The 106,835-nt window shown below is 70.6% G+C and carries 140 protein-coding genes and 1 tRNA gene (2 of these 141 only partly in view); 98 read left to right on the top strand and 43 right to left on the bottom strand.

Annotated features, from left to right (window positions below; all coding sequences use genetic code 11):
• From AB0953_RS16815 to AB0953_RS16790, 6 genes are all read right to left on the bottom strand, one after another.
• Window positions 1-32, bottom strand: partial view of a hypothetical protein gene (locus tag AB0953_RS16815; RefSeq protein ID WP_366860210.1) — the 5' portion only. Its footprint begins 406 nt before the window's first position; the window shows 32 of its 438 coding nt (coding positions 1-32); its start codon is at window positions 30-32; its stop codon lies off the left edge, out of view.
• 246 nt (window positions 33-278) lie between these two features.
• Window positions 279-644 carry a hypothetical protein gene (locus AB0953_RS16810; protein ID WP_366860209.1) on the bottom strand — a complete coding sequence of 122 codons (366 nt, stop codon included), beginning with the start codon at window positions 642-644 and terminating at the stop codon, window positions 279-281.
• Window positions 645-1,242: 598 nt separating this feature from the next.
• Window positions 1,243-1,464: a hypothetical protein gene (locus tag AB0953_RS16805; RefSeq protein ID WP_366860239.1), complete on the bottom strand. Its 222-nt coding sequence runs from the start codon at window positions 1,462-1,464 to the stop codon at window positions 1,243-1,245.
• Between the two features lie 404 nt (window positions 1,465-1,868).
• Window positions 1,869-2,288 carry a DUF6578 domain-containing protein gene (locus tag AB0953_RS16800; protein ID WP_366860208.1) on the bottom strand — a complete coding sequence of 140 codons (420 nt, stop codon included), beginning with the start codon at window positions 2,286-2,288 and terminating at the stop codon, window positions 1,869-1,871.
• A 632-nt stretch (window positions 2,289-2,920) separates the two neighbouring features.
• On the bottom strand, window positions 2,921-4,261 hold the full coding sequence (locus AB0953_RS16795; protein WP_366860207.1) for a hypothetical protein: 1,341 nt from the start codon (window positions 4,259-4,261) through the stop codon (window positions 2,921-2,923).
• A gap of 372 nt (window positions 4,262-4,633) precedes the next feature.
• Entirely contained in the window at window positions 4,634-5,137 is a 504-nt protein-coding gene (locus AB0953_RS16790; protein WP_366860206.1) for a helix-turn-helix transcriptional regulator, read from the bottom strand.
• Window positions 5,138-5,353: 216 nt separating this feature from the next.
• On the opposite strand from AB0953_RS16790, the gene AB0953_RS16785 reads away from it, so the two are divergent.
• The 30 genes from AB0953_RS16785 (at window position 5,354) to AB0953_RS16640 (ending at window position 19,726) form a co-directional block, all read left to right on the top strand.
• Window positions 5,354-5,563, top strand: coding sequence for a helix-turn-helix transcriptional regulator (locus tag AB0953_RS16785; protein ID WP_366860205.1), 210 nt, complete (start codon window positions 5,354-5,356; stop codon window positions 5,561-5,563).
• Window positions 5,560-5,859 (top strand): hypothetical protein, encoded by a 300-nt coding sequence (locus AB0953_RS16780; RefSeq protein ID WP_366860204.1) that lies wholly within the window; start codon window positions 5,560-5,562, stop codon window positions 5,857-5,859. Before AB0953_RS16785 ends, AB0953_RS16780 begins: the two co-directional genes overlap by 4 nt.
• Before the next feature lie 102 nt (window positions 5,860-5,961).
• Window positions 5,962-6,222: a hypothetical protein gene (locus AB0953_RS16775; protein ID WP_366860203.1), complete on the top strand. Its 261-nt coding sequence runs from the start codon at window positions 5,962-5,964 to the stop codon at window positions 6,220-6,222.
• Window positions 6,219-6,425, top strand: a complete 207-nt coding sequence (locus AB0953_RS16770; RefSeq protein ID WP_366860202.1) for a hypothetical protein — start codon at window positions 6,219-6,221, stop codon at window positions 6,423-6,425. Before AB0953_RS16775 ends, AB0953_RS16770 begins: the two co-directional genes overlap by 4 nt.
• On the top strand, window positions 6,422-7,039 hold the full coding sequence (locus tag AB0953_RS16765; protein ID WP_366860201.1) for a hypothetical protein: 618 nt from the start codon (window positions 6,422-6,424) through the stop codon (window positions 7,037-7,039). The genes AB0953_RS16770 and AB0953_RS16765 overlap by 4 nt, the downstream gene beginning before the upstream one ends.
• Entirely contained in the window at window positions 7,036-7,218 is a 183-nt protein-coding gene (locus tag AB0953_RS16760) for a hypothetical protein (protein WP_366860200.1), read from the top strand. Before AB0953_RS16765 ends, AB0953_RS16760 begins: the two co-directional genes overlap by 4 nt.
• An 88-nt stretch (window positions 7,219-7,306) precedes the next feature.
• Window positions 7,307-7,588 carry a hypothetical protein gene (locus tag AB0953_RS16755; protein WP_366860199.1) on the top strand — a complete coding sequence of 94 codons (282 nt, stop codon included), beginning with the start codon at window positions 7,307-7,309 and terminating at the stop codon, window positions 7,586-7,588.
• Window positions 7,589-7,928: 340 nt separating this feature from the next.
• Window positions 7,929-8,750, top strand: a complete 822-nt coding sequence (locus AB0953_RS16750; protein ID WP_366860198.1) for a PD-(D/E)XK nuclease-like domain-containing protein — start codon at window positions 7,929-7,931, stop codon at window positions 8,748-8,750.
• 8 nt (window positions 8,751-8,758) lie between these two features.
• A complete protein-coding gene (locus AB0953_RS16745; protein ID WP_366860197.1) occupies window positions 8,759-9,526 on the top strand; it encodes an ATP-binding protein in 768 nt (255 codons plus the stop codon).
• 76 nt (window positions 9,527-9,602) lie between these two features.
• A complete protein-coding gene (locus AB0953_RS16740) occupies window positions 9,603-9,968 on the top strand; it encodes a hypothetical protein (RefSeq protein ID WP_366860196.1) in 366 nt (121 codons plus the stop codon).
• Window positions 9,968-10,255, top strand: a complete 288-nt coding sequence (locus AB0953_RS16735) for a hypothetical protein (protein WP_366860195.1) — start codon at window positions 9,968-9,970, stop codon at window positions 10,253-10,255. Before AB0953_RS16740 ends, AB0953_RS16735 begins: the two co-directional genes overlap by 1 nt.
• Complete coding sequence (locus AB0953_RS16730) at window positions 10,252-11,058, top strand: helix-turn-helix domain-containing protein (protein WP_366860194.1); 807 nt, start codon at window positions 10,252-10,254, stop codon at window positions 11,056-11,058. The genes AB0953_RS16735 and AB0953_RS16730 overlap by 4 nt, the downstream gene beginning before the upstream one ends.
• Complete coding sequence (locus tag AB0953_RS16725) at window positions 11,055-11,312, top strand: WhiB family transcriptional regulator (RefSeq protein WP_366860193.1); 258 nt, start codon at window positions 11,055-11,057, stop codon at window positions 11,310-11,312. Before AB0953_RS16730 ends, AB0953_RS16725 begins: the two co-directional genes overlap by 4 nt.
• A 42-nt stretch (window positions 11,313-11,354) precedes the next feature.
• Window positions 11,355-12,173: a hypothetical protein gene (locus tag AB0953_RS16720; RefSeq protein ID WP_366860192.1), complete on the top strand. Its 819-nt coding sequence runs from the start codon at window positions 11,355-11,357 to the stop codon at window positions 12,171-12,173.
• On the top strand, window positions 12,157-12,777 hold the full coding sequence (locus tag AB0953_RS16715; RefSeq protein WP_366860191.1) for a DnaA/Hda family protein: 621 nt from the start codon (window positions 12,157-12,159) through the stop codon (window positions 12,775-12,777). Before AB0953_RS16720 ends, AB0953_RS16715 begins: the two co-directional genes overlap by 17 nt.
• Window positions 12,774-14,144, top strand: coding sequence for a DnaB-like helicase C-terminal domain-containing protein (locus AB0953_RS16710; protein ID WP_366860190.1), 1,371 nt, complete (start codon window positions 12,774-12,776; stop codon window positions 14,142-14,144). The genes AB0953_RS16715 and AB0953_RS16710 overlap by 4 nt, the downstream gene beginning before the upstream one ends.
• On the top strand, window positions 14,141-14,455 hold the full coding sequence (locus AB0953_RS16705) for a hypothetical protein (RefSeq protein WP_366860189.1): 315 nt from the start codon (window positions 14,141-14,143) through the stop codon (window positions 14,453-14,455). The genes AB0953_RS16710 and AB0953_RS16705 overlap by 4 nt, the downstream gene beginning before the upstream one ends.
• A complete protein-coding gene (locus tag AB0953_RS16700) occupies window positions 14,452-14,619 on the top strand; it encodes a hypothetical protein (protein ID WP_366860188.1) in 168 nt (55 codons plus the stop codon). The genes AB0953_RS16705 and AB0953_RS16700 overlap by 4 nt, the downstream gene beginning before the upstream one ends.
• On the top strand, window positions 14,616-14,936 hold the full coding sequence (locus AB0953_RS16695; RefSeq protein ID WP_366860187.1) for a nucleoside triphosphate pyrophosphohydrolase: 321 nt from the start codon (window positions 14,616-14,618) through the stop codon (window positions 14,934-14,936). Before AB0953_RS16700 ends, AB0953_RS16695 begins: the two co-directional genes overlap by 4 nt.
• The gene (locus AB0953_RS16690) at window positions 14,933-15,910 is read left to right on the top strand and encodes a DNA cytosine methyltransferase (RefSeq protein ID WP_366860186.1); all 978 of its coding nucleotides are present in this window, start codon (window positions 14,933-14,935) and stop codon (window positions 15,908-15,910) included. Before AB0953_RS16695 ends, AB0953_RS16690 begins: the two co-directional genes overlap by 4 nt.
• 70 nt (window positions 15,911-15,980) lie before the next feature.
• The gene (locus AB0953_RS16685; protein WP_366860185.1) at window positions 15,981-16,403 is read left to right on the top strand and encodes a hypothetical protein; all 423 of its coding nucleotides are present in this window, start codon (window positions 15,981-15,983) and stop codon (window positions 16,401-16,403) included.
• Window positions 16,404-16,441: 38 nt separating this feature from the next.
• On the top strand, window positions 16,442-16,768 hold the full coding sequence (locus AB0953_RS16680; RefSeq protein ID WP_366860184.1) for a LuxR C-terminal-related transcriptional regulator: 327 nt from the start codon (window positions 16,442-16,444) through the stop codon (window positions 16,766-16,768).
• 117 nt (window positions 16,769-16,885) lie between these two features.
• Window positions 16,886-17,119: a hypothetical protein gene (locus AB0953_RS16675; RefSeq protein ID WP_366860183.1), complete on the top strand. Its 234-nt coding sequence runs from the start codon at window positions 16,886-16,888 to the stop codon at window positions 17,117-17,119.
• A 62-nt stretch (window positions 17,120-17,181) separates the two neighbouring features.
• Window positions 17,182-17,766, top strand: coding sequence for a hypothetical protein (locus AB0953_RS16670; protein ID WP_366860182.1), 585 nt, complete (start codon window positions 17,182-17,184; stop codon window positions 17,764-17,766).
• Window positions 17,763-18,146 carry an SLOG family protein gene (locus AB0953_RS16665; RefSeq protein WP_366860181.1) on the top strand — a complete coding sequence of 128 codons (384 nt, stop codon included), beginning with the start codon at window positions 17,763-17,765 and terminating at the stop codon, window positions 18,144-18,146. The genes AB0953_RS16670 and AB0953_RS16665 overlap by 4 nt, the downstream gene beginning before the upstream one ends.
• Window positions 18,143-18,373 (top strand): hypothetical protein, encoded by a 231-nt coding sequence (locus tag AB0953_RS16660; RefSeq protein ID WP_366860180.1) that lies wholly within the window; start codon window positions 18,143-18,145, stop codon window positions 18,371-18,373. Before AB0953_RS16665 ends, AB0953_RS16660 begins: the two co-directional genes overlap by 4 nt.
• Window positions 18,373-18,660 (top strand): hypothetical protein, encoded by a 288-nt coding sequence (locus AB0953_RS16655; RefSeq protein ID WP_366860179.1) that lies wholly within the window; start codon window positions 18,373-18,375, stop codon window positions 18,658-18,660. Before AB0953_RS16660 ends, AB0953_RS16655 begins: the two co-directional genes overlap by 1 nt.
• Complete coding sequence (locus tag AB0953_RS16650; protein WP_366860178.1) at window positions 18,657-18,851, top strand: hypothetical protein; 195 nt, start codon at window positions 18,657-18,659, stop codon at window positions 18,849-18,851. The genes AB0953_RS16655 and AB0953_RS16650 overlap by 4 nt, the downstream gene beginning before the upstream one ends.
• A 30-nt stretch (window positions 18,852-18,881) precedes the next feature.
• Complete coding sequence (locus AB0953_RS16645; RefSeq protein ID WP_366860177.1) at window positions 18,882-19,514, top strand: hypothetical protein; 633 nt, start codon at window positions 18,882-18,884, stop codon at window positions 19,512-19,514.
• On the top strand, window positions 19,511-19,726 hold the full coding sequence (locus AB0953_RS16640; RefSeq protein WP_366860176.1) for a hypothetical protein: 216 nt from the start codon (window positions 19,511-19,513) through the stop codon (window positions 19,724-19,726). Before AB0953_RS16645 ends, AB0953_RS16640 begins: the two co-directional genes overlap by 4 nt.
• 41 nt (window positions 19,727-19,767) lie before the next feature.
• Here AB0953_RS16640 and AB0953_RS16635 read toward each other — a convergent pair whose 3' ends face one another.
• The 3 genes from AB0953_RS16635 to AB0953_RS16625 form a co-directional block, all read right to left on the bottom strand.
• Complete coding sequence (locus AB0953_RS16635; protein WP_366860175.1) at window positions 19,768-20,178, bottom strand: NUDIX hydrolase; 411 nt, start codon at window positions 20,176-20,178, stop codon at window positions 19,768-19,770.
• Window positions 20,175-20,810, bottom strand: coding sequence for an NUDIX hydrolase (locus tag AB0953_RS16630; protein ID WP_366860174.1), 636 nt, complete (start codon window positions 20,808-20,810; stop codon window positions 20,175-20,177). Before AB0953_RS16630 ends, AB0953_RS16635 begins: the two co-directional genes overlap by 4 nt.
• A 167-nt stretch (window positions 20,811-20,977) precedes the next feature.
• Window positions 20,978-21,238: a hypothetical protein gene (locus AB0953_RS16625; RefSeq protein ID WP_366860173.1), complete on the bottom strand. Its 261-nt coding sequence runs from the start codon at window positions 21,236-21,238 to the stop codon at window positions 20,978-20,980.
• A 159-nt stretch (window positions 21,239-21,397) separates the two neighbouring features.
• Between AB0953_RS16625 and AB0953_RS16620 the strand changes: the two genes are divergently transcribed.
• From AB0953_RS16620 to AB0953_RS16560, 13 genes are all read left to right on the top strand, one after another.
• Window positions 21,398-21,880 carry a hypothetical protein gene (locus AB0953_RS16620; RefSeq protein ID WP_366860172.1) on the top strand — a complete coding sequence of 161 codons (483 nt, stop codon included), beginning with the start codon at window positions 21,398-21,400 and terminating at the stop codon, window positions 21,878-21,880.
• The gene (locus AB0953_RS16615) at window positions 21,880-22,041 is read left to right on the top strand and encodes a hypothetical protein (RefSeq protein WP_366860171.1); all 162 of its coding nucleotides are present in this window, start codon (window positions 21,880-21,882) and stop codon (window positions 22,039-22,041) included. The genes AB0953_RS16620 and AB0953_RS16615 overlap by 1 nt, the downstream gene beginning before the upstream one ends.
• Before the next feature lie 37 nt (window positions 22,042-22,078).
• Window positions 22,079-22,273, top strand: a complete 195-nt coding sequence (locus AB0953_RS16610) for a hypothetical protein (RefSeq protein ID WP_366860170.1) — start codon at window positions 22,079-22,081, stop codon at window positions 22,271-22,273.
• Between the two features lie 50 nt (window positions 22,274-22,323).
• Window positions 22,324-22,518, top strand: coding sequence for a hypothetical protein (locus tag AB0953_RS16605; protein ID WP_366860169.1), 195 nt, complete (start codon window positions 22,324-22,326; stop codon window positions 22,516-22,518).
• A 21-nt stretch (window positions 22,519-22,539) separates the two neighbouring features.
• Window positions 22,540-22,767 carry a hypothetical protein gene (locus AB0953_RS16600; RefSeq protein ID WP_366860168.1) on the top strand — a complete coding sequence of 76 codons (228 nt, stop codon included), beginning with the start codon at window positions 22,540-22,542 and terminating at the stop codon, window positions 22,765-22,767.
• Window positions 22,767-23,318: a hypothetical protein gene (locus AB0953_RS16595; protein ID WP_366860167.1), complete on the top strand. Its 552-nt coding sequence runs from the start codon at window positions 22,767-22,769 to the stop codon at window positions 23,316-23,318. The genes AB0953_RS16600 and AB0953_RS16595 overlap by 1 nt, the downstream gene beginning before the upstream one ends.
• 75 nt (window positions 23,319-23,393) lie before the next feature.
• Window positions 23,394-23,573: a hypothetical protein gene (locus AB0953_RS16590; protein WP_366860166.1), complete on the top strand. Its 180-nt coding sequence runs from the start codon at window positions 23,394-23,396 to the stop codon at window positions 23,571-23,573.
• 72 nt (window positions 23,574-23,645) lie between these two features.
• Entirely contained in the window at window positions 23,646-23,813 is a 168-nt protein-coding gene (locus AB0953_RS16585) for a hypothetical protein (protein WP_366860165.1), read from the top strand.
• Window positions 23,814-23,904: 91 nt separating this feature from the next.
• Window positions 23,905-25,200 (top strand): hypothetical protein, encoded by a 1,296-nt coding sequence (locus AB0953_RS16580; RefSeq protein ID WP_366860164.1) that lies wholly within the window; start codon window positions 23,905-23,907, stop codon window positions 25,198-25,200.
• Window positions 25,200-25,745, top strand: coding sequence for a plasmid transfer protein TraA (traA, locus tag AB0953_RS16575; RefSeq protein WP_366860163.1), 546 nt, complete (start codon window positions 25,200-25,202; stop codon window positions 25,743-25,745). Before AB0953_RS16580 ends, traA begins: the two co-directional genes overlap by 1 nt.
• A gap of 15 nt (window positions 25,746-25,760) precedes the next feature.
• On the top strand, window positions 25,761-27,788 hold the full coding sequence (gene traB, locus AB0953_RS16570) for a plasmid transfer protein TraB (RefSeq protein WP_366860162.1): 2,028 nt from the start codon (window positions 25,761-25,763) through the stop codon (window positions 27,786-27,788).
• Between the two features lie 200 nt (window positions 27,789-27,988).
• Window positions 27,989-28,450 (top strand): hypothetical protein, encoded by a 462-nt coding sequence (locus tag AB0953_RS16565; protein WP_366860161.1) that lies wholly within the window; start codon window positions 27,989-27,991, stop codon window positions 28,448-28,450.
• A 10-nt stretch (window positions 28,451-28,460) separates the two neighbouring features.
• Entirely contained in the window at window positions 28,461-29,015 is a 555-nt protein-coding gene (locus AB0953_RS16560; protein WP_366860160.1) for a hypothetical protein, read from the top strand.
• Window position 29,016: 1 nt separating this feature from the next.
• On the opposite strand, the gene AB0953_RS16555 is transcribed toward AB0953_RS16560, so the two are convergent.
• A complete protein-coding gene (locus tag AB0953_RS16555; RefSeq protein WP_366860159.1) occupies window positions 29,017-29,208 on the bottom strand; it encodes a hypothetical protein in 192 nt (63 codons plus the stop codon).
• A 73-nt stretch (window positions 29,209-29,281) separates the two neighbouring features.
• Here AB0953_RS16555 and AB0953_RS16550 point away from each other — a divergent pair, with 73 nt between their 5' ends.
• The 4 genes from AB0953_RS16550 to AB0953_RS16535 all read left to right on the top strand — a co-directional run bounded on the left by AB0953_RS16550 (window position 29,282) and on the right by AB0953_RS16535 (window position 34,494).
• Window positions 29,282-29,845 carry a hypothetical protein gene (locus AB0953_RS16550; RefSeq protein ID WP_366860158.1) on the top strand — a complete coding sequence of 188 codons (564 nt, stop codon included), beginning with the start codon at window positions 29,282-29,284 and terminating at the stop codon, window positions 29,843-29,845.
• A gap of 98 nt (window positions 29,846-29,943) precedes the next feature.
• Window positions 29,944-30,171 carry a DNA-binding protein gene (locus tag AB0953_RS16545; protein ID WP_366860157.1) on the top strand — a complete coding sequence of 76 codons (228 nt, stop codon included), beginning with the start codon at window positions 29,944-29,946 and terminating at the stop codon, window positions 30,169-30,171.
• Between the two features lie 17 nt (window positions 30,172-30,188).
• Window positions 30,189-30,887 (top strand): SGNH/GDSL hydrolase family protein, encoded by a 699-nt coding sequence (locus tag AB0953_RS16540; RefSeq protein ID WP_366860156.1) that lies wholly within the window; start codon window positions 30,189-30,191, stop codon window positions 30,885-30,887.
• 13 nt (window positions 30,888-30,900) lie between these two features.
• Window positions 30,901-34,494, top strand: a complete 3,594-nt coding sequence (locus AB0953_RS16535) for an SGNH/GDSL hydrolase family protein (protein ID WP_366860155.1) — start codon at window positions 30,901-30,903, stop codon at window positions 34,492-34,494.
• On the opposite strand, the gene AB0953_RS16530 is transcribed toward AB0953_RS16535, so the two are convergent.
• Window positions 34,491-34,715 carry a hypothetical protein gene (locus AB0953_RS16530; protein ID WP_366860154.1) on the bottom strand — a complete coding sequence of 75 codons (225 nt, stop codon included), beginning with the start codon at window positions 34,713-34,715 and terminating at the stop codon, window positions 34,491-34,493. The two genes, AB0953_RS16535 and AB0953_RS16530, sit on opposite strands and share 4 nt — an antisense overlap.
• Before the next feature lie 405 nt (window positions 34,716-35,120).
• On the opposite strand from AB0953_RS16530, the gene AB0953_RS16525 reads away from it, so the two are divergent.
• The 28 genes from AB0953_RS16525 (at window position 35,121) to AB0953_RS16390 (ending at window position 56,061) form a co-directional block, all read left to right on the top strand.
• The gene (locus tag AB0953_RS16525; protein ID WP_366860153.1) at window positions 35,121-35,273 is read left to right on the top strand and encodes a hypothetical protein; all 153 of its coding nucleotides are present in this window, start codon (window positions 35,121-35,123) and stop codon (window positions 35,271-35,273) included.
• A 665-nt stretch (window positions 35,274-35,938) separates the two neighbouring features.
• Window positions 35,939-36,169: an HNH endonuclease signature motif containing protein gene (locus AB0953_RS16520; protein WP_366860152.1), complete on the top strand. Its 231-nt coding sequence runs from the start codon at window positions 35,939-35,941 to the stop codon at window positions 36,167-36,169.
• Window positions 36,170-36,222: 53 nt separating this feature from the next.
• On the top strand, window positions 36,223-36,684 hold the full coding sequence (locus AB0953_RS16515; protein ID WP_366860151.1) for a hypothetical protein: 462 nt from the start codon (window positions 36,223-36,225) through the stop codon (window positions 36,682-36,684).
• On the top strand, window positions 36,671-38,302 hold the full coding sequence (locus tag AB0953_RS16510; RefSeq protein ID WP_366860150.1) for a hypothetical protein: 1,632 nt from the start codon (window positions 36,671-36,673) through the stop codon (window positions 38,300-38,302). Before AB0953_RS16515 ends, AB0953_RS16510 begins: the two co-directional genes overlap by 14 nt.
• 15 nt (window positions 38,303-38,317) lie before the next feature.
• Window positions 38,318-39,691, top strand: coding sequence for a phage portal protein (locus AB0953_RS16505; RefSeq protein WP_366860149.1), 1,374 nt, complete (start codon window positions 38,318-38,320; stop codon window positions 39,689-39,691).
• Window positions 39,688-40,698, top strand: a complete 1,011-nt coding sequence (locus AB0953_RS16500; protein ID WP_366860148.1) for a hypothetical protein — start codon at window positions 39,688-39,690, stop codon at window positions 40,696-40,698. The genes AB0953_RS16505 and AB0953_RS16500 overlap by 4 nt, the downstream gene beginning before the upstream one ends.
• Before the next feature lie 49 nt (window positions 40,699-40,747).
• Window positions 40,748-41,290, top strand: a complete 543-nt coding sequence (locus tag AB0953_RS16495) for a hypothetical protein (RefSeq protein ID WP_366860147.1) — start codon at window positions 40,748-40,750, stop codon at window positions 41,288-41,290.
• A gap of 55 nt (window positions 41,291-41,345) precedes the next feature.
• A complete protein-coding gene (locus AB0953_RS16490) occupies window positions 41,346-42,290 on the top strand; it encodes a phage major capsid protein (RefSeq protein ID WP_366860146.1) in 945 nt (314 codons plus the stop codon).
• Window positions 42,291-42,320: 30 nt separating this feature from the next.
• The gene (locus AB0953_RS16485; RefSeq protein ID WP_366860145.1) at window positions 42,321-42,728 is read left to right on the top strand and encodes a hypothetical protein; all 408 of its coding nucleotides are present in this window, start codon (window positions 42,321-42,323) and stop codon (window positions 42,726-42,728) included.
• 14 nt (window positions 42,729-42,742) lie between these two features.
• Window positions 42,743-42,976, top strand: coding sequence for a hypothetical protein (locus AB0953_RS16480; protein WP_366860144.1), 234 nt, complete (start codon window positions 42,743-42,745; stop codon window positions 42,974-42,976).
• A gap of 18 nt (window positions 42,977-42,994) precedes the next feature.
• Window positions 42,995-43,567: a hypothetical protein gene (locus AB0953_RS16475; RefSeq protein ID WP_366860143.1), complete on the top strand. Its 573-nt coding sequence runs from the start codon at window positions 42,995-42,997 to the stop codon at window positions 43,565-43,567.
• Complete coding sequence (locus AB0953_RS16470; RefSeq protein ID WP_366860142.1) at window positions 43,564-43,971, top strand: DUF6093 family protein; 408 nt, start codon at window positions 43,564-43,566, stop codon at window positions 43,969-43,971. The genes AB0953_RS16475 and AB0953_RS16470 overlap by 4 nt, the downstream gene beginning before the upstream one ends.
• On the top strand, window positions 43,968-44,354 hold the full coding sequence (locus tag AB0953_RS16465) for a hypothetical protein (protein WP_366860141.1): 387 nt from the start codon (window positions 43,968-43,970) through the stop codon (window positions 44,352-44,354). Before AB0953_RS16470 ends, AB0953_RS16465 begins: the two co-directional genes overlap by 4 nt.
• A 38-nt stretch (window positions 44,355-44,392) precedes the next feature.
• Window positions 44,393-44,761: a hypothetical protein gene (locus tag AB0953_RS16460; RefSeq protein ID WP_366860140.1), complete on the top strand. Its 369-nt coding sequence runs from the start codon at window positions 44,393-44,395 to the stop codon at window positions 44,759-44,761.
• Window positions 44,762-44,769: 8 nt separating this feature from the next.
• Window positions 44,770-45,102, top strand: coding sequence for a hypothetical protein (locus AB0953_RS16455; protein WP_366860139.1), 333 nt, complete (start codon window positions 44,770-44,772; stop codon window positions 45,100-45,102).
• A gap of 67 nt (window positions 45,103-45,169) precedes the next feature.
• Complete coding sequence (locus AB0953_RS16450) at window positions 45,170-45,649, top strand: hypothetical protein (protein ID WP_366860138.1); 480 nt, start codon at window positions 45,170-45,172, stop codon at window positions 45,647-45,649.
• Window positions 45,649-46,167: a hypothetical protein gene (locus tag AB0953_RS16445; RefSeq protein ID WP_366860137.1), complete on the top strand. Its 519-nt coding sequence runs from the start codon at window positions 45,649-45,651 to the stop codon at window positions 46,165-46,167. The genes AB0953_RS16450 and AB0953_RS16445 overlap by 1 nt, the downstream gene beginning before the upstream one ends.
• Before the next feature lie 308 nt (window positions 46,168-46,475).
• Entirely contained in the window at window positions 46,476-50,066 is a 3,591-nt protein-coding gene (locus tag AB0953_RS16440; protein WP_366860136.1) for a phage tail tape measure protein, read from the top strand.
• Between the two features lie 86 nt (window positions 50,067-50,152).
• Window positions 50,153-50,947, top strand: a complete 795-nt coding sequence (locus AB0953_RS16435; protein ID WP_366860135.1) for a hypothetical protein — start codon at window positions 50,153-50,155, stop codon at window positions 50,945-50,947.
• 9 nt (window positions 50,948-50,956) lie between these two features.
• A complete protein-coding gene (locus AB0953_RS16430) occupies window positions 50,957-52,012 on the top strand; it encodes a hypothetical protein (protein ID WP_366860134.1) in 1,056 nt (351 codons plus the stop codon).
• Window positions 52,012-53,094, top strand: a complete 1,083-nt coding sequence (locus AB0953_RS16425) for a hypothetical protein (protein WP_366860133.1) — start codon at window positions 52,012-52,014, stop codon at window positions 53,092-53,094. Before AB0953_RS16430 ends, AB0953_RS16425 begins: the two co-directional genes overlap by 1 nt.
• 59 nt (window positions 53,095-53,153) lie before the next feature.
• Complete coding sequence (locus AB0953_RS16420; protein WP_366860132.1) at window positions 53,154-53,675, top strand: hypothetical protein; 522 nt, start codon at window positions 53,154-53,156, stop codon at window positions 53,673-53,675.
• A gap of 8 nt (window positions 53,676-53,683) precedes the next feature.
• Entirely contained in the window at window positions 53,684-54,016 is a 333-nt protein-coding gene (locus AB0953_RS16415; protein ID WP_366860131.1) for a hypothetical protein, read from the top strand.
• 11 nt (window positions 54,017-54,027) lie between these two features.
• On the top strand, window positions 54,028-54,645 hold the full coding sequence (locus tag AB0953_RS16410) for an N-acetylmuramoyl-L-alanine amidase (RefSeq protein WP_366860130.1): 618 nt from the start codon (window positions 54,028-54,030) through the stop codon (window positions 54,643-54,645).
• A gap of 3 nt (window positions 54,646-54,648) precedes the next feature.
• Window positions 54,649-54,900: a hypothetical protein gene (locus tag AB0953_RS16405; RefSeq protein WP_366860129.1), complete on the top strand. Its 252-nt coding sequence runs from the start codon at window positions 54,649-54,651 to the stop codon at window positions 54,898-54,900.
• Window positions 54,901-54,910: 10 nt separating this feature from the next.
• Window positions 54,911-55,267, top strand: a complete 357-nt coding sequence (locus AB0953_RS16400) for a hypothetical protein (protein WP_366860128.1) — start codon at window positions 54,911-54,913, stop codon at window positions 55,265-55,267.
• Between the two features lie 66 nt (window positions 55,268-55,333).
• Window positions 55,334-55,705, top strand: coding sequence for a hypothetical protein (locus AB0953_RS16395; protein ID WP_366860127.1), 372 nt, complete (start codon window positions 55,334-55,336; stop codon window positions 55,703-55,705).
• Window positions 55,702-56,061, top strand: coding sequence for a hypothetical protein (locus AB0953_RS16390; RefSeq protein WP_366860126.1), 360 nt, complete (start codon window positions 55,702-55,704; stop codon window positions 56,059-56,061). The genes AB0953_RS16395 and AB0953_RS16390 overlap by 4 nt, the downstream gene beginning before the upstream one ends.
• A 124-nt stretch (window positions 56,062-56,185) precedes the next feature.
• Here AB0953_RS16390 and AB0953_RS16385 read toward each other — a convergent pair whose 3' ends face one another.
• Window positions 56,186-56,665, bottom strand: coding sequence for a GIY-YIG nuclease family protein (locus AB0953_RS16385; RefSeq protein ID WP_366860125.1), 480 nt, complete (start codon window positions 56,663-56,665; stop codon window positions 56,186-56,188).
• Between the two features lie 301 nt (window positions 56,666-56,966).
• Between AB0953_RS16385 and AB0953_RS16380 the strand changes: the two genes are divergently transcribed.
• The 3 genes from AB0953_RS16380 to AB0953_RS16370 all read left to right on the top strand — a co-directional run bounded on the left by AB0953_RS16380 (window position 56,967) and on the right by AB0953_RS16370 (window position 58,992).
• Window positions 56,967-57,500 (top strand): DUF3560 domain-containing protein, encoded by a 534-nt coding sequence (locus AB0953_RS16380; protein ID WP_366860124.1) that lies wholly within the window; start codon window positions 56,967-56,969, stop codon window positions 57,498-57,500.
• Window positions 57,497-57,895, top strand: coding sequence for a hypothetical protein (locus tag AB0953_RS16375; protein ID WP_366860123.1), 399 nt, complete (start codon window positions 57,497-57,499; stop codon window positions 57,893-57,895). Before AB0953_RS16380 ends, AB0953_RS16375 begins: the two co-directional genes overlap by 4 nt.
• An 80-nt stretch (window positions 57,896-57,975) precedes the next feature.
• Complete coding sequence (locus tag AB0953_RS16370; protein ID WP_366860122.1) at window positions 57,976-58,992, top strand: hypothetical protein; 1,017 nt, start codon at window positions 57,976-57,978, stop codon at window positions 58,990-58,992.
• A gap of 258 nt (window positions 58,993-59,250) precedes the next feature.
• Here the strand turns inward: AB0953_RS16370 and AB0953_RS16365 are convergent, their stop codons facing one another.
• The 6 genes from AB0953_RS16365 to AB0953_RS16340 form a co-directional block, all read right to left on the bottom strand.
• The gene (locus tag AB0953_RS16365) at window positions 59,251-60,132 is read right to left on the bottom strand and encodes a hypothetical protein (protein ID WP_366860121.1); all 882 of its coding nucleotides are present in this window, start codon (window positions 60,130-60,132) and stop codon (window positions 59,251-59,253) included.
• Window positions 60,129-60,689 carry a hypothetical protein gene (locus AB0953_RS16360; protein WP_366860120.1) on the bottom strand — a complete coding sequence of 187 codons (561 nt, stop codon included), beginning with the start codon at window positions 60,687-60,689 and terminating at the stop codon, window positions 60,129-60,131. Before AB0953_RS16360 ends, AB0953_RS16365 begins: the two co-directional genes overlap by 4 nt.
• A 16-nt stretch (window positions 60,690-60,705) precedes the next feature.
• Window positions 60,706-61,215 (bottom strand): hypothetical protein, encoded by a 510-nt coding sequence (locus AB0953_RS16355; protein WP_366860119.1) that lies wholly within the window; start codon window positions 61,213-61,215, stop codon window positions 60,706-60,708.
• Between the two features lie 130 nt (window positions 61,216-61,345).
• Window positions 61,346-61,678: a DUF6233 domain-containing protein gene (locus AB0953_RS16350; protein WP_366860118.1), complete on the bottom strand. Its 333-nt coding sequence runs from the start codon at window positions 61,676-61,678 to the stop codon at window positions 61,346-61,348.
• A 288-nt stretch (window positions 61,679-61,966) separates the two neighbouring features.
• Window positions 61,967-62,197 carry a hypothetical protein gene (locus tag AB0953_RS16345; RefSeq protein WP_366860117.1) on the bottom strand — a complete coding sequence of 77 codons (231 nt, stop codon included), beginning with the start codon at window positions 62,195-62,197 and terminating at the stop codon, window positions 61,967-61,969.
• Window positions 62,198-62,206: 9 nt separating this feature from the next.
• A complete protein-coding gene (locus AB0953_RS16340; RefSeq protein WP_366860116.1) occupies window positions 62,207-62,353 on the bottom strand; it encodes a hypothetical protein in 147 nt (48 codons plus the stop codon).
• Window positions 62,354-62,411: 58 nt separating this feature from the next.
• Between AB0953_RS16340 and AB0953_RS16335 the strand changes: the two genes are divergently transcribed.
• Window positions 62,412-63,074: an HAD family hydrolase gene (locus tag AB0953_RS16335; protein WP_366860115.1), complete on the top strand. Its 663-nt coding sequence runs from the start codon at window positions 62,412-62,414 to the stop codon at window positions 63,072-63,074.
• Here the strand turns inward: AB0953_RS16335 and AB0953_RS16330 are convergent.
• Window positions 63,055-64,272: a transcriptional regulator gene (locus tag AB0953_RS16330; protein WP_366860114.1), complete on the bottom strand. Its 1,218-nt coding sequence runs from the start codon at window positions 64,270-64,272 to the stop codon at window positions 63,055-63,057. The two genes, AB0953_RS16335 and AB0953_RS16330, sit on opposite strands and share 20 nt — an antisense overlap.
• A gap of 191 nt (window positions 64,273-64,463) precedes the next feature.
• Here AB0953_RS16330 and AB0953_RS16325 point away from each other — a divergent pair, with 191 nt between their 5' ends.
• A complete protein-coding gene (locus AB0953_RS16325) occupies window positions 64,464-64,688 on the top strand; it encodes a hypothetical protein (RefSeq protein WP_366860113.1) in 225 nt (74 codons plus the stop codon).
• A 254-nt stretch (window positions 64,689-64,942) separates the two neighbouring features.
• Here the strand turns inward: AB0953_RS16325 and AB0953_RS16320 are convergent, their stop codons facing one another.
• Both AB0953_RS16320 and AB0953_RS16315 read right to left on the bottom strand, forming a co-directional pair.
• Complete coding sequence (locus AB0953_RS16320) at window positions 64,943-65,173, bottom strand: helix-turn-helix transcriptional regulator (protein WP_366860112.1); 231 nt, start codon at window positions 65,171-65,173, stop codon at window positions 64,943-64,945.
• 448 nt (window positions 65,174-65,621) lie between these two features.
• Window positions 65,622-65,693: transfer RNA gene (locus AB0953_RS16315), tRNA-Val, on the bottom strand.
• A gap of 85 nt (window positions 65,694-65,778) precedes the next feature.
• Between AB0953_RS16315 and AB0953_RS16310 the strand changes: the two genes are divergently transcribed.
• Window positions 65,779-67,050, top strand: coding sequence for a hypothetical protein (locus AB0953_RS16310; RefSeq protein ID WP_366860111.1), 1,272 nt, complete (start codon window positions 65,779-65,781; stop codon window positions 67,048-67,050).
• A gap of 345 nt (window positions 67,051-67,395) precedes the next feature.
• Entirely contained in the window at window positions 67,396-67,926 is a 531-nt protein-coding gene (locus AB0953_RS16305) for a DUF4383 domain-containing protein (RefSeq protein WP_366860238.1), read from the top strand.
• 34 nt (window positions 67,927-67,960) lie between these two features.
• Here AB0953_RS16305 and AB0953_RS16300 read toward each other — a convergent pair whose 3' ends face one another.
• The gene (locus AB0953_RS16300; RefSeq protein WP_366860237.1) at window positions 67,961-68,962 is read right to left on the bottom strand and encodes an ArsR family transcriptional regulator; all 1,002 of its coding nucleotides are present in this window, start codon (window positions 68,960-68,962) and stop codon (window positions 67,961-67,963) included.
• A 164-nt stretch (window positions 68,963-69,126) separates the two neighbouring features.
• On the opposite strand from AB0953_RS16300, the gene AB0953_RS16295 reads away from it, so the two are divergent.
• Window positions 69,127-70,080: an aldo/keto reductase gene (locus tag AB0953_RS16295; RefSeq protein WP_366860110.1), complete on the top strand. Its 954-nt coding sequence runs from the start codon at window positions 69,127-69,129 to the stop codon at window positions 70,078-70,080.
• A gap of 101 nt (window positions 70,081-70,181) precedes the next feature.
• Window positions 70,182-70,385, top strand: a complete 204-nt coding sequence (locus tag AB0953_RS16290; RefSeq protein WP_366860109.1) for a zinc ribbon domain-containing protein — start codon at window positions 70,182-70,184, stop codon at window positions 70,383-70,385.
• A gap of 39 nt (window positions 70,386-70,424) precedes the next feature.
• Here the strand turns inward: AB0953_RS16290 and AB0953_RS16285 are convergent, their stop codons facing one another.
• From AB0953_RS16285 to AB0953_RS16270, 4 genes are all read right to left on the bottom strand, one after another.
• Window positions 70,425-71,084 carry a class I SAM-dependent methyltransferase gene (locus AB0953_RS16285; RefSeq protein WP_366860108.1) on the bottom strand — a complete coding sequence of 220 codons (660 nt, stop codon included), beginning with the start codon at window positions 71,082-71,084 and terminating at the stop codon, window positions 70,425-70,427.
• Entirely contained in the window at window positions 71,081-71,920 is an 840-nt protein-coding gene (locus tag AB0953_RS16280) for an HAD family hydrolase (protein WP_366860107.1), read from the bottom strand. The genes AB0953_RS16285 and AB0953_RS16280 overlap by 4 nt, the downstream gene beginning before the upstream one ends.
• Window positions 71,917-74,499, bottom strand: a complete 2,583-nt coding sequence (locus tag AB0953_RS16275; RefSeq protein ID WP_366860236.1) for a phosphoribosyltransferase — start codon at window positions 74,497-74,499, stop codon at window positions 71,917-71,919. Before AB0953_RS16275 ends, AB0953_RS16280 begins: the two co-directional genes overlap by 4 nt.
• Before the next feature lie 83 nt (window positions 74,500-74,582).
• The gene (locus tag AB0953_RS16270; RefSeq protein WP_366860106.1) at window positions 74,583-75,758 is read right to left on the bottom strand and encodes an HpcH/HpaI aldolase/citrate lyase family protein; all 1,176 of its coding nucleotides are present in this window, start codon (window positions 75,756-75,758) and stop codon (window positions 74,583-74,585) included.
• 194 nt (window positions 75,759-75,952) lie between these two features.
• Here AB0953_RS16270 and AB0953_RS16265 point away from each other — a divergent pair, with 194 nt between their 5' ends.
• On the top strand, window positions 75,953-76,753 hold the full coding sequence (locus tag AB0953_RS16265; protein ID WP_366860105.1) for a TerD family protein: 801 nt from the start codon (window positions 75,953-75,955) through the stop codon (window positions 76,751-76,753).
• A 64-nt stretch (window positions 76,754-76,817) separates the two neighbouring features.
• Here AB0953_RS16265 and AB0953_RS16260 read toward each other — a convergent pair whose 3' ends face one another.
• The 6 genes from AB0953_RS16260 to AB0953_RS16235 form a co-directional block, all read right to left on the bottom strand.
• Entirely contained in the window at window positions 76,818-77,567 is a 750-nt protein-coding gene (locus AB0953_RS16260) for a Tellurium resistance (protein ID WP_366860104.1), read from the bottom strand.
• A gap of 198 nt (window positions 77,568-77,765) precedes the next feature.
• Window positions 77,766-78,881, bottom strand: a complete 1,116-nt coding sequence (locus AB0953_RS16255) for a DUF475 domain-containing protein (RefSeq protein ID WP_366860103.1) — start codon at window positions 78,879-78,881, stop codon at window positions 77,766-77,768.
• 25 nt (window positions 78,882-78,906) lie between these two features.
• Window positions 78,907-79,482: a TerD family protein gene (locus tag AB0953_RS16250; protein ID WP_361905019.1), complete on the bottom strand. Its 576-nt coding sequence runs from the start codon at window positions 79,480-79,482 to the stop codon at window positions 78,907-78,909.
• Between the two features lie 140 nt (window positions 79,483-79,622).
• On the bottom strand, window positions 79,623-80,198 hold the full coding sequence (locus AB0953_RS16245) for a TerD family protein (RefSeq protein WP_366860102.1): 576 nt from the start codon (window positions 80,196-80,198) through the stop codon (window positions 79,623-79,625).
• A 160-nt stretch (window positions 80,199-80,358) separates the two neighbouring features.
• Window positions 80,359-80,817, bottom strand: a complete 459-nt coding sequence (locus AB0953_RS16240) for a peroxiredoxin (RefSeq protein ID WP_366860101.1) — start codon at window positions 80,815-80,817, stop codon at window positions 80,359-80,361.
• A gap of 140 nt (window positions 80,818-80,957) precedes the next feature.
• Window positions 80,958-81,386 (bottom strand): DUF3052 domain-containing protein, encoded by a 429-nt coding sequence (locus tag AB0953_RS16235; RefSeq protein ID WP_366860100.1) that lies wholly within the window; start codon window positions 81,384-81,386, stop codon window positions 80,958-80,960.
• Window positions 81,387-81,824: 438 nt separating this feature from the next.
• Here AB0953_RS16235 and aceE point away from each other — a divergent pair, with 438 nt between their 5' ends.
• Entirely contained in the window at window positions 81,825-84,557 is a 2,733-nt protein-coding gene (gene aceE / locus AB0953_RS16230) for a pyruvate dehydrogenase (acetyl-transferring), homodimeric type (protein WP_366860099.1), read from the top strand.
• A gap of 142 nt (window positions 84,558-84,699) precedes the next feature.
• Window positions 84,700-85,521 (top strand): potassium channel family protein, encoded by an 822-nt coding sequence (locus AB0953_RS16225; RefSeq protein ID WP_366860098.1) that lies wholly within the window; start codon window positions 84,700-84,702, stop codon window positions 85,519-85,521.
• On the opposite strand, the gene AB0953_RS16220 is transcribed toward AB0953_RS16225, so the two are convergent.
• The gene (locus AB0953_RS16220; RefSeq protein WP_366860235.1) at window positions 85,502-85,834 is read right to left on the bottom strand and encodes a peptidase inhibitor family I36 protein; all 333 of its coding nucleotides are present in this window, start codon (window positions 85,832-85,834) and stop codon (window positions 85,502-85,504) included. The two genes, AB0953_RS16225 and AB0953_RS16220, sit on opposite strands and share 20 nt — an antisense overlap.
• Window positions 85,835-86,173: 339 nt before the next feature.
• Entirely contained in the window at window positions 86,174-87,790 is a 1,617-nt protein-coding gene (locus AB0953_RS16215; RefSeq protein ID WP_366860097.1) for an MFS transporter, read from the bottom strand.
• 140 nt (window positions 87,791-87,930) lie between these two features.
• Here AB0953_RS16215 and AB0953_RS16210 point away from each other — a divergent pair, with 140 nt between their 5' ends.
• The 3 genes from AB0953_RS16210 (at window position 87,931) to AB0953_RS16200 (ending at window position 90,881) form a co-directional block, all read left to right on the top strand.
• Window positions 87,931-88,575, top strand: a complete 645-nt coding sequence (locus tag AB0953_RS16210; RefSeq protein ID WP_366860096.1) for a TetR family transcriptional regulator — start codon at window positions 87,931-87,933, stop codon at window positions 88,573-88,575.
• A gap of 236 nt (window positions 88,576-88,811) precedes the next feature.
• Entirely contained in the window at window positions 88,812-89,951 is a 1,140-nt protein-coding gene (locus tag AB0953_RS16205; RefSeq protein WP_366860234.1) for an alpha/beta hydrolase, read from the top strand.
• Window positions 89,952-90,026: 75 nt separating this feature from the next.
• Window positions 90,027-90,881 carry a DUF4429 domain-containing protein gene (locus AB0953_RS16200; RefSeq protein WP_366860095.1) on the top strand — a complete coding sequence of 285 codons (855 nt, stop codon included), beginning with the start codon at window positions 90,027-90,029 and terminating at the stop codon, window positions 90,879-90,881.
• A gap of 80 nt (window positions 90,882-90,961) precedes the next feature.
• Here the strand turns inward: AB0953_RS16200 and AB0953_RS16195 are convergent, their stop codons facing one another.
• Window positions 90,962-91,978, bottom strand: a complete 1,017-nt coding sequence (locus AB0953_RS16195; protein WP_366860094.1) for an aldo/keto reductase — start codon at window positions 91,976-91,978, stop codon at window positions 90,962-90,964.
• Window positions 91,975-92,358, bottom strand: coding sequence for a MerR family transcriptional regulator (locus AB0953_RS16190; RefSeq protein ID WP_366860093.1), 384 nt, complete (start codon window positions 92,356-92,358; stop codon window positions 91,975-91,977). Before AB0953_RS16190 ends, AB0953_RS16195 begins: the two co-directional genes overlap by 4 nt.
• Window positions 92,359-92,428: 70 nt before the next feature.
• On the opposite strand from AB0953_RS16190, the gene AB0953_RS16185 reads away from it, so the two are divergent.
• Window positions 92,429-93,256, top strand: coding sequence for a serine hydrolase domain-containing protein (locus tag AB0953_RS16185; protein WP_366860233.1), 828 nt, complete (start codon window positions 92,429-92,431; stop codon window positions 93,254-93,256).
• A 27-nt stretch (window positions 93,257-93,283) separates the two neighbouring features.
• Here the strand turns inward: AB0953_RS16185 and AB0953_RS16180 are convergent, their stop codons facing one another.
• Window positions 93,284-93,937 carry a pirin family protein gene (locus AB0953_RS16180; RefSeq protein WP_366860092.1) on the bottom strand — a complete coding sequence of 218 codons (654 nt, stop codon included), beginning with the start codon at window positions 93,935-93,937 and terminating at the stop codon, window positions 93,284-93,286.
• 69 nt (window positions 93,938-94,006) lie between these two features.
• Here AB0953_RS16180 and AB0953_RS16175 point away from each other — a divergent pair, with 69 nt between their 5' ends.
• The 5 genes from AB0953_RS16175 to fabF all read left to right on the top strand — a co-directional run bounded on the left by AB0953_RS16175 (window position 94,007) and on the right by fabF (window position 98,892).
• Window positions 94,007-95,212 (top strand): helix-turn-helix domain-containing protein, encoded by a 1,206-nt coding sequence (locus AB0953_RS16175; RefSeq protein WP_366860091.1) that lies wholly within the window; start codon window positions 94,007-94,009, stop codon window positions 95,210-95,212.
• Between the two features lie 89 nt (window positions 95,213-95,301).
• A complete protein-coding gene (locus AB0953_RS16170; RefSeq protein WP_366860090.1) occupies window positions 95,302-96,219 on the top strand; it encodes an ACP S-malonyltransferase in 918 nt (305 codons plus the stop codon).
• Window positions 96,220-96,238: 19 nt separating this feature from the next.
• Window positions 96,239-97,243: a ketoacyl-ACP synthase III gene (locus AB0953_RS16165; RefSeq protein WP_366860089.1), complete on the top strand. Its 1,005-nt coding sequence runs from the start codon at window positions 96,239-96,241 to the stop codon at window positions 97,241-97,243.
• A gap of 55 nt (window positions 97,244-97,298) precedes the next feature.
• Complete coding sequence (locus AB0953_RS16160) at window positions 97,299-97,547, top strand: acyl carrier protein (RefSeq protein ID WP_125643072.1); 249 nt, start codon at window positions 97,299-97,301, stop codon at window positions 97,545-97,547.
• A 79-nt stretch (window positions 97,548-97,626) separates the two neighbouring features.
• Entirely contained in the window at window positions 97,627-98,892 is a 1,266-nt protein-coding gene (fabF, locus tag AB0953_RS16155; RefSeq protein ID WP_366860088.1) for a beta-ketoacyl-ACP synthase II, read from the top strand.
• Window positions 98,893-99,126: 234 nt separating this feature from the next.
• Here the strand turns inward: fabF and AB0953_RS16150 are convergent, their stop codons facing one another.
• Window positions 99,127-99,621: a DUF3145 domain-containing protein gene (locus AB0953_RS16150; protein ID WP_366860087.1), complete on the bottom strand. Its 495-nt coding sequence runs from the start codon at window positions 99,619-99,621 to the stop codon at window positions 99,127-99,129.
• Between the two features lie 250 nt (window positions 99,622-99,871).
• Here AB0953_RS16150 and AB0953_RS16145 point away from each other — a divergent pair, with 250 nt between their 5' ends.
• The gene (locus AB0953_RS16145; protein ID WP_366860086.1) at window positions 99,872-100,768 is read left to right on the top strand and encodes a GDSL-type esterase/lipase family protein; all 897 of its coding nucleotides are present in this window, start codon (window positions 99,872-99,874) and stop codon (window positions 100,766-100,768) included.
• 97 nt (window positions 100,769-100,865) lie between these two features.
• Here the strand turns inward: AB0953_RS16145 and AB0953_RS16140 are convergent, their stop codons facing one another.
• Both AB0953_RS16140 and AB0953_RS16135 read right to left on the bottom strand, forming a co-directional pair.
• The gene (locus AB0953_RS16140) at window positions 100,866-101,243 is read right to left on the bottom strand and encodes a helix-turn-helix domain-containing protein (RefSeq protein ID WP_366860085.1); all 378 of its coding nucleotides are present in this window, start codon (window positions 101,241-101,243) and stop codon (window positions 100,866-100,868) included.
• Window positions 101,144-101,794, bottom strand: coding sequence for a hypothetical protein (locus tag AB0953_RS16135; protein WP_366860084.1), 651 nt, complete (start codon window positions 101,792-101,794; stop codon window positions 101,144-101,146). The genes AB0953_RS16140 and AB0953_RS16135 overlap by 100 nt, the downstream gene beginning before the upstream one ends.
• Window positions 101,795-101,910: 116 nt before the next feature.
• Between AB0953_RS16135 and AB0953_RS16130 the strand changes: the two genes are divergently transcribed.
• A complete protein-coding gene (locus AB0953_RS16130; RefSeq protein ID WP_366860083.1) occupies window positions 101,911-102,621 on the top strand; it encodes a carbon-nitrogen hydrolase family protein in 711 nt (236 codons plus the stop codon).
• A gap of 59 nt (window positions 102,622-102,680) precedes the next feature.
• Here the strand turns inward: AB0953_RS16130 and AB0953_RS16125 are convergent, their stop codons facing one another.
• From AB0953_RS16125 to AB0953_RS16115, 3 genes are all read right to left on the bottom strand, one after another.
• The gene (locus tag AB0953_RS16125; RefSeq protein ID WP_366860082.1) at window positions 102,681-104,288 is read right to left on the bottom strand and encodes a DUF2142 domain-containing protein; all 1,608 of its coding nucleotides are present in this window, start codon (window positions 104,286-104,288) and stop codon (window positions 102,681-102,683) included.
• A gap of 13 nt (window positions 104,289-104,301) precedes the next feature.
• A complete protein-coding gene (locus AB0953_RS16120) occupies window positions 104,302-106,038 on the bottom strand; it encodes a hypothetical protein (RefSeq protein WP_366860081.1) in 1,737 nt (578 codons plus the stop codon).
• Between the two features lie 241 nt (window positions 106,039-106,279).
• Window positions 106,280-106,835: the 3' portion of a DUF1707 and DUF4190 domain-containing protein gene (locus tag AB0953_RS16115; RefSeq protein ID WP_366860080.1), read on the bottom strand. 71 nt of this gene lie beyond the right edge of the window; the window shows 556 of its 627 coding nt (coding positions 72-627); the start codon falls outside the window, past its right edge; its stop codon occupies window positions 106,280-106,282.

Genomic DNA, 106,835 nt, shown 5'->3' with positions numbered 1-106,835 from the left:
GTGAGCGCGGCGAGGGAGAGATGTGTACGCATCGCGCCATCCTGGCCGCGCCCGGCCGCCGATGTGGCCGCTGTGACTGCTCTGTGACGCACCAAATCCCCGATCTGCCGCGGGGCCTTCCGACGCCGAACCGCTCCCAGGAGCTCGGCATGCCCCGCGGACGACCGCTCGCATACCGCGGAACGCTAAGCTCCAGCGCCCGGCTCGTCGCCGCTGCGCTCCAGGACCGCGTCACCGGCCCCGTCCTCCCGACCCTCAATGCAGAGATGAGAGCACGATCACCCGGATCCGCCTCCCTTTCGGCGGAACTCGTCGGTGCACCCCCCGGACGTCACGTCTTGGGTGAAGCAGGCAACGAAGGAGCTCGGGGAGCCGTAGAAGGCGAGCCGCATGCCCTCGCAATCCACGCCGTCGAAGGTGACGTCGCCATACGACCCGCCGAGGGACACGGCTCCATGTTGCCGATCGGCGATCCCGGGGCACGCGGCGCCGAGATCCGACGTGTCCAAGCCCGTGGCCGTGAACGTGCCGTCGCCCTTGAACTCGACCGTCCTCCCCGCAAAGTCGGACCACACGCCCGTCACCTGATCAACGGTGTTGACCTGGACCGGGTAGCTGGAGCAGGAGCTCAGGAGAAACGCCACCGCACATCCCAGCGCAGCGCCCGTGCATACACGTCGTATCCGCTGACGCTGGCCGGCAGCCATACGGCCCGCCTCTCGTGTCCCACACATGACCGGAAATAACGCCTCACGGAGGCAACGGACATCATCTTGAACGCGTTCAAGTCCGATGTCAATCGGCCTGTCACGCCGACGACATCCGGTGCCGAGTAGGGCATGACCGTCCTTTCCAGCCGAGAAAGGCCCCGAACTGTGACCGGTTCGGGCCCTTGAGTCGGTAGGCGCGCACGGTTCACCGGCCCGCATCTGTGGCGCTGCTCAAGCTCGGGCGCTCGACAGTCCGCATGCCCGATGCCGACACGGGACCGCCACTCTGCTTCCCGTTGCCGAGCTCCCGCCGCCCGTGGCGATGGATCTACCGCCGCGTCGCCTCGGCTGCTCAGTGCTCACTGCGCCGACCCTGACTACCTCCTTCACGTCGGAGGTAAGCCACTCAAAGACCCCCAACCAGATCGATTGGGGGCCTTTGCGTTGCTGGGCGCGGACGGTTTCGACCGCCGACATCTGCTTTGTCTGCCCGAATCGGGGCGCTGTCGCCGCGCGGTCTGGGACAACGGTCCTAGAGCTTGATCATTTTGGCGTACGGGCTCAAGATCCGCTCTCGGGCCGAGCCGAAATCGACGAGCATCGCGATTCCGTCCTCGACGCCGATCACTCGGCCGAGTCCGTAGACGTCGTGCGTGACCTGGTCACCCACCGCGAAGTGCTTGGGGGGTGGCGCGGTCGGGACTTTGAAGGGGCTGCTCGGCAGATGGCGCTTCGGTGCGGCTGGCTTTGTCATTGCGCCCAGTATGCGCTCGTCGGGCTCCGGCCGCACCGCCATGCGCATCACCGTTCGGACCCGATCCGGCTCGCCTTGAGGATCGGCGGCGGGGAAGGGCCGGACAGGATCCGCGTACGCCGCTTGCGAGATCGAGAAACGTCGACTCGGAATACCGGGAAGTCCGGGTCCGTGCACAGCGGCAGCGGGTCGGCGGGGAAGCGTACGAGGACGATCCCAAGGACGGCGGCGCCGGCAGACGTTCCCGCCCACATCTGCTCTGTAAGCCTGGGACCGGAAGCCGGCCCGTCACCGCAGCTCAGCCCCTCTGTACGCTGCGACGGCTGCCACACGCTGTGGATGCCGTGGCAATCCTCCAGTGGCCGTGGTTGACCGCTCGATCTGGCACGCGTCCACCGGCTCCCTCATCGACCGCGAGCAGCCGCACTTTCCGTCGGGTCTGTGACCCGCCGGGCGATCACCAGGTAGCCCGCGAAACTCACGTCCGGCCTGGCCTTCGCCCACCCGTCCGCCTTCTCAACCGGTACCAGTACGGTCGTACCCGGAACGGGGTAGTTCACCCTGTCCGTGGCACCCTCGGGTACGCCGTAACGGCAGTGCACCTCGGCGATCGACAACACCTCCACGGAGGTGGGTGCGTGCCCCTCCTCCTGGCCGTGGTGCTCCTCGCGGAAGTCGATCTCATCCGCGCGCTCGCTACCGACGACGTCGGCGTAGTCCTCCGGATCGACCCCCAGCAGCGTCCAGGAGACAGTGTCCCCTGGCGCGAAGCTCTCGCCGCAGCACTGGATCTGCCAGTCATCGACCCAAATCGTCAACGTCATGACGTCATTCTCCGCCGCCTGCGGGCAGCTGCTCCCGGCTGCTGTTGCAGTTTCCTACGAACGCCGACATGCGCAATCGGTGACGCCAGAGGCCTCGTGGGCCTCCCGAGCGGTCACCGATCTGTTCGCATCCCAACGAAGACCGCCAGTCTCCCGCTGCGCTCGCCGCTGCTATGGCGGTCCGGCTCGATTGAGCGGGCGAGGACGGCGTCGACTTCGAACCCGGCCGTCTCCAGAAGTCCACGGCGCACCACACCGGGAACACCCTCGCCGCGACCGGCGGCGCCACGACGCGTGAGCTGATGCAGCGGAGGGAGCATGCGTCGGTGCGGGCCGCACTGATCTATCAGCACCTGGTGAACGGGCGTGATCACGGCATCGCCGCTCACGTCGACGAGCAGATCAGGAGGGTCCGGCCCGCGAGTCCGGCGACGCATCTGACACGGCGCCACGCCCTTGCCTCCCACCCGAGGAACGGACAAGGCCCAGGTCCCCGGTTCAGTACCGGTGACCTGGGCCTTTGTCGTGCTACCTCCTGGTGGGCGCGGACGGTTTCGAACCGCCGACATCTGCTTTGTAAGAGCCGGATTAAACAGGGCCCCGAGGGTGCTCATCGATCACGCGACCTGCTGCTAAGCCGCCCTCTCCCCGACTTCGATGATCGTTTGGGGGGAATTTAGGGGCTGCCCTCTCTGGGTCAGATCAGGAACCTCCGGCCAGATCTCCGTCCACTTCAGGTTACCCATCGCCCGCTCGTAGATACCCTGCAACCCCCGCAGCCGTTCCTGCCGCATCTCCGGTGTCGGGTGCTGATAGATGCGCTTGATGCCCGGCCGGAGATGGCCGGCCTGGTCATAGGCCAACGCGGTCTTCACGCCGATCTGATCCTGGTACGTGTCGTGCGTGTGCCGCAGGCCCCGCATGGTCAGGCCGGGCATGATGGGCTCCCAGCCGTCCCGAGCGGCCCTCCCCCGCGTCTTCGTGAGCGGCTCCCGACCGTCCGCCGCCGGCCTGATGTGGGCCCGGGTGAAGTTGCTGCGCCGCCAGAAGACGCCTGACGGCGTGCAGAACAGGTACTCGTGCGGCCACACCTGCATGTGCTGCCGGAGGAGCTCGGCGAGAAACGGTGGCACGTCGATGTCGCGAGCGCGGTTACCGTTCTTTGGCGGTTCCAGCTGCAGAACCAGTCCCGTCTTGTTGCCGTCCTCGTCGCGGCCCTCGTACTCGGCGAGCTCGCCGACCTCCGGGTCGACACGGATGATCGGACACTCGAACCATCCGCCGTCGTAGGCCTGCCGCCGGGTGCGCAGAACGTTGTCACGGTGCAGCGCGGCACCCTCGCCCCAGCCGAGGCCCGTGAAGGCCGTTGTCAGGACGTGCAAACCGACCGCGGGGCCCAGCCGGCGGGCCATCTGCAGGACGACCTCGGGCGGCGCCCACTTCTCCTCATCGCTCTTCTTCGCCTTCACGGTCGTGGCACCCGTAGGCAGCGTCCGGCGCCGGCCGTAGAGCGGGTTCACCTCAAGGTGGCGGGCGTCGACGGCGCCCGTCATGATCGAGGACATCAAACTGACCGCGTGCCCCGCGGTCACCGAGTCGCAGGGCAGGCCGAGCTGCCAGTCGTCCACGTCGAACCAGGTGATGTCGATCAGGGACGTGTGCTCCCACTTGGGGAAGATGTGTTGCTCCAGCAGGTTCCAGCGCTTCGCGACCGTCGCGCCGCGCTTGGGCTTCGCCTTCATCCACCGCTTGGCGAACACCCCAAACTTCTCCTGCTGCTTTGCCGGGTCGATATACCTGCCGGCCCGGATGGCAGCCTCCTGCTTCTCGCCGAACTCCTCGGCCAGCTTCTTCGTCGGGAAGCCGGGCCACTGCCCCGGCTTCCCATCGGGCTTTTTCCAGCGCGCCCGCCACGTGAACTGCTTCGTCTGCTTACCGTTACGGACCTTGTAGACCTTCTCTGCCCACGCCATATGGCAACTCCCTTCAGGGTGATGCTCATGCTGATACAGGCCTCCCCGCAGGCGGGCCTCAGCGGCAGGAGACGGCCTGTTCGAGTGAGGGCGCTCCAGGCATGCAGCCGAGCGCAGCATTCACCTGCACCACGCCGGCGGCCGTGAGCGCGCCGGCGGATGACAGTGATGGATCGACGTACACGAGAACGTGGGCGCCGCTTGAATCAACCCAGACGAGGCTGTCGTCCGGCAGTACACAACCACAGAGCACATGAACACACATCGGCACCCCGCCCATTCAGTTGGGGCCCCACCGCCAGCAGACAGCATGCAACCACACATTCAGGTGCATTGTGGAGGGGTTGGCGTGACGGATGTGGACGGATGCTGCTACGCGCTGTCGCTGCCGGACGGGTAGCTGAGCTCGCGGAGCATCGGCTGCACTCGGCGCCACGCCTCGAGGTTGCGCTGCCGTTCCTCGGGGGTGGGGCTCTTGGATGCGCCCTTCACGATGACAGTGACGGCCGTCCCGTCCGGGAGGTGAACGACTGCAGTGTCGACGACTGCGCCGTCACGCTCGAGCTCGTCCTGCACTGTGAGTGGGAGTCCCTTGGCAACCGATGGCGCGACGACGGGGCGGCGGGACGGGTCATCAGGGGTGGGGTCGCCGCCGGCAAGTACCTGCTCCGGGGAGTCTGCGGTCCATCCAACCAGCGTGCCGTAGGCGCGGATGGCACTGCTGACGCGCTTGAACCCTTTGCCCTGCTCGATGTTCTGCACTGTGGCCCGGCTGACGCCGAGGCGTTCGGCGACGTCCGTCTGCGTCAGCTTGGGTCGGGTGGCCACACGCGCGGCCTTGAGTGCCTCGCCGAGTCGTACCCAGTCCTGGTCCATGAGTCCTCACTATGCCCTACGTCCGTGCAACCAAGAAGCATAGTTCTCAGCCTTTGACCAGCGCATTAGTAGTCATTTCAAGCATCCAGGGTTGCACTGCGCGCCCCTCGCGCCCTGCCGTGGGCGGCTTGTCACCCAGTGTCGCGACTAGAAACTAGTCAAGAAATGTAGGCAAACCGCTTGCATCGGTAGTCAGACCGGGACTACCTTCAGGGGGTGAGGCCGAACGGACAAGCAATCCGGGCGATCCGCAGAGCACAGAAAATAGGCCTGCGCTCGCTCCAGCAGATGACCGGCTTCAACCGGGGCTACCTCTCGCGACTGGAGAGGGGGCATATCCGGGAGCCGGACGAGATCCACATCCGGACGGTCGCCGACGCCCTCAATGTGGCGCCGGAAGCCATAACCCACCAGGAGGAAGCGTGACCGCCGACGCCGCGAAGGCGCCCCCGACGAAGTCGCCCGAGGCCCGGGCTCTCTCCGCCGCAGCCATCAAGCGGGTCCAGCGGCGCAAGGCCGAAGAGGAGCTGGACCTCATCCGCTGGACGCCGGAAGAGGTTGTGAAGAAGCAGCTGCTCCCGTACAGGAGCGTCCGCAGCCTGAAGGAGAAGTGCTACCGGCGCGAGGTGTTCTGCCACATGGACGGCGGCCGGATCACGTTCTCGCCGGAGAGCATCCGCCGCGAGAACGCGCGAACCATGGTCGTCCCCATCGCCGCCTAGAGCGGCATGCGGCCCCGACCGCCGGTCGCGACACCGCCGGCCGAGGCCTGCCGCAATCCCACCCTCACCCCGCATCGCGAGTGCGGAGGAAGAGAGATCCCGATGTCCCACATCATGCCCGATCCGGTCGCTGACCTGATCCCCTCGCGCCGACCGAAGCCGGCTGACCCCATCGTCACCCCGCCCGCCGTTGCCCGGTTCTCGGCGGATCGGCGTCCGGTGGAGCAGATCCGTGCGGCGAGCACGCTGGACCTGTTCGACGCCGAGTGGCGGTCCCCCGAGGAGCTGCTGGGCGCGGCTGCGGCGGCGAACAAGCTGCTGTCGTCGGTGCCGCTGCGACAGTCGACGGAGGTGCTGTCATGAGCACTCCGCTGAATCCGATCGCCCGCCTGGATGTGCCGGCGGATGAGCTGATGCGAGCACTGAAGGCGAAGGCCGTGCGGGAGTTCCACGCTGGCGAGCTCGCCGAGCAGCGGCACCAGTTCCTCGACCTGGACGCTGACAGCTCGTGCCCGGTCGCAGGCGCCGCCCCGTACCCGTACCTGCCGGCCGGAGGGGCGTCGTGAGCTACTACCCCGAGATCGCCGCCCGGTTCGCCCGGGACACTGACGGCCACCAGATGACCGTGCTCCACGAGGACGGCTTGTACCGGCACGTCCGGTTCGAGAACCCGAGGCACGGCGCCATCTACCGCTTCGACCTGATCACCTGGCCCCACGGTCTGCTGATCCGGGGCGACGGCCCGAACTTCGTCTTCTCGCTCTACCCGACGGTCGACCTGCTCGACATGTTCCGCCGGACGGCCACGCTCGGCGAGATCAACCCTGGCTACTGGCAGGAGAAGGTGCTCGCCGGGAAGGTCGAGGACTGGTCGGAGGAGAAGTTCCGCGCCTGGCTGGTGCAGGAAGCCGCCAAGGACGAGGCGCGCTACCCCGGCCTTGTGGAGGCCGTCGGCCGCCAGATTCTTTTCAGCGACGAGCACAACACCGAGTACAGGGGTGCGGCCGAGTACGCGGTCGCCTCGTTCGCCCACCGCGACTACCGGCTTCGCTTCCCGGACCGGTGGGAGGAGTCCTTCGAGGACTACTCGTGGGAGTTCCTGTGGGCCTGTCACGCGATCCGCTGGGGCATCGCCCAGTACGACGCCGCGAAGGCCGCCCCGAAGACGGTGGCGTCGTGAGCGCCCCGGTGGAGCCCCGCCAGGAGGACGTGGTGCAGGCCGCTCTGGACGGCGTGCTGCTGGCCTACGAGGCGGACTTCGGCCCGCTGGCGTCGTGGTCGGACGCCGTGTGGTCCTCGTACCGGATCGACCAGCACGTCGCCCGGATGCGGGCCACGAACTGGGAGGCGGCCGCATGAGCCTCCGTACCGCCGCCGTCCTGGATGCCCTCGCGGGCGCCGTATCCATCTGCCTCCTGCTGTGGGGGCGCCACACCTGGAGGACCACGTGACCGAGCCGCTGACGCAGGAGCGTCTGGAGCGCCGGATGGCTGAGCTGGTCCGCCGCCGCAACGAGGACATGGCGCTGCGGGACGAGCTGCTCCACGCCCGCCGACCGGTCCCGTTCGAACTGGGCGAGTCCCTCGTTCCCGCCGTGCAGTGGCTGATGCAGAGGTCGGCGGAGGTCGACCGGCTGCAGTCCGTCCTCGCGGAGCGGGACGAGCAGATCGCCTATCTGATCGCGGCCGAGCCGACCCTCGACGACGACCAGCCGGCGGCCCCGCGGTGACCGCCCCGATACGCCGCGGGGAAGGCAGCCGCCCGGCCAACGCCACCCCGCCCGCACGACCGATCCGCGTCTGGCCGCTCTGGCTGGCGCCGCTCTCCGGCCGCAAGGCCGCCTGAAAGCCCGCCGGGGCCAGCGCCTCCACTGGACCGCCGCCCCGGCGCACCAACCACCGCTGCAGGGCCCCGCACCGCCGGGGCCCCAGCCCGCCACACCCTGAAAGGCCTGACATGGCCAGCATCCAGTGCATCAACGACAGCTGCCAGGACGAGAACGGTCCCTTCGTCCCCACCTCGGACGGCCCGCTCTGCGAGAACTGCCACGAAGCCCAGGACGGCGAGCAGTGACCGCGACCACCGAAGTCCAACCCGGTCTGTACGACATCTCCGCCGAGCTGTACCACTCGGACCCGATTCCCGGCGGCAGCCTCTCGGCCTCGGGCGCCAAAGTTCTCGCCGACTGCCCGGCCCGCTTCAAGTACTTCCTCGAGCACCCGCAGCCCCACAAGCCCGAGTTCGAGTTTGGGACCGCAGCCCACACCGTGGTCCTCGGCGACGGCCCGGAACTCGTGGTGGTCGACGAGGAGAAGTGGGTCACCAGCGAGACGAAGGCCCAGGTCGCGGCGATACGGGAGGCCGGCGGGATCCCTCTGAAGCGGAGTGACTACCAGCGGATCTGCGACATGGCTGAGGCTCTCGCCGCCCACGCGGAGGCCGCGGAGATCCTCACCCCGGGCTCCGGCGCCGCCGAGCAGTCGATCTTCTGGACCGACGGTCGGATCTGGTGGCGCAGCCGCTTCGACTGGCTCCGCCCCGACTTGATTGCCGACTACAAGACCACCCGGTCCGTGCACCCGGACTACCTGGGGAAGGCCGTCCACGAGCTCGGCTACCACATCCAGGAGCACATCTACCGGCGTGGAGCCGTCGAGCTCGGCCTCCTCCCCGAGGGTGCTTCGTTCAAGTTCATCTACCAGGAGAAGCAGCCGCCGTACCTGGTGACCGTCGCCGAGCTCGACCCCGTCGCCCGGTACGTGGGCCAGCGCCTCACCCAGGACGCTGCCGCCAGCTACCTGTACGGCCGCGAGACCGGCCACTGGCCCGCCTACGTCGAGACCTCCACCGTCCTCTCGCTGCCGCCGTACATCGAGCGCCAGTACACCTAGGAGCACTCGTGTCTCAGCTTCCTCCGCCCGTGCGCACCCCGCGACCCGCAGGCCCCGACGGCGCCTCCGCGCAGAACCCGTTCCGCCCCGCCAGCAAGGCCGGCCGCAAGGCCCGACTGTCCATCCAGGGCATGTCCGGATCCGGCAAGACCTGGACCGGCCTCAGCATCGCCCACGGCCTCTCCGAGGGCCGCAAGTTCGCTGTCATCGACACGGAGGGCGGAGCCGCCAGCCTGTACGCCGGCATCGGCGGCATCCAGTTCGACTCGGTCTCCATGGACCGCTACGACCCCCGCGACCTCGTCCGCATCCTCGACTCCGCCGCCCAGGCCGGCTACCCCACCGTTTTCGTCGACAGCCTCTCCCATTTCTGGAAGGGCACCGACGGCACCCTCGCCCAGGTCGAGAAGGCCAGCAGCCGGTACGGCGGCAACAAGTTCGCCGGCTGGAAGGACGGCACCCCCATCCAGAACGACATGATCGCCGCGATCCTCGCCTACCCCGGCCACATCGTCGCCTCGATGCGCTCCTACACCGAATGGGTCCTCGACGGCGGCAAGCCGCAGAGGGTCGGCATGCGCCCCGAGCAGCGCAAGGGCATCGAGTACGAGTTCGACGTTGCGGTCGCCATGGACATCGACAACCAGCTCGAAGTCCTCAAGTCCCGCTGCCCCGACCTCAACCGCGCGGTCATCAAGCGGCCCAACGGAGCTCGAGACATCGCCGGCCCGCTCCTCGCCTGGCTCAAGGCCAACCCGGAGCCGGCCCAGCAGTAGCAGCACTCGGGGGGCGCCGCGGCCCGAACCTGCGGCGCCCCAACCCCAGTGAACCGCACGTGAGAGGACCACCGCCATGCCCCGTCGCCTCACCGTCGCCGAACGCCACGCCGCCGCCAACCGCGACCTCCTCCTCGAGGAGATAGCCGTCCAGTCCTCGTGGGACCAGTTCCTCGTCGAGCAGGCCATCTTCGCCGCGCTCCGCGCCTACGGGACCGCCTCCGCCAACGACTTCCGCGACCTGCTTCCCGAGATGGGCCACGGATTCATCGGAGCCGCGATCAACGCGATGAGCGGGGGCGGGCTGATCAAGCACACCGGACAGGTCGTTCCGTCCACCCTCGAGTCCACCCACGGCCACCGCATCGCCGTCTGGGAGTTCACCGACAAGGGGGCGGCCCTGGCCTGGAAGAGCGCGGCCGCACGACGGGCAGCGGCGTGATGACCGCCTCCGAGACCGTCTTCGCCTGCCTCGCCGTCGCGGTCGGCCTCCTTGTCGTCGCCACCCACGGCTGGGACGCCTGGCACCGGCCCCGCACCCGGCGCCGCTTCCAGCGCACCGCCCGGCAGGCAGCCCGCACCCGGGCCGACGTCCTCCGGGACCTCGCCGCCGCCAAGACCGAACGCGCCCGGATCCAGGCCGCAGCCGACCTCGCCGACTGCATCGCCATCTGGGACGCCACCCCGCACGACATCCCCCACCAGCGCAGCAAGGAGGACCCGCAATGACCAGCAAGCCGCTCCCGCCGCACGGCAGCGAAGCCCGGTACGCCGGCGCCATCGGCCGCCCCGCATGCCACTGCCCGACCTGCGTGAAGGGCTGGACCAAGGCGGGCCAAAGGCGCCTCCTGGCCCGAATCGAAGGGCGTCCGGCCACCATCCCCAGCGACAAGGTGACAAGCCACATCCTCAAATTGCAGGCGAGCGGCATGTCGATCAGGCAAATCGCCGCGGCCGCCGACAGCGACCCCACTACCGTTCGCTACCACGCCGAGCGCCGCTTGCCCCGAATCCGCCGGGCAACCGCAGCGAAGATCCTCGCAGTCCAGCCCGATCGGTTCGCAGGCGACAGCTGGGTCCCCGCCTTCGCCAGTCAGCGCCGCTGCCGCGCTCTCTACGCAGCCGGCCACGGCTCCCACTGCATCGCTGCCGCAGACCCGGGGCTCCGCCCTCGGACCGTTGAACACCTCGTCAGCGGCTCCCGCCAGTTCATCACTGCCGCGAATGACCGTGCAGTCACGAGGGCCTACCAGCTGCTCAGTACGCGCACCGGCCAGTCGCAGCGTGCGATCAACCGCGCTCGCACAGAGGGGTGGCTCGGCCCCGCCTGGTGGGACGACGACGAATTCGGCAACCCGACCTATGAGCCCGAAGTCAGCGACGTACCCCGCTACGTCGCCCACGTCGAGAACTGCCTCGAGCTCGAGCAGCAGGGCTACAGCCGCGAGCAGATCGCCGAACGCCTCGGTATCACCCGCGACACCCTGCAGCGCGCCCTCTACTGCTACCGGCAGCGGAAGACCGCGGCATGAGCCCCCGCCGCTGGGAAGACCGGGCCGCCTGCCGCGAGATCGGCACGGAGGTCTTCCACCCGACCGGCCGCGGCGCCGACTTCGAGGCGGACATTGCCGCCGCGAAAGCGGTCTGCCACGGCCTGTGCCCCGTCCGCCGGCAGTGCCTGGCTCTCGCCCTCGAGCTCGAGGGCACGGCCGACCGGTACAGCCGCGACGGCATCTGGGGCGGACTCACCGGCCCCGAACGCGCCGCACTCCGCCCCGCCGCCTAGCCACCCGCACCAGCCAGCCAGCCAGCCAGAGAGAAGACCATCGTGGCCCGCATCCGATCCATCAAGCCGGAGTTCTTCACCTCCTTGACGATCGCCGAGCTGCCGCTGTCCGCGCGCCTCACGTTCATCGGCTTGTGGACCTACGTCGACGACAACGGCGTCGGGCCGGCAGACGCTCGCCTCATCCGGGCCGCGATCTGGCCCCTCGAAGAGACTCCGGACATCCTCCAGAGGACTCGCGAGGATCTCCAGAGGCTTCACGCGGCCCGCCTCATCGCCCTCTACGAGGACTCCGGAAGGCCTCTCGTGGCCGTCGCGAACTGGTCCGAGCACCAGAAGGTCAGTCACCCCCGCAAGAACCGCTTCCCGCGCCCCGAAGAAGTCCGTGACCTGCAGAAAGGCTCAACTCCGGAGGGACTCCAGAGTCCTCCGGAGGATTACCAGAGCCCTCCGGAGACCTTCCGCCCTGAGCAGGGATCAGGGAGCAGGGATCAGGGAGCAGGGAAAGGAACCCCCTCACCGCCTCCGGCGGCGAGCGCATCCGACCCCGGCCTCGCCTTCGACGCCTTCTGGTCCGCCTACCCGCGCAAGGCCGGCAAGAGCGAAGCCGCCAAGGCCTACAACAAGGCGATCAAGGCCGGTGCCCACCCCGACCGGATCCTCGCTGCCCTCAAAGCGCACGCCGACTACTACCGGGCCGCGCAAACCGAGCAGCAGTTCATCCCTCACGCGTCGACCTGGCTGAACCAGGCCCGCTACGAGGAAGACCCCCCGCCCCCGCCGCGGGCCCACTCCGGCGGCACACCGACCACACCCCGATTCATGAACGACGAGGAGAAGCAGCGTGGACTCCAGTTCTGACCTTCCGGACCCGCAGGAATCCGTCCGCCGCGAACGCCGCGAGGACACCGTCGCCGCCTTCCTCAAGCAGACGCCGGCCATCTACCAGCACGACATCGACGCCCACCCCCGGGCAGTCGCCTGGGCCGACCAGGGCCCCGACGCCCCCCGCAGCCTGTTCCTCACCGGCGCCATCGGCGTTGGCAAGACCCATCACGCCTGGCAGATGATGCGCCGCTGGATCGACGTCCGCATGACCCGTACCGGCCGGACGCCGTCGATCGAGACGTGGCGATCCACCAGCCTCTTCGACGCCCTGCGTTCGGACGGCCGCGACTACGACCCTCGCGCACTCACCGCCCAGCTACAGCGGGCCGACCTGCTCTACATCGACGACCTGGCTGCGGCCCGCGTCTCCCCGACGGGTTGGACCCAGGAACGGCTGTACGAAATCTTCGACGAGCGGTACATCAACCGCCGCCCCGTCCTGATCACCTGCGACGTGCTCCCCAGCCAGACCGAGCACATCGTCGGCGAACGCGTCCAGTCCCGCCTCCGCGAGATGTTCCGCGACGGCGTCCTCCTCCTCGAGGGCAAGGACCGACGCGCGGGGGGCACCCAGTGACCGCCGACCTGTGGGACGAACCGATCGAGCAGGGTGCCGGCGGGCCGGAACGGCCGCGGGACCTGGACGCCGAACACATCGTCGTAGCGAACGTCATGCGGCAGCCCGAACTCATCGACGACCTGGCCGCAGACTTCGACCCCGCCGACATCACCGACGACCGCCTGCGCTGGGTCTGGCACGCCGTCGACGAGATCCGGCAGACCCTTACCGGCAGCGAGATCCGCTACGAGGCCGTCAACACCCAGCTGCAGAACTGGCGGGCATCCGGCTACCTGCCGATCGTTCCCCTCACCCGCGATCAGCTCGTCGACCTATACGGCCGCGCACAGCCCGGCTCAACCGCCTGGTACGCCGCCAGCATCACCAAGAAGGCCGCGGCCGCCCGACTCGTCGCGCACGGCTACGACGCCATCAGTCGCGGCCGGTCCGCAGCCTTCGACCCCGACGCCGATGTTGCCGCATCCCAGAACCAGCTCGACGGCGTCCTCGGCGCGGTCGACCAGGCCAACATGGCCCTCGCAGGCGACCTGCTCGCCGGAAGCCTCGAGCGGTCCGTCACCAAACCCACCACCGAAAGCCGCATCCCGACCGGATTCATCGACCTCGACCTGCTGCTGGCCGGTGGCTGGGCGCCTGGACAGATGATCGTCGTCGGCGCCCGACCTGCCATGGGCAAGACGACGTTCGCCCTCAACCTGGCCCGGGCCGCCGCGGTCAAGAACGGCATCCCGACGCTCTTCCAGTCGCTCGAGATGAGCAAGGAAGACCTCATCGACTCGATGATGTGCGCCGAGGCCCAGGTCGCCCTTCACCACTTCAAGCAAGCCACGATCGACCCGGCCGGACTCGCCCGCCTCCCCAAGGCCGCCGCCCTCATCCAGCCCGCACCTCTGCGCATCAACGAGACCGGGCACCTGTCCATCCCGCTGCTCCGCGGCCAGGTCCGTCACCTCGTCCGCACCGCCGGTCTCCGGCTCGTGATCATCGACTACCTGCAGCTGATGTACGCACCTAAGGCCGAGAACCGGCAGCAGGCCGTCGCCGACATGTCCCGCCAGCTCAAGCTCATGGCCAAAGAGTTCGGCATCACGATCATCGTCCTCGCCCAGCTCAACCGCGGACCCGAACAGCGCACCGAGAAGCGGCCCATGGTCTCCGACCTGCGCGAGTCCGGCGCCATCGAGCAGGACGCCGACATCGTGATCCTGCTCCACCGCGAGGACGCCTACGACCGCGAATCGCCGCGCGCCGGTGAGGCCGATCTGATCGTCGGGAAGCACCGCGGCGGTCACCCCGGAGACATCACCGTCGCGTTCCAGGGCCACTACGCCCGCTTCGTGGACATGGCCCAGGAGGCGTCGTGACCGAGCTGACGCCCGAGGACATCGTGGCCGCTCGGGAAGAGGGCGACCTCGTTGCCACCCTCCTTGCCGCAGCCCGCATCCACCCCAAAGCACCCCGCCAACGGACCGCGGAACCCGCGCCGGACAACGTCCACATCGCCCACCCCGGCGCCTGGCCGACCGGCGCCAGTCGCCCCGCCCCGGTCCCGCCGACGTCCGGACCGCAGATCGAAGCGGCCCTCACCGACTACCGCCGGTGGATCGTCGCTGACCGGCCCAACGCCCCCACCCGATGCCCCTGCCAGGGCTGCACACCCGGAGGGATCACGTGAAGGACAACTGCCCGAACTGCCTCGAGCGGGACATAGAGCCGGCCGTCACCCGGCGCCGCGGTCAGACCACCCGCGACGGCTACCAGTGCCCCCGCTGTCAGCAGCAGTGGATCACCGAGCGGATCGACTCCGCCTATCCCGACACCCGAAAGGCCGCCGCATGACCACCAAGCTGATCCGCGACCGGATCCCCGAGATCGCCGCAGCCCGCGGCCAGCAGCTCGACATCCGCGTCGCCGGTAGCGCCGAAGCCGCCGAGCTCCTCGTCGACAAGCTCGAGGAAGAAGCCCTCGAAGTGGCCGCTGCCGACGACCGCGACAACCTCCTCGACGAACTCGCCGACGTCCTCGAGGTGCTGCACGCCCTCACCCGGATCTGCGGCTGGAGCATCGACGACCTCGAGCAGGCCCGACGCCGCAAGCACACCGAGCGCGGCGGATTCGACCGGCGGCTCGTGCTCACCGCTGAGGAGTCCGAGTGACCGTCAACCTCAGCCTCTGCTCGGGTGCCGGCACGCTCGACTTGGCCGTCGAGCACATCACCGGCGGCAAGACCCTCGTCTACGCCGAGAGCGACCCCCACGCCTCCCGCGTCATGGCCACCCGCTTCCCCTGGGCCACCAACATCGGCGACATCACCACCGCCGACTGGACGGGCATCGCCCAGCAGCACCCCGTCGACACCATCACCGCCGGCTTCCCCTGCAAGGACATCTCGAACGCCGGCCCCCGCGTCGGTATCCGCGGCCGCCGATCCGGCATCTGGAGGAACGTTGCTGAAGCTGTTCGCATCATTCGACCGCGCATCGTCTTCCTGGAAAACGTGGAAGCGATCCGCTCGCGGGGGCTTCACGTCGTCGTCGAGGACCTGGCCGCGATCGGGTATGGCCTCTGGTGGACAGGCCTACCGGCTAGTGCCGTCGGCGCGGCAAGCATCCGCTGGCGGTGGTTCGGCATCGCCCGCCCCGACGGAACCGACCCCGACGTAGCCGGCTGGCGACAGCACTGGACGACCCTGCCGGCCGCGCGCGTCTTCAACGACGAACTCGCCACCCTCCCACTCGTCGCATCCCGGGACTGGAAGTCGGCCGCCTCGAACAAGCTCGACGACAACTCGCGGCCGCTCAACGAGTACGTGGCTAACCGCCTGGCCGCGCCCGGCGTCAGCTGGGTCACCGACCACGGCGTCGACCACACCCCGGCCATCCGCCGCTGGGAAACCGTCCTGGGTCGGCCCGCTCCCACCCCGTGGGTTCGGGGACCGCGCGGCGGCCGGCAGCTGTCGCCCCGGTTCGCCGAGTGGATGCAGGGCAACGACGACGGCTGGATCACCGACGTCGACATCCCCTGGACCAAGCAGATCGAGATCGCCGGCAATCAAGCCATAACGCGGCAGGCCATCGAGGGGTACCGGCGGCTCCTGTGCGCCGACCTCGACGCAATGGCCGCCGCCTGACAGCAGTACGCCACCCCCGAGCGGAAGTCGGGGGTGGCGCCCGGACAGCCTCTCACGAACGGAGAACCCGATGGCCACCTCGGCCCAGTACATCCGCCGCTACTACGGTGTCGCCGTCCGCCGCGGCATGCAGATCCTCGTCGAAGGCAAACCCGCCGTGATCGTCGGCTACCGCGGCCAGTACCTCCGCGTCCGCACCGCCGAGTACAAGCACCCGATCACCGTCCACGCCACCTACCACGTCGTGTACCCGGAGGTCCCCGCCCCGGCCGTACCCCGCGGCTGGTGCGTGTGGTGCACCGAAGACCACGCCCTCAACGCCGACGGCACCGTCCGCGCCCACCAGTTCCCGCACGGCGTGCACGATGAGGCCGTCCCCTGCCAGGGGGCCGGCAAGCCGCCCACCCACCGCGTCAGCCACCGCACGCACAACCCCTGCGGCATGGACGGGTGCAGGCACTGCGCGGCGGTTCAGAGCGGCAGCGAGTCGTGACCGCGCCCGCCCGTCCGCTGCCCTCAGACGCTGGCCGCGTGCTGGACCTGCTGACCCTGCTGGCCGAGGGCCGCACGCTCCAACAGATCGCCCACGACTGGGACCTCGAGCCGGGCACGGTCCGGATCTACGCCGCCCGCCTCCGGCGCTACCTCGGCGCTGACACCAACCCGCAAGCCGTGTACCTCGCCTGTCGGGCCGGGATCCTCGACGGCCGGCCCCAACGCCACGGCGACCACGCTGGCTACGAGGCCCACCGCAAGCGGGGCGAGACCCCCTGCGACGACTGCCGGGCCGGCGAGAAGGCCCACCGCGCCCGGTACGCCACACCGCGGAAGCGCCAGACGGCCCCTGAGAGGCCGTAAGGCGGCGCAAGGCCCGCGAACACCAACCCCGGACCTCCGGAGCCGCATGCGGGCGCACAGCGGCCCGCACGGGGCCAACACGGCCCACACCGCCGACCCCGACTGACAGAAGGACCCGTGGCCACCTACACCAGCCGAACCGTCGTCAGCACCCGCCACGAATGGATCGTCCCCGCCGCCCAGCCCGGGGGTGCCGCCTGGGAGGAGATCGAAAAGGCCGTGCTCGCCGCATGGACCGCCTACCGCGAGGAGTACGGCATCTCCAGCGCAGCCATCCCCGGCGACTTCGCCCGCTTCACCGTCACCGATGACGCGATCTTCATCAGCTTCACCACCGAACAGCCCGCCTGACCGCGCCCACGGTCGCCCCGCACCCACCGCGGGACGACCACCAACCACCCGAAGGAGAACCCGTGCCCGAGCTCACCGAACCGCAGCGCGCCGCCCGCAGGAAGCGGGCCCGAGACGTCATCGAGACCGCCCTGGCCGACACCCTGACCTGCTGGGACGGTGCCACCCCACCCACCCCCGCCGACCTCGCCGACGCCGCCCTCGACGGCATGGGCGACCTCGCCGCCGAGATCCTCACCGACGGCACGATGATGCGCTCCCTCGAGATCCGCGACGGCGTCGCCACCCTGTCCCTCGAGCCGGCCACCGAGATCCTCAAGGTGTTCGTCGCCAGCATGCGCGGCGTCCTCGACGGCTACGGCGCCGAGAACTACGTCGAGACCGAGATGACCGCGCCCAGCATCTCCCTGGACCTGCGGGACGGGGCCAACCCGGTCGATGCCTACACCGTCACCATCCAGCGCCGGACCCGGCCGACACCGCATGAGTTCCGGCGCCGTGCCGAGCAGCAGCTCGCCGACGTGCTCCGCATCGTCGCCAGCTGGTACGAGGACGTCAACGACGGCCACGGCCTCGACGCGAGCGACCTCGTCAACGAACTGGACCGCGCCGGCTACCCGCTGCCCGACGACAAGGCCGACCAGTGACCGCCGTCCCGTACCGGATCCTCGTCACCGGCAGCCGCACCTGGGACGACACCGACACCATTTGCGATGCCCTCGATACCGCCGTCAGCGAGGTACCACCGCACACCCGCGACCTGTGGCTCGTCGTCGGCGACTGCCCCACCGGCGCCGACCGCATCGCCTACCAGTGGGCCACGACCGCCATGGTCCCGATCGACGCCCACATCGCAGACTGGACCACCCACGGCAAGGCGGCTGGCCCGATCCGCAACGCGGCCATGGTCCGATCTGGCGCCGACGTCGTACTGGCCTTCATCAAGGACGGCAGCCGCGGGGCCAGCCACACCGTCGCCCTCGCCCGACGCGCCGGCATCCCCGTCCGGCTGTGGACCCGGCCATGACCACCCAGCTGGCCCTGTGGGGGCCGGAGCCGTGCCACGACAGCACGGCCCCGGCCCCCACCAGCCGACGGTCCCCCAGGACAACCGGCGCCGACCGCCTCCGGGAGCTCCGCGAACGCCGCATCGAACCGGAGGCCGGCCGGGCCGCCGGCAGCTGGCGGCGATGGACACCCGGCGGCGACGACATCCGCATCACCACCCTCACCCCACCTGCGAGGTACCTCTAATGACAGCCCGAGTCACTCTGACCTGCCGCTGCGGCCACTCTGTCGGCCACAACTGCCCCGTCGACTGGAGTGAGCACAAGCACCCCCAGGCGCTCGCTTCCGGCGGACTCGCCCCCAGCGCCGAGGAGTACGAGCAGATGCGGCAGCGGGCCGAGAGGGCCGAGCTCCGGGCCGCCGTCCTCGTCGAACGCATCGACGACGCGCGCGCCTGGGCCCGCACCAACCTCGAGCCCGAGCGGCAGCACCAGCTGCTCGCCATCCTCGGCGGACGGGAGGCCCGACCGTGACCAAGCACCTCATCGCCCGCACGACCGCAGTAGCCGTATCCGCCATCGCCGCCGCAGGCATATCGGCCGGCGCCTACTACGACGAAGCCGGCGGCTGGCCTGCTGTAGCCGCCCTCTGGATGGGCCTGGCCATCCTCGTCGCCATCTCCGTCGCCCTCGCCTGGGCTTTCTCCAACTGGAACGCCCACTAGCCCACCCCGCGCCGCCGCAAGGAGCACCACGTGAACACGCACTGCACCGCCTGCCCGCGCGAACTCACCCACGACGAGACCGGCCGCACCATCTGCCGGACCTGCGAGGACCGCACCAGCCGGCAGCTCGCCGCCATAGCCGGTCCGGACGGCCTGTACGCCGCCCTCGAGCACCACCTGATCCCCGCCCGACGGCCCGCCGTCGGCACCATCGGCCGCAGCGCCGCCGGATCCAGCGCACCCTGCAGCCTCGACACCCTCGACCTCATGGCCCAGGCCGGGCCTGTGCTCGGAACGCTCGAAGCCTGGGTGCAGGACTGGGAGGGGTACGGGCGGGCCGAAGTGCGGGCCGGCGGGACACTCCAGCAGCGTGTCGATGCCGCGGTCGGCACGCTCAGGTTCAACCTCGGGTGGGCCTGCTCCGAGCACCCGGCAGCCGACGAGTTCGTTCGGGAGCTCGGCGACGTCTGGCGGCGGCTTACCCGGCTCACCACCGGCGAGCGGGCACCCCGCCGGATACCCGTCCTGTGCAGCACCCCCGACTGCGGCGGCGTGCTCACCCCCACCATCGAAACCGCCGGCGAGACCTGCCCCGACTGCCAGCACGAGTACGGGCGGACCGAGGTGCTCCGGCTCCAGCCCGGGGCCAGGACCGCGGCATGACCGACTCAGCCGCCAGCAGCATCCCGGTGCTCACCGCATCCGACGGACAGCCCTACATCGGATGCGATGCCGCCGTCGCACTCCTCCGCGCCATCGCCGACGCCTGCCGGGAGAACGCCGACGACCCCGAGATGGGGCTGCGCGAGATTGCCGCGGCCATCGACATGGAGGCCGACGCACTCGACGTTCGCGCCATCGCACACACGGCATGACAAAGGCCCCGCTCGGCTGAGCGGGGCCTCATTGCGTCCTCTCAGGCGTCTGCCAGGGCCTCGTCGAGGTACACCTGTACCGGCTCGAACAGGCCGTAGGGCACGTACTCCGGCAGGTCGCGGTGCCGGACCCAGGCCACCTCGGCAATCTCCTCCTCGTCGCCAACGATGGCGTAGCCGCTCAGGACGTCGCACGCCGTGTATGACATCAGCCGGCCAGTCTTCGGGTGAACCCGCTCACCCAACAGCTTCACCGCCTCGACCGTCAGGCCAGTCTCCTCGAGCGCCTCCCGGACGGCGGCCTGCTCTGCGGTCTCGCCGTCTTCGATGGCGCCAGCAGGGAACTGCCACATCAGCTCCCCCTCGGCGACGCGGCGGCGCACCATGAGGACGAGCCCGCCGTCGGCGATGATCGCGGCGGAGATGCCGGGCTGCTCAGTCGTGTCGGTCATGCGGCTACTCCTAGCGCGTCGAGGACCGGCCGGTAGATCCGGTCGGCAGGGATGAAGCGAGTCAGGGCGGCGATCGGAACGAACGTTGCCTCGGCGTTCTCGGCTGGGTCGAGGTTGGCCGGCTCGCCCATCAGGTGCTCACACAGGACGTAGTGGGCCTGAACGCCGGTCGAGGGGTGAACACGGGAGCCGAGGGGCTCCCGCACTGTGCAGTGCACACCGGTCTCCGCCCGCGTCTCCGCTACCGCCACCGCGGCCGTGTCCGCCCCCGGCTTGACCACGCCGGCGGGGAACTGCCAGTGGAGGTCACCACCGTCGCGGCGCTGCACGAGCAACACCTCGGCGCCGCGGAGCACCACAGCGATCGCCACACGCAGCGCCGCGGCCTGCGGCTCCCGCGGTGGATTGAGCAGGAGCTTGAACCGTTCGCGTACAGGGATGTCGGCCTCCGCGTAGGCAGTGTCGAGGATCCGCTGCATCTGCGAGCTCGGTTCGTCGTCGGGCGTGGCGTGCCACTTGGCGACGGTGCGAGGAGCGATCTTCAGATGGGCAGCGAAGGATTCGTTCGTCATGCGCAGGGCCCGCTGAAACGCTCCGGCGGAACGGCCGGTCCACACGACGACGACGTCCACTATCGGGTCCTCACGGTCCAGGCGGCGGCGTATTGCACGGGGCGTGCAGGCAACATGCGCTGACCGCGCAGACCGCCTTGAAAGATGAACGACTCGTGCATCGGCAGGACATGGCTCGCTAAGACAGGCGCGCCTTGACTTGAGGGCATGGCGAAACGACCTCCCGGCTACGAGTCGGTGGCTTCCAGCTCGGGCTCGGGTGCCGCGGCCCGCTCGGCGTCGACGCGGTCTGCGATCCTCCGAGCCCACTCCCGGCTGTATGGGGAGTGCTCCTCAATGGATGTGAGCGGTACACCGGCAGCCCGAGCATCCGCGATCAGCTCGTCCAGCTTTCTGCGGGTCGCCTCATGGGCGGCCGTGGCGCGGTCGAGCTTGCGCAGCCACGGCTGCCTGTCGCGTTCGTCGAGTCTCGTGGGCGTACCTGTCATGCCTCGAATCGTCTCACGTGGCCCTGCCAAGTGAATAGGCACCGCCCCGCAGATTCGTAGTGCCAAGTTTGTTGCACACCGGCCCGGCATGTGTCTTACTGGAACTGCCAAGAAAGTTGGCAGCAGAAAACCGAGTACTCCCACTTCAAGGGGACAGTTGTGTCTACACCCACGAACGAACTCGGAACCGCCCAGCCCGCCCCGCCCCGTCTGCGTATCGCCGCGGGGTACAAGCGCCCGCTCGTGATGCAGGCGGTGGCCACCTTCGAGGCCGGCGCCCGTCGGGTCGCCGAGTTCCGCGGCCTCGCGGCCAGCGACATGCGCGACTCGCAGCTCGAGGCCTGCAGCCGGGCCCGGATCGACATGGCCGACGCCCGCACCACGCTCGGCCGCGAGGGCCTGCTGCACCTCGTCGACCGGACGGTTCCCGTTTCGACGATCTCCCGGGAGGCGCTGCGCCTGCGCACGCTGATGCGGTCCGCCGACTACAACCCGGACCAGGCGCACCACGTGGCTGCGCTCGAGACGGTCGCGGGGATCACCCCCGGCCTGCTGGCGGACGTCATCACCGGGCGGGCTCTGATCGAGCGGCTCCCGCTGCAGCGCCTGGCCTCCGTGCTCGGCGTCAAGGCGGTGGCGTGATGAGCGACCAGCAGCAGCACAGCATCGTCGACCAGCCCGCGACCCCGCAGCAGTGCGCCGCCGACTACCGGCCGCCCGCCCAGGCCGCCCAGGCCGCCGGCGACGCCCGCAATCAGCTCGGCCAGCTCGGCACCGGCCAGCAGCACACCCACCGCAGCTGAACCCCACCCCATACGCCTGACCAGCGAAGGAGCACCCATGTTCGGCAGGAAGAGCAGGACCGCAGCCTCTGCGACCCCGTCCCACCCGGACGACAACCTCCGCCTCAAGTCCACCGGCGAGCGCGTGACCATCCTCGGCCGCACGCCCGACGGGGCATTCAAGGTCGCCCTCGTAGACAAGCCGTATCCCTGCGAGGACATCGTCAGCGCCGACGACATCCGCCCCGCCTGAACCGACACTTCAACACCTTCACCCCACCTGACCAGCGAAGGAGCACCGACATGTCCGTCTTCAACCGCACCCGCCGCCCCGCGCCGCCGTCGATCTGGCCGCTGGACTTCGACGAGATGGCCCAGGGGCTCCGCGCCCTCGCCGACGGCCTGGACGCCGGCGACGACGAGGCCATCGCCCTCGTCGACAACGCCGACCTGCACCCCGCGACCATCGCCGCCTACCTCAACCGCCGCTCCGCCTGACCACCGGAAGGACCACCCGCCATGAACGCGACCATCACCAGCCTCGCGGCCCGCCGCCGCACCCAGACCATCGAGGACGCGATCACCTCGCTCCACGCGTCGGTCATCTCCGACTATCTGACCGCCTACCTCGCTGGCTCGGCGAGCAGCATGACCGAGATCCGCGACGAGGCGGCCCACATCGACAACCAGTACCCCGGCTTCCCGTCCCTCGTCAGCCAGCTCGACGCCCTCCACTCGGCCGCCTGATGGGCAGCGTGTGGCGGGACGCCCGCAGCATCGCCGACCTCGGACACGCCATGGCGTTATGGATGGAGGGCCGCGGCCCCGACTGGCCCGGCTATCACGGCCCGTTCGGCCAGGAGGAGGAGAACGGGGCCCGCCACCTCATCCCCACCCTGGCCGCCGCCAACAGGGCCGGGTTCGTCACCACCGGCAGCCAGCCGGCCTCTGACGGCTACTGGGGCGGGGCGCGCTGGCGGCAGCGGGCCCACGTCGACGGAGTCGTACATGACCGCAGCCCGCTCCTCGGCCGACTGACTGCCCTCGAACGGCAGGGCTTCCAGGTCTACCGCGGCTGGCCCAAGGAGGGTGTGGTCATCACCGACCGGGACGGCGAGCCTCAGACCGGATTCGGAGGCTTCCGCCTTGGTCGCGACCATGCCGCCCGCGAGTGGCACGGCATTGGCCGGCACGCCCTTCGCGAGCTCAAGGACCACGGGGTCCGGCTCAACATCGTCGACATGACCTGGGGCCGTGACGACCGGCTCTGGCCCGCCCTCGCCAACGCCATCCGCTGACCGGTTGCCCGATCCGCCCGACCCGTGCGGGCGGTGAGGGGAGCCGGAGCAGTTCCGGCCCAGGGGGGAAGCCACATGTTCGGCAAGAAGACCGCAGCCAAGCTGGACACCGCCGCACGCGCCCTGCACCAGGCGGGCAAGAAGGTTGCCGGAGAGAAGGGCGGCCGAGCCGGGGACGCCATCGCCACCGCCGTACTCGGACCGCTCCGCGACCGATGCGCCTGCTGCGACAAGGACGTCTGCTCGCACGCCTGACAGCTGTCCGATCCGCAGGTCTCGTACCTGCGGTGAGGGGAGCTGGGACAGTCCCGGCCCAGGGAGGAATTGATGGGCCTGTTCAGCAGGAATGAGACCGGCCAGCCCTGCCAGGCGTGCGGCCGGCCGACAACCCCCGAAGACCCCGCCGTCCGTCTCAAGAATGGCGGTACCCGGATCCACAGCAGCCACGTGACCGACCCGGCGTCCGGCCTCTACCGCGAACCGATCAAGCGCTGACCTGTAGCCCTCGCCGCCCGTCTCGCACGGGCGGCCTGGAAATCCGTCAGCGGCAACCCGCCACCCGAACCTCACCCAGGAAGGAAGCCCCGTGACCAGCACCATGGATCACGTCAACGGGTCCGAGCGATCCGGGCCATGGCCGTCGCTCGAGCCGGACTTCGACCCGGTCGCCCTGGCCCAGGCCGAAGCCATCCGCACCCGAGCCGAAGCAGAAGCCGAGGCCCGCCGACTGGCCGCCGAAGCCGAAGCCGAAGCCGTCCGCATCAAGGCCGCGGCCGAGGCAGAAAAGCAGGCCCTGGCCAACAAGCGGGCAGCACTCCAGCTGCAGCGGTTCGAGGCCGAGCAGAAGGCCAAGATCGCCGAGGCAGAACGCAAGGCCGCCGCCGAGGCGCGGGAAACGCAGCGGGAGCGGCTGGCAGCCGAGGCCGCGGAACTGGCCGAAGCCGAAGCCGACGAGCAGCGCCAGAAGTCCGCGAGCTCATGGAGGGCCGCGGCCATCGGCTTCGCCGTCGTGTGCGGTGTCGTGGCCCTCCCGGTCCAGATGAGCGCGTTCTACCGCGAGGACGCCCGCTACCTCCTGGCCGCTCCCCTCGTTCTCGAAGGGGCTGCCTGGGTCGTCCTCCGCGGTGCCGCAGCCGCAGTGGATGACCGGCGTCCGCACTGGCACTACCGGCTCATCGCCTGGCTCCTCGCGTTCGTCGCTGCCGGCGTGAACCTGTGGCACGGCCTCACCGCGTTCGACACGGCCACCGCGGTCGGCACCGCTATCGCCTCGCTCGCAGGCCCCGGCATCTGGGACCTCCACGAGCACGGCCGGATCCGTTCCCGCGACGGCAAGCCCACCCTCCGGCAGCGGTGGGCGCAGCAGTGGGCCGAGCGCAAGCAGGCCAAGCAGGAGGCCGCCCTCGCCAAGGAGCGCGCGGCAGCGGCACAGGCGGATGCCGAAGCAGAGGCAGCCAAGGCAGCGCAGCTTGCCGCGGACCGTGAGGCCAACTTCGAGAAGGTGTGGAAGCACGCACTTAAGCTCGCGGCAGCGCTCGGCGAGACCACGGTGACCGAGGCCATCTGGAAGCGCGCACATAACGACATCGAAGGCACCGACCCCGGCGAGTGGGTCGACATCATCCGGGGTCGTAATGCGGCCAAGCGGCGCCTCACCGCAGCACGCTCCGAGGCTCCCGGCGAGAGGCCCGTCAAGGTCAACTCTGCGCAGGTCGCATCGCAAATGCCCCCCACCCGGAGCAAGCGCGTCTACAAGCCCCCGACGCGGGCCGGTGTTCGCCGGAAGAACGACACCCCCAAGTACGTCGCGGCCGCCAACCGGCAGGCCTCCATCGCCGCCCGCAAGTCCACTGAAGCCAAGGCTGACGAGAGGACCATCTGATGACCACCACCGTCCCGCCTCAGGGCGCGTCCGGCGCCCAGGCCAAGCGCAACACGACGAAGAACAGCAGCAACCACTTCGCCGGCTTCGCCCCCAGCTTCGGCCTCAACGTCAACGTTCAGAGCGGCGGCAACTCAGGCGGCGGCCGCCAGCAGCAGTCCGCGACCGCCGCCGGTGAGGGTCGGGGGAAGCAGCAGATTCTGCCGGAGCCCGTGTTCGCGTCGCCTGCCGACATCCGGAACTACTGCAACACGCTGCGCGCCCTCGGCATCGGTCTCTCCTTCGAAGTCGCGATGGGGGCCGAGATCCTCAAGGCGACCTTGGCCACCGTCCCCGACCCGGAGGGTCGGCCGTTCGGATCCAAGCTCCGCGCCCGCCGGGTCGCCCGCAAGCTCAGCAAGGCGGCCGAGGCGCTCAAGGACGCCGCCGTGAATGCCGCCGCCACCTACGGGGCGTTTCAGCAGGAGTACGAGGAAGAGATCAACCGCGTTCGCCACCGCGCGCGCAAGCCTCAGGGCCCGCGCATGGACTGGGCCGCCCAGTAGGAAGGGAGCAGGATCATGGGTAGCGACATCGAGAAGGTCAATCAGGCGGCCGAAGCCCGCCTCAACGGGGAGTCATCGGCCGGCGGCGTCAAGGGCTGGCTGTTCCACCGGGCCAAGCCCTTCCTCCCCCCGTGGGTCGTGGCCGGCGGAGTCGGTGTCGCCTCCGTGCCGGCGGCCCTGGCCTGGCAGGGCGCCCCGTTCGCCGGTATCGGCCTGACCCTCGCCTCGGGCGGGCTGACAGCGGCAGCCTGGTTCGCGGCCAAGCCCACCGGCCGCCAGCGCCGGCTCCACTCCGCCGTCACCGTTGCCGCGGCCGGCTCCTGGTTCACCTGCGCCTCCGTAGCCGGACCCTGGTCCGGCCCCCTCCCCGACCTGTACTTCATGGGCGGCGCCGCCCTTGCCATCTCCTGGAACATCCGGCAGGTGCTGCGCTGGAACCCCGACGCCGTCCCCGCGGCCGACTCCGCCGGACTCCTGGAGAAGGTCGGCCTGGCCAAGGCCCTCATCAAGGGGGCAAAGGTCGAACCCAACCGAGTCACCGTCCCCCTCGAACTCGCCGCCGGCGAGCAGACCAACGACGACGTCACCCGCGCGCTGCCCCTCATCGCCTCCGGACTCGACGTCCCGCCAGCCGCCATCCGCTACCTGCCCGACCCCGACTCGGCGCGCCGCGGAGAGCTCGTCATCGTCCCCATGGACATGCTCGGCGAGGCCGTCCGCTGGGAAGAGACAGGGCCGTCTCTCCCTGGTGGCTCCATCACCGACCCGCTCGTCATCGGCGTCTACGACGACGGCACCCCACTGCAGCTGTGGCTTCCCGGTGACCCGACCGTGGGACGCAACGCCACCCACGTCCTGATCGCCGGCATGACCGGTGCGGGCAAGGGCGACGGCGCACTCAACCTCATGACGGAGATCCTCTCCCGCAAGGACGTGATTTTCTGGCTCAACGACCCCAAGGGCTTCCAAGACTTCCGCCACCTCCTGCCCGGCATGGACTGGGCCACCGACGCCTCCGGCACCGAGACCATGGCCACCGCGGTCCTCCCGGTCATCCAGGCCCGCACCGCCTGGCTGGGCAAGCACGGCTACCGGCAGTGGAACATCCGCGCCTCCGTCAAGCAGGACGATCCGGCGCACACCTGCCGCGCCGACGGCACCGCGTGCGGCTGCCCCGGCATGCCCTTCCTGGTCACCTGGTTCGAAGAAGCCGGCGTCAGCCTGTCAGTCCTCGGCGACGACGCCTTCAACAACGTCGCCAACCTGGCCCGCTCCGGAGGCGTCGCCTTCATCGTCTCCTTGCAGCGACCCAGCCACGACCAGATCAGCACCACCACCCGCGACGCCCTCGGCAGCCGCCTGTGCTTCGGCGTCCCCAACGCCACCGCCGCCGGCTTCATGCTCCCCGACAACGTCCTCGACGCAGGCGCCGCACCCGAACGCTGGTCCAACCGCCGCCCCGGCTACTGCTACCTCGTCACCCCCGGCGTCGACGAAGCCCGCTACTCCAGCCCCGGCCGGACCCGCTGGTTCACGCCCACCGCCAACACCCTCATGGAGACCGTCGCAGCGTGGGCGGCCCGCAAGGGAGCCAAGCCCGACCCCATCACCGCCGACGCCGCCGCGAAGGCAGTCGGCCGCGCCTACACCGAACGTGACCAGCACACCCCCAACCAGCCTGCAGTGGAGGAAGACGACGTGACCGGCGAGCCCCTCGTAGACGAGGAGGACACCCACATCGACCCCGAACGGGATCTCGACGACTCGGAAACCGGCGACGACACTCCGATCTTCGGGGCTACCCCCGGCCGCCAGCCCGGCCCGAAGGAGGCCCGGCAGCTCTTTGCCCAGGCCATTACCGAGTTCGAATCGGCCGGACAGATGGTGGTGGGGCCGAAGGACTTCATGGACTGGGCTGGGCGGCACCAGCTCTCCCGCGCCTGGGTGTCCGGGCGCCTCAAGGAGGCCGCTCTCGAAGGCCGCCTCGAGCACACATCGAAGGCCGGCCGGTGGCGGATTGTGCCCCAGCTGGTTGACGCCTGACAGTCCGCGCGCGCCTGACAGTCAGGGCGTGACACGCGACTGGCCTAAGGGTTTGCCTGTCACGCCCTGACACCTGACACCTGACACCCGACGCCCAAACAGTCTCAGACCTGGACAAACGGGGCGCTCCATGGTCCTGCGTCCTACGGCTTGGTGTCAGGAGACCGTCAAGTACCGTCACGCCCCCCAAGGAGCCCATCATGAACGCCCCCCAACCCCTCGATCACGACCACGCCGCCCAGCTCATCGCCGCCGTCGAAGAAGCCCTGACACCCCCCACGTCATACCGTGACACCAGCCTCCTGCCCGCCGTCGGCGACACCCCGCCCATCCCGCAGCCAGGCCGGCCGCCCATGAGCCAGAAGGCAACGGATGCCAGCGTCCTCATGCTTACCGCCGGCCTCGCCACCGTCCCGCCCGGCCTCATCGCCATCGGCGTCCTCATCGCCTCGGACTACGCCGACCCGACCGTCATCGGCATGTTCTGCGCCGCGCCGGCGGTCATCGCTCTGCCCATCCTCGCGGTCGCCCGGCTGCTCCGCGGCGCGCAGGGCATCGGCGGCGAGCACCACCACCACTACAACGGGCCCGTCAGCCAGCAACACCACACTGTCAGCACGCAGACCCGCGGCCTGGTCGCCAAGACGATCAACAAGTCTTGAGGAGTGCCAGATGTACTCTCTCGACGCTTACACGCCCGAGCGCCAGGTGCAGCAGCAGACCATGCCGCTCCCGCTGATTCAGCGCGGGCTCGCCTACCACGAGGCCGGGCATACGGTGCTCGGCATGCTTGCCGGCTTCACCTGCGAGCACACCCGGATCTACACCGTCACCCAGAACGGGCTTACAGGCTGGACTGGCACAACCACCTGGGCTCGGTCCTTCGCTACCTACCTGGATGTCGCCGTGGTCTGTGGAGCCTCCGGCCAGGCGGCCGACCTTCACCAGCTCGCGGAGTCCGGGCGCCTCACCCCGGAAACGGCCCGTCTTGTCGCCGCCGACCACGACAAGCAGATGGCGCTCAACATCCTCGCCGCCGAAGGGGTCCCCGTCAGCGAGACCGACCCTACCCCCGACGGCGGCCTGGCCTGGGACCAGGTCATGGCTACCGCCCAGCAGCGCGTCGAACGTGAGTGGGACCGCATCACCGCCGTAGCCGAAGCGCTCCTCACCGCACCCAATTTCACCCTCAGTGGGGCAGCTGCGGCGCGCATAGCCAACATCTGACCTACCCCTCGCGGCCCTGGCCTTCACCGGTCGGGGCCGCCGGCATGTGCACGGCGCGCGCGATCCACCGGTCCCCGGCCAGCAGCACCGGCGGCTGCGTCACCACCAGCCGGACGCCCAGGCCGGCGAGCAGGGCCAGGCCTTCCGCGCACTCGCGCTCCGTATCGCCCATCACGCCAAAACGGACCCCCATAGCGGCATTGTGCCGGGGCCGTGGCGCCCAGGGAGACAGAACCGCTGTCAGCACCTCAGAGGAGAATGAACGCGTGGCTCGATTCATCGGACAGTCGCCCGGATGGGCTCACGAGAACATCGGTGATCGGATACCTCACTCCGACAAGGTCGACCGCAAGGATCCCGCGCGCGCCGACATCCTCATCCTGCTGCACCGCATGGAACTCGCCGGCGTAGAGATTGACGATCGGGCGGTCGAGATCGCCATCAAGCTGACCCGGTTCCGCCTGGAGCAGGCCGCCCCACCACCACCCGAGCCGGTCGTCACACCAGAGACGGATCCCGTCGGCCGCAAACGCTGGGTCTACTACGTGCGTTGCGGGCATCTCATCAAGATCGGCACCACGATCAACCTGGCCAGTCGCTTCATCTCAATCCGGCCGAACGAAGTCCTGGCCTTGGAGCCCGGCGGCCAAGAGCTGGAGACGGCCCGGCATCGCGAGTTCCGAGCGCTCCGCGCCAGCGGAGAGTACTTCCACCCCGGGCCGGCACTGCAAGAGCACATACTCGCCCTCCGCGCGGAGCATGGGCCGCCAAACTGGGCCGGATCACTCGTGCCTGATGGCCGGAACTACTTCCCTGCTGGCAAAGATTGACTGCTGAACTGCGCGAACGTAACGTAGCTCTCACTGGACACGTGTGACTTTGAGGCCCGCCCACTCGGCGGGCCTCAGTCATTCCCGCGGAGGTGACCGTGCCCGCCGACATTGCCCTCGTCGATGAAGAGGCCGCCGCCTACTACGCAGGGCGGCCCGGAGTCACCATCCGCAGGTGGGCGCACGAGGGCCGCATCAAGCGCTACGGACGCGGCCGCGGCAAAGTTCGGTACAACGTCTTCGAACTCTTGCCGGCCTCTCGGGACGAGTTCACCAGCGCACTCATTGCGCCGGGGCCGCCGCCGCCCCTTCCCCTGGCAGCCTGACCGACGAGGAGGCGCCCGTGTCTTCCCGCCTTCGCGCCTCGACCGTCCTGCTCGCCGTCCTGGCCGTCGCCGGATGCTCTCCCGTCGCAGCAAGCCCTGGGGGTAGTCCGGCGCCAGCCGCCCCGCCAGTCCTGCGGATCATGCCGCTCGGTGACTCCATCACCCAGGGCGCAGGCAGCACGACCGGCGCCGGCTACCGGCAGGCGCTGTGGGAGCACCTGGCGGGAGTCGACTACGTCGGCAGCCAAGCCAGCGGGGCGGCCACTGACCCCGACCACGAGGGCCACGGCGGTTACACGATCAATCAGGTGCGCGTCGGCCTGGACGGATGGCTGGCTGCTGCCCGGCCCGACGTCATCCTCCTCCACCTCGGGATCAACGACCTCGCCGCGGGAACGCAAGCCGGCGCCGCAGAGCGGCTGATCGCGCTCATCGACCGCATCCACGAAGACCTGCCCACCGCCAAAGTGCTCGTCCTGGGACTCATCCCCACCACGGGCGGCCTGCAGACCGAAGTGGCCAAGGTCAACGCGGTGGTCAACGCCAGCCAGGCTCGTCACAACTACCGGTACGTCGCGCCGCCCGCCCTCGGGCCCAGCGAAATGGCCGACCGGCTCCACCCCAACGACGCTGGCTACCAGCGGATCGCAGACGCGATATACGCCGAGCTCAACCGAATGGAACTCGCACGACAGAGGGTGGGCAACCAGCCGTAGAGGAGGTGCCGTCGTGCCGTTCCCAGCGGGAGCCAAGACGATCACCGTGACCGGCACGTTCCCCTCCCCGGTCGGGGGCGGAGCCCGCGGCGGCCGGGTCGTCTTCACCCCCACCGCGGTCCTAGTTGACTCCACCCAGCACGCCATCTACAGCGGCGGCGGCACGGCCACCATCACCGGCGGCACGATGAGCATCGTTCTGCTGTGCACCGACGACACCGACGTCCAGCCGACAGGCTGGCGGTGGCGCGTCGACGAGCAGCCGACGAGCGGGCAGCGGCGCACGTATTACATCGACCTGCCGTCCACGCTGGGCACGACCGTCGACCTGGACGTCCTCGCCCCTGTCTCGGCCCCCGACGGTTCAGGGCACAGCCTGCCCCCGACAGGCCCCGCGGGCGGTGCACTGACCGGCTCATACCCCAACCTCCAGCTGTCCGCGGCGACCATCGCAACCTTCGACCCTGCAGGCGCCGCCACGGCCGCTCAGGCTGCTGCCGCGGCCGACGCTACGGCCAAGGTTGCCGCGCACGAGGCCGACACCACAGCCGTCCACGGCATCTCCAACACGGCCGCCCTGGAGACCCAAGCGGGCGCGCAGAGCAAGGCCGATGCGGCCCAGGCCGCCGCCATCGCCGATGCCTCCACGAAGTACCTGGCCAAGACGCAGAACCTCGCGGACCTCGCCTCGGCCTCTACGGCCCGCACGAACCTCGGCCTCGGGAACTCGGCAACCCGGAACGTCGGCACGGCCGCCGGGACCGTTGCCGCCGGCGACGACCCGCGGTTCTCCTCCGCCCAGCCCTGGGTTTTCGACGTCACCACATACGGCGCCCTCGGCAACGGCAAGATTGTCTCCGATGCGGCCATGACGTCCGGTAGCGCGACCCTCACCAGCGCGACCGCGGGATTCACGTCCGGAGACGTCGGCAAGAACGTGATGGTCCTGAACGCGGGCGCCTCGGGCGAGACCCTCGTTGGCACCATCTCCGGGCACATCAGCGGCACACAGGTCACGCTGTCGGCGAGCGCGGGCAGCACCGTCTCCGGCGTGCCCGCTCTGTGGGCCAGCGACGACACCGCGGCCATCCAGGCCGCGATCGACGCGGCAGTCACCTACGCGCAGGCTCACGCCGGTGCAGCGACCGTCCTTATCCCGCCGGCCGCCGCGTCCTTCTACGGGATCGCGGGCCCGCTCAGGACCGGCGGCAGCACGCTCGGCAACGCGCAGCTGACTCTGCCCGTCGTGGCCGCCACCGGCCGCAAGCTCACCCTGACCATCCAGGGCGCCCACACCGGTGCGGGCGTCCAGCACTGGCAGCAGACGGTGCCGAACACCACCGGCTCGACGCTGGTGTCCTTCGGTCTCTTCGCCAACGCCACCGCCCAGACCAACTCGATCAACGCGGCCGGCAACCCGGCCGTCATCGGCGGCCCGTCGCAGCCCGGGGGCTACGGTGTCGCGCCCGGCAACTTCTCGAACCTGTACGTGGACATCGGTAACCTGTCGATCCTGACCTGCCACAGCAAGTTCGGCTTGACATACTCGGCGATCGACCTGTCCGGCGTAGCCAACGCCCAACTGCGGGACGGGCAGACCAGCACAACCGGCACTGTCGCTCCACCGGCAGGCAGCTACATCTCGCCCGGCGTCTTCGCGACCGGCCTGTCGATCGGCATCTTGCTGCCGGCCAACGGGAACAACGACCTGACCATGGTTCGCAACTGGACCATAGGCGGCGGATACACCTACGGGATCCTGGCCACTGAGCACTGCGACATCTACGGCCTGCGGATCCTGTACTGCTGGGCTGCGCTCTGCCCGGTCGGGACGTACTACAGCTCCGTCGGCGCCGCCCACTCGATCAACGGGTCGCTGATCAGCATCGAGCAGTGCACGTACCTCGTCTACATCTTCGGCCCCGGAACGGGCGGCCTCGGCCCGACCATGTACCTGAAGATCGACACCGAGACGAGCACGCCCCGCTTCGGCGACCGCACAAGCGGCACCGGCCTCGCCGCAGCCCGCGGCGAAGTCGTCCTCGCTGGCCTCTTCACCGCGTCCGGCCTCACCCTCGACGCGCCGACCGGACTGAAGATCCGCAACAGTCAGCTGACCTACCCGATCGCCACCAAGACGGCCAGCTACACCGCGACCAGCTTCGACGAGCACATCCTCGCCGACGCCACCAGCGGCGCCATCACCATCACCCTGCCCACCGCGGTGGGACGCACCGACCCCATCACGGTCAAGAAGACCGACAGCAGCACCAACACGGTCACCATCGATGCCGCAGGCTCGGAGACCATCGACGGGCAGCTCATCCGCCGCCTCGACAGCCAGTGGGACCACGCCACCCTCGTACCGTCCGGAAGCGGCTGGTACATCAAGGCGGCGCCCACGCCGACAGTATGGCGACGGCGCAACCTACCCGACCCGGTCACCACCGACACCCTCTACGCCGGCACCGCCCCCAGCATCAGCGTCGTCCAGACCAGCACCCCCACCGCGGGATACGTCAAATACGCGCCCGCGGGCGTCACACTGTCCGGCTCCGACGTCACGGGCCCGTTCACGTACCTCGGAGCCGGCGGCTTCCAGATCGGCAGCGGCACACCCGACTCAACCTACGTCCTGCCGACCAGCCGCTACCCCAACACCCGCGGCTCCCTCACCAGCAGCCAGTCCGTGTGGTCCCTCGAGTTCGGGTGCGACACGCAGATCTTCCAGCTGCGCTTCAACTACCAGACCGCCGGCATGTACAGGCTGTCGATCGATGGCCGGCGCGTCACCGAACTCATGCAGGCAGTCGGCGGCACCACCGCCGGCAGTACCCACCTCATGACCGTCGACCTCGGATCCGCGGCTCCCCGGGTCATCCGCTTCGACTTCTACACCGTCCCGTTCGGCGGCGTCTTCCTGCCCCCCGGCGCGACCATGTGGTCCTCCGTCCCCAACGGCGGCCGCCTCATGGTCTTCGGCGACAGCCTCTCCGACGGCTCCGCGATCAACACCGGCGGCGGCGCCGGCACCTGGGTTCAGCGGGCCGCCAAGCTCCTCGGTTCCAACGACTTCTGGGACGAAGCCCGAGGCGGCACCGGCTACATCACGGCCGGCTCCTTCGCCACCCTCGCCAACCGAGTAGCCGCCGACGTCGTCGCATGGAACCCCGACCGCCTGATCATCTGGGCCGGCTACAACGACAACGGCGGAGTTCAGGCAGACATCGCCACCGCAGCCGCCAGCCTGTACGCCACCATCAAAGCCGGACTGCCCAACACCACCGTCTACGTCATCGGCTGCTGGTCACCCACCGGCTCACCGGCAGCCAGCCTCACCAACACCGACACCACCCTGCGCACTGCAGCAGCAGGCGCAGGCTTCCCCTTCATCAGCCCCATCACCGGATCGATCTACAACGGCGCCGGAACGCTCATCGCCACCCACGGCGCATGGATCACCGGCACGGGTCACGTCGGGGCAACCACGGGGAGCGGCAACGCAGACGTCTACATCGGCAGCGACGCCGTCCACCCCACCGACGCCGGCCATGTGTACCTGGCTCGCCGCATCACCGCGGCAATCCGGGAGCTGATGCCGGCCTAGCCGTCGCCCCGATCCCGCCACGGCCTGTCGCCGGGACGCAGCAGCGTCTCCGGCGGCTTGCCACTCGCGCGGCGCTGGCCGGCAGTGGCAGCGCCAACGAAGACCAGCAGCAGGCCACCCGCGGCTGACAGCCACAGCGACACGAAGAACCCCACGATCACCAGCAGCAGGCCGACAGCCAGCAGGCCTCTCACCCAGTCAGGACCCTGGTCCTCAGACATCCCCACTCCCTCCACCGAGGGCCCTCACGGTACGCGGATGGAGGCGACAGCGATGGCTAGACGATCAGGTTGGCGGGTGTGCACGGTGCCTGGCTGCGGCGAGTACACCGAAGGCGGACGCTGCGCCGAGCACCGGCGCCTCGCCGAAGCCAAGCGCGGCAGTGCACGACAGCGAGGCTACGGCCGGCAGCACGAGCAGCGGTTCAGGCCCGGTGTGCTGGCTCGGGACAGGGTGTGCGTGCTGTGCCGGCAGGCGCCGGCCGTGCACGCCGACCACCACCCGCTCAGTCGGCGCGAGCTCGTTGAGCAGGGCCTCGACCCTGACGACCCGAGGCACGGGCGTGGTCTGTGCGGGCCGTGCCACAGCAGGGAGACCAGCCAGCATCAGCCTGGAGGGTGGCATGCATGACAGCTGACGAGGCGATCAGCCACGCGGCCAGGCTGCTGGCCCAAGCCGAGCTGGAGATCACCAACCTACCGCTCATGGAGAGGCTGGACGAGCTGGCCGGCTCCTGGCTGAGCATCGCCGCGATCATGGTGGAGCGGGAACGGACTTGATCATTGACCTTGATCGATGTCACACAGGGTCATGATCACCTGGGGGGAGACCCCAAGATCAAGGATCACCAGGACCGCCGGGGAGGTCGCGCCGGGGTCTGCCGGGTCCAGAGCTTCCAAGATCACTGTCATCGTTACCTGATGTGACTGCAGCCCACACGTCAGGGGGCCCAAGTAGCCTCGTCCCCATGAGCGTTGACGAGCGCGCAGCACAGCGAGCCTGCCCTGGATGCCGGCAGCCGATCACCCCCGGCCAGCGGGAGCGCAACAAGCGGAAGTGGTGCAGTGATCGGTGTCGCCTCTGGGTGTTGAACCACCCAGGTCAAGTGTGGCAACCGCCCGCGCCGTGCCCCGTGTGCGGCGGCTCCCTGGATGGGCGACAAGGCTCCGCTCAGTACTGCTCAAAGCGCTGCGGCGAGGTGGCCCGCGGGCAACGCTTGGCCGCTCCTCTACCCGAGCGGCGGTGCGCGCTGCCTGAATGTGGAGAGGTATTCCGCCCGCGGCGTCCCTCGACCCGCTGCTGCAGCGAGAAGCACGGGAAACTGCTGTACAACCGGGAGTCCCGAGCTGATGGACGGCAGAAGCCGGAGCCTTGGACTGATGCTCGGCGTGATCGATACCACCGCCGGCGAGCTCAGAAGAAGGCGGCCTCGACCGGCGAGCCTGTGCTGCTGGCCGAGATAGCCGAGCGCGATAACTGGAGCTGCAGCCTCTGCGCGCTGCCGGTCGATCCGACGGTGGCGTGGCCGGCCTCGCAGAGCCCAAGCCTTGATCACCGGGTGCCGATCTCCAAGGGCGGCGCCCATGACCCGTCGAACGTCTTCCTTGCTCACCTGAGCTGCAACAGCTCGAAGGGCGATCGGATGCCGGGGGACGGGTTCCTACTGGACGGCTGAGCGCAACGCCCGGCCGCGCATGCGCCGCAATGGTGCGACCGGAGGAGATGCTCATGCCGAAGGGTGGAGCTCGTGCACGTTCAGGACCACCGCCGGACCCGCAGGCGCTCCGGCGCGAACGCGATGCCGGAGAGTGGACCATCCTGCCTGCTGCTGGCCGTGAAGGTGCCGCACCGGACTGGCCGCTGACGGCGCCTTCAGACCGCGAGGCCGAGCTGTGGCAGCGGCTCTGGAGGAAGCCTCAGGCCCTGATGTGGGAGCGCTACGGCCAGGAAACCGAGGTTGCACTGTACGCGCGTCGGCTGGCCGAGGCCGAGGAGCCAGGTTCCTTCGTGAACCTGTCGACGCTGGTCCGCCAGATGTCCGACTCCCTCGGGCTCACTACGCCGGGCATGCGTGCGAACCGCTGGCGCATCGATCGTGACGAGGAAGCGTCGGTGGCGGTCAGCGGGTCTGCTCCCGCGTCCAGTTCTGCTCGGGCTCGTCTGAGGGCGGTGCCGGGTGGTAGCGGCTGACGACGGGACCTGGCCGCTCGACTTCCCGACCCTGTTCATCGTCCCGGACTGGATCGCACAGCACTGCCGGATCCGGTCTGTCGGCGGCATCGACAACACGCCTCAGCCCTTCGAGATGTACGACTGGCAGTTGCGCTGCACGGTCTCCTTCTACCGGGTGCGGCCGACGGCCCAGCTCGGGCAGTTGTCGACAGCCTTCCACTACCGCCGTGGCCAGGTGGTGGCGCCGCAGAAGTCCGGCAAGGGGCCATGGACGGCTGGCATCGTTGCGGCCGAAGCGGTCGGCCCGGTGCTCTTCGCCGGCTGGGCCCGCGGCGGCGAGCGGTACGACTGCCGACACCATGGCTGCGGGTGTGGGTGGGTCTATGAGTACGAGCCCGGGGAGCCGATGGGGCGGCCCTGGAACCAGCCCCTCATCCAGATCACTGCCACATCCGAGGACCAGACCGACAACATCTACAGGCCGCTGCAGGCCATGGTGCGGGACGGCTACCTCGCGGAGCAGATGCGGGTGGGCGAGCAGTTCATCCGGCTGCCTAACGACGGCCGCATCGACGTCGTGACGTCATCGGCTCAGTCCCGTCTTGGTAACCCAGTCACGTTCGTCGCCCAGGATGAGACGGGCATCTGGACCGAGGGCAACAAGATGACCAAGGTAGCAACGACCCAACGTCGTGGCCTCGGCGGCATGCAGGGCCGGTCGCTGGAGACGACGAACGGCTGGGACCCGAGCGAGAACTCGGTGGCCCAGAAGACGGCGGAGTCCAAGCAGGCAGACATCTACCGCTTCCACCGGCTGCCACCGAAGGGCCTGTCCTACACGAACAAGGCGGAACGGCGGAGAATCCACGCTCACGTCTACCAGGGCAGCACCCACATCAACCTCGACGCGATCGAGGGCGAGGCGGCGGAGCTGCTGGAGAAGGAGCCGGCCGAGGCGGAGCGCTTCTACGGAAACCGCATCGTGGCCGGCATGGGCTCATGGCTGACCCAGGACCGCTGGGATGCTGGCATCGCCGACGAAGAGCTGCCGGGGCCGAAGACGCAGATTGTCTTGGGCTTTGACGGCAGCGACGTGGACGACTGGACCGCAATCAGGGCCGAGACCCTCGACGGGTTCCAGTGGACACCGACCTACGGCCCCGACAGCCGGCCGACGATCTGGGATCCCGCGGACTGGGGCGGCCAGACGCCGCGGCTTGAGGTCGACGCCGCGGTCGACGAACTTATGACGCGGTACGACGTCGTCCGCATGTACGCAGATCCGCCGTACTGGGAAACCGAGGTGGACGGCTGGGCCGCGAAGTACGGCGAGAAGCGCGTCGTCCGGTGGTATACGAACCGCGTGGTCCAGATGCACGCCGCATGCGAGCGGCTCGTCACGGATGTCACGAAGGCAGGCGGGACCTTCCGGCACGACGGGTGCGAGTTCACCTCCATCCACGTCCGGAACGCAAGAAAGGCGGCGCGGCCATCGGGGCGGTACGTGCTCCGGAAGGCGGCCGTCCACCAAAAGATCGACGCTGCTGTAACCAGCGTGCTCGCCCACGAGGCCGCTGGCGACGCGATAGCTGCTGGCTTGGCTAAGCCGAAGCGCCGAAGGGCGCGCGGCTTCTAACCGAGAGGGGGCCCGATGCTGCAGCCCCCTGCCGTCCAGTCGCCCGAGTGGTGGCGTGACCGCCTGTACGCCGCCCTGTGCAAGCGGACGGCGGAGACGAACGTTTTCGACGCCTACTACGAGTGCGAGCACCCGCTTCCGTTCCTGCACGAGAAGGCGCGGGATCCGTTCCGCCGGCTGCTCAGGATGTCGCGGGCGAACTACATGGAGCTTGTAGTTGACGCCCTCGTGGGTCGCCTGGAGGTGGCCGGCTTCCAATCGGATGCCGAGGGCGATGCCGACGACCAGGCATGGGCGCTGTGGCAGGACAACAACCTCGATGGCGGTAGCCAACTTGGGTTCTTGGAAGCCGCGATCAGGGGCACGTCGTACCTGATGGTGTCCCCCAAGGGGGACACCTACCGGATCACTCCAGAGCACCCGACCCAGGTCATCACGGAATCGGTGCCCGGATCGCCTGGCGATCTAGCCGCCGCCCTGAAGTTGTGGATCGATGACTGGACGGGACGCCTGTGCTGCACGGTCTACCTGCCGGGCAACGTCTACAAATTCGACGCTCCGGAGCCGAAGGCAGGTGGCAAGCCGGTCTGGGTTCGCCGCGAGGTCGCCGGTGAGAAGTGGGGTGGCGAGAACGTCCTCGGCCAAGTGCCGTTCGGTGAGCTGTCGAACCGGCCGCGAATGCTGAAGCCGGGCGCCTCCGAGCTGCGCTCCGTGACGGGCATCCAGGATCGGATCAACAAGACCATCGCCGACCGCATGATGACCCAGGAGTTCGCGGCATTCCCGCAGAAGTGGGTCACTGGGATGGAGATCCCGCAGGACGAGAATGGCCAGGACATCGAGCCCTTCGACGTGGCCGTTAACAAGATCCTGATCGCGGAGGAGAACGGCGCCAAGTTCGGCCAGTTCGCCGCCGCGGACCTGACGGGCTACCTCAAGGGTAAAGAGGCTGATGTCCATGACATCGCGGCCATCACCTCGACCCCACCGCACTACCTCCTTGGCTCCATGGTCAACCTGTCCGCCGAGGCCCTGAAAGCGGCCGAGGCCGGTCTGATCCACAAGATCTACCAGCGTCGACGCTTCCTCGAGGAGGGGCTAGAGCGGACGATGCGGCTGGCGGGGATCGCGTCGTCGCAGGCCCGCATCGTCTGGAAGTCTCCCGAGTGGCGGACCGAGGGCGAGCTGGTCGACGCTCTGGTGAAGATGAGCACGCTCGGCGTGCCCCGCGAGGTGCTCTGGGAACGCTGGGGGGCTACGCCGCAGGAGATCGAGCGGTGGCGGCGCCTCAACGAGGAGTCGTTGCAGCGGGCTATGGCCGGCGATTTGGCTGCGGAGTACGGCCCCAAGCCGCCGGTTGACTCGCTCCCCGCCCCGGTTGAGGCATGACCGGATCCCAGGGGGCCATGGAGGTAGCGGCCGCCCAGTACGAGCGTCAGCAGCGGATCGTGCGCCGGACGGCCGAACGCGCGCAAGCGATGTGGCGGCGGCTGCGCTTGGCGGACGTGGAAAGCACCTGGCAGGCCATCGTCGCGCCCGGTCTGCTCACAGCCGTCACCGCGGGACAGACAGAAGCAGCCTCCCATGCCGATTCCTACGTTGCTGCGGTCCTCGCGGCCGACGGCCTGGACTCCGACCCGTCCGGAAAGGTGGCGGCGGCCCGCTTTGCTGGCACCGCGGCAGACGGACGACCCCTCAAGTCCCTCTTCTACGAGTCGGTGCTCGAGGCGCGCTGGCTTGCGGAGGAAGCGGACGTCTCCGACATCGAAGCGATGATCGGCGGCCTGGAGAAGCTCCTGAAGGCCGTGGCGACCGAAGTTGCCGACGCCGGTCGTACCGCGACGGGCGCCTCCATTGCCGGGAACCGCACGATCAACGGGTACATCCGCGTGGTGAACCCGCCCGCCTGTGCGCGCTGCTTGATCCTGGCCGGCAAAGAGTACGGCTGGAACACCGGGTTCCAACGGCATCCCAAGTGCGACTGCATCCACGTCCCCGCCAAGTTGATCAAACGGGGCTTCCATCCCGGCGTGACTGACGTCCGGGGCTACTTCAACGGGCTGTCGACAGCGGAGCAGGAGCGCCTCTTCACGAAGGCGGGCGCTCAAGCCATCCGCGACGGGGCAAGCATCGACAGGGTCGTGAACGCACGCCGAGGCATGTACACGGCCGACGCCTATGGGCGGCGAGTAGCCGCCACGAGAGACTCGGCCACCCGCCGCGGCGCCTGGTTCCGCCAGGAGCGCCAGCGCGCCATCCAGCGCGGGCTCGTGCCCCGCTCGGGGCAAGGGTTCCGCCTCATGAGCCCCCGGCTACGGCCGGAGGAGATCTACCGACTGGCCGGCAGCCGCAGCGAGGCCATCGCCATGCTGCACCGCTTCGGCTACATGACCTGACCTCGGCGCAAGGCCGCTGGTCATCGATCCCGCAACGGGAGACATCACTATGTCCGAAACCTCAGCAGAGCTGTCCGCGTCCGAGAGCGGCGCGCAGATCGCCCCTGTCGGCGAGCCCGAGGCCGAAGCGGACGCTCCGCTCGGGCCGGCTGGCGAGAAGGCCCTCGACCTGTGGAAGCAGCGAGCGAAGGAAGCCGAGAAGGCGAGCCGAGAGCAAGCGAAGCGTCTGCAGGCCCTCGAAGACCGCGACAAGACAGAGGTCCAGCGGGCCTCGGAGCGGGCCGAGGCAGCCGAGAAGCGCGCCGCCGCAATGGTCCAGCGCACCGTCCGAGCGGAGGTGCGGGCGCTCGCCGCGGCCACGTTCGCAGATCCCTCCGACGCGGCGGCGTTCCTCGACCCCAGCGAGTTCGTGGACGACGACGGCGACGTCGACACCAAGGCGGTCGAGAAGGCGCTCGCCGACCTTCTCAAGCGCAAGCCGCATCTCGCCAAGGAGGCGGCACCCCCGTCCTTCGACGGAGGCGCTCGGCGGACTGCGGACAAGCCTCCCTCCATGAATGACCTGATCCGTCAGAAGGCGGGTCTGGGCTGATCAAGCTCCGGCGCGGCACGGTCCGGCCGGCTTACCCAAGAACGGAGGCCGGACCATGGCCTACAACAACCTGACCTCCCGGACGGACGCCTCGGCGCTCATCCCCGAGGAGGTCTACAACGAGATGCTCGGGAAGGCGACGGAAGAGTCCGCCGTCCTGAACCTCTTCCGGAGGATCCCGGTCGGGCGGGCGCAGGTCCGCATCCCGATCCTCTCGGCGCTGCCGACCGCCTATTTCGTCACCGGCGACACGGGGCTGAAGCAGACCACCGAGGTCAACTGGACGAACAAGTACCTCAACGTCGAAGAGATCGCAACGATCATGCCGGTCCCCGACAACGTCGTCGCCGACGTCGACGCAGACATCTGGGACACGGCGATGCCGCTCCTCGTGGAGGCGTTCTACCGCACCCTCGACGCGGCGGTCTTCTTCGGCACCAACGCCCCGTCGTCGTGGCCGACCAACATCGCTGCCGCGGCAACTGCGGCAGGCAACGCCGTGACCGCCTCGTCCGCAGCGACCGCGGGCGCCTTCTTCGGCGACCTGGACAACGCCTACGAGAAGGTCGAGCTGGATGGCTACGAGGTCTCCGGTTTCGTCGGTGCCACCTCGGTGAAGTCCCGCCTGCGCAAGTCACGCGACAGCCAGGGCCGCAAGCTCGACGAGTCACGCGTCGCCGGCAACCTGACTTCCATCGACGGCCTCCCGATCATCTACCCGATGCGCGGGCTCTTCGGCACCAGCTCGGGCTCGCCGACCCTGTTCGCCGGAGACTTCTCGCAGTTCGTGGTGGGTGTCCGCCAGGACATCACCATGAAGGTCCTCGACCAGGCGGTCATCCAGGACAACACGGGCGCGATCGTCTACAACCTCGCGCAGCAGGACATGACGGCCATCCGCCTCACCTTCCGGGTCGGCTGGCAGGTCGCCAACACGATCAACAACGAGCAGCCGACCGAAGCGTCCCGCTACCCGGTCGCCCGCATCGACCTGCCGTAACCAACCCGCCAAGCAAGGAGAGGACACATCATGGCTGACACCGCCCCCTACGTGCGGGTCATCGAGGCGGACGTCCCCGCCGTCTCGACGGCCGGCAATGACGACGACAGTGTCGTCGGTCAGGCGCCCTTCGACTGCACCGTGACCAGCGTCGTCTACATCCCGGAAAGCGCCATCACCGGCGCTGACACCAACTCCCGCACCGTGTCCCTGGTCAACAAGGGCCAGGCCGGGTCCGGAACGACCACGGTCGCGTCGCTGGCGCTGACCAACGGGGTGAACGCCGCGGCGAACGACGACAAGGCGATCACCCTGTCCGGCACGGCCGCGAACCTGGTCCTCGCCGCCGGCGACACCCTGCAGTGGCGCAGCATCCACGTCGGCACGGGCATCGCCGACCCCGGCGGAATGATCCGCATCACCGTCTCCCGCAACTGAGGAAGGGAACCGTCATGGCTACCCGAAACGAAAAGCCCGCGGCGCCTTCAGACGCGGCGGCGGCCGACGTCCAGAAGGCCATGGAAAAGGCCGAGGACCGGGGCTTTCTGGGCGTGGAAGTCGACAGCACCCCGAACGAGCACTACACCGTGGCCGGAGTGCTGGCAGGCAAGCCCACGCCTGAAACGGACCCGGAGCACGCCCGAAAGATTCGGCAGCAGCTGGACGACGACGCGCGCGCCCGCTGACGAAGAGAGGCGGTCGCCGTGGCACTCACCGCATTCGCTACGGCGGCCGAGCTTGCCGCAGCGATACAGCAACCGGATCTGGATGCGACCACCGCGGACCTTGCGCTCGCCTCGGCTTCTGCGGTGATCCGGGCCTGGACCCGGCAGACCATCAGCCGCGTCACGGACGATGTGGTGACACTCAGGGCGATCGATCGTTGCGAGCTCGTACTACCGCAGCGGCCGGTCGTTTCGGTCTCGCAAGTGCGCGTGAACTCGCTGGTCCTGTCTGACTGGGTCCGGTCCGGTGACCGCCTGCTGCGCACCGGCGGATGGACCCACCTGCCCGGCACCACCACCTACCCGGATCCGGGATTGGTGGAGGTCACCTACACCCACGGCTGGGATGAGATACCGGACGAGGTACGGGCGGTGTGTCTGGACTTGGCCGCCATGACGGTCACCAACCCTGGCGGGCTCCGAGAAGTCGCCATCGACGATTACCGCCGGGTCTTCGCCTCAGAGACCCTCGGGGCCGGCACCCTCTCGGAGGCCCACAAGGCGATGCTCGGAGGGTATCGCCGCCGCATCGGAACGGTGGGACTGCGGTGAGCGGCGACCTCGAGGCGGCGCTCACCGCAGGTCGCGCGGCCGCCCTAGAGCTCATGCGCGAGACGGTCACCATCCTGGCCCCCTCCGAGCCTGACTTCGACTGGGACACCGGCACGGAGACCACAGCACCGATGGTCACGCTCTATTCGGGGCCGGCGCGAGTGAAACCGGACAGGGAGGCGAGCGGCCGGGAGGTCGACGCGGGCGAGACGAACGTCAGCCTCCACGGCTACCTCGTGTCCCTGCCGTGGTCCACATCCGGTACAAGGCCGCCGGTCGGGTCGCAGGTCCGTGTCGACTCCTCGCCGGAGGCGCGGATGGCCGGCCTGAGGCTCTGGGTGACTGGCGTCCGGTACGGCTCCACCGCCACGGCGTGGCGGATCACTGCGGAGGATCGCTCATGACGGCGGATGTCCGCGAGCTCGTGCAGCTCGCCACGGCGCTGCAGGCAAACGTCGCCGCAGCGCAGGAGCAGATGGCGGCCGTGGTCACCCGCGGCGCGCTGAACATCAAGAATGGCTGGCGGGACAACGCCCGGGCGTCCGCTGGCCGCCACGCCCGCCACTACCCCAATTCGATCAGCTACGACGTCACCCCGATCCCGGGAGGCGCCACGGCTGAGATCGGTCCCGACAAGGGGCGGTTGCAGGGACCTCTGGGCAACCTGCTGGAGTACGGGTCGTCCAAGAACCCGCCTCACAACGACGGCGGCCGCGCGCTTCTGGCCGAAGAGCCGCAGTTCGTGCTGCACGTCGCTGAAATCTCCCAGCGGCTGGGGACCCTGTAGTGGCGGCCCCCGACATCAAGCCACACGTAGATGCGGTCATGGCGGCCTTGGTCGCGGCGGGCCTGGCCGTGGGGGATGGCGGAGCCCCTCCTGCGCCCTCGATCCCGGCAACAGGGATCTACGCTGCGGTCTTCTTCGACCCCGGTCGCTCAATCGGCGAGTCCCTAGCCGACCAGCGCACGGACTTCGATCTCTCTTTCCAAGTGACCGTGGTCGGACCCACCGCCGAGAAGGTGCGTTGGGGCGGTCAGCGCGTCCGCGCTGCGCTCCACGCGCCCCTCGCCGTGGCAGGCCGGACCGCATGGCGTCCCGAGGAATTGGGCGGGCCGCCGATCCAGCGCGACGACGACGTGTCTCCGCCGCTGTACTACCTGCCGGTGCAGTACCGGCTTCAGTCCACCTCTTAGGAGTGATCATGGCGCTTCTCGCGCAGCAGGTCGTCGCTATGACCGGCCTGACGCCCACCTACTCGGCAGCCGCCGCCAGCACGACCGTCACCTGCGGGGAGCGCAGTTTCCTGCACGTGAAGAACACCAACGGCTCGTCCATGACGGTCACGATCACAGCGACTGGGCGGCTCCGCGGCCAGCTGGCAGCCGACCTCGTCGTGACCGTGCCGGCCACCACCGGCGACAAGATGATCGGCCCTCTTCCCGCAGAGCTCTTCGCCTCGACCGCGGACGGCGTCAGCGCCTCGATCACCTACTCGAGCACCACCGGAGTCACCGTCGCCAACATCGTCATCTGACGGCCCCCACCCCGCCACGACGCCCCGCCCGACCGGGGCCTTTTTCATGCCCTGAGGAGGGCCCGCCATGTCTGACCTGATCAGCGACGGCAAGACCAAGGTGGTCTGGGCGTCGAGCATCGCCAACCTTGCCGCGCCGACCACGACCGAGCTGAACGCCGGCAGCGACTTCACCACCCGCATCACGCCCGACGGCCTCAAGCTGGACCCGAGCACCGCGGACGTCGACACCAGCTCCCTCGCCTCGACCTTCGACACCAAGACCGTCGGCCGCATCGGCTTCGACGTCGAGGTCACCTTCAAGCGCGGCACGACCGCCGGCGAAGACCTGCCGTACACCACCCTCAAGTACGGCGTCAGCGGCTACCTCGTCGTGCGCCGCGGCATCGACTACGCCACCGCGTGGGCGTCGGGCCAGAAGTGCGAGGTGTACCCGATCACCTGCGGCGAGCCGCAGAACTCCAGCCCGGCCGCGAATGAGGTCATGAAGTTCGCCTCGCCGATGATGGTGACCTCCTCCCCGCAGACCGCGGCGACGGTGGCCTGATGCCCGACATCTCCGAGATCCTCAAGAGGGCCAAGCGCCGCCAGAAGGCCGTCTTCCTGTGCCTGGCCGGCGACAAGCTCGCCGAGCTGGAACGCCTTGAGAAGGAGCTCTCGGGCCTCGGGGACGCCTGGGCGCCGGGCAGTCTCGCCGAGACGGACCCGAGGAAGAAGCTCGCCGAGAGGGTCGCGGCGGCCCGCAAGGCGGTCCGTGAGTCCGAGACGGAGTTCCGCTTCGAGGCCCTCGGCGACAGGGCCTGGTCGGACCTGATCGCGGCCCACCCGCCGAAGGAGAAGGGACAGGCCTTCGACCCCGAGACGTTCGCGCCGGCCCTGATCGCCGCGTGCGCGGTCGACCCGGTGATGAGTGTGGACCAGGTCAAGGAGCTGTTCGACGTCCTCAATCACGCCCAGCGTGACGCGCTGTGGCAGGGCGCTTTCGACGTCAACACGGAGGCCACTGGGATCCCTTTCTCGTTGACCGCCTCCGGGATCCTGGACTCCCTCACAGGCGAGAAGTAGAGACTGCTCGCGCTTGGGGTGTGCCGCGTTCGGTGTTCATGGGGCGGGCAGTGGCCCCTGGTGAGCCACTATGGCTCGACGAAGACCGGGCCTGGGCTCTGGCGTTGGCGGAGGTCGAGCGGGACTCCTGCCCCGACTGCGGCCACCCATGGTCAGAGGCGTCCGCCCCTGAGGCCGAGTACCAGTACGACGTCGCCTTCCTGCGTTGCCACGCCTGCGCGGCAGGAGCGCGCGAGTCGGCCGCATTCCAGAAGGGCAACGGCGCTCCCGAGGGGCTGCACGTCAGTATCACGAGACGGGGGTAGCAGGTGGCTGATCGCACTGTGCGGGTCGTGCTGACAGGCTCGGCCACCCCCTTCATCAGCGCCACCCAGCAGGCGGCGCGAGCATCTCAGGCCGCGGCTCGACAGATCCAGACGTCGATGCAGGCGGCCACGACCAACTCGTCCGCCGCCCTTCAGGGCATGGCGCGTGCCGCCGCAGCGCAGGGAGCGGCAGCGGCGTCCAGCCTGAACCGCACCGCGGGTGTCACCCAGGCGCAGATGCAGCGCCTGGGTGCCCAGGGCGCGGCGGCCATGAACGGCGTGGGGTCAAGCGCCGCTCGGGCGGCGGCCAGCATCAGCTCGGTGAACCGCGCTTCCGGGCTTACGAACTCCCAGCTCACACGCGTGGGGACCAGCGGGGCCGCATCCGTGAACCGGATGTCCGCATCGCTGGGTCAGCTCGCCACGACCATGGGCGCCGTCAACCAGTCGACAGCCGCAACCGCCACACAGCTGTCTCGCCTGGGCTCGGGCGGAGCTGCGGCGGTCAACTCGCTCTCCGCATCTATGGGCACGGTGTCGCCGGCAGCACTGCGCGCTGCAGGAGAGGTGCGTCGCATCGGAACCGCTGCCGCGGACGCGGCAGCGGACACCGTCCGGCAGTTCACCGGGGCCGGCGGGGCCGTTACCCGGGTGTCTGCCGCAGCCCGCGCTGCAGCGGCAGCCGATGCAGGGCGACTGGCCTCGGCCTGGAGCGCGGCAGCCACAGCCATCGGCGGCGGCATGCGTTTCGCTGCCGTCACGGTCGGCCAGGCCATGCTCAACGTCGCCAACACGTCAGAGAAGACCCTGAAGGCGGCCCGCATCGCCTCCCTGGGCCTGGTGGCAGCATTTGCGGCGGCCACTGTTGCCGCCGCCCGCTTCGACAAGGCGATGGCAGAAGTCCGAGCCGTCACGGGTGGATCCGCGGACGAAATGAAGGCGCTGTCTGCCGCTGCCCTGGAGTCCGCGCAGGCGACCGTCTACTCGGCTACACAGGCAGCGAAGGCTGAGGCTGAGCTGGCCCGCGCCGGTATCGCCACCGCTGACATCGTCGGTGGCGCCCTCCGAGGTTCACTGGACTTGGCCGCCTCCGGTCAGCTCGACCTCGGCGAGTCTGCCGTCATTGCCGCGCAGGCCATGAACGCCTTCAAGCTAGCCGGCCGGGACGTCCCGCACATCGCGGACGTCATCTCGGCGGGCGCCGGCAAGAGCGCCACGAACGTCCACGCGATGGGCCTCGCTTTCCGGCAGGCCGCCCTGCTGTCGTCGCAGACGGGGCTCTCCCTCGAGGAAACTGTCGGCACGCTGTCGCTTTTCGCGCAGAACGCGCTGGTCGGCTCCGACGCCGGTACTTCGCTGAAGGTGATGCTGCAGCGGCTGGTCCCGCAGTCGAAGGAAGCCGCGAACACCATGGAAGCGGTCGGCTTCTCCGCCTACGACGCCCAGGGAAACTTCATCGGTCTCTCGGCATTGGCCGACAACATGAAGACCAGCTTCTCCAAGCTCACACCCGAGGCCCGCAACGCGGCCATGGCGACGATCTTCGGTTCGGACGCCGTGCGTGCGGCAACGATCCTGTACGAGGCCGGCAGCAAGGGTGTCAACGAGTGGGTCAAGGCGGTCGACGACAGCGGTTACGCCACCCGCGTCGCAAGCACCATGACCGACAACCTCTCCGGTGACCTCCAGCGCCTCAAGGGAGCTCTCGAGGTGGCCCTTATCGGGTCGGGGTCGTCCGCGAATAAGGTCCTTCGCGAGATGGCCCAGGCTCTGCGGGACGCCGTGAACTGGTACAACGGGCTGTCGCCGGCGGTCCAGTCCAGTGTCACCATGCTTACCGGCTTCGTGGGGATCGTCGGCTTCGTGGGCACGAGCCTGCTGCTGATGCTGCCGCGCATCATGGCGGTCCGAACCGAGCTGGTCGCCCTCGGAGTGACAGCAGCGCGGGTGCGGGGGGCCATGCTTGGCCTGGGCGGCCTGGCCGTCATTCTGGGCACGCTCGGTGCGATCTCTGTGGGAATCAGCAAGCTCACCGACCGATTCCGTGAGGCACCGCCCGAGATCAACAAGCTGGCCGAGTCCCTGGTCGACTTTGCCCAGCAGGGCAGGGTCTCGGGTGAGATGGCCCGCGTCTTCGGTAAGGATCTCGACAAGGTCGGCGAAGCCGTCGCGCGCATTGCCCACCCTGGCGCTCTCGACAGAATCGAGGACTTCTTCTCGACCTTCGACCCGAACGCAGATGCCGGTCCGAGCCTCGAGGCCGCACGGGAGAAGATCAAGGGACTCGACGAGGCCCTCGCTGGCCTCGTATCCGGCGGCTCGACGGAAGAAGCCGCCGCGAACTTCCGGCGGCTGGCGGCCGAGGCAGAGAAGCACGGAACCTCTGCCGAGAAGCTCATGACCCTGCTCCCTCGGTACGACAGTGCCCTGGCCGCGAATTCCACGCAGTCCAAGCTGGCCGCCGGGTCACAGAAGGAACTGGCCGACGCGACGGGAATGACGGCCGACCAGATCAAGGACACCCGCACCGAGGCCGAAAAGCTGAAGGACGCCTTGGGGGCCTTGAACGGAGTCGCGATCAGCTCGGCCGAGAAGGAGATCGCCTTCCGGTCGAGTCTCCAGGAGATGTCGGAGACGGTGAAGGAGGCCGGCCACTCTCTCGACATCACCTCGGAGAACGGCCGCAAGGTCAAGAGTGCATTCCTGGACGCGGCGCAGGCCGCCATGGCGCACGCTCAGGCAGTCAGCGAGCAAAAGGGCTCGGTGCAGGAAGGCAACGCCGTCCTCGAGCAGGACATTGCTGTTCTGAAGCGACACATGCTCCAGCTCGGGTTTTCCACGTCCGCGGTCGAGGAGCTGATCGGCGCCTACGCCCGCGTGCCAGCCCAGGTCGTCACGGACATCAAGGCCCAGACAGCTCAAGCGGTCGCGGACCTGCAGAACGTCCAGGGCGAGATCCGCAGGACCAACGGCAAAGAGATCACCATTGCCGCTCTCACTGCCCAGGCCGAACAGAACCTGAAGGATCTGGGCTTCTCCGTGAAGCGGCTCCCTGACGGGCACGTCACCGTGTACATCCCGACGGGGCCGCCCAGTGCGGCGGTCGAGACCATCCAGGCCCGGATCAACTCGATTCAGGGCCGGACGATCGGTGTCGGCGTCTACCTGCGGGCAACCGCCTCTGACCAGGACGCCAACGGCATTCCGGACTTGATTCAGGCACGCCGCGACGGCGGCCTCGTCGGGTACGCCAGCGGCGGCGCGATCCGCGGGTACCCGACCGGCGGCGCCGTCCGTGGCCCCGGGTCGGGCACCTCGGACAGCATCCTCGCCCGGATCAGCAACGGCGAGTACGTCATCCGAGCTGCCAGTGTGCGCCAGTACGGCGTCGGACTACTCGACCAGTTGAACGCCGGCCGGCTCAAGCCAGCCTCAGGTTACGCCGCAAGCCCGGCGGCCCGGTTCAGCTCCAGCGCCTCGGCGGCCCCGGCCCAGCAGGTCACCAAGCACTACACGATCAACCTGTACGGGGCGAAGCAGTCCAGCGCTGAGCAGGCGAAGGAAATCCAGCGGCATCTCGAGTTCACGCAGTGAGAGGCAGGTGACCGCCCGTGCCGTACATTCCCGGCGCGTCCCTCGGGGGCAGGAGAGCCGACCTCGGCTCCCTCACCCTAGGGGCTGTGGATGCGGCCGGCGTCGCCTGGCATCTCCAGGGGCTCGACGGCTGGGACGGGTCCGACCTGCGAGCCGAGTACACGCCGCGAGAGGCCGACCACGGAGCCTGGGGGGCGCCGGTCTACCTAAGCCAGAGACCCATTGCCCTCAAGGGAAAGATCGAGGCTCCCGGCCTCGCCTCTCTCGACACGGCGATGGAGCAGCTGATAGCGGCGGTGGCCCTCACGGACACCACCCTCACTGTGTACGAGACGATCCCCAAGCAGGCGACGGTCCGCCGTTCGGGGGCGACTCTGATACAACCGCTCACCGATCGGATCGCGGAGTACTCCCTGCTCGTCACCGCGGCGGACCCGCGCCGGTACAGCACCACTTTGCTGTCTCAGTCGACAGCGCTGCCCAGCGTGACTGGCGGCCTGACGCTGCCGGTAACGCTGCCGGTCGCCATCTCGGCAACCACGGTCGCCGGGTCGATCACGCTCACCAACGCTGGGTCGATGGCAACCCGACCGACTCTGACGATCACAGGCCCCGTCGTCACGCCGACGATCGTGGCCGCCTTGCCTGGCGGCTCCGTGACGCAGATCGCCTACGGCGCCACCCTGCAGGTGGGTGACGTGCTGGTCATCGACAGTGCCGCCCGGACCGTCATCCTCAATGGCACCGCCTCGCGGCGCCTGTACTTCTCCGGTACATGGCCGGAGATCCCGGCGAACTCGAGCGTCACGTACTCATGGTCCTCGCCCGTCTACGACCCATCCGCGCTGCTGACCGGCACCTGCCGCTCCGCCTGGCTGTGAGGAGGCCGCATGGTCGCCACCGATCCGCTCTGGCTCCCGTCGCTCTCCTACGACGAGACCGAACTCCGCAAGATGGACAGTGCGCTGGTGATGGCCGACGGCACCGCGCTCGGCTCGCGCGCTGGCATCCGTCCAGGAGATCCCGGCCTGGCGGTCAGCCTGTCTGGGACTACCGTCAACGTCACAGCGGGCACGGCGACCTGCTACCGCTCGACGCAGGGCGTGTACCGGGCCCAGCTCGCAGCGACGTCACCAGGAACGCTCGCTGCAGCCAATGCCTCCTTTTCGCGGATCGATCTGGTGTACCTGCGGATATGGGACACGTCGGTGGACTCCAGTGGCCTCCTCAAGGCCGACACGGTCTATCTCGCCGGCACTGCTTCCGCATCCCCGGTCGCTCCGACGCCAGGCGCCACCGAGATCTACATCCCGCTCGCCACGATCACCGTGCCGTCTACCGGTGGCGGCGGTACGGGCGCGGCCACCGTGTCCAGCGCGGTCCGTCAACTTACTGTTGCCCCAGGCGGGATCCTGCCGGTCTCCTCAGCCACGGACATCGCTGCGTCCGGCCTGTACGCCGGGCAGGTCCGTTACAACACGGTGTCCGCCGGCCTGGAGATCTGGACCGGCTCGGCGTGGCAGGCGCAGGGCGTTTGGACGTCGTTCACGCCGACGTGGACGGCGAGTACGACCAACCCGACGCTCGGCAACGGCACGCTGGTATCGCGCTGGTGTCGCAACGGCCGCTTGATCAACTGGATGGGAACGCTCACCCTCGGCTCCACCAGCAACGGCGGTACGGGGTTGTGGCGGATGTCGGTGCCGGTCACGGCGGCGTCCGGGGGCAGCATGCCCACGTGGCGCGGGGTCTTCTCATACGTGAAGCCCGGTGATAACGACTACATCGGGCAGTGCTTTCTCGCCCCCGGCGGCACTGCGATCGACTTCGTCGTAAAGTCGGGGGCGAACTCGTCGTCCACGCAGAACGTCAGCAATACGGCACCTGTCGCGGCGGCTAACGGGAACATCATCACCTGGTCGCTCACGTATGAGGCCGCCAGCTGATGAACGCAGTTGAGATCACCTGGCTGGCGTGCGATCTGCGGACCGGCCGGATCGCCGAGGAGCTGCCAGCGCTGAGGGCCACGGGGCCGCTGTCTCGGCGGATCGGCTCGGTCACCAACACCAGCCTGTCGCTCGACCTGGTGGGGGCGCCGCTGGAGTGGGAGGCGGCGACCGACCCGGCACGCACACTCCTCGTCGCCGTCGATACGGCCACCGCGGTCCCGCTGTGGTCCGGGATCCCGCTGCCGCGCGTCGGCGGCTCGGCCAACGCCGTGACCTTCACCGCGGCCTCCTCCGAGTGCTACCTAGACCGCCGGTACGCCGCCTACAGCGGCACCGGTGTCGACCGATCCACCGTCATGGCCGGCGTGGCCGCGCCGCTGCTCACCGACGGGCCGCCATTCGTCATCGACGACCTGCCCACCGGCAGCACCATGGACTACACGGTCACCGACGAGGACGACAAGACGATCCTTTCCGTCCTGCAGGAGCTCGACGGACAGGACGGCGCGCCGGAATGGACCATCGACACGGTCTGGGCGGACACGGCCCAAACCAGCGTCGAGCTGATCCTGCGTATCCACCCCGCGATCGGCATTCAGCCCGACATCCCGGCCACCGTCTTCGACATGCCGGGGTGCGTCGCCGACTACACCCTGACCGAGTCCTACGAGCGTGGCCGCGGCGCCACGCAGGTCATCGCCCGCGGGGACACCCAGGGCGGCGGCCGCACATCCAGCGCCGTCCACACGGCCGATGACCTGCTCGCCGCCGGCTGGTGCCTGTGGGAGTACCGCTACAACCCCGGCGCCGGCGTCACCGACACCGGCCAGCTCGACGCCCACGCCGCCCAAAGCCTCGCCCTCATGCGCACCGGATCCCGGGCCTGGACCCTGCAGGCCGCAGCATCCGCGGCGCCGCGCCTCGGTACGGACTGGGGACTCGGGGACACCATCACCCTCGCCGTCGCCCCCGACACATCGCCGCGCCACCCGGCCGGCGTCCTCGTCACTGCCCGCGCCTGGGGCTGGGACCTCGACGCCGGCGCCGACAAGCTGACGCCGATCCTCCTGGAGGACTGATGCGCCGCCAGGATCACTTCCCCTCCCAACCATCCGACCTCGGGAGGACCCTCGCAGGCGTGCGCCGAGAGCTGGCCGAAAGGGCCGCCAACCTCATCCCATGGCTGCGGCGGTCGGACGGGACCGCAGCAGCCCGCCTCGGCAGCACGTGGGCGTGGTACGACTTGGCCGGCAGCGAGATCCTCAGCGAGGACACCTCTACATGGGGCCTGCGGCGGCCGTGGCTGCCGATCCCCATGGCGGCCACCGCCCTGACCTTCACCGCGGGCACCTGGACGACGATGTACCGCGGCACCTGGCAGGTGCAGAACCCGGTGATCTTCGCCGAGTACTCGGTGGCCGCGCCGGCCAGCACCGTCGCTCAGGCCCGCCTCGTCCTCGACGTCGGCGGCACCGTCACCCAACTCGGTTCGACCACCACAGCAAGCGGCACCGAGGTCGCCGCCAGTTTTACCGTCGACCCCATCGAGCACGGCCTCGCCCACGGTGACGCCGGCTCCCTCTATATCCAGGTCCAGCGGACGTCAGGCGCCGGCACCTGCACCGTGTCCTGCTTCGGCCTGTGGTCCCGCTCATCCTGAGGAGCACCGTGGACATCGATCCGAATCAGCCCTGGGGTATCGCCCTGGACTACGTCGGCCGCGCACGCCAACCCGTGCAGGAACAGGGGTTCAGCGTCGATGTCTGGGTGGCCGACGCGTCACCCGGCCAGCGCGACACCCCCACCGTCAGCGCCCAGATCGTCGTCCTGGACCCGAACGACTGGACCGCCTACCAGCTCGGCATGGTCTCAAAACAGGCCTACTCCGCGGGCACATGGGCCCCCAACCCAAACGTCGTCCAGCAGGCGGTCGCCGAGTGCGTTCAGCAGGCCCTCGATCACCTCGACTGGCTGGCCAGCCTGAGGCCGCAGAACCCCTGAGAGGAGGCCTCATGGCCTGGTATCCCGGAGCCACCAAGATGGAGCTCCAACCGGAAAGCGACGCGCAGCCTGCGATCGACCCGACCCAGTTCATCCTGCACAGCATCGCCGCCCCGTGGGACCCGCAGCGGCTCTACGAGTACTGGGAGACTACCAACCTCGAGTCCCATTTCGGGCTCGGGTACTCGGGCCCGCCCGCCCAGTACATCGGCACCCAGACCAGGGCTGACGCCAACTACCTGGCCAATCGGCGGCCGGACGGCACGGGCGCGGTGTCCATCGAGACGGCGTCCAATGACGACCACAGCGACCCCTGGACCGACTCCCAGGTTGAGGAGCTCATCAAGCTCGGCGTGTGGCTCCACCAGCGCCACGGCATCCCGCTCCGGATCTGCCGCACCGCCTCCGACCCTGGCTACGGCTACCACCGGCTCCACGCCGCCTGGGCAGTCGGCGGCACTGATTGCCCAGGCGACGCCAGGGTGGCGCAGTTCAGGAGCGTGATCTTCCCCGCGATCGTCGCCCGCGCAACCGGCGCCCAGCCTCCGGCGCCCACCATCCCGCCCGTACCCACCCCCGCCCCCAGTCGGCGCCGCCGGCCGGGCGCCTACCGAGCGATCGGAGTCTGACCCATGACCACGCCTCCCACCAACCCGCCCGCGCCGGCCCGCACCAAGCCCGAGGGGATCATCCTCGTCAAGGGGCAGCCCGAGCAGGGCGACGGCAAGGCCGTCTTCGGCATCTGGCCGTCCGGCTACTGCCGCCGCATCACCGCCGCCGAGTACACCCTGTGGGGCTTCCCCGAGATCGACTACTGGATCCCGGCGAACCGCGACGACGAGTACAACCAGCTCCACGCTTACGACGCCGCCCTCAGGGGCTGAAGGGACTGACATGAAGCTCTTCGGAAGAGAGCCGGCGCTCTGGCTCGGCCTCGTCGCCATCGTTGTGAAGCTGCTCGCCGCCTTCGGCCTCGACGTGTCAGCCGAGCAGCAGGCCGTCATCAACGCGGTCGCTGCGGCTGCCGTCGGCCTGGTCCTGGCGGTGATGGCGCACGACGCGATCGGCGCCGCCGTCCTCGGTTTCGCTCAGGCCGTCCTCGCGCTGGCCGTCGGCTTCGGCCTGGACTGGTCCGCTGAGCAGCAGGCTGTCGTCCTCGCCGCGGCGTCTGCGGTCGTCGCGATGTGGGACCGGACGCAGATCACCGCACCGGTCCCCGCGAGGGCGCCGCTGCCCGTCCGGAGCGTGTAGATGTGGTGCCGTGCGGTCCGGCGGTGCCGCGCACTGCTGGGCCGCCGCGGCGCCTTTCTCCTGATCTTGGGTGTCGGCAAGACCTGCTGGGGGGTCGGCTTCCTCACCAACCCGCCCAGCACCCAGGGCCTCGGGCTCCTGACGCACTGGTATCCCATACAAGCCTGGGCTTGGCTATGGATCGTTGCCGGGCTCATCACCACCGCCTCCGCGTTCCTCAGAGTAGGACGCGACGGGGCGGGATTCGTCGCCGCACTGGTACCGCCGGCCGTGTGGGCGATCGCATACCTCGCCGCTGTCATCAGCGGCGACTTCTCCCGCGGCGCATGGGTCGCCGTCTGGTACCTGACCTCCCACGTGGGGGTGATCCTGTGGGCCAGCACGGTGCCGGAGTATGAAGTGCCAGAGTGCTCGGCCCAGAAAGCTGAGGGCGGATGAGCATCTGGTCAGGAGTCGTCGCGGCGATCGGCGCGCTGGGCGTCATCGTTGCCGGCGTGTTCGCGGCAAGAGCGACGAAGGCGGCGGCAGAGGCAACGGCCGAGGCGACGAGGGCCGCGGCGTTCGTCACCGCGGCGCCAGCAATGCGGGCCGAGGACTTGCGAATCCTCGAGGTGACGGTGAAACGAGTCGACGAGGAGAACGGGTCGCTCCGTGGCCGGCTCCATCGACTCGAGGTTCTCGTCCGCGCGTTCTCCTCGTATGTGGGACAGCTGACCGGGCAGATGCGATCCCACGGGATAGAGCCGCCGGCGCCGCCTGACGCGGTCGACGAGTACAACCGAACTGGAGTGTGAGCCGCCCCACCGCCGCCGCGGTGGGGCGCTTTGTTGTGCCCGAAGGTGCTGGCCCGCGATAACCCCCACGTACCGCCGCCCGGTTGGGGAACCGCACCTTGGATAAGATGCCATATCGGCAGTGTCATTTGGGGGTATTGTCCGACTCTTCAAAGGGTCGCGATTCGCCGCCGGCCGCCCCTCGCTCGCGCCGCCGCCGGTTCACGTACCGATGCAGGTTCCCAAGGATCACGTCGGTCAGCGGGCGGCCCTCTGCGGCAGCCTCTACCTTCGCCGCCTCCCACAGGTCGTCCGCGACCCGAATGTTGCGCTTCGGCGTGCGCCCGGTGGCTGGGCGTCCGGACCCCACAGGGGCGAACTTGCCATCCTCATTCGGCTGGATGACGTTCCACCGAGGCCGCTCCGCCCGAATGGCGATGGCTTCAGCTCGGGCCGCTGCCGGGCGCCCCTCGTGCCACTCAACCGTCCTGTTCGCCACGTCGACCCACCAAGCCTTCTGGCGCGCGTGGTACGACCAGCGAGTCGCAGTGTCGTTGGTGATGCCCACATAGAGAAGCTCCCCATCCGCGGCGAAAAGGCGGTAAAGGGCGGTGCGCTCAGTCACGGCTAGCTCCGCCCCGCTCTCGACTCTTCTTCCTCACCCAGTCATGCACAGCCTCAACGAGGGCCTCTGACGTCTTGCGCCCCTCAGCCGCGGCGATCCGCTCCAGCTCGGCCCAGAGTGCCGGCGGCGGCCGGAAGCTCTTGACCGGCGTCTGACCTGTTGCTGGCCTGCCCACCATGACCCCTCCCTCGATTGCTGTCATACAGAAATTAGCATCCACCTGCTTTGACCGGTTGACAAGGGGCAGCGGACGGAGCATTCTTGTAATACAGAAACCGCCTGCATGCAGGAGGAATGCACCATGGATGCAGACCGAAGCCGCAAAGCGGCGGACGCAGCCCAGCGGAAGGCAGACAAGCTGACGGCCGAGGCGGAACAGCGCTCCAAGCGAGCGTCCGACATGTACGGCCGATTCGCTGGCGGTCAACCGCTTCTCCCTGGCCACCATTCGTACCGCAGCGCCCGCCGGGCCAAGACCCGGGCAGACGCCGCCTCCGACCGAGCCCTCGACTCCTACATAGCGGCCGAGCGTGCTCAGGCGAAGGCGAAGTGGGCAAAGGCGGACGCTGAAGCGCGGACCGAAATCGCCGACACCATCGCAACCCAGTCCCGCCCGTGGGGACCCGCCGACTTCCAAGTCGGCGACACCGTCACCGTTCGCACCTTCGAAACGTCTACCAGCACCTACCGAGTCAAGCGGGTCAACAAGAAGACCCTCACCTTCGACGGAGGAGGTGGCGGCTGGGACGACCCCAAGCGCGAGTACGGCCGCGTCCTGTCCCGAACTCGGGACGGCGTCACCATCACCAACCCCGCAGACGGAGATGCCGCATGATCCGCGAAGATCGGTTCCTCATCAGCCGGAAGCCTTACGCCGTCGATCTCGGCAGCCTGCACGGCAGTCGGATGGAGACTCCTCAGGGGCGCAACGACTACTACTTTGACGGCCGGATCGGGGCCGTATGGTTCCGCCGCCGCAACGGCATGACCGTCGCCTGCATCGGCGAGCTATGGGATCTCCAGTACCCCGAGCCTGCCTCGGCGCGCGCATTCCTCGAGCAACACGAGGACGGCCGCTACGGCGGCGACTGTCAGGGACGTTGGGACGGCGTCGGTTACTGGGGTGCCGAACGGCCCGAGATCGTCGCCCAGCACCTTGCAGTGCTCCAGCCGATGCTTGCCAACTACCCAGCTCTCCCGCCCGGCTATGACGGCTGGTGGCGGTTCTGAGACTGCCCTACGCGAACGGTGCCCCGGCTGAAGGAAGCAGCCGGGGCACCGCCCGTACCGTACCCCGATTTGGAGACCACGTGACCGACCTCGTCCCACTCCAGCCCGGCACCAGCCCGGCCGCCTACGACCCGGCGACCCTCGCCGTCCTCGCCGCGATGGAGCAGGCTGCCGAGGAGCACCTCGACCGGATCCGCCCCCACAATACGAAGCGCGGGTACCAGAACGACTGGGCTCTGTGGCGGGAATTCCACCGCTGGCTCGCCGAACGCACCGGCCACGAACTGCCGCTGACCGCCGTCACCAAGGGGACGCTCGTCGGGTTCGTCGTCTGGCTCGACACGGTCAAGCTCGCCGCGCCCAACAGCATCGACCGGCGCATCACCGGCGTCACCGTCACCGCTCGAGCCCAGGGCGCCGAGGTCCCGAAGGCCGCGACCGAAGCCGCACGCCAAGCCCTCAAGCCGCTCAAGCTCGACCCCGACCGGATGGCCCGCGGCCGAGGCAAGGCAGCAGCAGCCACCCTCCAGCAGCTCCAGCAGATGGCCGCCGCCGCACCTGCCAGCCTCACCGGCATCCGCGACCGCGCGCTCTGGCTCATGGCGTTCGGCATCGCTGGCCGCTCCGCCGAGGTTGCTGCTCTCCGCGCCGACGGCATCACCCTCGTCAGCGAAGGCCTCGACGTACAGGTCCCGTCGGTCAAAGGCCTCCCCGGCCGCAAGGTCCGGGTCGCCTACGGCGCCAACCCGGACACCTGCCCCGTCCGCGCCTGGCTCACCTGGCGAGCAGCCGCGGGCATCACCAGCGGGCCGGCCTTCCTGCCCATCGATGTCCACGGGCAGCTCGGCACCACGGCCCTGTCCGCCAGCGGCTGCCGCGAGATCATCGCCCGCAGCGCCGAGCGAGCAGGGATCGCCGTCCGCCTTACCGGACACAGCATGCGGTCCGGGTTCATCACCGCCGCCCGCAAGGCCGGCAAACGAGAAGAGAAGATTCGGGCCCAGTCCGGGCACGCCGCCAACTCGCCAGTGTTCTGGGGCTACATCCAGGAGGCTGACGCCTGGACCGAGGCTGCGTCCGAGGGCATCGGGCTCTGACTAGGACTTAAGGGAACGTTATGCGCTAGAGCCCCCGCCTTCGGGCAGGGGCTCTGTGTGTTTCACGAGGCCCCTCGACCCGGAAACGCCTGAGCGCCCACCCCCTCAGGGGATGGGCGCTCAGAGGGTCCGCCTCGCCTTGATGAAGCCCCGGCGGACCCAACTTCGCCCACAGAGGCGATGCGGGGCACGTTACGCCCCCGGCGATCCCAGCCGCAAGCAGAACCCGGAACCCTCATTGCCGAGGATTAGGCCGGTTCACCTGCGCCACACATTGACCTTCTCTGTGCTCAACATGGGCGCACCGTCGGGCCCTTTCACATAGGCCGGGATCCAAGTCTGCCTGCGGAGCATCCGGTCAGGCCCGTGGGCTTGGTTTCGCCAGTGCCCTGAGACGACCCATCGGTGGCGGTAGCGGCGACCTGCTACATCGTCCCCCTCGACAGCATCCTGCGTCCCGGGCAGGTACTGCCGGCGGAGCGTCGTCACGGTCACCTCGGGATCTCCCAGCCCCGCCCTAGCAGAGCTCCGCGCCTCAGCCGCAGGCGGCCGCTCCTTGACACGCTCAACCAGCGCAGGCTGTTGCATCAGCAGCCATGCGGCCGCCAAGGCTGCCACGATCGGGGCCGGCAGCTGTCCGTCGAGTCCTGCCAGCGAGACCGGCTCGGCGGTCACCGGCAGAGTTTCCCCGTAAATTGGGATCATGGGCGGCATCTGATCGGCGACGAGAGTCATGCCGTTCCGGGACTGCACCTCGCTTGCGAGGCGACTGCGGGACATGAGCAGCCACACCATGAGACCCCTTTCGTGGGGCCCCCAGACGATGCCCTCAACTGGAATCTGTACCCCACCGGTGTCCATGGAGCCGATTCCGTCTGCCCACCAGAGGAGACCACAGGGAGACGGGCGGTCCACGACGGCCCACCGCGCCGCGGCAAGCTGGGCGCCGGCCGACATGGCCAGGGCCGCCATCTCAGGGGTCACCCAGTACATGTCGGCGTTGCGCAGATTGGTTGCGAGCCCATCTAAGCCTGACTGCAGGCCTTCGCCCATCTTCGAGCGAAGCTGCGAGGCGGGGCTGTCGAGATGGCTGAGGAACTGCCGACGCATCCTGGGGAGGTGGGACGGGCGGACGTTCACGCTGACTGGTCCTGCTTGTCGGTGCGGGCGCCCCGGCCCGGACGGGCGGCGAGAGCGTCCTTGACGTCGCCGACCCGGTAGAGGGCCTGCACCCGCCCGCTGTCCGGGTGCGGCCGGTACTTGAAGGGCTTCAGGCCCAGCCGGGACATGGCTGCCGCTGCGGCCTTCGCCGGGTCTTTCGCCTTGGACTCGAGCAGCCAGCGGCCGATGGCGTCCAGCGTGTACAGCTCGTAACGTTCGAAGATGTCGGCCGGGTCGAAGTCGATTCCCTCGATGATCGCCTTCAGGTCGAGGGCGCCATCCTCGTCCTGCGGGTAGCCGTCGAACTCGCCGGGCTCGGGGTAGGCCGGGCCGATGAACTCGTCGCCGCACAGGGAGATGTCGGACGGGAGCGCCGCGTCGATGGCCTGGCGGTATGCGAGGTGGATGCTGTCCATGTCGTAGTTGTCGGCGTCTTCGCTGCCGAGGTAGTTGTTGAGGTCGGTCTCGGGGCTGGTCTCGTAGTTGTTGATCGTGTTGCACCAGGTGCCGTATGAGGTGGTCGTCCGGTAGGTCATGGTCGTCTCCTTGCGGTTAGAGGGCTGCGATGGCGTTGCGGATGCCGGCGACGGCGGCGTGGAAAACTTCGAGGCGGCTGGCTTCGCGGGACTCGCCAAAGCCGAAGCGGCAGTGGAACTGTCCATCGGCCAGGTCGTACCAGAGCTTGTCGATGCTGGTGGCGAGCTTGTAGCCCTGGCTGTTGGAGATCAGTTCACCCTGCCAGTAAGCGCCGGAGATGTTGCCGGTCTTGTAGTGGCTGGTCTCGAGGCCGGCGAGCTGGGCGGGGTTGTTGAAGTAGATGCGGTCCATGTCGCCGCGCTGCCAGCGGCTTCCACCGATTGCGACAAGGTTCTCAGGGGTGATCTCCACGGTCTTGGCCTCCTTGCGGCGGCGGGCTCCGATGGCGATTCGGCGGGCGAGGGAGGTGGCGTCAATGACCCAGCGGCCGGCGGTCTTGGTGGCGGCGATGACTCCGCGGCGGGCCCAGGTGCGGATGGTGGCGACGGTGACCTTGGCCTCGGCGGCGGCGGTGCTGGTGTTCATCGGGTTCCCCTCCCCTTGCGATGCCTCAACTATGCTGTACGTACAGCGAAGTTGGCAAGAGGGGTAACTCGAAAGAGTGACAAGGGACTTAAGGGCGGACGCGCAGTCGCAGGTCGGAGGCTTGAGGGGCTCAGTCCAGCACGCCGAGCTCCGTGTCGGGCCGACAGTGCGGGCACGCCTCAACCCCGTCAACGAGGGCCTGTCGCGCCTGGTCTGCGGACGCTGGCCGGCAGCGCTTCGAGGCGTCCCAGCAGGTGCCGACGTGCACGCGGACGGGGCGGTGGCCGACGCCGATGCCCTGCTCGATCAACCACGCTGGCGGCGGGAGCGGCTCGCGGCGGGCAGCGTCGGCCGCGGCCTGCGCTTCGGCTTCCGTGATCTGCTGCCGGACCCGCTCGAGGCTCAGAGCGAGCCACGTCTCCAGGGTGCGGAGGCGAGGCAGGTCGGGCGGCAGATCGGACATATGTTCGAGTCTACGCTGATCGACGCATGACCACTGTCAGTGCCAGGTGGGAGCATGAACACATCACATCCGAGCGATTGCCCGCTGGCTGCGGCTGCTACTCGGACTCGCCCGCCCGCCGGATGCGTGCCCGGCGGGCGGAGCACTGTCAGGCCTCAGGTCTGTCCGCTAGTGTGGCAGTGAGCCCCTGATACGGGCAGGCGTGCCAAGCGGCTGTACACCGCTTGCGCTGGGTCGGGCCGCGCGAACCCGTGCGTCCGGGAGGGGCATCAAGCCCCGGCCCGGCCCCTACGACTCCTCTTCGCCGAGGTGTCGGACGGCCTTCTTCAGCTCCGCCTCGACCTGATTCCGCGGCTCCCCGATGGCCTTCGCGTACTCGGTGACCGCGGTCTGCACCTCGGCGGCCCGCTCTCGCCACAGCTCCCAGCCCTCGTCGGACGGGTTCTCCCGGACCTCGGCCCATGCCTCGTCGGAGGCGGTCTGCAAGCGGATCAGGTCGGGAGTCAGTTCGATAGCCACCGGGCGATCCTAGGCGGCCAGCTCCTGCTCGGCCCGCATCGCCACCACCCACGCGTCGACCAGCTGGCGGTACTCCTCCGAGCCGGCCCGGCCCGACAGCACCAGGCCGCGGATGGCGTCGTTCAGCTCGGCCGCGGACATGCCATCGAGGATCATGTCGCACAGGATAGCGAGCACCACCCACAAGCGCCCCGGCCGCCCATAGGGTGACCCCATGATTCGAGCAGTTGTCTTCGACGTCGGCGAGTGCCTGGTAGACGAGACCCGCGAGTACGGGACTTGGGCCGACTGGCTCGGCGTCCCCCGCCACACTTTCGCCGCCATGTTCGGCGCCGTCATCGCCCAGGGCCGTGACTACCGCGAGGTGTTCCAGCCGTTCAAGCCCGGCTTCGACCTGACCGCCGAGCGCGAGGCCCGCGCCGCGGCCGGCCAGCCCGAGCACTTCGACGAGAGCGACCTCTACCCCGACGTGCGGCCCGCCCTCGCCAAGCTCCGCGCAGACGGCCTGTGGCTCGGCATCGCCGGCAACCAGACGGTCAGGGCCGGCGGGATCCTGCGCTCGCTCTTCACCGAGGACGTCGACCTCATCGGCACCTCCGACGACTGGGGCGCATCGAAGCCGGACCCGACCTTCTTCGAGCGGGTCGCCGAGGTCGTGCCCTTCGAGAACGACGAGATCCTCTACGTCGGCGACCGCGTCGACAACGACCTCCGCCCCGGCGCCGCCGCCGGCATGCACACCGCGCTCATCCGCCGCGGCCCCTGGGCCACCATCCAATGGGACACCGACGAGGCCCGGACCCTGCCCACGTTCCGCGTGGAATCGCTGGCCGAGCTGCCGGGCCTCATCGCCGAGTTCAATTCGCGAGAGCGCTGAGCATCGCACCCCAGCTGTACAGCCGGTCATCCAGGTCACGGACGCACGGCTCGCCCTGCCACGGGGCGAGCTCGCGCCGCACGGCCCGGACCCGCTCCATCCCCGTCGCGTACCAGTGCGTCTCCAGCAGGTCGAGCGCCCGCACCGCGTACTCGCACGCAGCCTCCGGCCTGCCGGCGGCCGCCTCCACCGCGGCCAGGTCGCCAAGCACGACCGTCCGCTGCTTGTCGGCATCCGGGGGCAGCGCCTCCAGCACACCCAGCAGAGTCTCCCGGGACTGTGGCAGATGCCCCGCCCGCAGCTGCGTGTTCCCCTTGAACGCCGCCAGCCGGACCGGGCTGAACCAGTCCAACCACTCCGGGCTGCGCTCGTCCCCGCCCGCGGCCAGCACGTCCTCGGCGTGACCGATCAGGTTCAGGGCGGCCCGAGTGTTCCCGCAGCGGGTCTCGCACTCCGCCTCGACCGCGTCCAGCCACGCCAGCAGCTCCGCCGATGCCGGACCCCGCCGCGCGGCCGTCCGGGCCATAGCCATCCGCTCGCCGGCTCCCGCCCGGTCACCCGCCCAGCCCGGCACGAACGCGTTGTGGGCGAGGATCGCGGCACCCAACAGGGCATCGTCGGCGTCGCCCGCGGCCTGCAGCGCACGCAGCCACGTCTCACGCGCCCGGCCCGGCTCGGTCAGGTCGAAGAACTCGATGCGCCCGGCCAGCAGGTAGCTCTCGGCGAGCGCCGCCGCGACAGTCCGCCGGATGACACCGGATGTCGCCGGCACCAGTGCCGCGCCCAGAGCGGTGTGCGCCACCACCGACGGATGCAGAGTGGCCGGCGCGACCGTCCAGTACAGACGCCGGTGAGCGCGCGTGACCGCCGCGAAAGCCGAGGCCGCGGACGCCGGTTGAGCAGCGTTCGGCACAGCGATGGGGGCGCCTGGCGGAGTACGCAAGACGCGGCCGGCCCCGACGGGCTGCGCGGCAGTGAAGCCGAGATCCTCGATCGACGCAACGCCCAACAGGTCCACCAGCACGCGCTGCACATCCGGGTACGGCACCGGCGGATCGGCAGACTCCCAGCGGCGCACCTGCCGGGCGCTGACACTCAGGCCGCGCGCAGTCAGAGCGTCCGCGAGATCCTGCTGCGAGCGGTATCCCGCTGCCTGCCGCGCCGCCCTCAGCCGCGCATTGCCTAGCGGTCGGGACATCCCAACCTCCATGAGTCGTAGGGGCGGTGGCCAGTCTCGCAGCCAGGCCGAGACGCGGCCATGAATCACCCGCACGAGACCACAGACGTCCGCAAAGCGGCCAGCAAGAGGCCGCTCCATGTCCTCGCCCTGCGTCCGCTTTCGGGCCACGCTGTGCACCACCACCCGCCACCGAGGCATGGAGCACACCTGTGGCCAGCCAAGACACGGACACCTTCTGTCATCTGCCGCACCCCTGGATCGGTCAGACCGTTCGCGACATCGCCTGCGGGCAAACAGGCCGGCTGACAGCCGTTGTCCAGGAACCCGCCGGCTTCGCCTCCGGCCGGCCCCGCCAACCGCGCTTGGCCTACATCCGCGCAGCCTCGGGGGTCGAGTGGACCACCGCTGTCAGCAACCTCGAGCTGGCCACCTAGACACCCGCCCCTCCCAGCGGCGGCCGGGAGGGGCGGGAACTGACGCCTGGCTGATTTGCGCCCATGAATCTTCGGCAGGCGACAGGAGTCACTGACCCATAAGTGCTGGCCACAGCCTGCCGGTTGGTGACAGATTCGCACCCCGTGCGCGCTCTGCGTGTGCATATCTCCGCTGGCACTCTGTTGAATGTTGCATATGCCAGGCAGGATGGGGGTATCGGCCGGGTGACCGAAACCCGCCGCTGCGGCGTGGTCTACGGCATGAGGTGCTTGATCGGGATGCGGAGGGCGTTGGCGATGCGTAGCAGGTGGCTAAATTTCGCGTCCCCCGTGCCGTGCTCGATCCGCTGGACAGTGGAGCGGTCGATTTCGGCGAGTTCGGCCAGCCGTTCCTGCGTCAGGTTCTCGTGGATACGGGCTACGCGGACACGGTCACCGAGGCTTTTGAGGGCATCGCGGATCCACTGAGGTTGTTCGGCTGGCACCTGGCTAGGTCAGCCGAACAAGATCATCTTGTCAGCAGCAGAATAGCGGCATTGTTCGATCATGGCCTTGCCGGGCCACTAGTGGGCGTCCGCCAGGAACCGAATGTATGTTCACTTCCACGAGTGGACCTCAGGCCGGGCGGACACCGCCCACAGGAACGGCCGCACGGCGCATGGCCCCACCGCCAGCAACGCTGGGGAACGCGTCGAGCGGCAAGGCGGCCCCCCTCCAGTGCACGGAGGGGGGCCGCCGCATTTGGGCCGCTGACCTGCGGCTAAGGGCTTGCCCCATAGGGGGAATTTAGGGGGCGCGCTCCTGTAGCGGGACCGCTCTGAGCCGTAGTCAGACCGTTCAGAGGCGTAGGGAAACTGTAGTCACATGGCGAAGGCCCAGGCTGAGCGACGCTCTGACCTGGGCCTTCTCCGGCATATAGGCCGGTCACACCGGTGGGCGCGGACGGTTTCGAACCGCCGACATCTGCTTTGTAAGAGCAGCGCTCTACCCCTGAGCTACGCACCCGTGGACGAGTGGACAGCCTACATGGCGGGCACGGCCCCCACGCAAACCCGTTCCCGTGGGAGAGAATGGGCGGAGCAGGCGGGGTATGGCGGACGCGTACGGGAGAGGGATTGTGACGACGGCATCCCGGCGGTGGTTCGGCGGGCGGGGCGAGAGTCGGAGGGCGGATGCGCAGGCGGCCAAGGATGCCGCCGCCGCCGCGTTCTACGAGCTGGACACCGCCCAGCGGGATCTGCGGATCTCGCTGGAGACCATCGCCGCCGCGGACGGCTCGCCGGAGGCCCGGCGGGCGGGCGAGGCGTTCGCCGCGCTGGGGCAGCGGATCGACCAGGCGAGCCACGTCTACATCGAGGCGGTCGACGCGCACGACCTGGACCGGCCCGAGCTGGACGGTGCCGTTGCGGCGCGGGCCCGGGACGAGCTGGGGCGGGCACGCGACGGGCTCGTCCAGGCCAAGGCCGAGCTGGACCGGTTCGCCCAGGGGATCCAGCCGCTGCTGGAGCAGGCGGAGTCGCAGCTTGCACGGGTCGTGCCGGCGCGGGAGCGGGCCCGGGCGGCGCTGCTGGCGGCGAGCACGGCGTTGGACGAGGTCCGCGGCAAGGGGATGCGGGCCGACGAGCTCGCGGCGCGGCTGGCCGCGCTCGGGCCGGAGCTGACCCGGCTCAACCAGGGCGCCGCGCAGCACGGGGTGCAGGAGACCATCCGGCGCGCGGACCGGATCCTGCGCGACGCCGAGGCGATACGCGCGGAGCTCGTCCGGTTGCCGGAGCGTGCCGCGGAGGTCGACCGGCGGCTGGTGAGCCTGCGCACCCGCGCACAGGCCCTGCGCAATCGGGCGGACCGGGTGGATCCGGTGCTCAGCGAGCTGCGCCGGCGGTTCAGCGCGGAGTGCTGGCAGGACCTGCAGCACGTGCCGGACCAGGCGGTACGGGACGTGGCCCGGGCGGAGGAGCAGCTGCGCGAGGCCGGGCAGGCGCGCGAGGAGCAGCGCTGGGGGGACGTGACGGCGCTGGTGGAGGCGGTCCGGGCCGCGCTGGACTCCACCGACGAGGCGGTGTCGGCCGCGCAGGACCGGCTGACGCGGCTGGAGGCGGTCGCGCGGGACCCGCAGGCGGAGGTGCAGCGGACCCGGTTCGCGATCCGGGATGCGCAGCGGCTGGCGATGGAGGGCCGCAGTGTGCCCGATCCGCGGCACGCGGGTCCGCTGGACGCCTCGGTGGCCCGGGTGGACCGGGCGCTCGCCGCCCTCGAGGGCCGGCATCCCGACTATTGGCACTTCCTCCAGGAGATGGAGGAGGTCCGGGCGGCGGTCGGCCGGGTGGTGGCTGACATCCGGGGCGGGCGCGCCCTCGGCTGATCGGCTGATCCGTGTCCTGGTCCGTGGCCCTCTGCCCTGGGTTGCGTCCGGGTTTCCTGCGGTGTGTGCCGGGTTGTTCCCGTGGGGGCATCGGCGGATGCTGGAAGGTCCAGGGACCGGAGCCCGGAGCAGAGGAGGGGCGGTATGGCTGCCCACACCTTCCACAGGCCTCGTGCAACCCGTGCAGCCCGTGCGCCCGCGCCGTCCCCCGCGCCGCCGCATGCCCCGTACGCGCCGCATGCCGCCTACGGGTGCCACGAGGAGCACGAGAACTACGCGCCCTACGTGCCCCACGAGCCGTACACGACCCATGAGCCCCCGGAACGCTTCCGGCTGCTGCGCCGGATGATGCATCCGGTCGAGGCACAGCTCGACGAGCACCTGCCCGCCGACCACAAGCTCAGCAAGGTGTACCGGGTCGGGGCGGGGCTGACCGGGCTGCTGCTGGTGGTCTTCGGGATCCTGGGGCTGATGGACCGGATCGGGTTCTTCGACACCGGCGGCGACCGCGTCCTCACCCTCAACACCAACGGCGCGCTGAGCGTCCTGTCGATCTGCGTCGGGCTGCTGCTGTTCGTCGGGATGGTGATCGGCGGGAACTTCGCCTCGACGCTGAACATCGTGCTGGGGCTGGCGTTCATCGCGAGCGGGTTCGTCAATCTCGCCCTGCTGGACACCGGTCTGAACTTCCTCGCCTTCGAGATCCAGAACGTGCTGTTCAGCTTCGTCGTCGGCGTGATGCTGATGTGGTTCGGGATGTACGGGCGGGTGGGCAGCGCGCTGCCGCACGACAATCCGTACTGGCGGGCCCGCCACCCGGAGCAGGCCCTGCGGGAGGACCGCACCCGCGCCCGGACGCGGACCGTCGGCGGGTAGCCCCCTGCCCGCGGGCCCGCGGACGGCTACGCGGCTACGCGGAGGAGGCCGCCGCGAGGACGGCCTCGGCAGCGCCGGTACGGGCGTACAGCACCGAGCGGCCGGCCCGGTGGGAGCTGACCAGGCCCGCCTCGCGCAGCGCGATCAGGCACTGCGAGACCCGGGCCGGGGACAGGCCGGTGCGGTGCGCCAGCTCGGTGGTGGAGGCCGGGCTGTCCAGCTCGGTCAGGAGCAGGGTGCGCGAGCGCCCGAACACCGCGGCGAGCGAGGTGCCGACCGCGGCGCCGGAGGGCCGGGCCGCCCACAGCGAGCCGGTGCCGCGCGCCGGGTAGACCAGTTGCGGCGGGTCCGGCGGGGCGACCCGGGTGGACAGGCCGGTCCCCTTGAACACCGAGGGCAGCAGCACCAGCCCCGGGCCGGCGGTCGCGCGGTGCAGGGTGTGCCGCCGGCGCGCCAGCCGCAGGGCGTCGCCGGTCCAGCTCACGCCGGGGTGGAGGTCGCCCAGGAGCCGGGCGGCTCCGTGCTCGGCGGCCTGCCGGGCGCGGTGCAGGACGTCGGCGTCGAGCACGGTACGGATGCGGGCCCAGTACGGGGCGACGGCCAGCTCCCACAGGGCCTCGATCTCCTCGGCGACGCGCGCCAGCCGCTCCTCGGGCTGCGCATGCAGCGTCCGCAGGCGCGGGCCGAGGCGGCCGCCGCGGTGGTGGGCCAGGTGGTCGAGGTCGTGGCGGACCCGGAGCGCGGGGGCGGCCCTGACCTCGGCGAGCTCCTGCTCCAGTGCCGGGGCCGGGCCGGCGGGCGCCGGGGTGAGGAAGTCGGGCGCGTACCCGGCGGCCGGGATCAGCTCGGCGAGCCATCCCCGGTCCAGCCCGGCGGCCGCCACGCGCGGCCGCACCTGCTCGAGCCAGGGGCGGTGTACGGGGTGCCCGGCGAAGCCGGTCCCGCCGACCGGCCCGCCACCCGCCCCGTACGCCCCGTACCGCAGCAGCCGGAAGGCGCCGACGGCCTGCCACAGCGGCGAGACGGCGAAGCGCATCCGCGCCAGGTCGCCCGCCGAGAAGGCAAGGACCGCCTGCCGTCCGGCCGCCGCATCCCGCCGCCCGGCCCTCGCACCCCTCGCAGCCACGCCACCGCCCCTCCCGCATTCAGTCATGGCTGAATCAGTGGCGGCCCACCCTATCCCGCAGTGATCATTCCGGCATGACCCAAGAGATGACCAGCGCAGCGGCTTCGGGCACCTGGACCCTCGGCGACCTGCGCGTCCACCGGATCGGCTTCGGCGCGATGCGCCTGCCGCAGGACGGCACCGCCTTCGACCCCGACGCGCCGCCCGGCGACCGCGACCGGGCGATCGCCGTGCTGCGCCGCGCCCTCGAGCTGGGCGTCAACCACATCGACACCGCCGCCTTCTACTTCTCGCGGCTGCGCTCCGCGAACGAGCTGATCAACCGGGCCCTCGCCCCCTACCCCGACGACCTCGTCATCGCCACCAAGGTCGGCCCGGGCCGGGACGCGTCCGGGGCATGGTTGCCGCACGCCACCCCCGACCTGCTGCGCGGCCAGGTCGAGGAGAACCTGCGCCAGCTCGGCCGTGACCACCTCGACCTCGTGAACCTCCGGATCGTGGGCACCGACTCGATCGCCGAGCGGTTCGGCGCACTGGCCGAGCTGCGCGAGGCAGGCCTCATCCGCCACCTCGGCCTGTCGAACGTCCAGCCGCACCAGCTCGCCGAGGCCCGTGCCATCGCCCCCGTCGTCTGCGTGCAGAACCCGTACGGCCTCGGGGTGCGCCCGGAGCAGGAGGAGTTCGTCCGCAGCTGCGGCGAGCAGGGCGTCGCCTTCGTCCCCTTCTATTCCATCGCCGGTGCGGGCCGCGAGGCGGGCGTGCGCGCACAGGCCGGCGCAGCGGCCGGGGCGCAGGCCGGGCAGGGCACCGATGCCGCGGTCCTCTCCGTCGCTCAGGCCCACGGGGCGAGCCCGGCGCAGGTCCGGCTGGCGTGGACGCTGCACCTCGGGGAGCACGTCCTGGCCATACCCGGCACCGGGAATCCGGACCACCTGGCCGCCAACGTGGCCGCGGGCGCGCTGCGGCTGTCCGAGGACGAGATGCGGCTGCTCGACACCGCCCACCGCAGCGCGGGCCCCACCGGCTGAGCCGGGCGCCGAACGGGCCGCGCCGGACCCCACCGGACCCGGCCGGACCCGGCCGGCGCCGGGGCACTGGCGCGCCGGCGCGGGCTCGGTAGCCTTGGGGCATGCCTCGTTACGAATTCCGCTGCCGGACCTGCGACGACACCTTCGTGGTCAGCCGGCCCATGGCCGAGTCGTCCGCGCCCGCCGACTGCCCCGCCGGACACTCCGACACCGTCAAGCTGCTGTCGGCCGTCGCCGTCGGCGGCACCAGCAGCGCCCCCGCCCCGTCCGGCGGCGGCTGCTGCGGCGGCGGAGGCTGCTGCTAGCCCCGCCGCTGCGGCCGACCGGGGAGCGGCAGGTGCCCGTCAGCGCTTGCGCGACAGGGTCAGCCCGTCGGAGATCGCCAGCAGCACCGACTCCATCCGCGGGTCCGCCGCCACGTGGTCGTTGTACGCGCGCACACCGGCCGCGGCGCCCGTCGCCGACTCGTCCAGGACGCTGCCGTGGAACAGGGTGTTGTCCGTGACGATCAGCCCGCCCTGGCGCATCCGCGGAACCAGCTCCTCCCAGTAGGCGATCTGGCTCTCCTTGTCGGCGTCCACGTACGCCATGTCGATGTGCGGCTCCTGCGGCATCGCGCGCAGCGTCTCCAGCGCCGGCGCGATCCGCAGGTCGATCCGGTCGGCGACGCCCGCCGCCGTCCAGGCCTCCTTCCCGTACGCGGTCCACTCCTCGGAGATGTCGCAGGCGATCAGCACCCCGTCCGCGGGGAGCGCCTGCGCCATCGAGAGGGTGGAGAAGCCGGTGAAGGTGCCGATCTCCACGATGCGGCGGGCGCCCGTCAGCCGCACCAGGAAGGCGAGCAGCGGGCCCTGCTCCTCCGCGGACTGCATGCCCGCCACATCGGGGAACTTCGCGTACGTCGTCTCGACGAGCCCCTGCTGGACCGGGTCGAGCGGGGGGTTGTGGTCGAGCACGTAGCGGTAGAGCTCGTCAGTGATCTTGGTCGTGTTGCCCTTGGTCATGCGCCAAGTGTGCCCACCCCGAGCCCGGTTCGGGCGGTCCGGGCAAACGCCCGCACGATTTCCTCGCCCGCCAGGACGCCCTTTTCGGCCAGGGCCGTGACCGACGGCGCGTGCCAGGCCGCGTCGGCCAGTTCGCCGTGGCCGGGCCGCCAGGCGGCGTCGGCCGCCAGCAGCAGGTCGGCGTCGAGCAGGGAGTCCCCGGCCGCGAGGGTGGTGGTGGCGCCGGTGCGGCGGGCCACCTCGCGCATGGCCGCGCTCTTCGTCAGCGGCCGCGGCACCGCGTAGATCTTGCGGCCCTGGAGCGAGACGGTCCAGCCGCGGGCCTCGGCCCAGGCCGTCAGGGCCTTGAGCCACTCCGGCGGCACCTGCTCCCGCTCCACCACCAGGTAGGCGAAGAGGTCCTCCGCCACGCGCGCCTTGCGCAGCCAGGCCGGGTCGGCCGTGGCCAGCAGGTGCCCGTGGACCTCCTCCAGCGGGGCGCACTCCTCGGCGAGCCGGGCCGCGACCCTGCGCCGCCAGTCCCGGTCCGGGACCCCGTCCACCAGCAGCTGGCCGCCGTTGGCGCAGATCGCGTACGGCGCCGGGCGGCCGGGGAAGCGGATGCGCTGGTACTGCTTGCGGGTCCGGGTCGTCGTGGGCACGAACACCACTGCCGGGTCGGCGGCCAGTTCGGCCAGCAGCGCCGCCGCCGTCTCCGTCATGTACGACAGCGGCCTGCTCTCGTGGACCTCGACGCACAGCAGCCTCGGGGCCTGAGCGTCCGGCATGGTCAGGCCGAGCGCGGCCGTCGAGTAGATGAGGGTGCGGTCGAGGTCACTGGCTACCAGGACGGTCACTTGGAGGCCACAGCCTTTCCGTCGGCGCCGGTCGCGCCGCGCGTGAAGCGGGGGTGGATGAGTCCTACGCAGGTGTACGGCAGGCCGTCGACCTCCTCGACCGGCACGCCGCGCTGCTCGGCGAGCAGCCGTACGTGGTCCAGGTCGGCCCCCGCGCCGCGCTGCGCCAGGATCTTCCAGGGCACGCGGCGCAGCAGGACGCGCGTCGTCTCGCCTACGCCCGGCTTGACCAGGTTCACGTCGTGGATGCCGTACTCCTCACTGATCCGCTCGACGGCCGCCCAGCCCTCCCAGGTCGGGGTGCGGTCGGCCGCGAGCAGCTCCTTGACCTCGGCGGCGACGTCCTCGGCGACCTCGTCGAAGCGGGCCGCGACGGTGTCGACGAAGTCGGCGGAGACGTCGGCCCCGGCGAGCTCGCGGTAGAACTTCGCGCCGTGGAAGTCGGCGGGCCCGACCAGGTCGGACCTGAGCACCGTACGCGATATCAGTCCGGAAACGGTGGAGTTGAGGCAGGCGGAGGGGATCAGGAAGTCCTCGCGGGTGCCGTACGTGGCCACGCACGAGCCAGGGTCGGCGAGGACGACGACGTCCGGGTCGAACGCCGGGCCCCCCTCCCGCTCCTGATGGGCCTTCAGCGCGACGGCCAGCTCCCGCGTGATGGCGCCCTTGCCGGTCCAGCCGTCGACGAAGACCACGTCGGCCGGATCGTGGTGGGCGGCCAGCCAGCGCAGCGCGTTGGCGTCGATGCCGCGGCCGCGCACGATGGAGACGGCGTAGTGCGGCAGGTCCAGGCCGTGCCGGGCCTTGGCCCAGCGCCGCATCAGCACGCCGACGGGGGTGCCGGCGCGGGCCAGGGAGACCAGCACCGGGGACGGGGTCCGCTCGGCGAGGACGGTCTCGGTGACCGTGCCGACCGCGCGGGCGATCCGGGCGGCGGAGCCGGCGAGTGCGCTGCGGTAGAGCTCCTGGTAGCGCTCGGACGGCTGGTACTCGACGGGCAGCGACTCGGCGTAGTGCGCGCCGCCCGCCTGGATGGCCTCCTCGCGCTCCTCGGTCGGCGCCTCCAGGGCCACGCCGGAGAGGTCCTGCAGGAGCCAGCCGACGTCCTCGGCGGCGTACGAGGAGAAGGCGGGGCCGCGCAGCGGCTCGGGCATGGTCGGCTCCTGCCGGTCGGGAGAGGCGTGGCGGCGGCCGCCGGGGCGGTCCGCGCCGGGAGTGTACGAGGGCACGACCGCGAGGACGACCCGGCCGGTGTGCGGGGCGAGGCGGGCGAGGAGCCCGTCGGGGGCGTGCAGTTCGGCCGTGTCCGCGCAGCTGTCGACCACGGCGACGACGGTGTCGAAGCCGGCCCCGGCGACGTTGTACGCGTACCGGTCGCCCGGGCCGTCGGCGGGGGCGTCGTGGGCGGGGAAGACGAGCCGGGTGCGGATCGCGTAGCCGGGGTCGTCGACGGCGAGGACGGGTGAGCGGGTGGTGGTGGAGAAGCGGACCTCGGCCGCCGCCCCGGACTCCTCCAGGGCCAGCGCGAGGCGCAGCGGCGCGTACATCAGCTCCTCGTTGCCGAGCACGAGGACCCGCCCGGCCCGCCCGCCCGGCCCGCTCCGCCCGGGCGCCTCGCCCAGCGCGTCGGCGAGCTGCCGGGCCAGGGCGGGCAGGGCGGCCTCGAGCCGGGCCCGGTGCGCGGGGGTGAATCCGTGCCGCCCGCCGTCGGGGACCCCGGCGGGCCAGTCCAGCGCGACCCGCCGGACGGCGGCCGGGCCGGCGCCGCGCGCGGCGGGCACCCGCGGCGCCGGGGCCGCGGCCGCGCCGCCCGTTTCGTACCGCTCGACCGGCGACTCGTACCGCTCGACCGGCGTCTCGTACTGCTCGACCAGCGCCTGTCCCCTGGCCAGGACGCCCTCGGGCAGGTGCACCGTGCCGGAGGCGACGGCCAGGAGGTCGACGCGCGCGCCGATCTCCCCGGCGAAGGCGGTGAGCCGCTCGCGGTCGGCCGCGGAGCGCATGTCGACCAGGGCGACGACGACGTAGTGCGTGCGCGGGTGGCGGGCGTGCAGGTCGCGGATGGTGTTCAGGACGGTGTTGCCGGTGGAGAACTCGTCGTCGACGAGGACCAGGGGCCCGGTGCCCGCCAGCAGCTTCGGGTCCTCGGGCAGCAGCAGGTGCGAGGTGGCGTGCGAGTGCGACTCCTCGAAGCCGCCGGCCGCCCTCACGCCCGGCACGGGCCGGCGGGTGGAGTGCAGGTAGGGCGCCGCCCCGAGCCCGTCGGCCACGCAGTGGCCCAGGCCCGTCGCGGTCTCGGCGTACCCGAGGACCACCGCGGAGGCCGGGTCCTCGCCCGAGGCGTCGAGCAGGGCGCGCACCCGCTCCCCGAGCCCGTACCCGGCGGCGTGGACGGCCCGCGGGGACTGCGGGACGTGCTTGCCGAGGATCCGGGAGACCAGCAGGTGGGCCCGCTTGGGGTTGCGCCGCAGGGCGAGGCCCAGCAGCTCCTGCAACCGTGGCGCCCCGGGGGCGCCGGCTCCTTCCAGGCGTACGCCCAGCCGCTCCGCGACCCAGGTTCCGGACCAGACCGCTTCGATCGTCTTGCCTTTCTTCGTGGCCGGCCCGGCCGGACCGGCCGGATCCGGGCCGAGCGAGTCGGCCGAGGTGGACACGGGCCCGCTCACACCTGGAGCCCGGCCGTGAGCAGGTCGACGAAGCCGACGTCCTCCTTGGCCACGCCGAAGACCTCGGCGCGCAGCATGGTGCGCTCGGCCCAGGCCCGGTGGGGCTTCACCTCGTTCATCTTGTTCGTGTAGGCGGAGCGCATGACCCCGCCGCCGTTCCGCTCGGGGCGAAGGATGTCCTGGGCGTCGCTGAACTCCTCGTGGGAGACCACTGAGAGGGCGTGCACGGGGGTGACGTGCGAGGGGTGGATGCAGGTCTTGCCGAGGAGCCCGTTGGCCCGGTCGAGCTCGATCTCGCGCAGCAGCCCGTCGAGGTCGTGCTCGATGAGCGCGGTGCGCAGCTCCTCGACGCCCTCCTGGAGGAAGGGGCTGCGCCGCAGCTGCGGCTTGAACAGGCGCTGCTGGTGGCGGAAGTACTCCCAGACGGGTCCGGTGACGGTGAAGCCGGTGCCGTCGGCACGGCTGAGCACGTTCACCACGTCGGCGATGACCCCGGCGACGATCTGGATGTCGTACGCGGTCATGTCGGGGGTGCGGCGCAGGCCGTACACGGAGCAGAAGTCGGTCACGCCGAGCCGGAGGGCCAGGACCCGCTCGCGGTGGCGGTCCACGGTGCGGGCGATCCCGGCCAGGGTGGAGGCGCGGCTCTCCAGGTGCAGGAGGTCGGGCGTCTCCAGGACGGGCATGGCGTACAGCCGCGCAAGGCCGCTGCGCTCCTCGGTCTCGGCGAGCGCGTCGAGGAAGCCGGCGCCGCTCCCCTCCGTGAACTTCGGGATTACGAATCCGGCCAGTCTGCGCACGGAACTGCCGAGGCGCCGGACGAGGTCGGGTATCTGCTCGGGCGTGCGGACGCGGACGAAGAGCAGCGGCAGCTCCTCGCCCGATACGCCGTCCGCGTCGAGCTCGGCGAACTGCCGGACGAGGTTCTCCTCGGCTCCCGCGACATCGCCGTCGCTGATGGAGTCCTCCAGGCAGAGGACCATGGAGACGACGCCGCGGAGGGCCTGTTTGCGGATGTCGGCGGCGAGCGCGGGGCGGGTGGCCGGGCTGTAGAGGGTGGCGCCCAGGGCGGCGGCGAGCATGCGGGAGGGGGAGGCGGCGGTGAACTCGGCCGGCTCCTGGTGGAAGAGGTCCTGGCGGACCGAGGGCGATATGTGCCCGAAGTGACGCATGTGCTTCCCCCGTACTGCCTCGGCGGCCCGACTGGCGTGGCCGGTAATAGTACGTACGAACCTGAGTCAAGAGTTCCTCAAGCACATGAAGTTCAGGTAACCCTCTTGCACAATGCCGACGTCCCGGGTGCCGGACAAGGCCCTGCGGGGGGCCGCGTTGTTCCCCGCCGCACCGAAAGGGCAGGATGACGGGCATGACGCACGCGATGCAGAAGGGCTCGAACATCCCGGTGACCTCGGTGGCGGTCCGGGCGGTGCTGCGCTGGACCGGCGGCCCCGAGGTTCCCGACGTCGACGCCTCGGCGCTGCTGGTGGGCCCGGACGGCCGGGTGCGCTCCGACGAGGACTTCGTCTTCTACAACCAGCCGCGGCACCCCTCGGGGTCCGTGTGGCGGCTCGGCAAGAAGCAGATCGGCGAGGCGGTCACCGACGCCGTGCAGGCGGACCTGCGGGCGGTGCCCGCGGTGGTGGACCGGATCCTGGTCGTCGCCTCCGCCGAGGACGTGCCGTTCGAGCAGGTCCGCGACCTGCGGATCCTGCTGTACGACGCCACCGCGACCGGAGCCTCCGAGCCGGTGGCCTACTTCGACGTGCGGCCCGAGACCGGTGCGGAGACGGCCCTGATCTGCGGCGAGCTGTACCGCCGGGGCGAGGGCTGGAAGTTCCGCGCCCTGGGCGAGGGCTACTCCGACGGCCTGGTGGGGCTGGCCACCGACCACGGGATCTCCGTCGACGAGAACGCCTCCGAGGCCGCCTCTGAGGGCGCGTCCGCGAGCGCGGGCGCCGCCGGGCCCACCTCCGAGCAGACGGCCGCGATGCACCCGCCGACACCGCCGGTGCCGCAGCAGACGCCGACGCCGCAGACCCAGGCCCCGCCGGCCGCGCAGCCGGCGTACGGGTACCCGCAGCCGGTGTCCCCGGTGCCCGTGCCGGCCCCGGGCGGCGACCCGGCGTTCCGGCTGCCGGTGCAGGGCCCGCAGTTCATCCGCCGCTGACGGCGCACCCGGCCGGCGGCGCCGAAGACGGCGCCTGACCGCGGGGCCGCCACCGGCCCCGCGGTCAGGCCTTGGTGGTCTTGTAGCCGCGCCCCCACTGCAGGCCCCACCCGTACAGCCGGTCCAGCTCGGACTGGAACCCGTACACGAACTTCACCTCGCGCCGCACGATCAGCTCGCCCTTCGCGTGCTCCAGGGAGACCACGGCACAGGAACGGGCCTGCGGATGCCGTTCGTCCAGCGGGATCTCGATCCGCGGCCCGGTGATCGGGTAGAGCGTGACCATGGCGTGGGTGCGGTCGAAGGCCGGGGTCTGGTCGTAGATGTAGACGAAGACCAGCAGCCGTTTGATGTCCTCGGCGTGGTCGAGGTTGACGAAGACCGTCTCCCCCGAGGGCGCCCCGAAGCGGTCGTCACCGCTGAGCTTCACGTACGGCGGGCTGTTGATGTCGCCGAGCAGGTTGCCCAGCGGCTGGACGACGCCCCGGGTGCCGTCCGCGAGCTCGTAGAGGCAGCCGATGTCGAGGTCGACGTTGACCATGCCCTGGGTGTGGCCCTGGACCATCTCCGGCTTGAAGAGCCGCAGGGGGTGCCGCAGGAGCCGGCTGCCGTGCCCGCCGCCCTCGCCGATGTCCGAGGTGCGCATCCGCCAGGACAGGTTGACCCGTAGGTTCCCGTGGACCGCTCCCTGTTTGGTCAGCGACACCGTCGGGCGCCGCTTGGTGAGCTCGATCGCGTCCGAGGCGTTGCCCGTGTCGAATTGAAGGGCGCGGCTCCCGCGGATGCCGTCGAAGAACCCGTCGAAGAATCCCATCCCCTGTTCCCCTGTCCCCCCTGTGCCGCGGGATGGCCCGTCCCGCGGTTCTCCTGTGTGCCCTGCATGTCCTTTGTCTGTGTGCATCTCGTGCTCTGCGTCTTACGTGCTGCGTCCGCTGACGCGGACGGGGCGGCCTGCCGGGTCCGTGGACCCGGCGGGCCGCCCCGCTTGGAGCGTTCCGCATTACCGCCGCGGTCATGCCTCCGCGGTGGCGCCCTCCAGCTCCATGCGCTTGTTGCGGCGCACCGAGGACCAGAAGGACCAGGCGATCAGGATGACGCCGACGAGGCCGGTGATGATCTCGTTGATCTCGTACTGGATGGTGACCAGGAGGATCGCGGCGAGCGCGCCGATCGCGTAGTGCGCGCCGTGCTCCAGGTACACGTAGTCGTCGAGGGTGCCCTGGCGGACCAGGTAGACCGTGAGGGACCGGACGTACATGGCGCCGATGCCGAGGCCCAGGGCCATCAGCACGATGTCGTTGGTGATGGCGAAGGCGCCGATGACGCCGTCGAAGGAGAAGGAGGCGTCGAGGACCTCCAGGTAGAGGAACATGAAGAAGGCGGCCTTGCCGGCCATCGCGACGACGGAGACCTGCTTGCCGCTGCGCTTGGCCTCCTCCTCGGCCTCGTGCTCGGCCTCCTCCTCTTCCTCCAGCTTGTTCTCGAAGAAGCCGGAGAGGCCGCCGACGATCATGTAGGTGATCAGGCCGGCGATGCCGGAGACGAGGACGGTCTGCGCCTTGTCGACGTGGACGCCGCCGTGCTGGTGCGCGTTGACGGCGAAGGTCATCGAGGTGATCAGCAGGACGATCAGCGCGATGCACGCCGAGAGCATGTCGATCTTGCCGAGCTTGGCCAGCGGACGCTCCAGCCAGGCCAGCCACTTGATGTCGCGGTCCTCGAAGATGAAGTCGAGGAAGATCATCAACAGGAACATGCCGCCGAAGGCGGCAATGGCCGGGTGGGCGTCCGTGACCAGTTGCTGGTACCGGTCCTTGTCCGTCATCGCCAGGTTGACGGCCTCGATCGGGCCGATCTTGGCGCTGATCGCGACGATGACGACGGGGAAGACCAGGCGCATGCCGAAGACGGCGATGAGCACGCCGACCGTGAGGAAGATCTTCTGCCAGAAGGCGTTCATCTTCTTCAGGATCCCGGCGTTGACCACCGCGTTGTCGAACGACAGCGAAATTTCCAGGATGGAGAGGATGGCCACGATCCCGAAAGCGGGCGCCCCCCCGTACAACACCGCAGCGGCGAGGCCGAGCGCAGTGACTGCGAACGACCAGCCGAAGGTTTTCAGAACCACTGGCACCCCATCGTCTTGTACGGCTTTACGAAACGTTGACCCCGAAGTCTAGAGCGATGCCCCTCAGGCCCGACGCGTACCCCTGTCCCACCGCACGGAACTTCCATTCACCGCCGTACCGGTAGACCTCCCCGAAGATCATCGCGGTCTCGGTGGAGGCGTCCTCTGTGAGGTCGTAGCGCGCCAGCTCCTGGCCGTCCGTCTCGTTGACGACGCGGATGAACGCGTTGGTGACCTGCCCGAACGTCTGGCGGCGGGCGTCCGCCTCGTGGATCGAGACCGGGAAGACGATCTTGTCCACCTCCGCCGGCACCTTGGTCAGGTCGACGATGATCGACTCGTCGTCGCCCTCACCCTCGCCGGTGAGGTTGTCACCCGTGTGTTCGACGGAACCCTCGGGGCTCTTGAGGTTGTTGTAGAAGACGAAGTACTGGTCCCCCAGGACCCGGCCCTCGCGGCACAGCAGGGCGCTGGCGTCGAGGTCGAAGTCGGCCCCCGTGGTCGAGCGCGCGTCCCAGCCGAGACCGACCAGGACCCGGGTGAGGTTCGGTGCGGCCTTGGACAGGGAGACGTTGCCCCCCTTGGCGAGTGTGACGCCCATGTTGAAGTCCTCCCCGGACGACGTGGTGGTCGCGGCGCGCCCGTGGGTGTGCGGCGGGCCGGCGGTGAAGCGTTGGCCAAGCGCGTCCGGCGCCGTACACACGGGGTGTGCACGGCGCCGGACGGGTGAAGCGGGCAGGCTCAGACGTTGACGCCGAAGTCCTGGGCGATGCCGCGCAGGCCGGAGGCGTACCCCTGGCCGATGGCGCGGAACTTCCACTCCGCACCGTTGCGGTACAGCTCGCCGAAGACCATGGCCGTCTCGGTCGAGGCGTCCTCGGAGAGGTCGTAGCGGGCGAGCTCGGTGTTGTCGGCCTGGTTCACGACGCGGATGTACGCGTTGCGGACCTGGCCGAAGCTCTGCTGGCGGCTCTCGGCCTCGTAGATCGAGACCGGGAAGACGATCTTGGCGACATCGGCCGGGACGGCGGCCAGGTTCACCTTGATCGCCTCGTCGTCGCCCTCGCCCTCGCCGGTGAGGTTGTCACCGGTGTGCTCGACCGAGCCGTCGGGGCTCTTCAGGTTGTTGAAGAACACGAAGTTCGCGTCGTTGGCGACCTTGCCCTGGTCGTTGGTCAGGATCGCGCTGGCGTCGAGGTCGAAGTCGACACCGGTGGTGGTGCGGGCATCCCAGCCCAGACCGACGAGCACGGCCGTCAGGTTCGGTGCGGCCTTGGTCAGCGAGACGTTGCCGCCCTTGCTGAGGCTGACTCCCACGGGTCCTCCAATGGGTTCATGCGGGGCGGTGCCCCTGATCGTGCGGTGGGCCCCCGGCGCCGGCCGGGGGAGCTACCGGATCAACGTGTCGATCCTAGTGACGGGTTCCCGTCGGCACGAGGTTTCACGCCGAACCGGCCGACGGGAGCCCGTCCGGGGCTCAGAGGCTGTCGAGCGCCTTGATGTACTCGTTCAGGTCACGCGCGTCGGGCAGGCCGTTGACGACGGTCCAGCGCACGATGCCGTCCTTGTCGATGATGAAGGTGCCGCGGACCGCGCAGCCCTTCTCCTCGTCGAAGACGCCGTAGGCGCGGGAGGTCTCGCCGTGCGGCCAGAAGTCGGAGAGCAGCGGGTAGTCGAGGTTCTCCCGCTCGGCGAAGACGCGCAGGGTCGGCACGGAGTCGTTGGAGACCGCCAGCAGCTGCACGTCGTCGTTCTGGAAGCGCGGCAGCTGGTCGCGCAGCTCGCACAGCTCGCCGGTGCACACGCCGGTGAAGGCGAACGGGTAGAAGAGCAGCACGACGGCCTTCTCCCCGCGGAAGTCGGAGAGCCGCACGGTGGCGCCGTGGTTGTCCTTGAGTTCGAAGTCCGGGGCCTTGGTGCCGACCTCGATCGCCATCTGTCGCATCCCTTCGTTCCCGCAGCCCTCCGCTGGGCTGATCGGGTGAGGCCCAGCCTAGGCGGGCCGCGGCGGGGAACGCACACGCCCCGCCGACGGGGGTCGGCGGGGCGTGTCTCCGCTTGGCTGCGGGGCGCGGTTCAGCGCTTGGACTTGGCTGCCTTGGGGGTCACCAGCTTGCTGGCGGCCCACTCCTTGCCGACGCTGACGGGCCTCGTCTGCGACAGACCGGCGGTCTCGGCGGCCTCGCTGATGTCGCTGGCCTCGACGTAGCCCGGGCGGCCCGTCTTCGGGGTCAGCAGCAGGATCAGCGCGGCGTCCTCGAGCAGCTCGGTGGCGTCGACGAGGGCATCGGTCAGATCGCCGTCCTCGTTGCGGAACCACAGCAGCACCGCGTCGGCCACGTCGTCGTAGTCCTCGTCGACGAGGTCGTTGCCGATCAGTTCCTCGATCTCCTCGCGGAACTCGTGATCGACGTCGTCGTCGTAGCCGATCTCCTGGACCACCTGTTCGGACTGGAAACCCAGCCGGGCGGCCAGGCTCTCCGCGTGGTCCGCGGTCGCGCTCACGGGGTGCCTCCTGCTCATGTTCGGTGAATGTCTTCGGCGGCGCGCGTACGCGCAGCATTGGGCGTAGTCCACACGGGCGCGGCGGATCGCGCAAGTACCCGGCCGCGGAGACCGTCGAAACGGTGACGATTGCGGCCGTCTCGCCGCAACTTTCAGCCTTCCCGCATGTTCCTCCCGTGATTCATCCCACACCATTCCGGCCCATTCGGCATCGCTTCGGAACTTTCACACCCGTTTGAGAGGCGAACGAACTTGCGAACGCGGTGATCATCCGAGGCGTAGGGTTGAAGCAGTGTCCGGACCAGTCGCCGACGGCATCGCGAATCGCCGCCGACTCCAGGGATTACCCAGTGGTAGAGATGACGATTGGGACCGAGCGTAAGACCATGGGAGGCGGCGAAACCCGAGGCACGACTCCCCTGACAGCGAAGGAACAGCGTGGCTTCCGCATCCGATCGCAATCCGATCATCATTGGCGGCCTGCCGAGCCAGGTCCCGGACTTCGATCCGGAGGAGACGAAGGAGTGGCTCGACTCCCTGGACGCCGCCGTGGACGAGCGCGGCCGTGAACGCGCCCGCTATCTGATGCTGCGCCTGATCGAGCGCGCCCGCGAGCGGCGCGTCGCCGTGCCCGAGATGCGCAGCTCGGACTACGTCAACACGATCGCCACCAAGGACGAGCCGTTCTTCCCCGGCAACGAGGAGATCGAGCGCAAGGTCCTCAACGCCACCCGCTGGAACGCGGCCGTGATGGTCTCGCGCGCTCAGCGCCCCGGGATCGGCGTCGGCGGCCACATCGCCACGTTCGCCTCCTCCGCCTCGCTCTACGACGTGGGCTTCAACCACTTCTTCCGGGGCAAGGACGAGGGCGACGGCGGCGACCAGATCTTCTTCCAGGGCCATGCCTCGCCCGGCGTCTACGCCCGCGCCTACCTGCTGGACCGGCTCTCCGAGCAGCAGCTCGACGCCTTCCGCCAGGAGAAGTCCAAGGCCCCGTACGGCCTGTCCAGCTATCCGCACCCGCGGCTGATGCCGGACTTCTGGGAGTTCCCGACCGTCTCGATGGGCCTCGGCCCGATCGGGGCGATCTACCAGGCCCGCATGAACCGGTACATGGAGGCGCGCGGGATCGCGGACACCTCCAAGTCACACGTTTGGGCGTACCTCGGCGACGGCGAGATGGACGAGCCGGAGTCGCTGGGCCAGCTGTCGCTCGCCGCCCGCGAGGGCCTCGACAACCTGACCTTCGTCGTCAACTGCAACCTGCAGCGGCTCGACGGCCCGGTGCGCGGCAACGGGAAGATCATCCAGGAGCTGGAGTCGATCTTCCGCGGCGCCGGCTGGAACGTCATCAAGCTGATCTGGGACCGCTCCTGGGACCCGCTGCTGGCCCAGGACCGCGACGGCATCCTGGTCAACAAGATGAACTCGACGCCCGACGGCCAGTTCCAGACGTACGCCACCGAGACCGGCGCGTACATCCGCGAGCACTTCTTCGGCGACGACCAGCGGCTGCGCGCCATGGTCGAGAACATGACCGACGACCAGATCCTGCACCTGGGCCGCGGCGGCCACGACCACAAGAAGATCTACGCGGCCTACGCGGCGGCGCGCGCCCACAAGGGTCAGCCGACGGTGATCCTGGCCAAGACGATCAAGGGCTGGACCCTCGGCCCGAACTTCGAGGGCCGCAACGCCACGCACCAGATGAAGAAGCTGACGGTCGACGACCTCAAGCGCTTCCGCGACCGCCTGCACATCCCGATCACGGACGCACAGCTGGAGAGCGGCGCCCCGCCGTACTACCACCCGGGCCGCAACTCGCCCGAGATCCAGTACATGCACGACCAGCGCAGGTCGCTGGGGGGCTACGTCCCCACCCGCGTGGTGCGCGCCAAGCCCCTGCAGCTGCCGGACGACAAGGCGTACGCGGCCGCCAAGAAGGGCACCGGCCACCAGTCGATCGCCACGACCATGGCCTTCGTCCGCATCCTGAAGGACCTGATGCGGGACAAGGAGATCGGCAAGCGGTTCGTGCTGATCGCGCCGGACGAGTACCGCACCTTCGGCATGGACGCGTTCTTCCCGAGCGCCAAGATCTACAACCCGCTGGGGCAGCAGTACGAGGCGGTCGACCGCGACCTGCTGCTGGCGTACAAGGAGTCGCCGACCGGCCAGATGCTGCACGACGGCATCTCGGAGGCGGGCTGCACGGCCTCGCTGATCGCCGCGGGTTCGGCGTACGCGACGCACGGCGAGCCGCTGATCCCGGTCTACGTCTTCTACTCGATGTTCGGTTTCCAGCGCACGGGTGACCAGTTCTGGCAGATGGCCGACCAGCTGGCGCGCGGATTCGTCCTGGGCGCGACCGCGGGCCGGACCACCCTGACGGGTGAGGGCCTCCAGCACGCCGACGGCCACTCGCAACTGCTGGCGGCGACGAACCCGGGCTGCGTGGCGTACGACCCGGCCTACGGGTACGAGATCGCGCACATCGTCAAGGACGGCCTGCGCCGGATGTACGGCCCGGACGCCGAGGACGTCTTCTACTACCTGACCGTCTACAACGAGCCGATCCAGCACCCGGCGGAGCCCGCCAACGTCGACGTGGACGGCATCCTCAAGGGGATCCACCGGGTGGCCACGGGCACCTCCGGCGCGGTGCCGGCGCAGATCCTGGCCTCGGGCGTGGCGGTGCCCTGGGCGCTGGAGGCCCAGCGGATCCTCGCCGAGGAGTGGAACGTCAGGGCGGACGTCTGGTCGGCGACCTCCTGGAACGAGCTGCGCCGCGAGGCCGTCGAGGTGGAGGAGCACAACCTGCTCCACCCGGAGGAGGACCAGCGCGTGCCGTACGTGACGCGCAAGCTCTCCTCCGCCGAGGGGCCCTTCGTCGCGGTCTCGGACTGGATGCGGGCCGTCCCGGACCAGATCGCCCGCTGGGTGCCCGGTGCGTACACCTCGCTGGGCGCGGACGGCTTCGGCTTCGCGGACACCCGCGGCGCGGCCCGGCGCTTCTTCCACATCGACGCCCAGTCGGTGGTGCTCGCGGTCCTGACCGAGCTGGCCAAGGAGGGCAAGATCGACCGCTCCGCGCTGAAGCAGGCGGTGGACCGCTACCGCCTGCTGGACGTGGCGGCGGCCGACCCGGGCGCAGCCGGCGGCGACGCGTAGCACGGCCGGGCCGGACGGCACGGGAGCGGCGGGCCGGGGCGCGGGAGTGCGCCCCGGCCCGCCGCCGCTGCTCCGGCCGCTGCAGCCCTGCGCGGGTCCGTTTCGGTCCGTGCGGCTTTACCTGTTCCTTACGATGCTTCGTATGAAGGAACCCTCCCGCCAGCTGCGGTGGGAGCGGCGGAGCCAGACCCCGCTGCTCGTGCTCGCCATCGCGTTCGCCGTCGCGTACGCCGTCCCGATCGTCGCGCCCGATGCGGACGCGCGGGTGCACCGTGCGTGCACGCTCACCGAGTGGGTGGTGTGGGGGGCCTTCGCCGCCGACTATCTGATGCGGCTGGGCCTGTCGACGGCCAAGCGGGCCTTCGTACGGACCCACTGGCTGGACCTGGCGGCCGTGCTGCTGCCGATGATCCAGCCCCTGCGGCTGCTGCGGCTGGTGGCCACCCTGCTGCTGGTGGGCCGCCGGGCCCGGATGGCTCCGCAGATCCGGCTGACCACGTACGTGGCGGGGGCGGTGGTCGGGCTGCTGATGTTCGGCTCGCTCGCCGTGCTGAGCGTGGAGCGCGACGCCCCCGACGGCAACATCAAGAACCTGGGCGATGCGGTGTGGTGGAGCTTCACCACCATGACCACCGTCGGCTACGGCGACCACTCCCCCACCACCGGGCTCGGCCGGGTGCTCGCGGTGGGGCTGATGCTGTCGGGCATCGCCCTGCTGGGTGTGGTCACCGCCAACATCGCCGCCTGGTTCATCTCCCGCTTCGAGCGGGACGACCTGGTGGAGCGGGCCCAGACCGCCGCCATCGCCGAGCTGGCCGCGGAGGTGCGGGCGCTGCGCGCCGAGGTCGCCCGGCTGGCCGGGGCCGCCCCGGACGCGGGGGCCGAGGTGCCGGCCCCGCAGCCCGAGGCGGCCCCGGCGCTGCCGGCGGCCGCGCCCGCTGCGGTTACCGCTCCCAGACCTTGAAGGCCCGGATCAGGTAGGGCGACTCGGGCAGCTGGACTCCGTCGCCGGGATACGTCTGGAACTCCCCCGTCTCGGCGCACACGGCCGACTGGTAGGTCGTCACCGGCCGGCCGGTGCGGTTGATGAGGGACTGGGCGCTGGTCCCCTCGGGCAGTGCGGTGCAGCTGTTGATGTCGAGGGTGCTGAGCTCGCGGGTGGTGCGGGCGCCCTTGAACTCGGGCTTCGCCCACAGGCACAGCTGCCCGGTGGCGCAGGGCACCGCCTTCTTCGGCGGCGGTCCGGCGGCGTGCGCGGTGCCTGCGGTGCCCGGGATCAGGGCCGCGAGCGCCAGTACGGCGACGGCCAGGACCGTGCTGCGCCCGGTGCCGGCGGTGCGGACCGCGGCGGTGGGCGTGGCTCCGGCGGCGGATCCGGTCGCGGACCGGACGCCGGCGGTGCGTCGGAAGGCGGCTCGTGCGGGGGAACTCGTACGCATGACGGGTCAACTCCTGGTGGACGGGTGCGCCCCGGACGGGTTCCGGAGCGGCCTCGGCACCACGCTGACCTGCGCGGACGGCTCGGCGGAAGGGGGTCGGGCCGGGACCACCCTGATAGGCGACGGCCCCGCCGGAGCCGTCCGGCGGGGCCGCGGGAGGAGCGGTGTTGACGCGCCTCAGACGTGTGCCGCGCCCGCTCCGGCGGCGGCGTTCTCCCCCCGCTTGGTGAAGCAGGCCACGACCGCGGCGAGCACCGCGACCCCGCCGGCGGCGGTGAAAGCCGTGCTCATCCCGGATACGAAGGTGTCGTGCGCGACCGAGGTGATCGCCTCGGCGAGCTTCGGCGGAGCCCCCTGCGGGACCGGGGCGATGCCGACCTGGACCCCCTTCTCGGCGAGGGCCTGCTGCGCGGGGGTGAGCGGCGGGAGCTGCGCGGCCCGCCAGTTGTCCCCGAACGAGTCACCGACGGTGCGCGCCATGACCGCGCCGAGGACGGCGGTTCCGAGGCTGCCGCCGACCTGCATGGCGGCCTGCTGGAGCCCGCCGGCGACTCCGGAGAGCTCCAGCGGGGCGTTGCCGACGATGACTTCGGTGGCGCCGACCATGACGGGGGCGAGCCCGAGGCCGAGCAGGGCGAACCACAGCGACATCTCGAGGGTGGAGGTGCCCGGGTTCAGGCCGGACATCCCGAAGCAGGCGGCGGCGGTGGCGGCCATGCCGGCGACCAGCGGGATGCGCGGGCCGGCGGCGGTGATGGCGGCGCCGGCCAGCGGCGAGCCGACGATCATCATGCCGGTCAGCGGCAGCAGGTGCAGGCCGCTGTCGACGGGGCTCATGCCGTGCACGTTCTGGAGGTAGAAGGTGACGAAGAACAGCCCGCCCATGAAGGCGAACGCCATCAGCACCATGAGCACCGTGCCCGCGGACAGCGGCAGCGAGCGGAACATCCCCAGCGGGATCAGCGGCTCGGCGGCCCGGGACTCCCACCCGGCGAAGAGCACGAAGCAGACGGCGGACAGGGCCAGGAACAGCAGGGTGCGCCCGTCGCCCCAGCCCCACTCGGAGGCCTTGATCAGGGCCCAGACCAGCGAGAACATCGCGGCCGACAGCAGCACCACGCCCGGGACGTCGAAGGAGCGCGGGGCGTTCTCGGCGCGGTGGTCGAGCAGGATGACCAGGCCCAGGGCGAGTGCGGTGACCCCGACGGGCACGTTGATGAAGAAGACGGACTGCCAGCTGACGTGCTCCACGAGCAGGCCGCCGACGATGGGCCCCGCGGCGGTCGAGGCGCCGATGACCATGCCCCAGATACCGATGGCCATGTTGAGCTTCTCGGCGGGGAAGGTGGCGCGCAGCAGGCCGAGCGCGGCGGGCATCAGCAGGGCGCCGAAGAGGCCCTGCGCCACGCGGAAGCCGATGACGAACTCGACGCCGGTGGACAGGCCGATGGCGGCGGAGGCGGCGGCGAATCCGACGATGCCGATGAGGAAGGTCTGGCGGTGGCCGAAGCGGTCGCCGAGCTTTCCGGCGGTGATCAGCGAGACCGCGAGCGCCAGCAGGTAGCCGTTGGTGATCCACTGGACGTCGGCGAGCGAGGCGCCGAGGTCCTGCTGGATCGCGGGGTTGGCGACGGCGACGATCGTGCCGTCGAGGGTGACCATCATGACGCCGACCGCAACCCCCAGCAGGGTGAGCCACGGGTGGCCGCGCAGCCCGGACCGGCCCGGCGCCGGCCCCGGTCGCCCGGCGGGAGTCCGGTCGTCCTTGTCGTGGGCGGTGATCTGATGAGTCATGCAAACAGGCTAATGACAGCGACTGACACTTCACAGACGGCTCAGCAGGACGGTGGCTGTCAGGTCCGTCACAGGTACCCTGACCGCTTACTCAGCGTCAGATGTCGCCCCCCTCACGCCCAGAAAGGACCCGCTCGGTGATGACCGACGAGCGCCCCGCGCCGGCGCCCGGACTACGGGAACGCAAGAAGCGGCGCACCCGGGACGCACTGCTGCGCGCCGCCCTCCTCCTGTTCGTCGCGCACGGGTACGAGCGCACTACGGTCGACGAGATCACCGAGGCCGTGGACGTCTCGCAGCGCACCTTCTTCCGGTACTTCGCCAACAAGGAGGAGGTCGCCTTCGCCGCCCAGGACCTGGTCGAATCGCACTTCCTCGCCGCCCTGCGCAACCGCCCGCCCTCCGAGGGCCCGCTCGCCGCGCTGCGGGGTGCGGTGCGCGAGGCCTGGGACACGGTCGAGGAGGCCCTCTCGGACGTGGTGCCGGTCGACCTCTACATGCGCACGTACCGGCTCATCGAGTCGACGCCCGCACTGCTCGCCGTCCACCTGCGCCGCTCCACCGAGCTGGAGGAGCGGATCGCCCGGCTCATCGCGGAGCGCGAGGGCCTGGACGTGGAGGCCGACCCGCGCCCGCGCGTGGCCGTGGCCGCGTTCTCCGGGGTCATGCGGGTCACGGGCCGGCTGTGGGGGCAGGGGGAGGACGCCAGCATCGACGCGATCCGCGACATGACCGAGGCGTACCTCGACCAGATCGGGCCGGCGCTCGCCGCGGACTGGCACTGACCCCGTGCACGCCACCCATATCGCTGATGAGCGGTGTGAAAAGAGCGAACCGTGTGAATCGCCTGAATCGCGTGAAAGGGGTCACTCGTGAGCCCGGTCACCCCGCGCACCGGGCCCGGTCGGCGTCTCCTACGCTGGACCCAGTGAACCTGCCCGGCCTCGTCCACCTCCCCGCCGGCGCCGACCCGCGCCCCGCCGCCCTGCGCACCCTGCTCGCGCTCGCGGTCGTCTTCATCATGCTGGCGACCACCGGCTGGACCGCCGTCCACCGGCCGGACGCCGGGACCTCCCTGCGCACCGCGGCCCTCGCCGCCTGGTCCAACGCCCGGATCGACGGCCGGCCCCTCCCGGCCGCCGACGCCCCCGCACGCACGGTCGCCCGGTTCTTCGCCGACCTCGACGCCACCGGCCGGGCCCGGCTCGCCGAGACCCACCCCTTCGTCGTCGGCAACCTCGCGGGGGCGCCCGCCGCCCTGCGCTACCGCGCCAACCTGCGCGCCCTGGAGCAGGCCGAGCAGGTCGAGGAGGCCCGCAGCCACGACGTCAGCCTGACCCCGGCCGACCGCACCACGGCCGGCCGGCGCGCCCACCGCTTCGCCTCCCTCGCCACGCCGGGCCGGCAGATCCTCCTCTTCGACCCCACCGGCGGCGGCCTCGTCGCCGAGGTGTTCGGCGACCTCGACCGCGCGAGCCGCATCTCCGTGATCGTCCCGGGCGTCGACACCGACGCGCTCACCTTCGAACGCAGCCAGCGGCGCCTGACCGCCCCCGTCGGCATGGCGCAGTCCCTGTACGAGGCCGAGCGCGCGGCCGCGCCGGACAGCCGGACCGCGGTCATCGCCTGGGCCGGGTACACCGCGCCGACCGGTGTCGGCATGGACGCGGCCACCGGCCGGATGGCCGTCGACGGCGCGGCGCGGCTGGAGGCCTTCACCGCGACCCTGCCGGGGGACGCGGGCGTGGCGCTGTTCTGCCACAGCTACGGGTCGGTGGTGTGCGGGGTCGCCGCGCACGCGCTGCCGGGCCGGGTGACGGACGTGGTGGTGGCGGGCAGCCCCGGCATGCGCGCCGGGTCGGTCGCCGAACTGGGCACCTCCGCGCGGGTCTGGGCGACCCGCGACGCCGGGGACTGGATCGCGGACGTCCCGCACCTGGAGGTGGGCGGGCTGGGCCACGGGGCCGACCCGGTCTCGCCGGAGTTCGGCGCGCGGCTGCTCTCGTCGGCCGGAGCCCGCCTGCACACGGGCTATTTCGAGCCAGGTACCGGATCCCTGGACAACTTCGCCAAAATCGGAACCGGCGCGTTCGGTTCCGTGGTCTGCGCCACCGGCGACGCCGACTGCCGCCGCGGAATTTCCGGGACAGACACGGACTGACACGCGTAGAGCCGCGAAAAACGGGCCCCGCACCGAGGGGGACGCACAGGGGCGCGTCCCTTTACCATGTGCCGCATGGGTGACGTACTGGCCGGAAATCATGCCGTCTGGGAGTTCGACTCGGACTCGGTGCTCATCCGCTTCGCACGGGGGATGCGAACGCCACGTCTCTGGCATGCCCTCGGGACCCGGCGGATCCCCTTCGAGGCGCTCTCCGCGGTGCACGTGACCTCCCGCGGAGCGGGGGGCAGACGCGACACGACGGTGCTGCACGCCGTGCCCAGACCGGGCGCGGATCCGCTGATGGAAGCCGCCGCGGGACAGCTGCGCGAGGCCAGCGACCCGTACCGCCTCGTCGTGCCCGGCGACCGGGCCGCGCAGGCCGCCGCCTTCGCCGAGGCGCTGCGCGAGCGGCTCGGGCCGGAGGCGGACGAGCCGGCCGGGAGCTTCCTCGTCGAGGCGGCCGGGCCGCCGCTCCAGCTGAAGGCGTACGACGCGCGGGTCGGCTTCGACGGCTCGGCCGTCAGCTTCCACTGGTCGCGCACCGGCGCCACCGGCACCAAGTGGAAGGCGGGCGACCAGCGTTACGAGCTGACGGAGCTGGCCGGGGTCGAGTGGCGCTCCCCGGAGGGTCCGGGCGGCCACCTGCGGCTCATACGCCGCGACGGCGCCGCCGGCGATCCGCGGCCCGACCACGACCTGGCCGCCGCCGTCTTCGGCACCGGGTACGGCGCGGTCCACGAGTCGCTGCCGTTCGCGGCGGCCGTCCTCGCCACCCTGCGCGTGCGTACCCCGGTCGCCTCGGTCCCCGCGCCCCGCGCCGACGAGCGCCTGCACCACCTGGGCGAACTGCACAGCGCGGGCCTGCTCACGGACGCGGAGTACACGGCCCTGCGCGACCGCTTCACCGCCGACCTGCCGGGGGTCTAGGGGCCTGCCCGCCGGTAGCCGGTAGCCGCTGCCCGCCGGCCGGGGCGGCTGCGCACGGAGCGGCCGCCCCCTCCTCCCGGCTACGCCTCGCGGGCCGCGGAGGTGGAGCTCATGTCCGGGTAGCGGTCCCCCGCGACCTGCGCGGCGATCGGCTCCAGCAGGGCCAGCTCCTGCCCGCTCAGCGTGATCCGGGTCGCGGCGGTGTTCTCCGCGAGGCGCGAAGCCTTGCGCGTCCCCGGGATCGGGACCACGGCGAGGCCGTGGACCTGCGCCCGCTGCTGCACCCAGGCCAGCGCGATCTGCGCCGGCGTCGCCCCGTGCGCCTGCGCGATCTGCCGCACCGGCTCCAGCAGCGCCGCGTTCGCCTTGGCGTTCTCGCCGGTGAACCGCGGCTGGAACGTCCGGAAGTCGCCCGCGGACAGCTCGGCCGCGTCCGCGAACGCGCCGGTCAGGAAGCCGCGCCCGAGCGGGGAGTACGGCACGAAGGCCACGCCCAGCTCCGCCGCCGCGGCCACCGCACTGCGCTCCACGTCCCGGCTGAACAGCGACCACTCCGACTGCAGCGCCGTGATCGGGTGCACCGCGCACGCCTCGCGCAGCTCCGCGCCCGTGACCTCGCTGAGCCCCAGGTGGCGCACCTTGCCCTCCTGCACCAGCTCGGCCATCGCGCCCACCGACTCGGCGAAGGGCACCGCCGGGTCGCGCCGGTGCATGTAGTAGAGGTCGATCACGTCGGTGCCCAGCCGCCGCAGGCTCCCCTCCACCGCCTGCCGGATGTACGCGCGGTCGTTGCGGATCCCGCGGTAGTGCGGGTCGTCGGTGCGCTCGATGCCGAACTTGGTGGCGAGGGTGATCTCGTCGCGGTGGGCGGCGACGAAGGGGGCGATGAACTCCTCGTTGCGGCCCCGCCCGTAGATGTCCGCGGTGTCGAAGAGGGTGACCCCGGCGGCGAGCGCCGCCTCCAGCGTCTCGCGGGCGGCCGCCTCGTCGGTCTCCCCGTAGAACTCGCTCATGCCCATGCAGCCCAGGCCCTGGATGCCGACCAGGGGGCCGTCCTTGCCGAGTTCGACCTGTTCGATGGTGGTGTGCTGCGTCATTGGCGTGCTGCTGCCTTCCCCGTATAAAGATCGATCTTGAAGTCCAGTACGGCGAGTGCGTCGGTCAGCTCCGTGATCCGCGCCCTCACCTCGCGCCTCGTCCGCTCCAGCAGCTCCCGGCGCTGGTCGACGGTGTGCTCGCCCTCGCGGACCAGCTCGGCGTACGCGACCATGTCGGCCACCGACATCCCGGTGGCGCGCAGCTTCCCCACGAAAGCCAGCCAGTGCAGGTCCTCGTCGCTGAAGCGCCGCTGCCCCGAGTGGGACCGGTCCACGTGCGGCATCAGGCCGATCCGCTCGTACCAGCGCAGGGTGTGCTGGGTCAGACCGGTGCGCGCCTCGACCTCGCTGATCGTGTACCGCGTCTGCGTCAGGCTCATGGCGACCACGCTAGAACCCTGGAGTGCACTCCAAGCAAGTAGGCTCGGCGGCATGGAGAGCGTGGAGACCCTGCAGAGCCTGCGGCTCATCGACAACTGGCCGGTACCGGCCGCCGCGGCGGCCGTCGTGCGCGCCGACGGGAGCCTCGCCGGCTCGCACGGACCCGTCGACCACCGGTTCGCGCTGGCGTCGGTGACCAAGCCGCTCGCCGCGTACGCCGCCCTGGTCGCGTACGAGGAGGGGGCGATCGAGCTGGACGAGCCCGCGGGCCCCGAGGGCTCGACGGTCCGTCACCTGCTCGCGCACACCAGCGGCCTCGCCTTCGACGACCACCGCGCGACGGCCGCGCCGGGGACGCGCCGGCTGTACTCCAACGCCGGCTTCGAGGTGCTCGGCGACCACATCGCCAAGGCCACCGGCATCCCCTTCGCCGCATACCTGCACCAGGCGGTGTTCGAGCCGCTCGGCATGGCCTCCACGACCCTGGAGGGCTCCCCCGCCAAGGACGGCGTCTCCACCGTGTCCGACCTGGTCCGGTTCGCGGCCGAGCTCCAGGCGCCCCGCCTCCTCGACGTGCGGACGGTCGCCGAGGCCACCGCCGTCGTCCACCCCGGCCTCAAGGGGGTGCTCCCCGGGTACGGCCACCAGTCCCCCAACGACTTCGGGCTCGGCCTGGAGATCCGCGGCACCAAGTCCCCGCACTGGACCGGCGCGGGCTCCTCGCCGCGCACCTTCGGCCACTTCGGGCAGGCCGGCACCTTCCTGTGGGTGGACCCGGACGCCCGGGCCGCCTGCGTGGCCCTCACCGACCGCCCCTTCGGGCCCTGGGCCGTGGAGGCTTGGCCGCCGTTCACCGACGCGGTCCTCGCCGAGCTCTCCGGCTCGACCCACCGCTGAGCCGGGGGCGCGGTCGGGGGCCGGGGCTCAGGGCAGTTCCCAGACCAGCAGCTCCCCCGGGGATCCGGCGAGGACCTCCAGCCCCTGCTCGCCGGTGATCCGGGCCGAGTCGCCCGGGCCGAGCTCCTGCCCGTCCAGGCGCAGGTCGCCGCGGACGACGTGCACGTAGAGCCGCTCCGCCGCGGGCAGGGTGATCCGCTCGCCCGCGGCGGGCCGCCGCACGTGCAGGACGGCTCCGGCCGCGGGGATCTCGTAGGCGCTGCCGTCGGCGAGTCCGCGCACCAGCCGGTACGAGGGCTCGCCGCCGGGGGCCAGCGGCGCCAGCCAGGTCTGCACGAAGCGCAGCGGGGCCGCGCCGTCGTTGCGCTCCACGTGCCGCGCGCCCGATCCGGCGCCGAGGTGCTGGACGTCCCCGGGGCGGACCACGGTGCTCTCTCCGGTGCTGCCCTTGTGCGTGAGCTCGCCCTCGACGACCCAGGTGACGATCTCGGTGTGGCTGTGCGGGTGCTCGTCGAAGCCGGCACCGGGGGCGAGGGCCTCTTCGTTGCAGGCGAGGACGGGACCGAAGCGCAGGTTGCCGGGGTCGTAGAACGGCCCGAAGGAGAAGGCGTGACGGGTGGCGATCCCGGCCTGCGGGTCACCGCCCTCGTACCGGTCGGCACCGCGGCGGACATCAATCATGGAGCCACCGTAGACCCTGGGTGTGAGACCCGGCTCCGCGCCGGCGTCCGGATAAGGCAGTCTTGTCCCGTGCCCCAACCCGAACGTGAGCATTCCCCCGCGCGTCCCGCTCCCGCCCATCCGCACGCCGCGACGCTGCGCCGACTGGAGAAGTCCTCCGGCCGGCTCGCCGCCAACGCGATCCAGCGGATGGACGAGACCCTGCCGTGGTACCGGGCGATGCCCCCGGAGAACCGGTCGTGGATCGGCCTGGTCGCGCAGGCCGGCATCGCCGCGTTCACCGAGTGGTTCCGGCACCCCGAGACACCGCAGGCGATCTCCACCGACGTCTTCGGGACCGCTCCGCGCGAGCTGACCCGGGCGATCACGCTGCGCCAGACCGTGGAGATGGTCCGCACCACGATCGAGGTCATGGAGGCCGCGATCGAGGAGGTGGCGGCGCCCGGCGACGAGTCGATCCTGCGCGAGGCGCTGCTGGTGTACGCGCGGGAGATCGCGTTCGCGACGGCCCAGGTGTACGCGCAGGCCGCGGAGGCGCGCGGCGCGTGGGACGCCCGCCTGGAGTCGCTGGTGGTGAACGCGGTGCTCTCGGGCGAGGCGGACGAGGGGGCGCTGTCGCGGGCCGCGGCGCTCGGCTGGAACTCGCCCGAGCACGTGTGCGTGGTGCTCGGCACCGCGCCGGAGGGCGACAGCGAGCTGACGGTCGAGGCGATCCGGCGCGCGGCCCGGCACCACAAGCTGCAGGTGCTGACCGGGGTCCTGGGCGACCGGCTGGTGGTGATCGCGGGCGGCAGCGACAACCCGCTCCAGGTGGCGAAGTCGCTGATCGGGCCGTTCGCGGCCGGGCCGGTGGTGGCCGGGCCGGTGGTGGCGGACCTGCTGAACGCCACGAAGTCGGCGCAGGCGGCGGCCGCCGGGCTGAAGGCCTGCACGGCCTGGCAGGACGCGCCGCGGCCGGTGCTGGCGGACGATCTCCTGCCGGAGCGCGCGATCGCCTCGGATCCCTCCGCCCGGGAGCAGCTGGTGGAGGAGATCTACAGACCGCTGGAGGAGGCGGGCTCCGCGCTGCTGGAGACGCTGAGCGTCTACCTGGAGCAGGCGAGCAGTCTGGAGGGCGCGGCGCGGATGTTGTTCGTCCACCCCAACACGGTGCGCTACCGGCTGCGACGTGTGACCGACGTCACCGGATGGTCGCCTTCCGATGTCCGCTCGGCGTTCACCCTGCGGATCGCCCTGATCCTCGGGCGTCTGGCCGACAACGATCAGCAGTCCTAGACTTTTGTCGGACATCAACAATTACCCTGACGGTTCTTGGTCCCTGTCCCCACGGGCGGCAGGGACCATCCACAAGAGAGAGTGTGAGGGTGCTCGTACTCGTCGCTCCCGGCCAAGGCGCACAGACGCCCGGCTTCCTGACTCCCTGGCTCGAACTGCCCGGCGCCGCCGACCGCGTCGCCGCGTGGTCGGACGCCATCGAGCTCGACCTCGCCCACTACGGCACGAAGGCGGACGCGGACGAGATCCGCGACACGGCCGTGGCGCAGCCGCTGCTGGTGGCCGCCGGCCTGCTCTCCGCCTCCGCGCTGGGTTCCCCGTCGGCGTTCGGCGCCGTCGCGGGCCACAGTGTCGGTGAGATCACGGCGGCCGCGTACGCGGGGGTGCTGTCCGACGCGGACGCGCTGGCGTTCGTACGGACCCGGGGCCTGGCGATGGCCGAGGCCGCCGCCGTCACCGAGACCGGCATGGCCGCGGTGCTGGGCGGGGAGCGCGACACCGTCGTCGCGCACCTGGAGAAGCTCGGCCTGACCCCGGCCAACATCAACGGCGCGGGCCAGATCGTGGCGGCGGGCACCAAGGAGCAGATCGAGGCGCTCGTCGCCGAGAAGCCCGAGGGCTCCATGAAGGTCGTCGCCCTGCAGGTGGCGGGCGCCTTCCACACGCACCACATGGCTCCCGCGGTCGCCACGCTGGAGAAGGCCGCGCAGGCCCTCGCCCCGGCCGCCCCGGCGCTGAAGTACGTCTCGAACAAGGACGGCCTGGTCGTCACCGAGGGCGCCGACGTCGTCGCCCGCCTGGTGGGCCAGGTCGCGAACCCCGTCCGCTGGGACCTGTGCATGGAGACGTTCGCCGAACTGGGCGTCACCGGCATCGTGGAGCTCAGCCCGGGCGGCACGCTGACGGGTCTGGCCAAGCGCGCGCTCAAGGGCGTTCCGAGCGTGGCCCTGAAGACCCCGGACGATCTCGACAAGGCCGCAAGCCTGCTCGCCGAGCACGCGGCCTGAGAGAAGGAGCCCACACCGCATGTCGAAGATCAAGCCTGCCAAGGGCTCCCCGTACGCCCGGATCCTCGGTGTCGGCGGGTACCGCCCGAGCCGGGTGGTCCCCAACGACGTCATCCTCGAGAAGATCGACTCCTCCGACGAGTGGATCCGCTCGCGCTCCGGCATCGCGACCCGGCACTGGGCCTCGCCGCAGGAGACCGTCGCCGCGATGTCGGTGGAGGCCGCCGGCAAGGCGATGGCCGACGCGGGCATCGCGCCGGAGCAGATCGGCGCCGTGATCGTCTCGACGGTCTCGCACTTCAAGCAGACCCCGGCCGTCGCGACCGAGATCGCGCACCGGATCGGCGCGGCCAAGCCGGCCGCGTTCGACATCTCCGCGGGCTGCGCCGGCTTCGGCTACGGCCTCACCCTCGCCAAGGGCCTCGTGATCGAGGGCTCGGCGGAGCACGTCCTCGTCATCGGCGTGGAGCGGCTGTCGGACCTGACCGACCTGGAGGACCGCGCGACGGCCTTCCTCTTCGGCGACGGCGCCGGCGCCGTGGTCGTCGGCCCCTCGGACGTCCCGGCCATAGGGCCGACGGTGTGGGGTTCGGAGGGCGACAAGTCCGAGACGATCAAGCAGACCGTGCCGTGGGACGAGTACCTCGGCAAGGACGGCGGCGAGAAGTTCCCGGCCATCACGCAGGAGGGCCAGGCGGTCTTCCGCTGGGCCGTCTTCGAGATGGCCAAGGTGGCCCAGCAGGCGCTCGACGCCGCCGGGATCACCGCGGACGACCTGGACGTCTTCATCCCGCACCAGGCCAACATGCGGATCATCGACTCGATGGTGAAGACCCTCAAGCTGCCGGAGCACGTCACGGTGGCCCGTGACGTGGAGACCACCGGCAACACGTCGGCCGCCTCGATCCCGCTCGCCATGGAGCGGCTCCTGGCGACCGGAGCGGCGAAGAGCGGCGACACCGCGCTCGTCATCGGCTTCGGGGCGGGGCTCGTCTACGCCGCGACGGTCGTTACCCTCCCCTAGGGCCGGGAAACGCTTCCCGCCCCGTTTCATGCAATACCTAGAGAAGGAGCGCCACATGGCCGCCACGAAGGAAGAGATCATCGAGGGTCTCGCGGAGATCGTCAACGAGATCGCCGGCATCCCGGTCGAGGACGTCGAGGAGGGCAAGTCCTTCACCGACGACCTGGACGTCGACTCGCTGTCCATGGTCGAGGTCGTCGTCGCCGCTGAAGAGCGCTTCGACGTGAAGATCCCGGACGAGGACGTCAAGAACCTGAAGACGGTCGGCGACGCCGCGAAGTACATCCTGGACCACCAGGCCTGAGCCTGACGAGCGTTTGTCGCCACCCGGCGGTGGCGCCGTGAACATTTCGCACCCCTTGAGACGTGGAGAAAGAATTCCTGTGAGCCCGACCAATCGCACCGTGGTCGTCACCGGTATCGGCGCAACCACTCCGCTGGGTGGCGACAGCGCTTCGACCTGGGAAGGTCTGCTCGCCGGTCGGTCCGGCGTCAAGCCCCTCGAGGGCGAGCGCTTCGCCGAACTCCCGGTCCGTATCGCCGCTCCGGTCGCCGTGGACCCGAGCGAGGTCCTGCCCAAGCCGCTGGCCCGCAAGCTGGACCGCTCGGCCCAGTTCGCGGTGATCGCCGCGCGCGAGGCCTGGGCGGACGCCGGGTACACCGCCCCGGCGGGCGAGGACGCGTCCGTCGCGCCCGAGCGCCTGGGCACCGTGATCGCCTCCGGCATCGGCGGCGTCACCACCCTGCTCGACCAGTACGACGTACTGAAGGAAAAGGGTGTGCGCCGGGTCTCCCCGCACACCGTCCCCATGCTCATGCCGAACGGCCCGTCGGCCAACGTCGGCCTGGAGGTCAACGCCCAGGCGGGCGTGCACACCCCCGTCAGCGCCTGCGCCTCCGGCGCCGAGGCCATCGGCTACGCCGTCGAGATGATCCGTACCGGCCGTGCCGACGTGGTCGTCGCAGGTGGCACGGAAGCGGCGATCCACCCGCTGCCGATCGCCGCCTTCGCCAACATGATGGCGATGTCCAAGAACAACGAGAACCCCGAGCAGGCCTCCCGCCCGTACGACAAGTCCCGGGACGGCTTCGTCCTGGGCGAGGGCGCGGGCGTCGTCGTCCTGGAGTCCGCCGAGCACGCCGCCGCGCGCGGCGCCCGGGTCTACTGCGAGGTGCTGGGCCAGGGCCTGTCCGCGGACAGCCACCACATCGCGCAGCCGGAGCCGACCGGCCGCGGTGTCGCCGCCGCGGTGCAGAACCTGCTCGACAACACGGGCCTGGACCCGGCCGAGCTGGTCCACGTCAACGCGCACGCCACGTCGACGCCGCAGGGCGACACGGCCGAGGTGAAGGCCCTGCGCAAGGTCCTGGGCGACGACATGGACCACATCGCGATCTCCGCCACCAAGTCGATGACCGGCCACCTGCTGGGCGGCGCGGGCGGTATCGAGACCGTCGCGACCGTGCTCGCGCTCTACCACCGCATCGCCCCGCCGACGATCAACGTCGACGAGCTGGATGAGGACATCACGGCGGACATCGTCCGCGGCGAGCCGCGCAAGCTGCCCGTCGACGGTCCGATCGCCGCGATCAACAACTCGTTCGGCTTCGGCGGCCACAACGTGACGCTGGCGTTCCGCAGCGTCTGAGCCGCGACACCGCTGCACCGCTGACCGCTGCACAGCGGGAGGGCCCACCCGGTACTCACCGGGTGGGCCCTCGTGCGTGTGGCGTGGTGGCGCGGTCTTTCGGTGCCGCGGGTGTCTCGGTGCCGCGGTCTCACGGTGCCGCGGCACCACGGCGTCACGGCACCACGGCACCACGGCGTCACGGCACCGCCGGGTCACGGCACGGCGGGGTCCCGGCGCGGCGGTGGCGGGGCCTCAGACCACCTGGTGGAGCCAGCGGACCGGGGCGCCCTCACCTGCGTAGCGGAAGGGCTCCAGCTCGTCGTCCCACGGCTTGCCCAGCAGCTTGGCGATCTCCGCCTCCAGGTCGGTCTCGCCGCGTGCGGAGCGGGCGAGGGCGGCGCGCAGCCGGTCCTCGGGGATCAGGATGTCGCCGTGCATCCCCGTGACGGCGTGGAAGATGCCGAGTTCGGGGGTGGAGCTGTAGCGCTCGCCCTCGGCGGTGGGGCAGGGCTCCGACGTCACCTCGAAGCGCAGCAGGTGCCAGCCGCGCAGCGCGGAGGCGAGCTTCGACGCCGTGCCCGCTTCGGCCTGCCAGGAGAACTCGGCTCTCCAGGTGCCCGGGGAGGCGGGCTGCCGGATCCAGTCGAGGTTCACCCGCACCCCAAGCACCCCCGCAACAGCCCATTCCACGTGCGGGCAGAGCGCGCGCGGTGCGGAATGCACGTACAGGACTCCACGTGTCGTCACCGGGACCTCCAGTGTGGGACGAGGTCGGGAATAAACTCCAGAAAACGGACAGAATGTGACGTGATGTAACTTAGCGGAAAAGATCAGACATTGCGCTGCGGGACCTGCGGCCGAAACGCCACGGGAAAAAGCTACCGTGCGCCAGGGTCCATGGTGTGTCGTACGGTCGGTCCCAGGCCGCCAAACGCAGAGCATTCACTCAGCAGGACGCCCCGTGGGGACGCGGGGCGACAAGGAGGGGAACCACCCGATGCGCACCACCGCCCCCGGCCGCCGCGCGCGCCGCACCCTCGCCGGGGCGGGGGCCGCCGCGGCCCTGCTGGCAGGGATGCTGACCGGCTGTCAGGAGGGGCCGGCGCCCGCACAGGGCGACCGCGGGGCGCAGGCCGGGCCGCGCTGGAACACCGCCCCGACGTCGGTCGCCGCTGCGGGGGACTCCATCACCAGGGGCTTCGACGCCTGTTCGGTCCTCGCCGACTGCCCGGAGGTCTCCTGGGCGACCGGGAGCGACCCCGCCGTGCAGTCACTGGCCGCGCGGCTGCTCGGCCAGGACCAGGTGGCGGGGCGCAGTTGGAACCACGCGGTCACCGGCTCGCGGATGGCGGACCTGGCGGGGCAGCTCGCCGCGGCCGCCCAGCACAAGCCCGACCTGGTCACGGTCATGGTCGGCTCGAACGACGCCTGCCGCCCCACGATCGGGTCGATGACGCCGGTGGCGGAGTTCCGGGCCGGGTTCGACAAGGCGCTCGCCGGTCTGCGGGCGGCCTCGCCGGCCTCAGAGGTGTACGTCTCCAGCGTCCCCGACCTGCAGCGGCTGTGGGAGCAGGGCAAGGACAGCCCGATGGTGCGGCAGGTGTGGAAGCTCGGGATCTGCCAGTCGATGCTGGCGGACCCGCTGTCGCCGGCAGCGGCGGCGACGGCCCGGCGCGAGCAGGTGCGGGCGCGGGTGGTCGAGTACAACGAGGTGCTGCGCGAGGTCTGCGCGAAGGACGCGCTGTGCCGTTACGACGGCGGCGCGGTGTTCCAGTACCCCTTCTCGGTGGAGCAGTTGAGCCGCTGGGACTGGTTCCACCCGGGCCGGGCCGGGCAGGCCCGGCTGGCGGAGCTGGCGCACCGCCAGGTGACCTCGGCGGAGCCGCCGCGCTGACGTCCGGGCGCGGCGGGTCCGGGCCGGGCTTCAGGGGTGGTTTCCGGCCACGTCGCGGACGAGGTGGCGGGCGAGGAGTTCCAGCGCCTCGGTGACCTCAGGGAGGCGGGCGGCCTCGGTGGCGCCCAGGGCCCCTGGCGAGGGCCTCCTCGACCTTGGAGGAGCCGGCGGCCCGGACGGCGGCCACCCGGTCGGAGACCTCGGGCGCCTGGCGGTCGGCCGGGTCGGGGGCCGTACGGACCGAGCCGGCCTCGCGCAGCCGGGCGACGGCGGTGGAGACCTGGCTCTGGGGCAGGCCGGTGCGCTGTGCGGTCTCGCCGACGGTGGCCGACCCTGCCGGGCGGCGCGGGTCAGGCAGGATCCGGAAGAGACGGCCTAGGATCGGCCGAGGAGGGGGTCGTGGGTGGGGCAGGGCGGGCGGCGGGCCGGGGCGGGGACGCGGTAGAAGGTGCGGCTGCGCAGGCGGCCGGTCCACGGCTCCCGTTCCGAGCGGCGTCTGACGAGGAGGTGGCGGCTGCTGCCCGCCTTCAGGTGGGCGCGGTACTCGTCCAGCAGCGGGTCCTCGGGGCCGAGGAAGTCCCGGATCTGGTCCTCGACCAGGCAGAACGGGCAGTCGGGGCCGGGCGGCAGCCGGAACTGCCGGCCCTCCGGCCGCTCGTCGGAGCCGAAGGCCGTCAGGGCCAGCACCCCGCTGTACAGCACGCACACGCCCATGACCTGGGGGCCCGGGCCGAGCGCCACCTGCGCGGCGAGGCCGCGGAACTCCGCGGTGTCGATCACCCGGAGGCGTCCCAGCAGGGCCCGCGAAGCGGCGAGGAGGTGGTGGACCGCGGCCGCCAGGGACACGGCGGCGACCGCCGGCACGCCCCAGGGCGGCCCGGTGGCCGCGAGCAGCCAGAGCAGTCCCGCGTTCAGCACCGCCATGGTGAACACGGCGACCCGCAGCCCGGCGCCGCTCCTGCGGACCACGCCGTAGGCCACCACGAGGAAGGCGGCGGTCAGGACCGGGGGGATCCAGTCGGGCATCGGCCGACCTTTCGTCAACTGCGCTGCGTACGCGGGCAGTTACAGCATCGCGCGGCCCGGGGCGGCCGTCGACCCCCAGGCCCGCGGTGTGCGGCCGGGCTGGCATCCTGGAGCCCGTGAAGATCGCCGCAGCCCAGCTGACCTGCATCCCGGCGGACCTGGCCGCCAACACCGCGCGGGCCGCAGCCCTCGCCGAGCAGGCCCGCAGCCAGGGCGCCGAGCTCGTCGTGTTCCCCGAGTTCACGCTCACCGGCTATGAGCTGGAGCGCCTGACCGCCGACCCCGGCCTGTGGGTCACGGACGCGGACGACGCCCGTCTCGACGCGCTGCGGTCCGCCGGCACCGCCGTCGCGGTCAACGTGGCACTGCGCACGCCCGGGCCGCAGCCCGCCATTGCGACGCTGGTCTACGGGGCGGACGGTGCGCATGTCACGACGTACGCCAAGCAGCACCTGTACCGGCACGAGCAGGGCGCCTTCGCCGCGGGCGAAGCCGACGGCCGGTTCGAGCTCGGCGGGATCCGCTTCTCGCTCGGCGTCTGCTACGACAACCACTTCCCGGAGCTCACCGGGCGCGCGGCGGCCGACGGCTGCCGCGTCCACCTGGCCTCCTCCCTGTACGGGACGGGCGACGGGATCCACGAGCGGGCCACGGTGTACCCCGCCATCGCCGAGCTGGGCCTGTACGTGGTCCTCGCCAACCACGTGGGCCCCGCCGGGCCGTGGACCGGGTGCGGCCGCTCCGCGGTGTGGGCACCCGGGGGGAGCCTGCTCGCCGAGGCGGACGACCGTACGCCGTCGGTCGTGACGGCGGACATCCCCGTCTGACAGCGGCCCGGCCGGCGCGGCGGGCGGCGGGGCGGGCGCACAGGTCCCGCCCCCGCTGCTCAGCCGATCGCCGCGGCCCTCGGCCGCCCGCCGGCGGCGGTGTCCCCCTCGCACGCCCCCGTGGCGGCAGCGGCGGCCGGACCCTCCCGGTCCCGCTCCCCCCGGTCCGGCATCAGCGCGGTCAGCGCCAGCGCGAACGCCGCGGCCGTGTACACGCCGGTCCACAGGACCCAGCCGCCGGGCGGTGCCCAGTGCGCCGAGAACGGCACCCACGGCCCGGCGGTGCCGACGGCGAAGCGCCGCAGCACCCAGAAGAACGCCGCCGCGTCGGCGAGCGCCAGCCCGGCCGCGGCGAAGCCGGTGAGCCGGCGCCAGGGGAAGTCCCGCCCCTGCGAACGGCTCGCGCCGATCAGCGCCGCCATCAGCGGCAGCCCCACGGCGAAGGGCAGCAGGTAGCGCCCCTGCCAGACCATGCCGAGCTTCTCGGCCTGCGAGGACTGGGCGACCACCGGGACGACCACGATCGCCGCCAGCATGCCGAGCAGGGCCAGCGCCTCGCGCCCGCGCCCGTACGCCAGGCCCAGCGCGGCCAGCACCGCGGTCACGCCCAGCCAGATCAGGTAGGTGAAGGCCGGGGCCGGGGTGTCCAGCCAGCCGAAGTAGCCGACCATCTGCTGGACGTACGTCTCGGTGTTGCCGAAGGTCTGCCGGGCGGCCTCCGTGACCGTCAGCGTCTTCGGCGTGTTGATCACCGAATGGTCCGGGTGGGCTGCCGCCCACAGCAGCGCACCGGCCGTGGCGAGGCCCAGCAGCGCCGTCCAGGCCCACAGCGCCTTGCGCCGCAGGATCTGGCGCAGGGCGCCCCGCTGCTGGAGGAGCAGTGCGAAGGCGACCGCGCCGGCGAACCAGATGAGGCCGAGCGGCCGGATGTTGATCAGGACGAGCCCGCCGATGCCCACGCGGGCCAGCCGGCGGTTCAGCAGCCGCGGATCGGGCGAGACGAGGAGGGACAGCAGCGCCGTCCACACGAGGATGCCGGCGGCGATCTCTCCGCCGGAGGGGTTGACCATGCCGCCCATGTACAGGGCCATCGGCGTGGCCGCGGTGAGCACGCCGAGGACCGCCACCGAGCGGCGCCGCCACTCGGCGGCCGTGACCACCGCGCTGGCCAGCAGCGCGGAGCAGATGACGGCTGCCATCAGGCGCATCAGGTAGAGCCCCTGCGGGCCCTTGACCAGCAGGCTCGGCCAGCCCGTCGCCAGGTAGAAGGCCGGGTGGTAGCGGCCGGCGGCGGTGGTGGCCCGGACGGTCTTGCCGGAGTGCCCGATCTCCGGCGCGCAGGACGCGGGCCGGGCCTGGTTCCACGAGTAGCACTCGTGCTGCCTGGGCAGCTCGGTGTACCACTGCGGGAGCCGTACGCCGGTCTCCGCGAACTTGCCCTCGATGCCGGCCACGGTGTGCGGCACCATCACCTCGGTGCCTCCGAACTGGCCCCGGGCCACCGCGGCCGCGCGGATGAAGTGCGCGTGCTCGTCGGGGGACCCGCCGAGCGGGGTGGCCGCGGACCAGGAGGCCGCGAGCGTGAGGAAGAGCGCGAAGGAGACGGCCCAGAGCCGCTTGGGAGTCCGGGCCGATCGGTCGGCCAGCCGGATGAGGACGGAGATCATCGGTTACCCCGGGTCATCGGATGTAGGCCAGCCAGCTCTGGTCGCCGTCCTTGGAGCAGACGCCCTTGGGAGCGAACTTCGGGCACCTGCCGTTCTGCTGCCGGACGGTGTGCGACACCCACGGCAGGATCCGGTACGTGCCGTCCTGCGCCGGCATGAGCCGGTCGGAGACCGAGGAGGAGGCCGTACCGAGCAGCAGCAGGAGCGCGCACAGCGCGCCGATGACGGCCCCTTCGCGCCCGGGGAAGCCGCCGCGCACCGCGGCGCCGGTCGCGGCGCCGGTCGCGGCGACCGGCTCCGCCACGCCGGAGCGCCGCTCGGCCAGCCGCAGCGAGACCAGGTGCGCCACGAGCGCACACAGGATCAGCCCGCAGTAGAGCAGCTGGTTGTTGGTGCGGGTGTAGAGCTGGACGGTCTGCGTCTCGTACATGTGGGAGGCGATGTACATGCGCATCACCCACGCGCTGACGAACATGGCGGCGATGGTGACCACGAGCGGCTTGCGCAGGCCCAGCCAGATCGCCGCACCGAGGCAGACGAAGGTCACCAGGGCGAACAGCCCGACCCCGCCGAACTCGCCCGGCGGCGGCCAGTCGCCCACCTTGCCCGGCATGTCGGTGCGCCACATCAGGTAGTAGGCGGGGTCGGTGAAGTTGTCGAAGCGGAAGTTGTAGTCCTTGGTGGTCTGCCCCTCGGCGAGCATGACCGCCAGGTAGCGCCCGGCCACCACCAGGAAGGCCGCGAGGGCGGCGCCCATGAAGGCCGCGCCCTTGGCGGGGCCGGTCCGCCACGGGAAGTACAGCAGGGCGGCGAACAGCACCCCGGCCGCGCTCCACAGGAACCAGCCGGAGTACGTGAGGAAGAGGACGCCCAGCAGCGCGCCGAAGCCGGCGCCCTTGAGCAGCAGCGGCCGCCGGCCCGCGGTGCCGCTGCGGCGCAGTGCCACCACCATCGCGACCAGCACCGGCACCAGCAGGGCCAGCACGGTCTGGCTGTACGGCTTGTACGAGTCGATCAGCGCGAAGGCGGGCACCAGGCCGAAGGCCAGCGCCCGCACCGGGCTGAGCAGCATGCGCCAGGCCAGGTACACCAGGGGCCCGAAGGCGGCGGCGCCGAGGATCTGGAGGTCCTTGAACGCGTAGGCGGTGTTGCCGCCGTGGAACCACTCGGCGTAGTAGCCGAGGGTGTAGAGCGGCAGCGGCGGGTAGACCGCCGAGCCGGACGGCCGGCCGTTGGCGACGGCGTGGGCCCATTCGACGAGGCGGCCGGTGTCGCCGTTGAGGCCGAACATCGGCCACGGCGTGCCCAGCAGCGCGATCACCGCTCCCGCGGCGACGAAGCCGCTGGCCAGGCCGGCGATGCCGGCGGAGGCGATGCGGGTGGCGAGGTCGAAGTGGCGGCCGCGGCGCAGCCGCATCGCCAGCAGCACGGCGCCGACGAGGACCAGCCCGAGCAGCACGAACCGCAGCTGGACCGCGGCCAGGCCGCTGACCTGGGCGATCCGGTCGAGCGGGTTGAGCTTGAGGCGGCGGGCCAGCAGGGGCATGGCCAGGGCCGCGGCGAAGGCCACGGCGGCTTCCACCAGCAGCAGGCCGCCGCGGGAGCGCCAGGTGCCCGGCGCCGGGGGCGCCACGGTCGCGGCGGGCGTCGCGGGCGCGGGCGTCCCCGGCGCCTCGGGGTCGTGCGCGGCCGGTCCGTCGCTCGGGGGACCCGGACGCACGTCCGCCTGCCCCTCGGTACTGACTGTCACTGACGGTGTCCCTACTGCTGGTCGGTGTTCGGCCCCCGGTGGTCGCTGCGCAGCAGACACTGCCCCTCGGGGCCCGCCGCACCGGTGCCCCTGGCAGGGAGCGGCAGGATGAAGGGCGGTGCGGGACAGTTCCGGCTGTGCTGCCGGGCATACTATCGGGCCGCCTCGCGCCGCCGTCGGCCTCGGACCGCAGCCCCGGGCCGGTCCGGCCGGCTCCGGCGGGGCCGTCGCGACCTGCGGGTCAGTTGAGGACGCCGAGGCCGGCGAGCAGGAAGAGCAGCACCCAGCCCCCCATGGCCAGCCAGCCGAGGGCCAGGCCGATCGTCGCGGGCCCCTCGCCCTCCTCGCCGCTCGCCCGCATCTGCGCCTTGGCGATGTGGCCGGTGATCACGGCGCCGGGGGCCACCATCCCGAGCGTCGGCAGGCTCAGCACGCCCATGACGAGGGAGGCGATGGCCATCCCGTTGACGCGGCGTCCCGGCATGGGCGCCGTCCCCGGCATCGGCATGACGGGCATCGGCTGCGGCCCGAAGGCGGGCGGTACCGGGGCCGCCGACGGCAGCGCGGTGCCGAAGGGGCCCGGTACCGGCCCGGCCGGCAGGTCCGCGATCAGCTGCGCGAGCTGGCCGTAGGTCTGGGCCCGGGAAGCGGCATCGAAGCGCTGGCCGTACTCCTCACGGGAGAGCCGGCCCTCGGCGTACGCGGCCTTGAGGACGTCGACCGTGCGGTCGCGGTCGGTGTGCGAGGCGCGCATCGCCGCGTGCGGCGCGGGCAGCGGCTGCTGCCAGGGCTGCTGC

It is taken from the genome of Streptomyces sp. NPDC046866 (assembly GCF_040704625.1).
Lineage (GTDB): Bacteria > Actinomycetota > Actinomycetes > Streptomycetales > Streptomycetaceae > Streptomyces.
The sequence above is the reverse complement of the archived record's forward strand: the minus strand, read 5'-3'. Positions and strand labels throughout refer to the sequence as shown.

Bases quoted from the DNA above. Each gene is read 5' to 3' on its own strand.
- AB0953_RS16600 (WP_366860168.1), top strand. From the start codon at position 22,540: ATGAACGCGACCATCACCAGCCTCGCGGCCCGCCGCCGCACCCAGACC.
- AB0953_RS16350 (WP_366860118.1), bottom strand. From the start codon at position 61,678: ATGTCCGATCTGCCGCCCGACCTGCCTCGCCTCCGCACCCTGGAGACG.
- AB0953_RS16465 (WP_366860141.1), top strand. From the start codon at position 43,968: ATGACGGCGGATGTCCGCGAGCTCGTGCAGCTCGCCACGGCGCTGCAG.
- AB0953_RS16610 (WP_366860170.1), top strand. From the start codon at position 22,079: ATGTTCGGCAGGAAGAGCAGGACCGCAGCCTCTGCGACCCCGTCCCAC.
- AB0953_RS16495 (WP_366860147.1), top strand. From the start codon at position 40,748: ATGTCCGAAACCTCAGCAGAGCTGTCCGCGTCCGAGAGCGGCGCGCAG.
- AB0953_RS16335 (WP_366860115.1), top strand. From the start codon at position 62,412: ATGATTCGAGCAGTTGTCTTCGACGTCGGCGAGTGCCTGGTAGACGAG.
- AB0953_RS16615 (WP_366860171.1), top strand. From the start codon at position 21,880: ATGAGCGACCAGCAGCAGCACAGCATCGTCGACCAGCCCGCGACCCCG.
- AB0953_RS16195 (WP_366860094.1), bottom strand. From the start codon at position 91,978: ATGACGCAGCACACCACCATCGAACAGGTCGAACTCGGCAAGGACGGC.
- AB0953_RS16560 (WP_366860160.1), top strand. From the start codon at position 28,461: ATGTACTCTCTCGACGCTTACACGCCCGAGCGCCAGGTGCAGCAGCAG.
- AB0953_RS16445 (WP_366860137.1), top strand. From the start codon at position 45,649: ATGCCCGACATCTCCGAGATCCTCAAGAGGGCCAAGCGCCGCCAGAAG.
- AB0953_RS16295 (WP_366860110.1), top strand. From the start codon at position 69,127: ATGACCCAAGAGATGACCAGCGCAGCGGCTTCGGGCACCTGGACCCTC.
- AB0953_RS16135 (WP_366860084.1), bottom strand. From the start codon at position 101,794: ATGCCCGACTGGATCCCCCCGGTCCTGACCGCCGCCTTCCTCGTGGTG.
- AB0953_RS16290 (WP_366860109.1), top strand. From the start codon at position 70,182: ATGCCTCGTTACGAATTCCGCTGCCGGACCTGCGACGACACCTTCGTG.
- AB0953_RS16125 (WP_366860082.1), bottom strand. From the start codon at position 104,288: ATGATCTCCGTCCTCATCCGGCTGGCCGACCGATCGGCCCGGACTCCC.
- AB0953_RS16450 (WP_366860138.1), top strand. From the start codon at position 45,170: ATGTCTGACCTGATCAGCGACGGCAAGACCAAGGTGGTCTGGGCGTCG.
- AB0953_RS16485 (WP_366860145.1), top strand. From the start codon at position 42,321: ATGGCTGACACCGCCCCCTACGTGCGGGTCATCGAGGCGGACGTCCCC.
- AB0953_RS16505 (WP_366860149.1), top strand. From the start codon at position 38,318: ATGCTGCAGCCCCCTGCCGTCCAGTCGCCCGAGTGGTGGCGTGACCGC.
- AB0953_RS16400 (WP_366860128.1), top strand. From the start codon at position 54,911: ATGAAGCTCTTCGGAAGAGAGCCGGCGCTCTGGCTCGGCCTCGTCGCC.
- AB0953_RS16260 (WP_366860104.1), bottom strand. From the start codon at position 77,567: ATGGGATTCTTCGACGGGTTCTTCGACGGCATCCGCGGGAGCCGCGCC.
- AB0953_RS16410 (WP_366860130.1), top strand. From the start codon at position 54,028: ATGGCCTGGTATCCCGGAGCCACCAAGATGGAGCTCCAACCGGAAAGC.
- AB0953_RS16735 (WP_366860195.1), top strand. From the start codon at position 9,968: ATGACCGCCTCCGAGACCGTCTTCGCCTGCCTCGCCGTCGCGGTCGGC.
- AB0953_RS16160 (WP_125643072.1), top strand. From the start codon at position 97,299: ATGGCCGCCACGAAGGAAGAGATCATCGAGGGTCTCGCGGAGATCGTC.
- AB0953_RS16215 (WP_366860097.1), bottom strand. From the start codon at position 87,790: ATGACTCATCAGATCACCGCCCACGACAAGGACGACCGGACTCCCGCC.
- AB0953_RS16770 (WP_366860202.1), top strand. From the start codon at position 6,219: ATGAGCACTCCGCTGAATCCGATCGCCCGCCTGGATGTGCCGGCGGAT.
- AB0953_RS16390 (WP_366860126.1), top strand. From the start codon at position 55,702: ATGAGCATCTGGTCAGGAGTCGTCGCGGCGATCGGCGCGCTGGGCGTC.
- AB0953_RS16605 (WP_366860169.1), top strand. From the start codon at position 22,324: ATGTCCGTCTTCAACCGCACCCGCCGCCCCGCGCCGCCGTCGATCTGG.
- AB0953_RS16655 (WP_366860179.1), top strand. From the start codon at position 18,373: ATGACAGCCCGAGTCACTCTGACCTGCCGCTGCGGCCACTCTGTCGGC.
- AB0953_RS16790 (WP_366860206.1), bottom strand. From the start codon at position 5,137: ATGGACCAGGACTGGGTACGACTCGGCGAGGCACTCAAGGCCGCGCGT.
- AB0953_RS16695 (WP_366860187.1), top strand. From the start codon at position 14,616: ATGACCACCAAGCTGATCCGCGACCGGATCCCCGAGATCGCCGCAGCC.
- AB0953_RS16730 (WP_366860194.1), top strand. From the start codon at position 10,252: ATGACCAGCAAGCCGCTCCCGCCGCACGGCAGCGAAGCCCGGTACGCC.
- AB0953_RS16490 (WP_366860146.1), top strand. From the start codon at position 41,346: ATGGCCTACAACAACCTGACCTCCCGGACGGACGCCTCGGCGCTCATC.
- AB0953_RS16225 (WP_366860098.1), top strand. From the start codon at position 84,700: ATGAAGGAACCCTCCCGCCAGCTGCGGTGGGAGCGGCGGAGCCAGACC.
- AB0953_RS16795 (WP_366860207.1), bottom strand. From the start codon at position 4,261: ATGGCGTGGGCAGAGAAGGTCTACAAGGTCCGTAACGGTAAGCAGACG.
- AB0953_RS16775 (WP_366860203.1), top strand. From the start codon at position 5,962: ATGTCCCACATCATGCCCGATCCGGTCGCTGACCTGATCCCCTCGCGC.
- AB0953_RS16635 (WP_366860175.1), bottom strand. From the start codon at position 20,178: ATGACCGACACGACTGAGCAGCCCGGCATCTCCGCCGCGATCATCGCC.
- AB0953_RS16660 (WP_366860180.1), top strand. From the start codon at position 18,143: ATGACCACCCAGCTGGCCCTGTGGGGGCCGGAGCCGTGCCACGACAGC.
- AB0953_RS16355 (WP_366860119.1), bottom strand. From the start codon at position 61,215: ATGAACACCAGCACCGCCGCCGCCGAGGCCAAGGTCACCGTCGCCACC.
- AB0953_RS16265 (WP_366860105.1), top strand. From the start codon at position 75,953: ATGACGCACGCGATGCAGAAGGGCTCGAACATCCCGGTGACCTCGGTG.
- AB0953_RS16285 (WP_366860108.1), bottom strand. From the start codon at position 71,084: ATGACCAAGGGCAACACGACCAAGATCACTGACGAGCTCTACCGCTAC.
- AB0953_RS16585 (WP_366860165.1), top strand. From the start codon at position 23,646: ATGGGCCTGTTCAGCAGGAATGAGACCGGCCAGCCCTGCCAGGCGTGC.
- AB0953_RS16340 (WP_366860116.1), bottom strand. From the start codon at position 62,353: ATGATCCTCGATGGCATGTCCGCGGCCGAGCTGAACGACGCCATCCGC.
- traA (WP_366860163.1), top strand. From the start codon at position 25,200: ATGACCACCACCGTCCCGCCTCAGGGCGCGTCCGGCGCCCAGGCCAAG.
- AB0953_RS16200 (WP_366860095.1), top strand. From the start codon at position 90,027: ATGGGTGACGTACTGGCCGGAAATCATGCCGTCTGGGAGTTCGACTCG.
- AB0953_RS16190 (WP_366860093.1), bottom strand. From the start codon at position 92,358: ATGAGCCTGACGCAGACGCGGTACACGATCAGCGAGGTCGAGGCGCGC.
- AB0953_RS16625 (WP_366860173.1), bottom strand. From the start codon at position 21,238: ATGACAGGTACGCCCACGAGACTCGACGAACGCGACAGGCAGCCGTGG.
- AB0953_RS16210 (WP_366860096.1), top strand. From the start codon at position 87,931: ATGACCGACGAGCGCCCCGCGCCGGCGCCCGGACTACGGGAACGCAAG.
- AB0953_RS16310 (WP_366860111.1), top strand. From the start codon at position 65,779: ATGGCGGACGCGTACGGGAGAGGGATTGTGACGACGGCATCCCGGCGG.
- AB0953_RS16180 (WP_366860092.1), bottom strand. From the start codon at position 93,937: ATGATTGATGTCCGCCGCGGTGCCGACCGGTACGAGGGCGGTGACCCG.
- traB (WP_366860162.1), top strand. From the start codon at position 25,761: ATGGGTAGCGACATCGAGAAGGTCAATCAGGCGGCCGAAGCCCGCCTC.
- AB0953_RS16565 (WP_366860161.1), top strand. From the start codon at position 27,989: ATGAACGCCCCCCAACCCCTCGATCACGACCACGCCGCCCAGCTCATC.
- AB0953_RS16640 (WP_366860176.1), top strand. From the start codon at position 19,511: ATGACCGACTCAGCCGCCAGCAGCATCCCGGTGCTCACCGCATCCGAC.
- AB0953_RS16515 (WP_366860151.1), top strand. From the start codon at position 36,223: ATGCCGAAGGGTGGAGCTCGTGCACGTTCAGGACCACCGCCGGACCCG.
- AB0953_RS16205 (WP_366860234.1), top strand. From the start codon at position 88,812: ATGCTGGCGACCACCGGCTGGACCGCCGTCCACCGGCCGGACGCCGGG.
- AB0953_RS16805 (WP_366860239.1), bottom strand. From the start codon at position 1,464: ATGACAAAGCCAGCCGCACCGAAGCGCCATCTGCCGAGCAGCCCCTTC.
- AB0953_RS16380 (WP_366860124.1), top strand. From the start codon at position 56,967: ATGGATGCAGACCGAAGCCGCAAAGCGGCGGACGCAGCCCAGCGGAAG.
- AB0953_RS16405 (WP_366860129.1), top strand. From the start codon at position 54,649: ATGACCACGCCTCCCACCAACCCGCCCGCGCCGGCCCGCACCAAGCCC.
- AB0953_RS16800 (WP_366860208.1), bottom strand. From the start codon at position 2,288: ATGACGTTGACGATTTGGGTCGATGACTGGCAGATCCAGTGCTGCGGC.
- AB0953_RS16555 (WP_366860159.1), bottom strand. From the start codon at position 29,208: ATGGGGGTCCGTTTTGGCGTGATGGGCGATACGGAGCGCGAGTGCGCG.
- AB0953_RS16165 (WP_366860089.1), top strand. From the start codon at position 96,239: ATGTCGAAGATCAAGCCTGCCAAGGGCTCCCCGTACGCCCGGATCCTC.
- AB0953_RS16145 (WP_366860086.1), top strand. From the start codon at position 99,872: ATGCGCACCACCGCCCCCGGCCGCCGCGCGCGCCGCACCCTCGCCGGG.
- AB0953_RS16740 (WP_366860196.1), top strand. From the start codon at position 9,603: ATGCCCCGTCGCCTCACCGTCGCCGAACGCCACGCCGCCGCCAACCGC.
- AB0953_RS16595 (WP_366860167.1), top strand. From the start codon at position 22,767: ATGGGCAGCGTGTGGCGGGACGCCCGCAGCATCGCCGACCTCGGACAC.
- AB0953_RS16330 (WP_366860114.1), bottom strand. From the start codon at position 64,272: ATGTCCCGACCGCTAGGCAATGCGCGGCTGAGGGCGGCGCGGCAGGCA.
- AB0953_RS16300 (WP_366860237.1), bottom strand. From the start codon at position 68,962: ATGCGCTTCGCCGTCTCGCCGCTGTGGCAGGCCGTCGGCGCCTTCCGG.
- AB0953_RS16430 (WP_366860134.1), top strand. From the start codon at position 50,957: ATGGTCGCCACCGATCCGCTCTGGCTCCCGTCGCTCTCCTACGACGAG.
- AB0953_RS16480 (WP_366860144.1), top strand. From the start codon at position 42,743: ATGGCTACCCGAAACGAAAAGCCCGCGGCGCCTTCAGACGCGGCGGCG.
- AB0953_RS16455 (WP_366860139.1), top strand. From the start codon at position 44,770: ATGGCGCTTCTCGCGCAGCAGGTCGTCGCTATGACCGGCCTGACGCCC.
- AB0953_RS16270 (WP_366860106.1), bottom strand. From the start codon at position 75,758: ATGCGTCACTTCGGGCACATATCGCCCTCGGTCCGCCAGGACCTCTTC.
- AB0953_RS16590 (WP_366860166.1), top strand. From the start codon at position 23,394: ATGTTCGGCAAGAAGACCGCAGCCAAGCTGGACACCGCCGCACGCGCC.
- AB0953_RS16530 (WP_366860154.1), bottom strand. From the start codon at position 34,715: ATGTCTGAGGACCAGGGTCCTGACTGGGTGAGAGGCCTGCTGGCTGTC.
- AB0953_RS16360 (WP_366860120.1), bottom strand. From the start codon at position 60,689: ATGACCTACCGGACGACCACCTCATACGGCACCTGGTGCAACACGATC.
- AB0953_RS16250 (WP_361905019.1), bottom strand. From the start codon at position 79,482: ATGGGCGTCACACTCGCCAAGGGGGGCAACGTCTCCCTGTCCAAGGCC.
- AB0953_RS16425 (WP_366860133.1), top strand. From the start codon at position 52,012: ATGAACGCAGTTGAGATCACCTGGCTGGCGTGCGATCTGCGGACCGGC.
- AB0953_RS16375 (WP_366860123.1), top strand. From the start codon at position 57,497: ATGATCCGCGAAGATCGGTTCCTCATCAGCCGGAAGCCTTACGCCGTC.
- AB0953_RS16725 (WP_366860193.1), top strand. From the start codon at position 11,055: ATGAGCCCCCGCCGCTGGGAAGACCGGGCCGCCTGCCGCGAGATCGGC.
- AB0953_RS16460 (WP_366860140.1), top strand. From the start codon at position 44,393: ATGGCGGCCTTGGTCGCGGCGGGCCTGGCCGTGGGGGATGGCGGAGCC.
- AB0953_RS16525 (WP_366860153.1), top strand. From the start codon at position 35,121: ATGACAGCTGACGAGGCGATCAGCCACGCGGCCAGGCTGCTGGCCCAA.
- AB0953_RS16305 (WP_366860238.1), top strand. From the start codon at position 67,396: ATGATGCATCCGGTCGAGGCACAGCTCGACGAGCACCTGCCCGCCGAC.
- AB0953_RS16500 (WP_366860148.1), top strand. From the start codon at position 39,688: ATGACCGGATCCCAGGGGGCCATGGAGGTAGCGGCCGCCCAGTACGAG.
- AB0953_RS16685 (WP_366860185.1), top strand. From the start codon at position 15,981: ATGGCCACCTCGGCCCAGTACATCCGCCGCTACTACGGTGTCGCCGTC.
- AB0953_RS16240 (WP_366860101.1), bottom strand. From the start codon at position 80,817: ATGGCGATCGAGGTCGGCACCAAGGCCCCGGACTTCGAACTCAAGGAC.